This is a genomic window from Streptomyces sp. NBC_00207, from assembly GCF_045160965.1.
GTDB lineage: Bacteria > Actinomycetota > Actinomycetes > Streptomycetales > Streptomycetaceae > Streptomyces.
Map to the genome: position 1 here is coordinate 3,901,624 of NZ_CP130715.1, position 115,343 is coordinate 4,016,966.

The 115,343-nt window shown below is 71.9% G+C and carries 83 protein-coding genes, 3 rRNA genes and 1 other RNA gene (1 of these 87 running past the window's edge); 33 read left to right on the forward strand and 54 right to left on the reverse strand.

Annotation, left to right across the window (positions count from 1 at the left end; translation table 11 throughout):
* Positions 1-48: 48 nt before the first annotated feature.
* The 6 genes from OG472_RS18650 to OG472_RS18675 all read right to left on the reverse strand — a co-directional run bounded on the left by OG472_RS18650 (position 49) and on the right by OG472_RS18675 (position 8,577).
* On the reverse strand, positions 49-2,346 hold the full coding sequence (locus OG472_RS18650; RefSeq protein WP_401602516.1) for a xanthine dehydrogenase family protein molybdopterin-binding subunit: 2,298 nt from the start codon (positions 2,344-2,346) through the stop codon (positions 49-51).
* Between the two features lie 50 nt (positions 2,347-2,396).
* Positions 2,397-4,601, reverse strand: coding sequence for a (2Fe-2S)-binding protein (locus OG472_RS18655; protein ID WP_405941767.1), 2,205 nt, complete (start codon positions 4,599-4,601; stop codon positions 2,397-2,399).
* Positions 4,598-5,515 (reverse strand): FAD binding domain-containing protein, encoded by a 918-nt coding sequence (locus OG472_RS18660; RefSeq protein WP_383567909.1) that lies wholly within the window; start codon positions 5,513-5,515, stop codon positions 4,598-4,600. Before OG472_RS18660 ends, OG472_RS18655 begins: the two co-directional genes overlap by 4 nt.
* A gap of 361 nt (positions 5,516-5,876) precedes the next feature.
* On the reverse strand, positions 5,877-7,538 hold the full coding sequence (locus OG472_RS18665; RefSeq protein ID WP_405941768.1) for a beta-N-acetylhexosaminidase: 1,662 nt from the start codon (positions 7,536-7,538) through the stop codon (positions 5,877-5,879).
* Between the two features lie 165 nt (positions 7,539-7,703).
* Positions 7,704-7,988, reverse strand: a complete 285-nt coding sequence (locus OG472_RS18670; protein WP_030161320.1) for a DUF3039 domain-containing protein — start codon at positions 7,986-7,988, stop codon at positions 7,704-7,706.
* A gap of 28 nt (positions 7,989-8,016) precedes the next feature.
* The gene (locus OG472_RS18675) at positions 8,017-8,577 is read right to left on the reverse strand and encodes a YqgE/AlgH family protein (protein WP_401602355.1); all 561 of its coding nucleotides are present in this window, start codon (positions 8,575-8,577) and stop codon (positions 8,017-8,019) included.
* A 263-nt stretch (positions 8,578-8,840) separates the two neighbouring features.
* Here OG472_RS18675 and murA point away from each other — a divergent pair, with 263 nt between their 5' ends.
* The gene (gene murA / locus OG472_RS18680) at positions 8,841-10,184 is read left to right on the forward strand and encodes a UDP-N-acetylglucosamine 1-carboxyvinyltransferase (RefSeq protein ID WP_030388665.1); all 1,344 of its coding nucleotides are present in this window, start codon (positions 8,841-8,843) and stop codon (positions 10,182-10,184) included.
* A 358-nt stretch (positions 10,185-10,542) separates the two neighbouring features.
* On the opposite strand, the gene OG472_RS18685 is transcribed toward murA, so the two are convergent.
* The 8 genes from OG472_RS18685 to OG472_RS18720 form a co-directional block, all read right to left on the reverse strand.
* The gene (locus OG472_RS18685) at positions 10,543-10,824 is read right to left on the reverse strand and encodes an HU family DNA-binding protein (protein ID WP_007264399.1); all 282 of its coding nucleotides are present in this window, start codon (positions 10,822-10,824) and stop codon (positions 10,543-10,545) included.
* Between the two features lie 340 nt (positions 10,825-11,164).
* Positions 11,165-12,568, reverse strand: coding sequence for an NAD-dependent malic enzyme (locus tag OG472_RS18690; RefSeq protein ID WP_361768910.1), 1,404 nt, complete (start codon positions 12,566-12,568; stop codon positions 11,165-11,167).
* Between the two features lie 530 nt (positions 12,569-13,098).
* Complete coding sequence (locus tag OG472_RS18695; protein WP_401602357.1) at positions 13,099-15,405, reverse strand: HelD family protein; 2,307 nt, start codon at positions 15,403-15,405, stop codon at positions 13,099-13,101.
* A gap of 103 nt (positions 15,406-15,508) precedes the next feature.
* On the reverse strand, positions 15,509-16,069 hold the full coding sequence (locus tag OG472_RS18700) for a CGNR zinc finger domain-containing protein (protein ID WP_401602359.1): 561 nt from the start codon (positions 16,067-16,069) through the stop codon (positions 15,509-15,511).
* A 393-nt stretch (positions 16,070-16,462) separates the two neighbouring features.
* Entirely contained in the window at positions 16,463-17,011 is a 549-nt protein-coding gene (locus OG472_RS18705) for a GNAT family N-acetyltransferase (RefSeq protein WP_401602361.1), read from the reverse strand.
* 9 nt (positions 17,012-17,020) lie between these two features.
* Entirely contained in the window at positions 17,021-18,208 is a 1,188-nt protein-coding gene (locus tag OG472_RS18710) for a uroporphyrinogen-III synthase (protein WP_401602362.1), read from the reverse strand.
* Between the two features lie 98 nt (positions 18,209-18,306).
* On the reverse strand, positions 18,307-19,677 hold the full coding sequence (locus OG472_RS18715; protein ID WP_405830350.1) for a nitrate/nitrite transporter: 1,371 nt from the start codon (positions 19,675-19,677) through the stop codon (positions 18,307-18,309).
* 97 nt (positions 19,678-19,774) lie between these two features.
* Complete coding sequence (locus tag OG472_RS18720; RefSeq protein WP_405941769.1) at positions 19,775-20,740, reverse strand: LysR family transcriptional regulator; 966 nt, start codon at positions 20,738-20,740, stop codon at positions 19,775-19,777.
* Between the two features lie 147 nt (positions 20,741-20,887).
* On the opposite strand from OG472_RS18720, the gene OG472_RS18725 reads away from it, so the two are divergent.
* Positions 20,888-22,123 (forward strand): MFS transporter, encoded by a 1,236-nt coding sequence (locus OG472_RS18725; protein ID WP_405943193.1) that lies wholly within the window; start codon positions 20,888-20,890, stop codon positions 22,121-22,123.
* 68 nt (positions 22,124-22,191) lie between these two features.
* On the opposite strand, the gene ssrA is transcribed toward OG472_RS18725, so the two are convergent.
* The 5 genes from ssrA to ftsE all read right to left on the reverse strand — a co-directional run bounded on the left by ssrA (position 22,192) and on the right by ftsE (position 26,092).
* Positions 22,192-22,580: a transfer-messenger RNA gene (ssrA, locus tag OG472_RS18730) on the reverse strand.
* Between the two features lie 84 nt (positions 22,581-22,664).
* Positions 22,665-23,150: an SsrA-binding protein SmpB gene (gene smpB, locus OG472_RS18735; protein WP_401602367.1), complete on the reverse strand. Its 486-nt coding sequence runs from the start codon at positions 23,148-23,150 to the stop codon at positions 22,665-22,667.
* An 18-nt stretch (positions 23,151-23,168) separates the two neighbouring features.
* The gene (locus OG472_RS18740) at positions 23,169-24,350 is read right to left on the reverse strand and encodes a S41 family peptidase (RefSeq protein WP_405941770.1); all 1,182 of its coding nucleotides are present in this window, start codon (positions 24,348-24,350) and stop codon (positions 23,169-23,171) included.
* Between the two features lie 67 nt (positions 24,351-24,417).
* A complete protein-coding gene (gene ftsX / locus OG472_RS18745) occupies positions 24,418-25,386 on the reverse strand; it encodes a permease-like cell division protein FtsX (protein WP_405941771.1) in 969 nt (322 codons plus the stop codon).
* Positions 25,387-25,402: 16 nt separating this feature from the next.
* Positions 25,403-26,092, reverse strand: a complete 690-nt coding sequence (gene ftsE / locus OG472_RS18750; protein WP_030011324.1) for a cell division ATP-binding protein FtsE — start codon at positions 26,090-26,092, stop codon at positions 25,403-25,405.
* Positions 26,093-26,330: 238 nt separating this feature from the next.
* Here ftsE and OG472_RS18755 point away from each other — a divergent pair, with 238 nt between their 5' ends.
* Complete coding sequence (locus OG472_RS18755; protein WP_030662818.1) at positions 26,331-26,522, forward strand: hypothetical protein; 192 nt, start codon at positions 26,331-26,333, stop codon at positions 26,520-26,522.
* Between the two features lie 104 nt (positions 26,523-26,626).
* Here the strand turns inward: OG472_RS18755 and prfB are convergent, their stop codons facing one another.
* Positions 26,627-27,736 (reverse strand): peptide chain release factor 2, encoded by a 1,110-nt coding sequence (gene prfB / locus OG472_RS18760; RefSeq protein WP_383567959.1) that lies wholly within the window; start codon positions 27,734-27,736, stop codon positions 26,627-26,629.
* A 316-nt stretch (positions 27,737-28,052) separates the two neighbouring features.
* Between prfB and OG472_RS18765 the strand changes: the two genes are divergently transcribed.
* Positions 28,053-29,054 carry an isopenicillin N synthase family dioxygenase gene (locus OG472_RS18765; protein WP_405830356.1) on the forward strand — a complete coding sequence of 334 codons (1,002 nt, stop codon included), beginning with the start codon at positions 28,053-28,055 and terminating at the stop codon, positions 29,052-29,054.
* Between the two features lie 353 nt (positions 29,055-29,407).
* Here the strand turns inward: OG472_RS18765 and OG472_RS18770 are convergent, their stop codons facing one another.
* Positions 29,408-30,655: a serine/threonine-protein kinase gene (locus OG472_RS18770; protein WP_401602375.1), complete on the reverse strand. Its 1,248-nt coding sequence runs from the start codon at positions 30,653-30,655 to the stop codon at positions 29,408-29,410.
* Between the two features lie 159 nt (positions 30,656-30,814).
* The gene (locus tag OG472_RS18775) at positions 30,815-32,593 is read right to left on the reverse strand and encodes a protein kinase domain-containing protein (protein WP_405830358.1); all 1,779 of its coding nucleotides are present in this window, start codon (positions 32,591-32,593) and stop codon (positions 30,815-30,817) included.
* Between the two features lie 459 nt (positions 32,594-33,052).
* On the opposite strand from OG472_RS18775, the gene OG472_RS18780 reads away from it, so the two are divergent.
* From OG472_RS18780 to OG472_RS18800, 5 genes are all read left to right on the forward strand, one after another.
* Positions 33,053-36,169: an FHA domain-containing protein gene (locus OG472_RS18780; RefSeq protein ID WP_405941772.1), complete on the forward strand. Its 3,117-nt coding sequence runs from the start codon at positions 33,053-33,055 to the stop codon at positions 36,167-36,169.
* 98 nt (positions 36,170-36,267) lie between these two features.
* Positions 36,268-37,629, forward strand: coding sequence for an ABC transporter substrate-binding protein (locus OG472_RS18785; protein WP_405941773.1), 1,362 nt, complete (start codon positions 36,268-36,270; stop codon positions 37,627-37,629).
* Positions 37,630-37,663: 34 nt separating this feature from the next.
* The gene (locus OG472_RS18790) at positions 37,664-38,956 is read left to right on the forward strand and encodes a carbohydrate ABC transporter permease (RefSeq protein WP_405943194.1); all 1,293 of its coding nucleotides are present in this window, start codon (positions 37,664-37,666) and stop codon (positions 38,954-38,956) included.
* A complete protein-coding gene (locus OG472_RS18795) occupies positions 38,953-39,846 on the forward strand; it encodes a carbohydrate ABC transporter permease (RefSeq protein WP_401602382.1) in 894 nt (297 codons plus the stop codon). The genes OG472_RS18790 and OG472_RS18795 overlap by 4 nt, the downstream gene beginning before the upstream one ends.
* Positions 39,847-39,980: 134 nt before the next feature.
* Positions 39,981-42,245, forward strand: a complete 2,265-nt coding sequence (locus tag OG472_RS18800) for a CDP-glycerol glycerophosphotransferase family protein (RefSeq protein WP_405830366.1) — start codon at positions 39,981-39,983, stop codon at positions 42,243-42,245.
* 168 nt (positions 42,246-42,413) lie between these two features.
* Here OG472_RS18800 and OG472_RS18805 read toward each other — a convergent pair whose 3' ends face one another.
* Positions 42,414-43,061: a TetR/AcrR family transcriptional regulator gene (locus OG472_RS18805; RefSeq protein WP_405830368.1), complete on the reverse strand. Its 648-nt coding sequence runs from the start codon at positions 43,059-43,061 to the stop codon at positions 42,414-42,416.
* A gap of 134 nt (positions 43,062-43,195) precedes the next feature.
* Between OG472_RS18805 and OG472_RS18810 the strand changes: the two genes are divergently transcribed.
* Together OG472_RS18810 and OG472_RS18815 are read left to right on the forward strand one after the other, a co-directional pair.
* The gene (locus OG472_RS18810) at positions 43,196-44,104 is read left to right on the forward strand and encodes an ABC transporter permease (protein WP_401602388.1); all 909 of its coding nucleotides are present in this window, start codon (positions 43,196-43,198) and stop codon (positions 44,102-44,104) included.
* Positions 44,097-44,870 carry an ABC transporter ATP-binding protein gene (locus tag OG472_RS18815; RefSeq protein ID WP_405830371.1) on the forward strand — a complete coding sequence of 258 codons (774 nt, stop codon included), beginning with the start codon at positions 44,097-44,099 and terminating at the stop codon, positions 44,868-44,870. Before OG472_RS18810 ends, OG472_RS18815 begins: the two co-directional genes overlap by 8 nt.
* A gap of 156 nt (positions 44,871-45,026) precedes the next feature.
* Here OG472_RS18815 and OG472_RS18820 read toward each other — a convergent pair whose 3' ends face one another.
* The 3 genes from OG472_RS18820 to OG472_RS18830 all read right to left on the reverse strand — a co-directional run bounded on the left by OG472_RS18820 (position 45,027) and on the right by OG472_RS18830 (position 51,534).
* The gene (locus tag OG472_RS18820; RefSeq protein ID WP_405830372.1) at positions 45,027-50,006 is read right to left on the reverse strand and encodes an NAD-glutamate dehydrogenase; all 4,980 of its coding nucleotides are present in this window, start codon (positions 50,004-50,006) and stop codon (positions 45,027-45,029) included.
* Between the two features lie 368 nt (positions 50,007-50,374).
* A complete protein-coding gene (locus OG472_RS18825) occupies positions 50,375-51,037 on the reverse strand; it encodes an HAD family hydrolase (RefSeq protein WP_401602393.1) in 663 nt (220 codons plus the stop codon).
* Complete coding sequence (locus OG472_RS18830; protein WP_401602395.1) at positions 51,034-51,534, reverse strand: DUF6912 family protein; 501 nt, start codon at positions 51,532-51,534, stop codon at positions 51,034-51,036. Before OG472_RS18830 ends, OG472_RS18825 begins: the two co-directional genes overlap by 4 nt.
* 303 nt (positions 51,535-51,837) lie before the next feature.
* On the opposite strand from OG472_RS18830, the gene OG472_RS18835 reads away from it, so the two are divergent.
* Entirely contained in the window at positions 51,838-52,284 is a 447-nt protein-coding gene (locus OG472_RS18835) for an Rv3235 family protein (RefSeq protein WP_383577558.1), read from the forward strand.
* A gap of 248 nt (positions 52,285-52,532) precedes the next feature.
* On the opposite strand, the gene secA is transcribed toward OG472_RS18835, so the two are convergent.
* Positions 52,533-55,334 (reverse strand): preprotein translocase subunit SecA, encoded by a 2,802-nt coding sequence (secA, locus tag OG472_RS18840; RefSeq protein WP_405830377.1) that lies wholly within the window; start codon positions 55,332-55,334, stop codon positions 52,533-52,535.
* A gap of 241 nt (positions 55,335-55,575) precedes the next feature.
* On the opposite strand from secA, the gene OG472_RS18845 reads away from it, so the two are divergent.
* A complete protein-coding gene (locus OG472_RS18845; protein ID WP_401602399.1) occupies positions 55,576-56,157 on the forward strand; it encodes a GNAT family N-acetyltransferase in 582 nt (193 codons plus the stop codon).
* A gap of 9 nt (positions 56,158-56,166) precedes the next feature.
* Positions 56,167-57,327, forward strand: a complete 1,161-nt coding sequence (locus OG472_RS18850) for a winged helix-turn-helix domain-containing protein (RefSeq protein ID WP_401602401.1) — start codon at positions 56,167-56,169, stop codon at positions 57,325-57,327.
* Positions 57,328-57,384: 57 nt separating this feature from the next.
* Here the strand turns inward: OG472_RS18850 and OG472_RS18855 are convergent, their stop codons facing one another.
* From OG472_RS18855 to mtrA, 6 genes are all read right to left on the reverse strand, one after another.
* Positions 57,385-58,137 carry a response regulator gene (locus OG472_RS18855; protein WP_383577554.1) on the reverse strand — a complete coding sequence of 251 codons (753 nt, stop codon included), beginning with the start codon at positions 58,135-58,137 and terminating at the stop codon, positions 57,385-57,387.
* A 194-nt stretch (positions 58,138-58,331) separates the two neighbouring features.
* On the reverse strand, positions 58,332-59,027 hold the full coding sequence (gene hpf / locus OG472_RS18860) for a ribosome hibernation-promoting factor, HPF/YfiA family (protein ID WP_401602521.1): 696 nt from the start codon (positions 59,025-59,027) through the stop codon (positions 58,332-58,334).
* Positions 59,028-59,320: 293 nt separating this feature from the next.
* Complete coding sequence (locus OG472_RS18865) at positions 59,321-60,112, reverse strand: ComF family protein (protein WP_405830380.1); 792 nt, start codon at positions 60,110-60,112, stop codon at positions 59,321-59,323.
* A gap of 87 nt (positions 60,113-60,199) precedes the next feature.
* Positions 60,200-62,062: an LpqB family beta-propeller domain-containing protein gene (locus OG472_RS18870; protein ID WP_401602406.1), complete on the reverse strand. Its 1,863-nt coding sequence runs from the start codon at positions 62,060-62,062 to the stop codon at positions 60,200-60,202.
* Positions 62,052-64,007 carry an MtrAB system histidine kinase MtrB gene (mtrB, locus tag OG472_RS18875; protein WP_405941774.1) on the reverse strand — a complete coding sequence of 652 codons (1,956 nt, stop codon included), beginning with the start codon at positions 64,005-64,007 and terminating at the stop codon, positions 62,052-62,054. The genes OG472_RS18870 and mtrB overlap by 11 nt, the downstream gene beginning before the upstream one ends.
* Before the next feature lies 1 nt (position 64,008).
* Positions 64,009-64,698: a two-component system response regulator MtrA gene (gene mtrA / locus OG472_RS18880; RefSeq protein WP_189747360.1), complete on the reverse strand. Its 690-nt coding sequence runs from the start codon at positions 64,696-64,698 to the stop codon at positions 64,009-64,011.
* A 261-nt stretch (positions 64,699-64,959) separates the two neighbouring features.
* Between mtrA and OG472_RS18885 the strand changes: the two genes are divergently transcribed.
* The 6 genes from OG472_RS18885 (at position 64,960) to OG472_RS18910 (ending at position 71,032) form a co-directional block, all read left to right on the forward strand.
* On the forward strand, positions 64,960-66,207 hold the full coding sequence (locus OG472_RS18885) for a glycerophosphoryl diester phosphodiesterase membrane domain-containing protein (RefSeq protein WP_401602410.1): 1,248 nt from the start codon (positions 64,960-64,962) through the stop codon (positions 66,205-66,207).
* Positions 66,207-66,842 (forward strand): DUF4129 domain-containing protein, encoded by a 636-nt coding sequence (locus OG472_RS18890; RefSeq protein WP_405941775.1) that lies wholly within the window; start codon positions 66,207-66,209, stop codon positions 66,840-66,842. The genes OG472_RS18885 and OG472_RS18890 overlap by 1 nt, the downstream gene beginning before the upstream one ends.
* Positions 66,843-67,009: 167 nt before the next feature.
* The gene (locus tag OG472_RS18895; RefSeq protein ID WP_405941776.1) at positions 67,010-68,398 is read left to right on the forward strand and encodes a DUF4350 domain-containing protein; all 1,389 of its coding nucleotides are present in this window, start codon (positions 67,010-67,012) and stop codon (positions 68,396-68,398) included.
* The gene (locus tag OG472_RS18900; RefSeq protein ID WP_327414306.1) at positions 68,395-69,381 is read left to right on the forward strand and encodes a MoxR family ATPase; all 987 of its coding nucleotides are present in this window, start codon (positions 68,395-68,397) and stop codon (positions 69,379-69,381) included. Before OG472_RS18895 ends, OG472_RS18900 begins: the two co-directional genes overlap by 4 nt.
* Positions 69,381-70,691 carry a DUF58 domain-containing protein gene (locus tag OG472_RS18905; RefSeq protein WP_405941777.1) on the forward strand — a complete coding sequence of 437 codons (1,311 nt, stop codon included), beginning with the start codon at positions 69,381-69,383 and terminating at the stop codon, positions 70,689-70,691. The genes OG472_RS18900 and OG472_RS18905 overlap by 1 nt, the downstream gene beginning before the upstream one ends.
* 140 nt (positions 70,692-70,831) lie before the next feature.
* The gene (locus OG472_RS18910) at positions 70,832-71,032 is read left to right on the forward strand and encodes a hypothetical protein (RefSeq protein ID WP_401602418.1); all 201 of its coding nucleotides are present in this window, start codon (positions 70,832-70,834) and stop codon (positions 71,030-71,032) included.
* 207 nt (positions 71,033-71,239) lie between these two features.
* Here OG472_RS18910 and rrf read toward each other — a convergent pair.
* From rrf to OG472_RS18930, 4 genes are all read right to left on the reverse strand, one after another.
* Positions 71,240-71,356, reverse strand: a 5S ribosomal RNA gene (rrf, locus tag OG472_RS18915).
* Between the two features lie 76 nt (positions 71,357-71,432).
* Positions 71,433-74,556: ribosomal RNA gene (locus OG472_RS18920) — 23S ribosomal RNA — on the reverse strand.
* 286 nt (positions 74,557-74,842) lie between these two features.
* Positions 74,843-76,367, reverse strand: a 16S ribosomal RNA gene (locus OG472_RS18925).
* The 16S, 23S and 5S rRNA genes sit together here, the layout of an rRNA operon.
* A gap of 593 nt (positions 76,368-76,960) precedes the next feature.
* On the reverse strand, positions 76,961-77,968 hold the full coding sequence (locus OG472_RS18930) for a stage II sporulation protein M (RefSeq protein ID WP_401614993.1): 1,008 nt from the start codon (positions 77,966-77,968) through the stop codon (positions 76,961-76,963).
* A gap of 111 nt (positions 77,969-78,079) precedes the next feature.
* On the opposite strand from OG472_RS18930, the gene OG472_RS18935 reads away from it, so the two are divergent.
* Entirely contained in the window at positions 78,080-79,012 is a 933-nt protein-coding gene (locus OG472_RS18935) for an RDD family protein (protein WP_405830389.1), read from the forward strand.
* Between the two features lie 4 nt (positions 79,013-79,016).
* On the opposite strand, the gene OG472_RS18940 is transcribed toward OG472_RS18935, so the two are convergent.
* The gene (locus OG472_RS18940; RefSeq protein WP_405830390.1) at positions 79,017-79,637 is read right to left on the reverse strand and encodes a hypothetical protein; all 621 of its coding nucleotides are present in this window, start codon (positions 79,635-79,637) and stop codon (positions 79,017-79,019) included.
* A gap of 126 nt (positions 79,638-79,763) precedes the next feature.
* Positions 79,764-81,200: an adenosylhomocysteinase gene (gene ahcY, locus OG472_RS18945; protein WP_401614984.1), complete on the reverse strand. Its 1,437-nt coding sequence runs from the start codon at positions 81,198-81,200 to the stop codon at positions 79,764-79,766.
* A gap of 412 nt (positions 81,201-81,612) precedes the next feature.
* Between ahcY and lepB the strand changes: the two genes are divergently transcribed.
* Positions 81,613-82,320 carry a signal peptidase I gene (gene lepB, locus OG472_RS18950; protein ID WP_405941778.1) on the forward strand — a complete coding sequence of 236 codons (708 nt, stop codon included), beginning with the start codon at positions 81,613-81,615 and terminating at the stop codon, positions 82,318-82,320.
* 90 nt (positions 82,321-82,410) lie between these two features.
* Here the strand turns inward: lepB and OG472_RS18955 are convergent, their stop codons facing one another.
* The 6 genes from OG472_RS18955 to OG472_RS18980 all read right to left on the reverse strand — a co-directional run bounded on the left by OG472_RS18955 (position 82,411) and on the right by OG472_RS18980 (position 88,014).
* Entirely contained in the window at positions 82,411-83,334 is a 924-nt protein-coding gene (locus OG472_RS18955; RefSeq protein WP_383575129.1) for a cation diffusion facilitator family transporter, read from the reverse strand.
* Positions 83,335-83,406: 72 nt separating this feature from the next.
* On the reverse strand, positions 83,407-84,567 hold the full coding sequence (gene manA / locus OG472_RS18960; RefSeq protein WP_401614978.1) for a mannose-6-phosphate isomerase, class I: 1,161 nt from the start codon (positions 84,565-84,567) through the stop codon (positions 83,407-83,409).
* A 40-nt stretch (positions 84,568-84,607) separates the two neighbouring features.
* The gene (locus OG472_RS18965; RefSeq protein ID WP_401247627.1) at positions 84,608-85,741 is read right to left on the reverse strand and encodes an SIS domain-containing protein; all 1,134 of its coding nucleotides are present in this window, start codon (positions 85,739-85,741) and stop codon (positions 84,608-84,610) included.
* Between the two features lie 82 nt (positions 85,742-85,823).
* Positions 85,824-86,009: a Trm112 family protein gene (locus tag OG472_RS18970; protein WP_319733427.1), complete on the reverse strand. Its 186-nt coding sequence runs from the start codon at positions 86,007-86,009 to the stop codon at positions 85,824-85,826.
* A 182-nt stretch (positions 86,010-86,191) separates the two neighbouring features.
* The gene (locus OG472_RS18975) at positions 86,192-87,562 is read right to left on the reverse strand and encodes a phosphomannomutase/phosphoglucomutase (protein ID WP_405830395.1); all 1,371 of its coding nucleotides are present in this window, start codon (positions 87,560-87,562) and stop codon (positions 86,192-86,194) included.
* A 77-nt stretch (positions 87,563-87,639) separates the two neighbouring features.
* On the reverse strand, positions 87,640-88,014 hold the full coding sequence (locus OG472_RS18980; RefSeq protein ID WP_319734150.1) for a DUF3499 domain-containing protein: 375 nt from the start codon (positions 88,012-88,014) through the stop codon (positions 87,640-87,642).
* 93 nt (positions 88,015-88,107) lie between these two features.
* Here OG472_RS18980 and OG472_RS18985 point away from each other — a divergent pair, with 93 nt between their 5' ends.
* A complete protein-coding gene (locus OG472_RS18985) occupies positions 88,108-88,584 on the forward strand; it encodes a metallopeptidase family protein (protein ID WP_383575702.1) in 477 nt (158 codons plus the stop codon).
* 56 nt (positions 88,585-88,640) lie between these two features.
* Here OG472_RS18985 and OG472_RS18990 read toward each other — a convergent pair whose 3' ends face one another.
* The 3 genes from OG472_RS18990 to OG472_RS19000 form a co-directional block, all read right to left on the reverse strand.
* Positions 88,641-90,122: a DUF5719 family protein gene (locus OG472_RS18990; RefSeq protein WP_405941779.1), complete on the reverse strand. Its 1,482-nt coding sequence runs from the start codon at positions 90,120-90,122 to the stop codon at positions 88,641-88,643.
* On the reverse strand, positions 90,119-93,772 hold the full coding sequence (locus OG472_RS18995) for a glycosyltransferase (RefSeq protein WP_405941780.1): 3,654 nt from the start codon (positions 93,770-93,772) through the stop codon (positions 90,119-90,121). Before OG472_RS18995 ends, OG472_RS18990 begins: the two co-directional genes overlap by 4 nt.
* Before the next feature lie 244 nt (positions 93,773-94,016).
* Positions 94,017-94,280 carry a WhiB family transcriptional regulator gene (locus OG472_RS19000; protein WP_003983763.1) on the reverse strand — a complete coding sequence of 88 codons (264 nt, stop codon included), beginning with the start codon at positions 94,278-94,280 and terminating at the stop codon, positions 94,017-94,019.
* 647 nt (positions 94,281-94,927) lie between these two features.
* Between OG472_RS19000 and OG472_RS19005 the strand changes: the two genes are divergently transcribed.
* The 3 genes from OG472_RS19005 (at position 94,928) to OG472_RS19015 (ending at position 97,875) form a co-directional block, all read left to right on the forward strand.
* Positions 94,928-95,497, forward strand: a complete 570-nt coding sequence (locus OG472_RS19005; protein WP_401608830.1) for a cysteine dioxygenase — start codon at positions 94,928-94,930, stop codon at positions 95,495-95,497.
* A 108-nt stretch (positions 95,498-95,605) separates the two neighbouring features.
* Entirely contained in the window at positions 95,606-96,565 is a 960-nt protein-coding gene (gene cofD / locus OG472_RS19010) for a 2-phospho-L-lactate transferase (protein ID WP_405941781.1), read from the forward strand.
* Entirely contained in the window at positions 96,562-97,875 is a 1,314-nt protein-coding gene (locus OG472_RS19015; protein WP_401608825.1) for a coenzyme F420-0:L-glutamate ligase, read from the forward strand. Before cofD ends, OG472_RS19015 begins: the two co-directional genes overlap by 4 nt.
* A gap of 44 nt (positions 97,876-97,919) precedes the next feature.
* Here OG472_RS19015 and OG472_RS19020 read toward each other — a convergent pair whose 3' ends face one another.
* On the reverse strand, positions 97,920-98,912 hold the full coding sequence (locus OG472_RS19020) for a DNA-3-methyladenine glycosylase family protein (RefSeq protein WP_401608822.1): 993 nt from the start codon (positions 98,910-98,912) through the stop codon (positions 97,920-97,922).
* Positions 98,913-99,204: 292 nt separating this feature from the next.
* Positions 99,205-100,608 carry a peptidoglycan recognition protein gene (locus OG472_RS19025; protein ID WP_405941782.1) on the reverse strand — a complete coding sequence of 468 codons (1,404 nt, stop codon included), beginning with the start codon at positions 100,606-100,608 and terminating at the stop codon, positions 99,205-99,207.
* 140 nt (positions 100,609-100,748) lie between these two features.
* Between OG472_RS19025 and OG472_RS19030 the strand changes: the two genes are divergently transcribed.
* The 4 genes from OG472_RS19030 to OG472_RS19045 all read left to right on the forward strand — a co-directional run bounded on the left by OG472_RS19030 (position 100,749) and on the right by OG472_RS19045 (position 106,728).
* Complete coding sequence (locus OG472_RS19030; protein WP_401608817.1) at positions 100,749-101,501, forward strand: TIGR03089 family protein; 753 nt, start codon at positions 100,749-100,751, stop codon at positions 101,499-101,501.
* 199 nt (positions 101,502-101,700) lie between these two features.
* Positions 101,701-102,999 (forward strand): LCP family protein, encoded by a 1,299-nt coding sequence (locus OG472_RS19035; protein ID WP_405941783.1) that lies wholly within the window; start codon positions 101,701-101,703, stop codon positions 102,997-102,999.
* Positions 103,000-103,221: 222 nt separating this feature from the next.
* A complete protein-coding gene (locus OG472_RS19040) occupies positions 103,222-104,958 on the forward strand; it encodes an LCP family protein (protein ID WP_401608812.1) in 1,737 nt (578 codons plus the stop codon).
* A gap of 60 nt (positions 104,959-105,018) precedes the next feature.
* A complete protein-coding gene (locus OG472_RS19045; protein WP_401608810.1) occupies positions 105,019-106,728 on the forward strand; it encodes an LCP family protein in 1,710 nt (569 codons plus the stop codon).
* A 99-nt stretch (positions 106,729-106,827) separates the two neighbouring features.
* Here the strand turns inward: OG472_RS19045 and OG472_RS19050 are convergent, their stop codons facing one another.
* Positions 106,828-107,853, reverse strand: coding sequence for a glycosyltransferase family 2 protein (locus OG472_RS19050; protein ID WP_401608807.1), 1,026 nt, complete (start codon positions 107,851-107,853; stop codon positions 106,828-106,830).
* Between the two features lie 290 nt (positions 107,854-108,143).
* On the opposite strand from OG472_RS19050, the gene OG472_RS19055 reads away from it, so the two are divergent.
* Positions 108,144-109,526, forward strand: coding sequence for an LCP family protein (locus OG472_RS19055; RefSeq protein ID WP_401608900.1), 1,383 nt, complete (start codon positions 108,144-108,146; stop codon positions 109,524-109,526).
* 38 nt (positions 109,527-109,564) lie between these two features.
* On the opposite strand, the gene OG472_RS19060 is transcribed toward OG472_RS19055, so the two are convergent.
* Entirely contained in the window at positions 109,565-110,101 is a 537-nt protein-coding gene (locus OG472_RS19060) for an acyl-CoA thioesterase (RefSeq protein WP_383575652.1), read from the reverse strand.
* A 106-nt stretch (positions 110,102-110,207) separates the two neighbouring features.
* Between OG472_RS19060 and OG472_RS19065 the strand changes: the two genes are divergently transcribed.
* Positions 110,208-111,518 carry an LCP family protein gene (locus OG472_RS19065; protein ID WP_405830412.1) on the forward strand — a complete coding sequence of 437 codons (1,311 nt, stop codon included), beginning with the start codon at positions 110,208-110,210 and terminating at the stop codon, positions 111,516-111,518.
* 30 nt (positions 111,519-111,548) lie between these two features.
* On the opposite strand, the gene OG472_RS19070 is transcribed toward OG472_RS19065, so the two are convergent.
* Together OG472_RS19070 and OG472_RS19075 are read right to left on the reverse strand one after the other, a co-directional pair.
* The gene (locus tag OG472_RS19070; RefSeq protein WP_319721893.1) at positions 111,549-112,631 is read right to left on the reverse strand and encodes an NDP-sugar synthase; all 1,083 of its coding nucleotides are present in this window, start codon (positions 112,629-112,631) and stop codon (positions 111,549-111,551) included.
* Between the two features lie 108 nt (positions 112,632-112,739).
* Positions 112,740-113,912 carry an acyl-CoA dehydrogenase family protein gene (locus tag OG472_RS19075; protein WP_266936360.1) on the reverse strand — a complete coding sequence of 391 codons (1,173 nt, stop codon included), beginning with the start codon at positions 113,910-113,912 and terminating at the stop codon, positions 112,740-112,742.
* A gap of 206 nt (positions 113,913-114,118) precedes the next feature.
* On the opposite strand from OG472_RS19075, the gene OG472_RS19080 reads away from it, so the two are divergent.
* Positions 114,119-115,343 carry the 5' portion of a UDP-glucose dehydrogenase family protein gene (locus tag OG472_RS19080; protein ID WP_401608800.1) on the forward strand. Its footprint extends 119 nt past the window's final position, so 1,225 of the gene's 1,344 nt are visible here — the first part of the coding sequence; its start codon is at positions 114,119-114,121; the stop codon falls past the right edge of the window.

A 115,343-nucleotide genomic window follows, 5' to 3' on the forward strand; every position in this document is an offset into this window, starting at 1 on the left:
AACGACAGCCCCAAGTCCGGGGTTGCACGTGCAATGTGGGTCACACGGTCACGAGTTGGGCGATGCGACTGCCGCCGACGGCCTGATCGGGAGCCTGTTGACCGGGCGGCCCGTCGCCGCGCGTACCGCCGAGGCGATTGCGGCCGGGGTCGTCACGACCGGGATCGCGCTCGCCGCCTTCGCGCCGAAGGGGGCCACCACGTCTCGTTCCTCGACCAGTTTGACGATGCGCACGGCCGGGGCGTCCAGCGACGTCGGCAGTGCGTAGCCCGTCAGGTCGGGGTGGCGGACGAGCCCGGAGACCGTCCGGAGGTTCTCCGTCAGGGCCGCGCCGACGCCCTGTGTGACGCCCGCCTCGATACGGGCTTCCAGCTGGCGGGGGTTGAGGATGCGGCCCACGTCCTGGGCGACCGCGAGCTCCACGACCCGTACCGAGCCGAGTTCGATGTCCACGTCCACCACCGCGCGGATCGCGCAGAAGGCGAGGCCCACGAACGCGTCGCCCTGGCCGTCCGCGTCCAGGGGCTCCGTGGGGTGCGGGCGGCACTGGGCCGTGGCCCAGAGCTCCTTGCCCTCTATGGCCTCCGAGACGCTCATCGAGAAGGCGCCGTCGTACGACGTGATCCGGCCGTCCGCGATCTGCAGGAGCTCGGTCGACATGCCCAGCTTGTGGGCCATGGGCTGCAGGAGCTGGGTGCGGACCATCTTGGCCGCGCGCTCCACCGCGCCGCCCGACACCCACGTGTGGCGGCCGTGCGCCGACGGGCCCGCCGGCGGCTGGTCGGTGTCCACGGGGGCCACCGCCACCTCGTCGACGCCCAGTACCTCCTGGACGATCTGGCGGGCCAGCGTGCCGAAGCCCTGCCCGGTGTCGACCGCCGCGCAGATGACCGTGGCCGCGCCGTTGACGACCTTCACGGTGGCCGTCGAGACCTCGTCCGTGCCCTCCGCGCCGAGCATGTGCACCATGCCGACGCCGTAGCCGACGCCGCGGCGCACCGCGCCCGGCTCGCCCGCGCCCTCCGGGCCGCCGGGCAGCAGCCACTCGTCCTCCGGGGTGTCCTTCGGCAGGGTCGGCAGCTCGAAGTCGCGGACCGCGCGCAGCAGTTCCGCCACCGGGGCCGGGCAGGTCACGGTCTGGCCGGTGGGGAGCAGGTCTCCCGTCGCCAGGACGTTGCGCATGCGCAGTTCCGCGCCGTCCATGCCGAGCGCGGCCGCGAGCTTGTCCATCTGGCCCTCGTACGCGGCGCACACCTGCATGGCGCCCTCGCCGCGGACGTGGCCCGAGGGCGGGTTGTTGGTGCGGACCGCCCAGCCTTCCACGAAGGCGTGCGGGACGACGTACGGGCCGCAGGCGAAGGCCACGGCCGCCGCCAGGGATTCCGCGGAGGCGTCGGCGTACGCGCCCGCGTCCATCAGGATCTGCGCCTCGACCTTGACCAGGCGGCCCTCCGCGTCCGCGTGGTGGCGGTAGCGCAGCAGGGTCGGGTGCCGGTGGGTGTGGCCGAGGAAGGACTCCTCGCGGGTGGCGGCGAGTTTGACCGGGCAGCCCGTGCGCAGGGCGAGCAGGCCGAGCGGGAGCTGGAAGGCGGCGTCCTCGCGGTCCGCCGTGGCGCCCGGCACGCCGGTGACCACCACGCGTACGCGGTCGGGTTCCAGGCCGAAGCAGGCGGCGGCCAGGGCGCGGTCGGTGTGCGGGTCGGTGGAGGCGGTGTAGAGCTCCACGCCGCCGTCGGGCCGCGGCACGGCCAGTCCGGCCTCGGCGCCGATGGGGGCGGGGTCCTGGCGGCCGATCCGGTACAGGCCCTCGACGACCACGTCGCCGGTCGCCTCCGGGTCGCCGTAGCGCAGCGGGATGTGCCGGATCAGGTTGCCGTCGGGGTGCAGGGCGGGCGCGCCGAAGGACTGCTCGGGGTCGGTCACCGGGTCGAGGAGCTCGTACTCGACGGCGATCGCGGCCGCGGCGAGCCGCGCGGTGTCGGGGTGGTCGGCGGCGACGGCGGCGATGGGCTCGCCGTGGTGGCGTACGACGTCGTGCGCGAACACCGGCCGGTCGGCGATCCGGCGGCCGTGCGTGGTGGCGCCGGGTACGTCGGCGTGGGTGACGACGGCGCGCACGCCGGGCATCTCGGCGGCGGCCGTGGTGTCGATGGACACGATGCGGGCGTGCGCGTGCGGGGAGCGCAGCACGGCGGCCCACAGGAGGCCCTCGGCCCACAGGTCGGCGGCGTACGGGAAGGTGCCCTCGGTCTTGGCGCGGGCGTCGGTGGCGGGCACGGACGCGCCGATGCCGCGCGGCACCTGCTGTTCCGAGGCCTCCGCCGACGGGGCGGCCAGGGCCGTCACCGTGCTGTTCACCGTTGTCGTCGCCGTCGCCGTAGCCGCGTCCTGCCCGCTCACGCCGTGCCTCCGTGGTGGATGCCGCCCTCGCCGGGCGCTGCCTGGTGCGGGATGCGTGCCTCCGGGGCCTGGCCGGGAGCCTGGTCCGGAGCCGCGGACTCTGCGGCGGCCGCCTCCCGCTCGGCCACGACCTCGCGGACGGCGTCGACGACCCCCGCGTAGCCGGAGCAGCGGCAGAGGTTGCCGCACAGCGCCTGACGGGTCTCCAGCTCGCTGGGGGCGTGGTTGCCCTCCAGCAGGTCGTGGATGGTCATGGCCATGCCGGGCACGCAGAACCCGCACTGCACCGCACCCGACCTGCACAACGCCTGCTGCACGTCCGAGAGTTCCCCGTTCGTCGCGAGCCCCTCGACGGTGCGGACCTCGCTGCCGGCGGCCGTCGCGGCCGGGACCAGGCAGGAGGCGACGAGCCGGCCGTCGACCTGCACGGCGCAGGCGCCGCACTCGCCCTGCGAGCAGCCGTCCTTGGCGCCGGCGAGGCCGAGGCGCTCGCGCAGCACGTAGAGCAGGGACTCGCCGATCCAGGCGCCGGTGACGGGCCGGTCGGCGCCGTTGACGCGCAGGACGTAGGAGGCCTGCGGGTGCTCGTGATGGGCGGCGGCCTCGGCAGCCGTTCCTTCTTCGTACGCCGCCACCTCGGCCGGGACCCTTTGGCCGCTCCCCGCGTCCGGGAGCGCCGCGTCGCTGTCGGCGGTGTCCGCACCCGGCGTGAGGCCGGCCGGGGGCTCCGCCGCGGCCGGCTCTTCGGGCGAACCGGCGTCGGCAGCCGCGGGGCCGGGCTCCGGCAGGGCCGGCTCCGCCCCGGGCGCGGCGTCGTCCGCCACGGGCCCGGGCCCGGGCCCGGGCTCGGGCGCGGGCGCCGCGTGGCCGAAGGCCGCGAAGCCCTGGCCGTCGGTGCCCCCGTGCTGCGCCGGTCCGTCGGACTGGGCGGGCCCGTCGGGGGCCGCCTCAGCCCGTACTCCGCCGAAGAGGTCCAGGCCGCCGGCAGCCACCGGCTGCGCGGCGGCGGGCTGGGCAGCCCCGCCCGGCTCCGGCGCTTCGCCGAAGGCCGTGAAACCGCGCCCGTCGGTGCCGGCGTGCAGCGACGCCGGCTCGGTGTACGCACCGTGCCCGGCGTGCCCCGCGTACCCGGCGTGCTGCATGTGCTCGCGGTGCCCGGCGTGCTCGTCCTGCTCCGCGTTCCCGAGGTGCTCGCCGTGCCCGGGGTGCTCCGCGTGTCCGGCCTGGACCGCGTGCCCGACGTGTCCGACGTGCTCCGCATGGTCGGCGTTCCGGGCGCCCTCGGCCTGCTCGGCCGCCGGGCCGTGGGCGGCCTCGATGTCGTGCGGGGCCGGGTGCACCGGCTCGCCGTCCGGGAGCGGGGTGCCCACACCGGGGCCGCCCAGCACGCGCGGCCCGCGTCCGGCGGCGCCCACTCCGGGTCCCCCGAGCAGCCGCCCGGCGCCGTGCGCCGTCGCGGCGGCAGCGGCGGCCGAAGCCGCCGCGGCCTCGTCCGTGCCCGGCAGAACGCCCGGCAGGCCGCCCGTGTCCAGGTTGCCGTCCAGGTGACCGTCGGGGTCCCCGGCCGGCTGCTGCGTCAGGTACGCCCACGGCGCCGGAGCGCCGCCCGGCAGCGTCGCCGGGGCCTGGCTCCAGTCGGCGTCGAGCCCGCCCGGCCGGAAGTCACCCTGCTGTCCGTGGAATTCGGAGTACTCGGGGACGGCCCACTGGCCGGTCGCCGAAGAGGAGGCCTCGGGTTCCTGCGCCGCCTCCGGGAACCGCCATTCCGCCGTCGCACCGGGATCGGGCGTCGGCTCCGGCTCCGCCTCGGCGAACGCCGCGGCGACGGACGCCGGGATCGGGATCGACGCCGGAATCGGCCCGCCCACCGACCCGGACCCGGCCCCGGCCCCTGTGCCGGACCCCTGCTCGGCCTGGCCCGAACCCGGCGCCTCCGGCCACTGCACCGGAATCGTCCACGTACCGGTGGCCGCCGGGTCCGTGGTGGCCGTGCCGAGCGGCACGATCATCGGCGGCGGCACGTACCCGTGCCCGGGCGCCGCGAGGGGCTCCCCGGTGCCGAGCGCGTCCAGCATGTCCTGCGGCAGTTTCACGAAGGCCGTGGCGTCCGAGTCGTACTCGCCGCCCTGCGGGACCGGTTCCCAGCCCCAGCTCGCCGTGCCGTTCCCCTGGGTCACGTTCTCGTTCTCGTTCTCGCTCATGAGGTCAGTGCCCTCCCCAGGGCCCTGCGTGCCAGCACGGCCACCGTCCGCCGCAGATGCAGTACGCCGGGAGCCACCGGCTCCCCCTGGTCGGGCACGCAGGCGGCCGCGACGTACTCGCCGAAGGCCTCCAGCGCCTCGGGGGCCAGGCTCCGCTCGCCGTCCCAGTCGATCAGCGAGGCCACCCACTGCTCGGCCTCCAGGGGCCGCAGCGGCATCGGGGCCACCGCACCGATCGCGCAGCGCACACCTCGGCGCGCGGGATCCAGTACGAGCCCCACGGACGCCACGGCGCGCCCCGGCCCGGTACGTCCCGTGGCCTTCAGGAACACCTGCGGCGCGTGCAGCAGCGGGACGCGGACGAAGCCGATGAGCTCGCCGGGCCGCAGCATCTCGCGGCCGGCCAGCAGGTACGACACCGGGATCTCCCGCTGCCCGTCCGGGCCCACGATGACGAGGACGGCCTCCAGCGCGGCCAGTACGGGCAGTGCGTCACCCGTGGGCGCGGCGGTGGCGATGTTCCCGCCGAGGGTGCCCGCGTTGCGGATCTGCGGGGGCCCGGCGGCGCGCGCGGCGGCGGCCAGTGCGGGGATCAGGGCGGCGAAATCCGGCCGTCCCATCCGCGCGTGGGTGAGGCCGGCGCCGAGCAGCGCGTGGCCGTCCTGGTACTGCCAGCCGCGGATCTCGTTGATCCGGCCCAGGCCCACCAGCGCGGCGGGCCGCAGCAGCCCGGCGTTGACGGCGGCCATGAGGTCGGTGCCGCCCGCGACGGGCACGGCTGCGGGCATGGCGGTGAGCGCCGCCACGGCCTCGTCGAGCGAGGCCGGCAGTGTCACGGACTGCGCCGCCTGGGGCCCCTGGGGGCCCTGAGATGAATCCGGTGCGTGCAGTGCATGCGGTGCGTGCGTGGTCAACCCAGCTGCCCCTTCCCGATGTCCCGGTCCCGGCGCTCACGCCTGTCCGCCGTACGGTACGTGCTCACCGCCGGGACGTGGCAACTCTGGCACATCTTCCAGGCCGCCCGGCGCGAGGGTCCACCCGGTGCCCCCGCCCCCCGTGCGACCCCCCGCACGCCCCCTGCGCGCCCCCGCGCCCGGCTCCCGCACGCCTGCGCCCCCGGCCCGCCCGTCCCGGGCCCGGAGCCCCGTACGGCCCTCCGTGCCGCCTTCGCCGGACCTCCTCCCCGAACGTCCCATTTTCCCCGTATAGCAGGAAATCCAGGCAGAGTTCCAGACCCGTTACCATTCCGTTCAGGTCCGCGGCTCCGCTCCCGTGTCACACGTTCGGGGGCGCGCCCTCGATCGGGCGTCCCCGCACCCCGGGGCGCCGCTGCCACGGCAGGGGCCCTCCCGGTGGCCGGTAACCGACCCCGAGCGCGTCCAGCCGCGCGTAGTGCGCCGCGGCCATCCGGCCCTCGAACCAGGCGAAGTCGCGCTCCTCCGGGGCGGGCTGCCACGACCACACCACCTCCGCGAAGGCCGCCAGCCGCGGGAACACCTGGTAGTCGACCCGGTCCTGGTTCTCCATCACCTCGGTCCACACGTTGGCCTGCGCGCCGAGCACGTGCGCTGCCGCCTCCGGCGACAGCTTCGGCGGCACCGGTTCGAAGCGGTAGACGTCCTCCAGCGAGCGCACGTACCCGATGGGCATCGGCTCGTCCCCGCCGCCCGCCTGGCGGTGGTCCAGGTACACCTGCTGCTCGGGGCACATGACCACGTCGTGCCCGGCCTCGGCGGCGGCGATGCCGCCCGCGTAGCCGCGCCACGAGGACACGGCCGCTCCCGGCGCGAGCCCGCCCTCCAGGATCTCGTCCCAGCCGATCAGCCGCCGTCCGCGCTCCGCGAGCCAGCCGTCGAAGTGCCCGATGAACCAGGCCTGCAGGCCGTCCTCGCCGTCCACGCCCAGCTCCCGGATCCGCTCCTGTGCGGTGGCGGAGGCCTTCCACTGCGCCTTCGGGCACTCGTCGCCGCCCACGTGCACGAAGGGCGAGACCTCCGCGGGGAACAGCTCCAGCAGTTCCTCGAAGACCCCCTCGTAGAACCGCAGCACGGCCTCGGTCGGCGCGAGGACGTTCTCGGTGATCCCCCAGTCGTCCCAGACGCCCAGGGCCGCCGTGTCGACCACGTCGGTGTTGCCCAGCTCCGGGTACGCGGCGATCGCGGCCTGCGAATGCCCCGGTACGTCGATCTCCGGGACCACCCGGACGTGCCGCTCGGCGGCGTACGCGACGATCTCGCGGATGTCGTCCTGCGTGTAGAAGCCGCCGTGCGGGGTCTCGTTCCACAGCGGCGAGGCCCGGTGCCCCCACCGGCTGCGCCCCCGCCAGGCGCCGACCCCGGTGAGGCGCGGGTACCGCTTGATCTCGACCCGCCAGCCCTGGTCGTCCGTGAGGTGCAGGTGCAGCACGTTGAGCTTGTGGGCGGCGAGCAGGTCGATGTACCGCAGCACCCCGTCCTTGGGCATGAAGTGCCGGGCCACGTCGAGCATCAGCCCGCGCCAGCCGAACCGCGGGCCGTCCGCGACCGTGCCGTGCGGCAGGCTCCACACCCGCCCCGGCCCCGCCGCCGGCGCCTTCCGGTGGGCGTCGGGTCCGAGCAGCTGACGCAGCGTCTGGGCGGCCCAGAACAGCCCGGCGGCCGTCGCGCCCGTCAGCTCGGCGCCGTCCGGTCCGATCTCGATGCGGTACGCCTCCGGCCCCGCGTCCCCCACGCCGTCGGGGTCGAGGCGCAGGCGCAGCTCCGCGCTGCGGCCGGCCGCGGCGGCGGGCAGGTCCCAGCCGGTGGCCGCCCCGAGCTCCCGCCGCAGCCAGCGGGCGACCGTCCCGGTCCCCGGCCCGGCGGCGAGGCACGGCTCGGGCCCGAAGGCGAACCGGCTCCCGTCCTCGCGGAAGAGAGCGACCCGGGGTGCGGGGATCAGGTCCATGCGGGTCAGGTCCATGCGTCGGCCCTTCGCAGCAGCGTGTTGCACCCTGCGCAACGCCCGTTCCGCAGAGTGCTCGTGGCGCGACCCTAACGCGCCCCGCGGACACGGCAAAGGCCCCCGGCCCGCTGTGGCGCACCGGGGGCCTCGGTCCCGCGAAAGAGTGGAGGGAGAGGGGTCGGACTACTTGTCCTTGCCGCCCTTGTCCTTGTCCCCACCGGGGCCCATGGACTCGTAGATCTCCTTGCACATGGGGCAGACCGGGTACTTCTTCGGGTCCCGGCCCGGCACCCAGACCTTGCCGCAGAGCGCGACGACGGGGGTCCCCCCGAGCGCGCTCTCCATGATCTTGTCCTTCTGGACGTAGTGGGCGAAGCGCTCGTGGTCGCCGTCACCGTGCGACACCTGCGGCGTCGGCTCTACGAGGGTTCCCGTGCCAGTCCCGCGCTCGGGCTCAAGAGTGCTCATGGACCCAGGGTACTTAACACCGCGGCCGTCAGTTGAGCGACGGGTCGTCCGGATAGGTGGCGACCATGGCGAGATCGCTGCGCTGGCGGCGCAGCACGGCCCGCCACAGCTGTTCGGGGTCGGGGGAGGACACGTCGCCGGGCTCCGACTCCACGACGTACCAGGCGCCGTCGCCCAGCTCCTCCTCCAGCTGGCCCGGGCCCCAGCCCGAATAGCCGGCGAAGATCCGCAGGCCGCCGAGGGCCGCGGCCAGCAGCTCCGGCGGCGCCTCCAGGTCGACGAGCCCGATGGCCCCGTGCACCCGGCGCCAGCCGAGCGGCCCCTCCTCGCCCGGGATGACCGCCAGCCCGAGGGCCGAGTCCAGCGCCACGGGCCCGCCCTGGAAGACCACGCCGGGGGCGCCGGCCAGGGGCGCCCAGGCGAGCAGGACGTCGCCGACGCCGACGGGCGTGGGCCGGTTGAGGACAACGCCGAGGGAGCCCTGCTCGTCGTGGTCGAGCAGCAGCACCACCGCGCGGTCGAAATTCGGGTCCGCGAGGGCGGGGGTGGCCACGAGCAGCCGCCCTGTGAGGGAGGACACCTCGGTCATGCCGCCATGATCCCGCACATTCGCGCTTTGCGGGGCCCCGGCGGAGAGATCGGATCGTACGCAGCTCAGGGCGCACGGCAGCAGCGAGGAGCGCGCACGGACGGAGCAGGCGGAACGCAACACTCCGCCATGTGGTGGATACGGAGGGTGTTGTGCCGAATTCATGACAGTCCGAAGGCCACGTCGGCCTTACGAACAAGGGGGTGGTGGCCCTTACCCTTTTCCCTGGCCCCCTGCCCACCCCTCTCCGGAACGCGAGATTCATGACCGGCATCAGTGACGATGTACTGCTTGTCCACGGCGGTACCCCGCTCGAGGGCGAGATCCGTGTCCGTGGTGCGAAGAACCTCGTGCCCAAGGCCATGGTCGCCGCTCTGCTCGGCAGCGAACCCAGCCGGCTGCGCAACGTTCCCGACATCCGTGACGTGCGCGTCGTCCGCGGGCTGCTCCAGCTGCACGGGGTGACGGTCCGCCCCGGCGAGGAGCCGGGCGAACTCGTCCTCGACCCCACCCACGTCGAGAGCGCCAACGTCGCCGACATCGACGCCCACGCGGGTTCGTCGCGCATCCCGATCCTGTTCTGCGGCCCCCTGCTGCACCGCCTCGGCCACGCCTTCATCCCGGGCCTCGGCGGCTGCGACATCGGCGGCCGGCCGATCGACTTCCACTTCGACGTGCTCCGCCAGTTCGGCGCGACCATCGAGAAGCGCGAAGGCGGCCAGTACCTGGAGGCGCCGCAGCGCCTGCGCGGCTGCAAGATCCGCCTCCCGTACCCGTCGGTCGGCTCGACCGAGCAGGTGCTCCTGACGGCCGTCCTGGCCGAGGGCGTCACCGAGCTCAGCAACGCCGCCGTCGAGCCGGAGATCGAGGACCTCATCTGCGTCCTGCAGAAGATGGGCGCGATCATCTCCGTCGACACCGACCGGACCATCCGGATCACGGGTGTCGACCGCCTCGGCGGCTACAACCACAAGGCCCTCCCGGACCGTCTGGAGGCCGCGTCCTGGGCTTCCGCGGCCCTGGCCACCGGCGGCAACATCTACGTGCGCGGCGCCCAGCAGCGCTCGATGATGACCTTCCTGAACACCTTCCGCCGGGTCGGCGGGGCGTTCGAGATCGACGACGACGGCATCCGCTTCTGGCACCCGGGCGGCCCGCTCAAGGCCATCGCGCTGGAGACCGACGTCCACCCCGGCTTCCAGACCGACTGGCAGCAGCCGCTCGTCGTGGCCCTCACCCAGGCCTCCGGCCTGTCGATCGTCCACGAGACGGTCTACGAGTCCCGGCTCGGCTTCACCTCGGCGCTCAACCAGATGGGTGCTCACATCCAGCTGTACCGCGAGTGCCTGGGCGGCAGCGCCTGCCGCTTCGGCCAGCGCAACTTCCTGCACTCGGCGGTCGTCTCCGGCCCCACCAAGCTGCAGGGCGCCGACCTGGTCATCCCCGACCTGCGCGGCGGGTTCTCGTACCTCATCGCGGCGCTGGCCGCCGAGGGCACCTCGCGCGTGCACGGCATCGACCTGATCAACCGCGGCTACGAGAACTTCATGGAGAAGCTCGTGGAGCTCGGCGCGAAGGTCGAGCTGCCCGGCGGCGACCTCGTCTGAGCCGCACCCGCGTACGGAAAGCCCCCCGGCCCTTCGAGGGCCGGGGGGCTTTCCCGTGCTCCGGCCTGACACGCACTCACGTGCCCGCCTGCGCCCGCGCACGCCCGACGGGGCAAGGAGGGGGCCGGGCGGGGCCCCACGGCGCTCTGACGGGCCCTCACGGGGCCTGTGGCGCCCGCCCGGGGCCTCCCCGCGCCCCCGGGCCCGCCGCGCACCCGGCGCCGCGCGGCCCGGACAGGCCGAAGGGCGGCCACCCCGCCCGGGGGTGGCCGCCCTTCGCCGTTCTGCGTACTACTGCTGCATCGCTGCCGTGCTTGGCGTTACAAGGGCCTGCGCGGCCCCCGAAGCCGGGGCAGGACTACTTGCCCTTGGCGGCTTCCTTGAGCTTGGAGCCCGCGGAGACCTTCACGCTGTAGCCGGCCGGGATCTGGATGGGGTCGCCGGTCTGCGGGTTGCGCGCGGTGCGAGCGGCACGGTGGGTGCGCTCGAAGGTCAGGAAGCCGGGGATGGTGACCTTCTCGTCGCCCTTGGCGACAATCTCGCCGACGGTCTCGGCGAGCGCGGCCAGAACGGCGTCGGCGTCCTTGCGGGTCACCTCGGCGCGCTCGGACAGAGCGGCCACCAGCTCACTGCGGTTCATGTTGTACTCCCGTGTTCAACTTGCCTTAGAGGCGTGAGATCGAAGCCGATGCTGCCAGGGCCCTAGGACAGTCCCCGGACCCGGGTCTGAACGTCAGACCCTCTCGCCCGGTTACGCATCCTGCCCCCACCAGCGGCGGGAAAGCCAATCCGGCACCCGCCGGGGTCACACGAAAAGCGCCACAGTCACGCCGCGGTGACGCTCCGTCCATGCCTTCGCTCGCACGCCGCTGCGGACCGCGGACCCCGCGGGCATCCCCGCAACCCTAGAGGCGCCCCGCCGGGCCCGCATCTCGCGACGCGCCGGGAGCGGGGGGCCGTGAGGGCTCTCACAGCGGGCTTCAGGAGCCCGACGCCGCCTTGCGGACGGCGCCCGCGACCGCGCCCGCGACCTTGTCGTTGAAGACCGACGGGATGATGTAGTTCGCGTTGAGCTCGTCCTCGCCGACGACGTCCGCCAGCGCGCTCGCGGCGGCCAGCATCATCTCCGTGTTCACGGTGCGGGACTGGGCGTCCAGCAGGCCGCGGAAGACGCCCGGGAAGACCAGCACGTTGTTGATCTGGTTCGGGAAGTCGGAGCGGCCGGTGGCGACGACGGCGGCGGTCTGGCGGGCGACGGCCGGGTCCACCTCGGGGTCCGGGTTCGCGAGCGCGAACACGATCGCGCCCTCCGCCATGGCGGCAACGTCCTCGCCGGACAGCACGTTCGGGGCCGAGACGCCGATGAAGACGTCGGCGCCGACCACGGCCTCCTTCAGAGTGCCCGTGTAGCCCTCGGGGTTGGTGTTGTCGGCGATCCAGCGCAGCGGGGAGTCGGGGGCCGCGTCGACGAGATCGGGGCGGTCCGCGTGCACGACACCGTGGATGTCGGCGCTCACGGCGTTCTTGACGCCCGCCGCGAGGAGCAGCTTGAGGATGGCGGTCCCGGCCGCGCCGGCGCCCGACATGACGACCTTGACATCGCCAACTGCCTTGCCCACCACGCGCAGTGCGTTGGTGAGCGCGGCGAGCACGACGATCGCGGTGCCGTGCTGGTCGTCGTGGAAGACGGGGATGTCGAGGGCCTCGCGCAGCCGGGCCTCGATCTCGAAGCAGCGCGGCGCGGAGATGTCCTCCAGGTTGATGCCCGCGAAGCCGGGGGCGATGGCCTTGACGGCGGCCACGATCTCGTCGGGGTCCTGGGTGTCCAGGCAGATCGGCCAGGCGTCGATGTCGGCGAAGCGCTTGAACAGGGCCGCCTTGCCCTCCATGACCGGCATGGCGGCCATCGGGCCGATGTTGCCGAGACCCAGCACGGCGGAGCCGTCCGTCACGACTGCGACGGTGTTGCGCTTGATGGTGAGGCGGCGCGCGTCCTCGGGGTTCTCGGCGATCGCCATGCACACGCGGGCCACGCCCGGGGTGTAGATCATGGAGAGGTCGTCACGGTTGCGGATGGGGTGCTTGGACGCCATCTCGATCTTGCCGCCGAGGTGCATCAGGAAGGTTCGGTCGGAGACCTTGCCGAGGCTGACGCCCTCGATCCCGCGCAGCTTCTCGACGATCTCGTCGGCGTGCGCGGTGGAGGTCGCGGCGATCGTGACGTCGATCCGGAGCTTCTCGTGGCCGGAGGCGGTCACGTCGAGGCCGGTGACCGATCCGCCGGAGGACTCCACGGCGGTGGTGAGCTGGGAGACCGCGGTTCCGCTCGCGGGCACTTCCAGGCGGACCGTCATCGAATACGAGACGCTGGGCGCCGTTGCCATGGCCGTGTTTCCTCTTCTGTCCCTGGTTCGCTTATCACAGGGCCCCGCGCTGCACCGGCCGAGAACATGGCAGGTTCGACAGGGGACCTGTTGTCCGATCGTCCCACCTACCAGCCAGTACAAGGTAACCAGCTACAAATTTCGGAAAGACTCTTCCACCATACGAGATAGCAGGGGTGTTCGGAATGGTGGGTCCATACAAAACAGGTCCGCGCCCTCCACTGGTGGAGGGCGCGGACCTGGTGATTCGTACGTCTACGACACCGACCCGCCATGCTCGCCTCGCGGCAAGTGGTCGCTCTAAGCGACGAAGGTTGGGCCCGGGGGCTTGGATCGAGTCGGTGCCGTACCCAGGCTAACAAAGGATCGCCGAATGTGATCCCCCTGCTCGAAGTCGGTTCGCGGCACCACGCTCCTGGCCGCGGACCATACGGATGTACGGGGCCCTGAGCAGGGCCGGAGCCGTGCGGTGAACCGCCCCCGCGGGCCCGTCACGGCGGGGCCGCCACCGTGCGGCCCCGCCCTCACCCCTACGGCAGCAGCAGCTCCGGCACCCCGTCCGCGTCCGGCTTGTCCCGGTCCGCCGAGACCACCGTCAGCTGCTGCGTCGCACGCGTCAGGGCCACGTACAGCACCCGCAGGCCCGCCGGGGACTCGTCCGCGATCTCCGCCGGGGAGACGACCACCGTGGCGTCGTACTCCAGGCCCTTGGCCTCCAAGCTGCCCAGCGCCACCGCCCGCGCGCCCAGGTCGGCGAGCCAGCCCGCGGCCTCCGCACGCCGGTCCATGGCCACGACCACGCCGACGGTGCCGTCCACCTGCTCCAGCAGCCGCCGGGTCTCCTCGCGGACCGCCGCGCCCAGGTCGCCCTCCGCGGCCGTGAACCGGGGCTCGAGGCCCGTGGAGCGCACCGCCGACGGCGGCTCCATGCCGGGCATCGCCAGCCGCAGCACGCGGGAGGCAACCTCGGCGACCTCCGCCGGGTTGCGGTAGTTGACCGTCAGCGTGAACCTGCGGCGCGGCCGGGAGCCCAGCGCCTCGTCGCGGGCCGCGGCCGCCTCCTCCGGATCGGTCCAGGAGGACTGCGCCGGGTCGCCGACGACCGTCCAGGTGCCCATCCGGCCCCGGCGGCCCACCATCCGCCACTGCATCGGCGTCAGGTCCTGCGCCTCGTCCACGATGACGTGCGCGTACTCGGTGCGCTCCGCCGCGAGCCGCTCGGCCCGCTCCCACTGGGTCTCCTCGCGGGCCGGCATCAGCTCCTCCAGCCCGCTGAGCTGGTCGAGCGGGTCCATCTCCCGTCTGCGCTTGGGCCGCGCGGGGGCGCCTAGCAGCTGCTGGAGCTCGTCGAGCAGCGCCACGTCGTGCACCGACAGGGGGCCCTTGCCGTCCGGGCCCACCCGGCGCAGCGAACGGGCCAGCTGGCGGCTCTCGCGCGGGTTCAGGTCCCGGCGCGACCAGCGGCCGAGGTGGCGCTCGTCGGCGAGCGCGGCGAGCACCGCGCGCGGGGTCAGCTCGGGCCACCAGGCGTTCAGGAAGCCGATGAAGGCGTCCTCGGTGGAGATGTCCTCGTCGAAGGCGGAGCGGAGCTCGGCGGCCAGCTCCGGGTCGCTGTGCCGGCCGGCGCCGCCCGACTTCGCGTAGAGGGCGTCGAGCAGCAGCTTGCGGGCGCGCGGGCGCAGCAGGTTGACCGGGGCGGTGCCGCTGAGCACGTTCTGCCGGATCCGGTTCAGCTCGTCGGCCTCCAGCTCCTGGCGGCGGCCGAAGGCCACCACGCGCAGGCGGTCGGGGGCGCCCCCGAGTTCGAGCGCGCCCCGTACGGCCTTGCGGAGCACCTTGAGCATCCGGGAGGAGCCCTTGATGCGGGCGACGGCCGGGGAGTCGTAGGTGGTGGCCTCCGCGCCGTCGACGAGCGAGCCGAGCGCGCGGATGGCGACCTGGCCCTCCTCGCCGAGGGAGGGCAGCACGCCCTCGGTGTACGCGACGAGCAGCGGGGTCGGGGAGACGATCAGGATGCCGCCGGAGTAGCGGCGCCGGTCCTGGTAGAGCAGGTAGGCGGCGCGGTGCAGGGCGACGGCGGTCTTGCCGGTGCCGGGTCCGCCGGCGACCTCGGCGACGGAGGCGGCGGGGGCCCGGATGACCAGGTCCTGCTCGGCCTGGATGGAGGAGACGATGTCCCGCATCGAATGCGTACGGGCCCGCCCGAGGGCGGCCATCAGGGCGCCGTCGCCGATGGCGGGCAGCTCCCGGCCGTCGAGGAAGGCGGTGACCTCGGGGCGCATCAGGTCGTCCTCGACGCCCAGCACCTTGCGGCCCTTGGACCGGATGACGCGGCGGCGCACGACCCGGCCGGGCTCCTTGGGCGTGGAGCGGTAGAACGGCGCGGCGGCCGGTGCGCGCCAGTCGATGACCAGCGGCGCGTAGTCGGAGTCCAGGACTCCGATGCGGCCGATGTGCAGCGTCTCGGCGACGTCGGCGGTGAGGTCCGCGCGGATCGCGTCGTCGGCGGGCTCGACGGAGGTGTACGCGCCGTCCGGGCCGCGCTCCCCGTCCTTGCCGAGCACCAGGTCGATGCGTCCGAAGAGGAAGTCCTCGAACTCGTTGTTGAGCCGGTTCAGGTGGATGCCCGCCCGGAAGACCTGCGCGTCGCGCTCGGCGAGTGCGCCGGGCGTCCCCACTTGGCCGCGCTTGGCGGCGTCGTTCATGAGGAACTCAGCCTCGTGGATCTTCTCCTCGAGACGTCGGTACACGTGGTCGAGATGCGTCTGCTCGACCGCGATCTCCCGATCGCGGACGGAATCCGCCGTGCTGTCGACAGCGGCATTCTGCGCGGCCACCAAGGCCCCCTTCTGACGTGCATGGGCGACCGTCAACCGTACGCGAACCGGCCCCCTGTCCGCACGCCCGTTCCGGAACCGGTCTCGCTCAGTGATACGCCCGCTACCGGGATCCGGACGCCAGGACCCGGCGGCGGTGCCGGGCGACGCGCTCGCGGTTGCCGCACAGCTCGCTGGAGCACCAGCGGCGCCGGTGACCGCGGGAGGTGTCCAGGTAGACGCGGGTGCAGCCGTCGCCCTCGCAGGCCCGCAGCAGCGCCAGGTCGCCGGGGTCGGTGAGCAGCTCGACGGCGTCCCGGGCGACGGCGGCGAGCAGCGCGCCGCATTCCACACCGCCGCACAACTCCCGTACGAGGTGACCTTCTTGGTCCCGTACGGCACACAGTCCGGGGGGTGGTCCGGCAGCCAGCGCGTTGACCCGGGCGAGGGCGTTCTCGTCGGAGTCGCCGCCGGCGAGCTCCGCCCGTACGAGGGTTTCCACGTCGCCGCGCAGGGCCCGGAAGGCCGCCGCCCAGTCGGGTCCCACCCGCGCCAGCGGTGTCCGGTCGGGCACCAGCCCGGCCCCTGCGAGCCACACCCGCAGCTCGTCGCCGTCCGGGATCCCCTCGTGGGGGGTGAAGGTGGCCACCAGGTCCAGACAGACGCGCCCGGAATCGAACCGCATGCCGTCAGCCTCCCGTCGTGGGGTGCCGTACCAGATTGCCGCCCTGCGGGTCGTAGCGGAAGCCCCCGAACCGGTACGCCCGACTCGCGCTGCGCGCAGCCTCCCTTGCGCTGCGCGCCGCTGCGGGCTGAGGCCGCCATATCCGGCCTCGCCGGCACCATCCGGCTCTGCCGGCACAATCCAGCCTCGCCGGCGTTTGAGGCGCGGGGGTCCGGGGGCTGGCCCCCCCAACGGCGCCGCGCCGGAAGGAATCCGTTCGTCGCCCGCGCCGCTGCTGGGGCTCCGCCCCAGACCCCGCTCCTCAAACGCCGGAGGGGCTGAACTGGCCAGGCTCCGAAGGGGCTGAAATGGCGCGCCCCGAGGCGCAGGGAGCGGACGGGCGGCGTGCCCCGGCTAAAGGGCCGGCGGGTCGTCGTGCAGGAGGCGCTGGAAGAGGCGGTGGTCGCGCCAGGCGCCGTTGATGTGGAGGAAGCGCGGGGCGAGCCCGTAGAACTCGAAGCCCGCCTTGGCCAGCACCCGCTGCGAGGCGAGGTTGTCGACCAGGGTCCCGGCCTCCACCCGGTGCAGTCCGAGCTCGTCGCGGGCGACCCGGCAGACCTCCTCCACCGCGGCGGTAGCCAACCCCTTGCCGTGCCAGGCGGGGTCGACCCAGTAGCCCAGGCCGCCGCTGCACAGCGGCCCGCGGGCGATGGAGCCCAGGTTGATCGCGCCGACGGGTGCGCCCGTGGCCGTCTCGACGAGCACGTACGGGACGATCCGCCCCGCGTCCCGCTCGGCGAGGAGCCCCTCGATGCGTTCCCGCTGCCCCTGCTCCGTGTAGTAGGCGTCCGGCCGGACCGGCTCCACGTACGCCATGAACGCCCGGTTCCGGGCGAACGCCTCCGCCAGACCGGCGGCGTCGCCGAGTGCGACGCCCCTCATCTCCACGCCGTCAATGATCATCCCGGCACGCTAGCCGAGGACCCCCCTGGCCGTCACCGCGTCCAGCGGGAGCTCCCCGTACTTGGCCTCGCCGCCCGCGTCCAGCGACAGCCGGTACCCCCGCTTGACCACGGTCTGGATCAGGTTCGGCGCGCCGAGCGCCGCCCGCAGCCGGGCCATCGCGGTCTCCACGGCGTGTTCGTCGCGGCCCGCGCCCGGCAGCGCCCGCAGCAGTTCCGCGCGGGCCACCACCCAGCCGGGCCGCCGGGCCAGGGCCCGCAGCAGGGCCATCCCGGCGGGCGGTACCGGCCGCAGCTGCGCGTCCACCAGGACGGCGTGCCCGCGGATCTCCACCCGGTGCCCGGCCACCGGCAGCACCCGTGCGCGGCCCGGCAGCTCCTTGCAGAGCAGCTGCACCAGCGGGCCCAGCCGGAAGCGTTCCGGCTGCACCGTGGCCACCCCGTGCGCCTGCAGCGGCAGTGCGGTCACCGGTCCGACGCACGCGGACACCAGCGGGCCGCGCAGTGCGTCCAGCACGGCCTCCCGTACGCCCCGCTCCTCGGCCCGGGACAGCAGGGAGGCGGCCGCGGGCGCCGAGGTGAAGCTGACGGCGTCCACCCCGCCGACGACGATCGCGTCGAGCAGCCGGTCGAGCGGTCCGAGGTCCTCCGGTGCCATCCACCGGTACACCGGCACGACGACCACGTCGGCCCCGCCGGCCCGCAGCGCCTCGACGAAGCCGGGCAGCGGCTCCCCGTGCAGCTGGAGTGCGATCCGCCGGCCCGCCACCCCGGCCGTCAGCAGGCGTTCCAGTACCTCGGCGAGGGATTCGGACTCCGGGGACCAGGTCTCCACGAGCCCGGCGGCCCGGATGGCGCCCTTCACCTTCGGCCCGCGCGCGAGGAGTTCGGTGGCCCGAAGCCGCTCCAGCAGTTCCTCGCCGATGCCCCAGCCGTCGGCCGCCTCGATCCATCCCCGGAAGCCGATGGCGGTGGTGGCCACGACCACGTCCGGTGCGCAGTGGACGAGTTCCTTGGTGGCGGCGAGCAGTTCGCTGTCGTCGGCGAGGGGCACGATCCGCAGGGCGGGCGCGTGCAGTACCGCCGCTCCGCGCCGCCGCAGCAGCGCGATGAGTTCGTCCGCCCGCCGGGCAGCGGTGACGCCGACGGTGAAGCCCGCGAGCGGGCCGGTGTTCGTGTCGGTGTTCGTGTGGTCCATCGTGACCTGCCTAGCGACGCATGGGGGCGGGGCGGAACGGGTGGACCGAGCCTGCCAACCCGGCATGTCGGACTCGGTTCACCCGTATTTCGCCCCGGTTACACCGACGTGAGCTGCGGTTTCGCTTCGGCTCCGAGGGCCGGGACCGCCGCGGCCACCGGCCGGCGAAGGTATACCGCCCATGTCACCGCGCAGCACAGGGCGTAGAAGCCGAGGAAGGTGACGAAGGCGGCCGTGCCGGAGCCGGAGCTGAGGAAGGCCTCCCGGAAGACGAGGTTGATGCCCAGTCCGCCGAGTGCGCCGACCGCTCCGATGAGTCCCATGGCGGCCCCGGAGAGCCGCCGTCCGTAGGCCGCGGCCTCCTCGCCGCTCATTCCGCGGGCCAGTGCCTTCGCCTGGAAGATGCCCGGGATCATCTTGTACGTCGACCCGTTGCCGAGCCCGCTCAGGACGAACAGCGCCACGAACCCGACGAGGAAGACGGGCAGCGAGGACCGGCCCGAGGCGAACACGACGACCCCGGTCGCCGCCGCCATCGCCACGAACGTCCCCAGGGTGATCCGCGCCCCGCCGAAGCGGTCCGCCAGCGCCCCGCCCACCGGCCGGATCAGCGATCCGAGCAGGGGGCCGATGAAGGTCAGCGAGGCGGCCTGCAGCGGGGTGCGGCCGAACTGGGTCTGGAGCACCAGGCCGAAGGCGAAGCTGTATCCGATGAAGGACCCGAACGTCCCGATGTAGAGGAAGGACATGATCCAGGTGTGCGCGTCCCGCAGGGCCTCGCGGACGGCTCCGGTGTCGTTGCGCACCGGCGCCAGGTTGTCCATCCGTACGGCCGCCAGGACCGCCGCGAGCACGATCAGCGGGATGTAGGCGCCGAGCAGCAGCCGCGGGTGCGTGGCCCCGGCGGTGGCGATGACCAGCAGTCCGGCCAGCTGGACCACGGGCACGCCGATGTTGCCGCCGCCGGCGTTCAGGCCGAGCGCCCAGCCCTTCTTGCGCAGCGGGAAGAAGGCGTTGATGTTGGTCATGGACGAGGCGAAGTTGCCGCCGCCCACTCCGGTCAGGGCCGCGACGAGCAGGAAGGTCCCGTACGAGGTCCCGGGCTCCATCACCACCAGTGCGGCCACGGTCGGCGCGAGCAGCATCAGCGCGCTGAAGACCGTCCAGTTCCGGCCGCCGAAGCGGGCGACGGCGAAGGTGTACGGCACCCGCACCAGGGCGCCGACGAGGGTCGCGGTCGCGATGAGGAAGAACTTCCCGGCCGGGTCGATCCCGTAGGCGGGGCCCATGAAGAGGACCATCACGGACCAGAGCGACCAGATGGAGAACCCGATGTGCTCGGAGAGCACCGAATAGATGAGGTTGCGGCGGGCTGTCCGCTCCCCCGTTTCCTTCCAGAAGGTCTCGTCCTCGGGATCCCACTGCTCGATCCAGCGGCCTCCCCTGCGCGGTGCGGTCGTACCGGTCATCACACGCCTCCACAGCTGTCGCTTCCGTGGTGACGACCGTAGGAAGGGCGCGTTTCGGCCCCGGTCCCCGCCGGATGACCGCCGGGAAACCTTGCTCTCACCCGGCGCCGGGGCCGTGTGTGAGCCGTGCCGGGAGGCGGCTCCCGGCGGGTGCTTCCAGCCACCCCCGCTCGGCCGCCAGCCCGGCGGCCGCGGTGCGCAGGGCGTCCAGGCCGGGGTGTGCGAAGCCCTTGCGCCACACCATGGACAGCGGGGACAGCGGCACCGGGTCGGTCAGCGGCCGTTTCACGCAGCCGGGCATGTCGAGGAAGTCCACGGTGGCCAGGACCGGGTTGCCGGTCTTGACCATCACCCGGCGGAACTCCTCCTTGCCCATCGCCACCGGCGCGGGCGGCGCCATCAGGATCCCCCGCCCGGCGAACAGCTCGCGCGCCAGCCCGGTCCACTCCAGCGTCCGCGGGTTCCCGGCGCCCGCGTACACGGTCTCCCCGGCGAGCGCGTCCAGCGGTACGGCCTCCCTGTCGGCCAGCGCGTGCCCCTCGGGCAGCAGCACGGCGAGCGGCTCGTACCGTACGGGCGTCTGCGCGAGCGGCGCCCGCAGCGCCGGGTCCAGCCCGTCGGCGTACCCGAAGGAGACGTCGAGCCGGCCGGCGGCGATCTCGGCGGCGGCGTGGGTGAGGCCGCTCTCGAAGCGGGCCATGAGCTCGCAGTCGGGGGCGAGTTCGCGGGCCCGTTCCAGCACGGTCCGCGGGGTGCTGGGCCCGTCGGTGTTCAGGTCGACGAGGAGCGGGCGGGGCGCGGTGAAGGCGGCGGCGAGCTCCTCGTGCGCGGCCAGCACGCGCATGGCCAGCGGCAGCAGCCGCTGCCCGTCGGCGGTCAGCTCCACCTGCCTTGTGGTCCGCAGGAACAGCGCCGCGCCCAGGGCCTGTTCGAGGCGCCGGACATCGCGGCTGAGCGCCTGCTGGGCCACGTAGAGGCGGGCGGCGGCGCGGGTGAAGTGCAGCTCCTCGGCGGCCGCGACGAACCCGCGCAGCAGCCGCGGATCGACATCGCGGGGAATCACCCCCGGAGACTAACAACAGATGGCGGTGAATGGGCTCCGAACAGGTGTTGGACCGGGACGGGTGCCCGGCCCGAGGCTCTTCCCATGCCCGCCACCACCACGACCGCAGCCCGCACGGCCGCCGCCCGCACCGCCGGCGCCCCGCGCATGACCGTCACCGGCAGCACCCTCGTCATCGCCGGACCGCCCGCCGGAGCCTCCCGGCCGGCCCGCACGTCCCAGGGCCCCTACCGCCGCCTGTTCGCCCGGCCCGGGACCCGCGGATTCACCGCCGGCAACCTCCTCGCCCGGCTCCCCATGGGCATGTTCGGGGTCAGCGCCGTCATGATGATCGCCGGGCAGCGCGGCTCGTACGCCCTCGCCGGCGCGGTCACGGCGACCGGCCTCGCCGCCACCGCGCTGGTCGCGCCCTGGACCGCCCGGCTGGTCGACCGCCACGGCCAGGCCCGGATCGCCGTACCGGCCACCCTGATCGCGGTCCTCGGCTCGCTCTCCCTGATCGCGTGCGTCCGCACCGGGGCCCCCGCCTGGACCCTCTTCGCCTCGTACGCCCTGACCGCCACCACCCCCAACATCGGCGGCATGTCCCGCGCCCGCTGGACGCACCTGCTGCGCGACTCCCCGGCCGCGCACCACACGGCGATGTCCTTCGAACAGGCCGCCGACGAGCTGTGCTTCATGCTCGGACCGGTCCTTGCGGCCTTCCTCTGCAGCGCCGTCTTCCCCGAGGCGGGCACCCTCGCCGGCGCGGCCCTGCTGCTCACCGGCATGCTGGTCTTCACCTCCTGCCGCGCCACGCAGCCCCCGGTGGCCGCAGCGCCCCGGAAGGGCTCACCGCTGCGCGCCCTCGGTCCGCTGATGCCGCTGTTCCTCGTCACCGGCGTGGTCTTCGGCTCGATGGAGATCACCTCCATCGCCCACCTCGACGCCCGGGGCCTCGGCGCCTCCTCCGGTCTGGTCCTGGCCCTGCAGGCGGCGGGATCGTGCGCGGCGGGCCTGCTCTACGGCACCCTGCGCCCCCGCTCGCTGCAGGCCTGCGTGTGCGCCCTGGCCGTCCTCATGACCCTCCCCTGGGCCGCGGCGGCCACCGGCTCCCTGCCCGCCCTCGGCTGCGCCCTCCTGCTGGCCGGCATGGCCACGGCCCCGACAATGGTCACGGCGATGTCCCAGGTCCACGCCCTCACCCCCGAGGGGCGCCTCAACGAGGGCATGACGCTCGCGGTCACCGCCATCTTCGCGGGCATCGCGGCCGGCTCGGCCGGCGCCGGCCTCGCGGTGGAGAGCGTGGGCCCGACCGCCGCCTACGGGGTGCCGGCCGCGGCCGCGCTGATCGCGCTGGCGACCACCCTGCCGGGACGATCTATGCGGCGGGCGAGTGATTGACAGCGGCCCGCCCGGCATGACGAAGGCCCCGCAGCCGAGAGGCTGCGGGGCCTTTGCCCACATGGGATGAGTGGAGATGGCGGGAATCGAACCCGCGTCCAACGGTGCAGAAGCAGGGCTTCTCCGAGCGCAGTCCGCTGCGCTTTTCTCGGCCCCGGAGATCACACGGACAAGTCTCCGACGGGCTCAGTCACTGTTTGATTTCCCTCCAACCCCCGTGACCGGGGCTAGAGGTTTAGATCCCTAATTGACGCCAGGATCCGGACCGGGACCACTTCCGGGCTGACGCTCCTCACAGAGGCTTCAGCTCACTGTTATTAGGCAGCGAGGGTGAAGCGGGAGTTATCGCTCTTGGAGTTGGCGATTATTGTTTGCGACATGTGGTTAGCGAGATCATTGCCGCTTCCTCGGCTCGCTTCCCCTGCATCGACATCCGCTGTCGAAACCGATCATCCCCATGTTTTTTTAACAAAGTGCTCCCACCGCGAGCGGCGGGTGCTGACGCCATCGTACGCGAAGTGGACCACCGCGTGCCAGCAGGTTAAACGGTGCCCCGCTGCTTGCGGCGGATCGCCGAGATCGTGCGCTGGGTCTCGCGCGTGTCCTGCTTCTCCCGCATGGTCTGCCGCTTGTCGTACTCCTTCTTGCCCTTCGCCAGCGCGATCTCGATCTTCGCGCGGCCGTCCTTGAAGTACAGCGAGAGGGGCACGATCGTGTGACCCGTCTCCTCCGACTTGCGCTGCAGCTTGTCGATCTCCTCCCGGTGCATGAGGAGCTTCCGCTTGCGCCGCGCGCTGTGGTTGGTCCAGGTGCCCTGGCTGTACTCCGGCACGTGCACGTTGTAGAGCCACGCCTCGCGGCTCTCCACCGACACGAAGCCGTCCACCAGCGAGGCCCGGCCCTGGCGCATGGACTTGACCTCGGTCCCCGTGAGCACGAGTCCGCACTCGTAGGTGTCGAGGATCGTGTAGTCGTGCCGCGCCTTCTTGTTCTGGGCGATCAGCTTGCGCCCTTTTTCCTTAGCCATAGTGCGGTCATTTTCGCACTACGGACCCACCCCGAGGCCACCCAATACCGTGACGGCCCGTTCTTCGGCCCGCTCGCCCGCCGGCACGTCCGGGGTGATGCCGTCGCCGTCCAGGCTGCGGCCCGCCGGAGTGCGGTACGTGCCCACCGTCAGCTCGGCCACCGAACCGTCCGGGAGCTCGGTCGGCATCTGCACCGAGCCCTTGCCGAAGGTCCGGCTGCCCACCGCCACCGCCCGGCCCCGGTCCTGGAGGGCGCCCGTCACCAGCTCGGCCGCGCTCATCGTGCCGCCGTCGACGAGGGCCACCAGCGGCCGGGTGGTGTCCCCGCCCGGGGCCGCGTACAGGACCCGCTGTTCCCCCCGTACGTCGTACGTCGCCACGAGCCCGCCGTCCAGGAAGGCGGAGGCGGCGGTGACCGCCTCGGTGACCAGCCCGCCCGGGTTGCCGCGCAGGTCGAGCATGACGCCGGCGCCGGCCGGGGCGGCGCGGACGGCGTCCTTGACCCGCTCGCCGGATCCGCGGGTGAAGGAGGTGACCTTGATGACGGTGACGCCGTCCGGGCGCTGCCGCACGGTCACGGGTTCGGTGCGCAGCTGCTCGCGGCGGACGGTCTCGGTGAGGTCGGCGCCGTCCCGGCTCAGGTTCAGCACGACGGGGGTGCCGGCCGTGCCGCGCAGCAGGGCGACCACGTCGGTGACGGCCAGGCCGGTCACGGCGTGCCCGTCGACGCTCAGCAGCCGGTCCCCGGCGCGCAGTCCGGCCCGGGCGGCGGGGCTGCCCGGCTGGACCTTCTCGAGCTTGATCGCGCCGTCGTGGGCGCGTTCGGCCCAGACCCCGACGCCGGTCCAGTGGCCGTCGAGGCCCTCGGTGAAGGCGGCGTACTCGCCCTGGTCGTAGACGGTGCCCCAGCGGTCGCCGCTGCGGCTGACCACCTCTTGGGCGGCCTTCTTGCCGGACTTCCCCTCGGCGACGGCCTCGGCGGCGGCGCGGGCGACCGCGTCACGGTCGGCGGTGCCGGCTTCTCGGGGGGCGCCGGACGCGGGGAGGTCCATACGGATCTCGGCGGCCGCGGCGCCCTCCTCCCGGTCCCAGCATCCGGTTAAGGCGCCGGTGGCGACGGCGGCGAGGAAGGCCAACGTCAAAACGGCCCCGCGACGCAGGTCGCGGGGCCGGAGACAGAAGGCGGGCAGTCCCGGCATGGCGCCGAGTCTAGGACAAGCCCCGCTCCGGTACGGATGGTTGGCCGGACCGCTCGCGGGGCGCTTGTCACACCTTCAGGTACTTGCGCAGGGCGATGAAGGCGGCCAAGGAGGGCATCAGGAGGCCGATGAAGAGCACGTACGGGAGCTTGGCCAGCACCGATCCCCAGCCCATGAAGTCGATCAGCTGGATCTTGTCGCGCAGTCCGACACCGTGGTCGATCACGAAGTACTGGCCGGAGACGAGCATGGCGCAGGCGAAGAGCGCGCCGATGAGCCCGGCGAAGGCGGCCTCCATGATGAAGGGCACCTGGATGTAGAAGCTGGAGGCGCCCACGAGCCGCATGATGCCCGTCTCCCGCCTGCGGCTGAACGCCGAGACGCGCACGGTGTTGACGATCAGCAGCAGCGCCACGATCAGCATGATCAGCATGATGCCGAGAGCGGCGTAGTTGAGGTAGTTGAGGATCCGGAAGAGGTCGTCGATCGCCTGGCGCTGGTCGTCGACGGTGTGGATGCCGTCGCGGCCCGCGAAGGCGGAGGTGACCACCTTGTACTTCTCCGGGTTCTTGAGCTTGACCCGGAAGGACTCCTGCATCTGGTCGGGCGTGATGGAGGAGGCCAGCGCGGTGTGGCCGTACTGCTCCTGGTAGTGCTTGTAAGCCTCGTCCGCGGACTCGTAGGCCACGGACTTGACCAGGGACATCTGCCTGAGCTCGGACTCGATCTGCTTCTTCTGCTCGTCGGTCACGGCGCCCTTGCGGCAGGTGGCGACGCCACCGCCGCCGCCTCCCGAGCCGTCCGGCTTGGCGGCGGCCTCGCTGGCCTCCTGGGCGTCCTGCTTGTTGCAGAGGTAGATCGAGACGTTGGCCTTGTCGTACCAGAAGCCCTTCATCCTGCTGACCTGCTCGCTCATGAGCAGGGAGCCGCCGAACAGGGCCAGCGACAGGGCCACGGAGATGATGACCGCGAAGGTCATGGTGAGATTGCGGCGGAGACCTACGCCGATCTCCGACATGACGAACTGGGCGCGCATGACTCTCAAGGGCCTTTCAGTGCTGGTAGCCGTAGACGCCGCGCGACTGGTCGCGTACGAGTCGGCCCTGTTCGAGTTCGATGACGCGCTTGCGCATCTGGTCCACGATCTGCTGGTCGTGCGTGGCCATGATCACGGTGGTGCCGGTCCGGTTGATCCGGTCCAGCAGCTTCATGATGCCGACGGAGGTCTGCGGGTCGAGGTTGCCGGTGGGCTCGTCCGCGATCAGCAGGGCGGGGCGGTTGACGAAGGCGCGGGCGATGGCCACGCGCTGCTGCTCACCGCCGGAGAGCTCGCCGGGCATCCGCTCTTCCTTGCCGCCCAGGCCCACGAGTTCGAGGACCTGTGGGACGGCCTTGCGGATCTCGCCCCTCGGCTTGCCGATGACCTCCTGGGCGAAGGCCACGTTCTCGGCCACCGTCTTGTTGGGCAGCAGGCGGAAGTCCTGGAAGACGGTCCCCAACTGGCGCCGCATCTGCGGAACCTTCCAGTTGGAGAGCTTGGCGAGGTCCTTGCCCAGGACGTGCACCTGGCCGTGGCTCGCCCGCTCCTCGCGCAGGATGAGCCGCAGGAAGGTGGACTTGCCGGAGCCGGAGGAGCCGACGAGGAAGACGAACTCGCCCTTGGCGATGTCGAGGGAGACTTCTCTGAGTGCGGGACGGCTCTGCTTCGGGTAGGACTTGGAGACGCTGTCGAATCGGATCACGGGTGCACCACGGTCGCCGGGAGTAGGTGTGCGTGACCATACGCGAACGGGCGCGGGGTGTGGACCCGGCATCCGTACTTGCCCCTTTTATCCCGGGGTGCGGACCGCTCCGGACCGTGATTGCCCGGACGGGCCGCGCCGAATGTCGGCGAAGCTGGCACAGTGGTAGGGGGAACGGTCTGGTTCCCCACGCCGTTATAGACAGCAGACGACATCGAGGGGACGAGAGGAGGAGCGCATGACATATGACCGGCTCGTGTGCGCGAATTGCGCGGCACCCGTCAGCCAGGGCCGCTGCCCGGTGTGCCGGGCGAACCGGGAGCGCCTCCAGCAGGAGGGCCCCTTCTCCGGCCTGAACCCCGTGGCTCTCATCGTGCTCATGGTGGTCCTCGTGGCAGCTCTGGTGCTGGTGGCCCAGCAGACCGCCTGACCGCGGTGCCCGCGGCCTGCGCGCCGCGTACCGATCACCGCACAGGACGAGGGCCCGGACATCGGTGATGTCCGGGCCCTCGTCCGTGTCTGTCGGGTTACCCGCTACGCGGTCTGCTCCTGCTGCTTGCGCCAGCGGATCCCGGCCTCCAGGAAGCCGTCGATCTCGCCGTCGAGCACCGCCTGCGGGTTGCCGACCTCGAACTCCGTCCGCAGGTCCTTGACCATCTGGTACGGGTGCAGGACGTAGGAGCGCATCTGGTTGCCCCAGGAGCTGCCGCCGTCCTTGAGGGCGTCCATCTTGTCCTTCTCCTCCTGGCGGCGCCGCTCGAGCAGCTTGGCCTGGAGGACGTTCATGGCGCTGGCCTTGTTCTGGATCTGCGAGCGCTCGTTCTGGCACGAGACCACGATGCCGGTCGGGATGTGCGTGATGCGCACCGCCGAGTCGGTGGTGTTGACGCCCTGGCCGCCGGGGCCGGAGGCGCGGTACACGTCGACGCGCAGCTCGGCCTCGTCGATCTCCACGTGGTCGCTGGTCTCGACGACCGGGAGCACCTCGACGCCCGCGAAGGAGGTCTGGCGGCGGCCCTGGTTGTCGAAGGGCGAGATCCGGACGAGGCGGTGGGTGCCCTGCTCGACGGAGAGGGTGCCGTAGGCGTACGGGGCCTTGACGACGAAGGTGGTCGACTTGATGCCGGCCTCTTCCGCGTACGAGGTCTCGTAGATCTCGGTGGAGTAGCCGTGCCGCTCGGCCCAGCGCAGGTACATGCGCTGGAGGCGCTCGGCGAAGTCGGAGGCGTCGACGCCGCCGGCCTCGGCACGGATGTTGACCAGGGCCTCGCGCTCGGCGTACTCGCCGGAGAGCAGGGTCCGGACCTCCATCTCGTCCAGCGCCTTGCGCACGGAGACCAGCTCCGCCTCGGCCTCGGCGAGGGTTTCGGCGTCGTCCATCTCCTGGGCGAGGTCGAACAGCACCGCGAGGTCGTCGATGCGCCCGCGCAGGGCCTCGGTCTTGCGAACCTCGGCCTGGAGGTGCGAAAGCTTGCTCGTGATCTTCTGGGCGGCCTCCGGGTCGTCCCACAGGGACGGCGCAGCGGCCTGCTCCTCGAGCACGGCGATATCTGCCCTCAGCTTGTCGAGGTCCAGGACGGCCTCGATCGACCCCATGGTCGAGGAGAGGGACTTCAGCTCTTCGGAAACATCGACGACTGCCACGGGTCCAGCGTAGCCGGTCCCCGGACAACGCCGTCCGGGCAGGCCGGATCGCCCGTACTGATGACGGCCCGCACGGGCGTACGCTCACGGTATGACCGTTCTCCTCGTCAAGCGCCGCCATGTCGACCACATGCGTGTCACGACGACGAGCTGTCTGCCGCCGGACCGTACCCAAGCCTGATCCACCCCGATCCGACTTGGTCCTGTACGCGGCTCACGCGGTCCCGGCACCACCTCTGTCGGCGACCCACCTCCACCCGCGGCCCCCACCACCTCTGGGGAACAGGACCCCGTGACATCCCGAAACGGAGCCGTCATGCCGTCCGCGCACACTCTCCCCGTCCTGGACCTTTCCCAGGCCGACGACCCGGCCCAGCGGGCCGACTTCCTGAAGCAGCTGCACGCAGCGGCCAGGGACACCGGTTTCCTGCACCTGACCGGGCACGGCGTCACCGCCGCCGAGAGCGCCCGCATCCTGGAGCTGACCAGGGCTTTCTTCGCCCTCCCGGAGGCCGACCGGCTCGCCGTGAGCAACCTGAACTCCCCGCACTTCCGCGGCTACACCCGGATCGGCCACGAGCTGACCGGCGGGGCCTCCGACTGGCGGGACCAGCTGGACGTGGGCGCGGAGCGCCCGGCTCCGGAGGTGGGGCCGGACGACCCGGCCTACCTGTGGCTGGAGGGCCCGAACCAGTGGCCCGCCGCGCTCCCGGAGCTCCGTACGGTGGTCCTGGACTGGCAGTCCCGCCTCGCGGCCGTGGCCCACCGGCTGCTCCGGGAGCTCCTCACCTCGATCGGCGCCCCGGCGGACTTCTTCGACGAGGCCTTCGCGGACCGCCCGCACCTGCACACCAAGCTGATCCGCTACCCCGGATCCGCCCCGTCCGGCGCGGACCAGGGGGTCGGAGCGCACAAGGACTACGGCTTCCTGACCCTGCTCCTGCAGGACTCGGTGGGAGGCCTGCAGGTCGTGCGCGACGGCGGCTACCTCGACGTCCCGCCGCTGCCGGGGGCGTTCGTGGTCAACCTGGGCGAGCTGCTGGAGATCGCGACGGAGGGCTACCTGACGGCGACGGACCACCGGGTGGTGAGCCCGCCGGGGGCGGTGGAGCGGTATTCGGTGCCGTTCTTCTACAACCCGCGGCTGGACGCGGTCGTGGAGACCGTCCCGGGCGACTACCTCGCGTCGGCCCCCGGGGTCGCCCACGACGCGTCGAACCCGCTGCACGCCGAGTACGGGCGCAACGAGCTGAAGGGCTGGGTCCGGGCCCACCCCGCCGTGGCACGACGCTGGCACCCGGAACTCGTCACGGCGTAGCCGTACCCGGCGGGGCGAGAGCGGGCTCGGCAACGCTGCACGGGGCCTGCCGGGCCCTGCCCGTGCCCGCGCCTCAATCGCCGGCGCGGCTCAAAGATCCGGGGCTCCGCCCCGTCCCCCGCTCCTCAAACGCCGGAGGGGCTGGATTTTGGCCCATGCCGTCCGTTCGGCGCGGCTGGATTGCCCGGAGGGCAATTTCAGCCTCGCCGGCGTTCGAGGCGCGGGGTTCGGGGCGGAGCCCCGGTCTTTTCAGCCTCGCCGGCGCTTTGAGGCGCGGGGGCTCGGGGGCGGAGCCCCGGTCTTGAAGCCTCGCCGGCGTTTGAGGCGCAGAGCCCTGTGGGCAGCCCGCAGGGCTACGGCTTGCGGGGCACCGACTGCTTGCTGTCCTGGGGTGGGGGCTCGTCGCCCCCGGAGAAGGCCAGCCAGCCGCCCAGGCCGACGGCCGCGGCCAGCGCCACGGCCGACACGGACAGCACCAGCCGCCGCTTGCGGGCGGCCTCCGCCCGGTGCCGGGCGGAGCCGGGCCGGTGGCCGCCGGCCGGACGCGGGACCCGCGCCGTGCCCAGCGCCCCGCCCGCCAGCTCGTCCGGCCCCGGCACCCGCATCGAGGTGTGGGTGTCCCGGTTGGAGTCCGTCGCGGTGCCGGGGACGAGCGGGACCACGCCCCGGCGGCGGACCGGGTCCGCGGCCGGCTCGTCCGAGGGCTCGGGGTCCGGATCCGCGTCGTCCGGTTCGTCCACGTCCAGCGGCGGCATCCCGGCCAGCAGCGGCAGGAGGTCCCGCAGCCGCACCGAGAGCTCCGACGCCCGCAGCCGCGAGGCCGGGGCCTTCGCCAGGCACTGCACGATCAGCTGCCACAGCTCGTCGGGGATCCCCGGCAGCGGGACGACCGTCTCCGTGACGTGCCGGCGCAGCACCGCGCCCGGGTGGCCCCCGCCGAAGGGGGTGAAGCCGGCCAGGAGCTCGTACAGGACGGTGGCCAGGGCGTATATGTCCACGGCCGCCCGCGGGGGCAGGCCCTCGACGATCTCCGGCGCCAGGTAGTCCGGCGTGCCGATGATCCGGGTGGTGGGGGCCGAGGCCCGGCCCGCGGAGGCCCGCCGCGGGGTGTCGATCAGCTTGGCCACGCCGAAGTCGGTCAGCAGCGCCGGGTGCGAACCGCCCGGGCCGAGCGGCCCCTGCATGTCCAGCAGCACGTTCTCGGGCTTGACGTCGCGGTGGACGACGCCCGCCGCGTGCGCGGCGGCCAGCGCGTCGGCGACGTCCGCGACGATCGCCACGGCCGCCTCGGGGGCGAGCCGCCGCTCCCGGTCGAGCCGTGTGCGCAGGTCCGTACCGCGGACGAGGTCCATGACGAGGGCGAGGTCGTTGCCGTCCACGACGAGGTCACGGACGGAGACCACGTGCGGATGGTCCAGGCCGAGCAGCGCGCTGCGCTCCTGGACGAAGCGTCCGACCAGCTCCTGGTCGGACGCGAGGTCCTCGCGCAGCAGTTTGACGGCGACGGGCCCGTCAGGCCCCTCGCCCAGCCACACCGTGCCCGCGCTGCCGCGCCCCAGGATCTGGTGCGCGGTGTACCGGCTGCCGATCTTCCGTGCCACGACTGCTCCCTCAGCGGCTGGCGTACGCACCAAAGCTACGCGGCCGGGTGGGCGTTGGAGGCCAGCAGGGGCCCGGATTCGCGGCGACCTCGGCTTCTGCGGGTGAAATCACCCCTCAGAAGTCGACAAATCTACGAAGTCGGCGCTACGGGCCTCGCTTCAGGACTTGGTGGAGCCCGAGGAGGCGGAGCCCGCGGAGTCGCCGACCGTGCTCACCCAGTCGACGATGCGGGTGCCCCAGCTCCACAGCTGGTCCCACCAGCCCAGGCCGGTGCCGACCCACTCCTGGAGCGGGGTGAGCTCCCAGACCAGCCAGCCCGCCACGAAGAACAGCAGGATGACGACCAGGCAGCCCTTGAGGCAGCCGAGGCCGGGGATCCGCACCGGGTTGGCGCTGCGGCGGCGCGGCTCGCGGGGCTCCCGGGGAGCCGGGCTCTGCGGGGGCTGCTGCTGCGGCGGAGGCTGGGGCTGGCGGTACTGCGGCTGCTGAGGCGGCTGCTGGTACTGCTGAGGCTGGCGCTGCTGCTGCGGCTGGTAGTGCTGCGGCGGCGGAGGCGGCGCGTACTGCTGCTGGGGCGGCTGCTGCGGCTGGCGGTACTGGGGCTGCTGCGGCTGCTGGTACTGCTGCTGGGGCGGCGGGCCCTGCCGGTACGGCTGCTGCGGCTGCTGTTGCTGCGGCCGGTGCTGCGGCGGCGGGGGCGCCTGCCGCTGCGGGCGGCGCCGCAGGGGGTCCTCGTTCGGGTCCAGGTACTGGACCTGCGTCTGCTCGTTGCGGTCGCGGGCGGCCTGCATCTGCGACTGCCACGGGTGCGGCTGGTCCGGCCGCTGCACGGGGGGCATCACCGAGGTCGGGTCGGCCCCGGGAGCCCCGGTGCTCGGCAGCACCGAGGTGGCGTCGGCCGCGCCGACCGGCGGCATGACGCTGGTCATGGCGTTCGGGTCGTAGGCCCCGGCGGGCGAACCGGCGCCGGAGGGCAGCACCTGGGTGGGGTCGGCGGCGCCCGGGGTCACGGGGACCGGCGCCGGCGAGGGGTCGGGGGCGAGCATCGCGCCCACTCCGAGCGCGGCCTCCACCTCGGCGGCCGAGGAGTGCACGCCGATGCCGGCGGCGACCACGCGCAGGCCGCGGGCCAGGCTCACGGCGCTGGGGCGCTCGTTCGGCTCCTTGCGCAGGCAGCGCTCGACGACCGTCCACAGCGGCTCGGGCACGGTCGAGGGGCGCTGCGGCTCCTCGCTGAGGTGCCGGTGGAGCACTTCGAGCGCCGTGCCGCCGGCGAACGGCGGCCGGCCGGTGAGCAGCTCGTAGAGGAGGATGCCGGCGCCGTAGATGTCGACGGCGGAGGTCTGCGGGCGGCCTTCGGCGGACTCGGGCGCGACGTAGGCCGGGGTGCCGACGAACTCGTGGGTGCGGGTCAGGCCCGGGGAGTCCGCGAGGCGGGCGATGCCGAAGTCGGTGAGCATCGGCTTCATCTGGCCGCCGCGCTCGTCGAGCAGGACGTTGGCGGGCTTCAGGTCGCGGTGGACCACGCCGTCGGCGTGGCTGGCGGCGAGCGCGTCGGCGATCTGGGCGGTCAGCAGGCTCGCGGCGACCGGGGTGAAGGGACCGTTCTCGCGGAGGTACTTGTGCAGGTCCGGACCGTCGATCAGGTCCATGACCAGGGCGAGCAGATCGCCCTCGACGACGAGGTCGCGGGTGCGCACGATGTTGGGGTGGGTCAGGCGCAGCAGGACCGACCGCTCGCGCAGGAAGCGCATGACGATGTCGGGGTCCTGGGCCAGCTCCTCCTTGAGGACCTTGATGGCCACGGTCTCGCCGGGCTGTCCGGCGACGGCCGCCTCCGCGCCGGCGGCCTCCCTCTGGCGGGCACGCCAGACAGTGCCCGTGGCGCCGCGCCCGAGCGGCTCCTCGAGCAGGTATTTGCTGCCGACTGGCCGCACGTCTCGCGCTCCCCTGCTGTCGTCTGTTCGTGGTCGAGTCGTGGTCGAGTTGTCGTCGATCCGCGGATTGGTTTTCCGGCCCACTCTAGGGGGTGTCCCCCGGGAAGACGCCGGTCGTCGGAGGTTGGTTGCCGCACATATGTACGGAGGGTGATGTTCGCGGGGTATGCCCGTGGCGTTTTTCCCTGTCTTTCCCCCGCTCGCCGTCCGTATCCGGTCGAGGTCCGCGCCGGGCTGCGACCGATCAAGATCATTTGTTGGTGGGTGCCGGGCGTGTTGTCCGCGACAGGTGCGAGGATGCACACGTACGGAACGGCACGGGACGGGAGCCCCGCCTTCCGGCAGACCTGACCGGACGACGCGTCCGTGCCGGGTGGGGGGCGATCGGGCAGCCATGTCCCGAACTTCCCCTGCCGGGCGCACACACCGCGCACCGCGCAGAAGGGACCGCTGACGGCGATGCAGATCCGGCTGACCGTCCTTGGGTCGCGCAGCGGCCACCAGACCGCGACCGCCCCCGCGAGCTGTGACGTGCTCGTCACGGCACCGGCCGGCACCGCGCTGGCCGCGGTCGCCTCCGGGCTCGCGGCGACCGTCGGCGGGCCCGACACCGGCGGCACGGTCGTGCTCTACGCCGGTTCCGAGCGCCTCGACCTCCAGCGGCGGGTGCTGGGCGAGCCGCCGCTCGTGGACGGCGCGGTACTGGCCCTGCACGGGCCCGTGCCGGACGTGCTGCCCGAGGACGGCCTCGGCGCACCCCAGCTGCACGTCGTCGCCGGACCCGACGCGGGCGGCGTGCACCTGCTGCACAGCGGCCAGATCCGGGTGGGCCGCTCCGCCGACGCCGACGTCCCGCTGGACGACCCCGACGTGTCCCGGCTGCACTGCGCGGTCACGGTGATCCGCGACGGGCGGGTCGCGGTGGCCGACCTGGACTCGACCAACGGCACCACCCTCGACGGCTCCCCCGTGGGCGCCCAGCCGGTCGCCCTGCCGCCGGGGGCGCTGCTGCGGGTCGGCGAGTCCACGCTGCGGCTCGCGCCCGCGGGCGCGACGCCCGCGCTCGCGGTGACCCCGGACCAGGAGGGCCACCTCTCCGTGCCGCCCCCGGCGGGCGCCGCCGGCTGGTCGGGCGCCTCCGGCGCCCCGGCCGGCGCGGCCGCCACCGCGCCGCCCGCACCGCATCCCGGGGCCCCCGGCGCGGGCCCGACGGGCGCCCCCGGCCCGGCGCCGGACGCCTCCGCCGCGGCCGGACGGGTCACGGGACCGGCCGGCGCGGCCGGGTGGGCCGGTTCCGACGGAACGCAGGACGCCTCGGGCGGAGCCGGACGGGCGGGCTCCGGTCCGGCCGGGGCCGGCGCGCCCCCGGGGCCGCGCCCCGGAACCCCCGCCGGACCGCCGGACGCCCACGGCGCCGCCGGATGGTCGGCTCCCGGCGGCACCTCCGGAGGCGGAGCCTCCGCCGGACGCCGCAAGGGGCTCGGGGCCTGGGCCCGCAAATGGGTGCGCGGCGAGGACCTCGCCGAGGCGGCGCCGCAGGCGGCGCCCACCACCCCCGACCCCGACCCGGACGACCCGGCCGCGCTGCTGCTGGCCGCCATGGGACCCACCGAGCGCCTGTGGTCCCGTACGCCCGGGCGGCCCGGTCACGCCAGGCTGCTGGAGGTGGGGCTCGGCGCCGGGAGCCGGGTGTCGCTGCCGGCCGTCGGCGGCCTCGGCATCGCCGGCCCGCGGGCCCGGCTGACCGGGACCGCCCGCTGGGCCGTCGCACAACTGGCGGGACTGCACGCGCCCGGGCAGCTGGAGATCGTGCTCGTCTCCACCGACCGGACCCGCGGCCTCGCCGAGCGGCGGCGCGACTGGGGCTGGCTCGGCTGGCTGCCCCACGTACGGCCCGCGCACGGCCAGGACTGCCGGCTCCTCCTCGCGTACGACCGCGACCAGGCCGCCGCCCGCACCGGTGAGCTGACCCGGCGCCTGGACGACGGCCCGCTGGGCACGCACTGGGCCGCCGCCGGTCCCGAGCGGGTCCGGCAGGCCGCCGACGCCTACGCGGGCCCGTACACGCTCGTCGTCCTCGACGGCGATCCCGGGGCGGGTCCGCTGCGCGACATCACCGGGCGGCTCGCCTCGCACGGCCCGGCCGCCGGGATCCACGTGCTCGCGCTCGCCGAGGCCCCGGCCGCCACCGCCGCCTCGCCGGTCGCCGACACGTACGAGGCCGCGTGCGCGGGCAACCCCGCCTTCCGGGACTGCGGCGCGGTCGCCCTGCTCAGCGGGGACGTGGCCACGGCCGTACGGACCTTCGCGGTCAGCGGCGGCCGGCCGGCCCCGTCCGGGGGCACCGCCACCGCCGACGCCGTCTCCGCCGCTTGGGCCGAGCGCTTCGCCCGGGCGCTGGCGCCCCTGCGCACCACCGACGGCTGCTCCGCCGCCCCGTACCGGCCGTCCGCCGCCACCCTGCCCGCGACCGCCCGGCTGCTGGACGAGCTGGGGCTGGCCCGGGCCACCCCGGCCTCCCTGATGGCTCGCTGGGCCGCCGCCACCGACCAGGGGCAGGGCACGGGCGGTCTCGCCGAGATCGTGCTGGGCAGCGGCCGGCGCGGCCCCGTCGGCACCGAGCTGGTCCACGACGGCCCGCACCTGATCATCGAGGGGCCGGCCGGGAGCGGGCGCACGGAGCTGCTGCGCTCGGTGGCCGCATCGCTGTCCGCGGCCGCCCGGCCCGACCGGCTCGGGCTGGTCCTCCTCGACGGGGCCGGCGGCGAACGCGGTGACGGGCTGCTGCCCTGCACCGAGCTCCCGCACGTCTCCGCCCACCTGGTCGCCTCCGATCCGGTGCGCATGCGCGAGTTCGCGCAGGCGCTGGGCGCGGAGCTCAAGCGCCGGGCCGAGCTGCTGGAGGGGGTGCCGTTCGCCGAGTGGCACGCCCAGCACGAGGTCTCCGACCGGCTGGTCTCACCCCGCCAGCCCACCCAGGGCGAGCTGCGCGGCGACCTCGACCCGCAGCGCACGGGAACGCTCCGGCTCCGCGCGTCGACGACCCGCACGGGCCCGGCCGGCCCGAGCCCGCTGCCCCGCCTGGTGGTGCTGGTGGACGACCTCGACGCGCTGGTCGCGCCGGGCCTGGGCAGTACGGGCCGGCCTGCCGCCGGCTCGGTGGTGCGGGCACTGGAGGCGGTGGCCCGCGAGGGCGCCCGGCTCGGCGTGCACCTGGTGGCGACCACCGCCCGCCCGGACCGTACGGCCGAGACGGGGCTGGCCCGGCTGACCACCCTGCGCGTGGAGCTCGACGCCCCCGACCAGCCGGGCCCCGGCCGCGGCCTGCTCCGGCACGCGGACGGCCGCACGATCCCGTTCCAGGCCGGCCGGGTCACCGGCCGGATCCCGCGGACGGCGACCCTGAGGCCGACCGTGGTCCCGGTGGAGTGGGAGCGGATGGGTGATCCGCCTGCCCGCCGTCCGGTGCGCGAACTGGGCAACGGGCCGACCGACCTCGCGCTGCTGGCCAGCGCCCTGGACCGGGCCTCTCACCTGGTCTCGGCGATACCCGTGCTGTTCCCGCCGGGTCCCTGAGGACCACCCGTGCCCCCCGCGAGGCGGTATTGCGGGGGCGCGCGGGTCGGCGTAGACCTTGTGGTCCGGGACACACCACGGGCATCGGGGGCAGAACCATGCGCAGGCACGGAACGAGCCGCACGACACTCACCTGGACGGCGCTCGCCGCGGCGGGCGCGCTCGCGCTGAGCGCCTGCGGCGGCGACACGGACGCGAAGACGGACCCGCCGAAGGCCGCGGGACCGACCGGGCCGCAGGTGGAGTTACCGAAGCTCGACGGGGAGAAGCTGGAGGTCTCGGCCGTCTGGACCGGCCCCGAGCAGGCGAACTTCACCAAGGTCCTGAAGGAGTTCGAGAAGCGGACGGGGGCCACCGTGACCTTCGTCCCGGCCCAGGACCCGATCGTCACCTTCCTCGGTACGAAGATCGCGGGCGGCGCCCCGCCGGACGTCGCGCTGCTCCCGCAGGTCGGGGCGCTGGTCTCGGCCGTCCAGAACAAGTGGGCGCAGCCGGTGGGCCCGGAGGCCCAGGCGCAGCTGGACAAGAACTACTCGGCGGGCTGGAAGTCGCTCGGCGCGGTCGGCGGCACCCAGTACGGCGTGTACTACAAGGCCGCCAACAAGTCGTTGATCTGGTACAACGCGAAGGCCTTCGAGGCGGCCGGGGTCAAGCCCCCGAAGACCTGGAAGGAGCTGATCACGGCCGCCGACACGCTGTCCGCCTCCGGTACGCCGGCCGTCTCGGTGGCGGGCGCGGACGGCTGGACCCTCACCGACTGGTTCGAGAACATCTACCTCTCCCAGGCGGGCCCGGAGAAGTACGACCAGCTGGCCAAGCACCAGATCAAGTGGACGGACGACAGCGTCAAGCAGGCGCTGACCACGCTCGGCGAACTGTTCGGGCGCAAGGACTTCCTGGCGGGCGGGCCGAGCGGGGCGCTGGCCACGGAATTCCCGAAGTCGGTGACGCAGACCTTCACCGGCGGCGACCGGCCGGCGGCGGCGATGGTCTTCGAGGGCGACTTCGTGGCGGTGAACATCGCGCAGACGGAGGCGAAGGTGGGCGAGGACGCCCTCGTCTTCCCCTTCCCGGCGGTCGGCGGGAACGCGCCGGTGGTCTCGGGCGGTGACGTGGCGGTCGCGCTGAAGCCGTCGAAGGGCGCGCAGGCGCTGCTGACCTTCCTGGCCTCGCCGGACGCGGCGGAGATCCAGGCCCGCGAGGGCGGTTTCGTCTCCCCGAACAAGGCGGTGGACCCGGCCGCCTATCCGAACGACATCCAGCGGAACATCGCCAAGGCGCTGATCGCGGCGGGCGACGACTTCCGCTTCGACATGTCGGACCAGGCCCCGGCGGCCTTCGGCGGGACCCCGGGCGCGGGCGAGTGGAAGGCGCTCCAGGACTTCCTGGCGAACCCGTCGGACGTGGCGGGGACCCAGGCGAAACTGGAGGCGGACGCGGCCAAGGCCTACGGGAACTGATCCCGTGAAGGCCCCGGTCAAGGCCTCCCGGGGGCTGTCCGCGGAGGCCAGGCGCCGCCGGCTGGTCGCGGCGGCGTTCCTCCTGCCCGCCCTCGTGCTGCTCGGCGCGCTCGTCGTACACCCGATCGGCTACTCGGTCTACCGCAGCTTCTTCGACCGGTCGGGCGGCGTGTTCGTCGGCGGCGACAACTACCGGGAGATCCTGAGCGACGACACCATCCGCACCGCGCTGAAGAACACCGCGCTGTGGGTGGTGCTCGCCCCGACCACGGCCACCGCCCTCGGTCTGATCTTCGCGGTGCTCACCGAACGGGTGCGCTGGGGCACTGCGTTCAAACTGCTGGTGTTCATGCCGATGGCGATCTCGATGCTGGCGGCGGGCATCATCTTCCGGCTCGTCTACGACCACGATCCCGACCGGGGCGTCGCCAACGCGGTCTGGGTCGGGGTCCACGACACCTTCGCTGAGTCCTCGGCCTTCCCCAAGGCCCGCCCGGGCCGGGACTCCCCGCTCACCGACGCCGGCGGGGGCGCCTTCGTGACCCGCGACCCCGTCCGCGCGGGCACCCCGGTGCTGCTGCCGCTGGTCGGCGTGGCCTCGGAGTCCCTGCCCGAGGGCGCGCGGACGGCCAGGGCGGCGGCCGCCGAGCCGGGGAAGGTCACCGGGACGGCCTGGCAGGACTTCACCCGCGGCGGGGGCGGCCGTACGAACGCGGTCGACCCGACCGAGTCGGCCTTCGCCGGGATGCGGATCGAGGCGGTCAAGGACGGCCGGGTGGTCGACACGGCCACGGCCCGCGCCGACGGCACCTTCACCCTGTCCGCGAAGGCCGACGGGGCGCAGCTGCGGCTGCCCGCCGCCAACTTCCGGGAGGCGTACGCCGGGGTGCAGTGGCTCGGCCCGGCCCTGGTCACCCCGGCGGTCATCGGGGCGTACGTATGGATGTGGGCCGGTTTCGCGATGGTGCTGATCGGGGCCGGGCTGGCCGCCGTACCGCGCGAGCTGCTGGAGGCGGCGCGGGTGGACGGGGCGAACGAGTGGCAGGTGTTCCGCCGGATCACCGTCCCGCTGCTGGCGCCGGTCCTGGCGGTCGTGCTCGTCACCCTCGTCATCAACGTCATGAAGATCTTCGACCTGGTCTTCGTGATCGCGCCGGGCGCGGTCCAGGACGACGCGAACGTGCTCGCGCTGCAGTTGTACCGGACCTCTTTCGGCACCGACGCCGATCCGGGCCTGGGCAGTGCCATCGCCGTGCTGCTGCTGGTGCTGGTGATCCCGGTGATGCTCGTGAACATACGCAGGCTCCGCAAGGAGGGATCCCGATGAGTTCGTCCAAGCCCGAACGGACCGGGAGCACCGCGGGGGCCGGGCGAGCCGCGGGCCGGCTGGCCGCGCGGGCCGCGGGCGGGGCGCTGCGGGTGTTCCTGGTACTGGCCGCGCTCTTCTGGCTGCTGCCCACGCTCGGGCTGCTCATCTCCTCCTTCGTCTCCCCCACCGACCTCAACAAGGGCGGCTGGTGGCAGGTGCTGACGGCGCCCTCGCGGCTGACCGCCGGCAACTACGAGCGGCTCCTGGCGAACGACACCATCACCGGGTCCCTCCTGAACACGGTCGCGATCGCCGTGCCCGCCACCCTGCTCGTCCTGGTCCTGGGCGCGTTCGCCGGATACGCCTTCGCCTGGCTGGAGTTCCCCGGCCGGGACTGGCTCTTCCTGGTCGTCGTCGGGCTGCTCGTGGTCCCCGTACAGGTGGCGCTGATCCCGGTCTCCGAACTCTTCGGCTCCATCGGGCTGTTCGAGACCACGGCGGGAGTGGTCCTCTTCCACACCGCCTTCGGACTGCCCTTCGCCGTGTTCCTGCTGCGGAACTTCTTCGCGGAGATCCCGCGCGAGCTGCTGGAGGCGGCCCGCCTCGACGGGGCGGGTGAACTGCGGCTGTTCACACGGGTGGTGCTGCCGCTCGGCGGGCCGGCGATCGCCTCGCTCGGCATCTTCCAGTTCCTGTGGGTGTGGAACGACATGCTCGTGGCGCTGGTCTTCGCGGACTCGGCGAACCCGCCGGTGACGGTCGCGCTGCAGCAGCAGGTGCGGCAGTTCGGGAACAACATCGACGTGCTGGCGCCGGGCGCGTTCCTGTCGATGGTGGTCCCGCTCGTCGTCTTCTTCGCGTTCCAGCGGCAGTTCGTCACGGGGGTGATGGCCGGCGCGATCAAGTGATTGACGTGCGGCGTTGACGCTCCGTAACCCGATTGCCACACCCTGCGTAACCCGATCGCCACGCCGGGGGTTCCTGGGGGCACCTGCCAGCGGTAGCTGGGGGAACCATGCCCGCGCCGACCCCTGGATGTGCCGTGCCCCGGTTCAGCGTCATCGTGCCCGCGTACAAGGTCCAGGCCTACCTCCAGGAGGGTCTGGACTCGGTCCTGACGCAGTCGTACCCGGATCTGGAGCTGATCGCGGTCGACGACGCCTCGCCCGACGCCTGCGGTTCGATCATCGACGAGTACGCGGCCCGTGACCCCCGGGTCACCGCCGTGCACCTGGCGCACAACCTGGGTCTGGGCCCGGCCCGCAACGCGGGCCTGGCCCGGGCCACCGGCGACTACCTGATCTTCCTCGACGGCGACGACACCCTCGCCCCCGGCGCCCTGCAGGCCATCACCGACCGGCTGAAGGCCACCGGCTCCCCCGACGTCCTGGTCTACGACTACGCGCGCGCCTTCTGGTCGGGCGAGCTGGTGCGCAACCGCCTCGCGCACCGGCTGTCCGAGGAGGGCCCGGCCAGCTTCCGGCTCGCCGACCGCCCGGCACTCCTGGCCATGCTGATGGTCGTGTGGAACAAGGCGTACCGCCGCGAGTACGTGGAGCGCGAGGGCCTCGAATTCCCGCCCGGCTTCTACGAGGACACCCCCTGGACCTACCCGGCACTGCTGGCCGCGGAGTCCGTCGCCGTCCTCGACCGGGTCTGCGTCCACTACCGCCAGCGGCGCACCGGCTCGATCCTGACCACCACCAGCCGCCGCCACCTCGACATCTTCGACCAGTACGACCGGGTCTTCGGCTACCTCGCCGGCCGCCCCGAGCTGGAGCGCTGGCGCCCCGCCGTGCACCGCCGGATGGCCGAGCACTTCTGCGCCCTGTACGCCGACCCGCGCCGCCTGCCGCGCGCCGGCCGGGCCGAGTTCTTCAGCCGGGCCTCCGCCCTGCTGCGCCGCTACCGGGCCCCGGGCGGCAGGTCCGCGCTGCCGCTGTCCCTGTCGCGGACCGACCGGGTCCGGCACACCTTGATGCGGCTGGGCACCCGGCGCACCTACCGGCTGCTGTCGGCGCTGCGCTCGGCCGGGCTGGCACTGGGCCGCGCGGCCTCGGCCCTGTGGCGGGGCCTGCGCGAAACGGCCCTGCGCCTGCACTACCGGGCCCAGCGGCTCCTCCCCCTGCGCCCGGAGCTGGCGGTCTTCTCCGCGTACTGGCACGGCGGCTACGCCTGCAACCCGGCGGCGATCGAGGCCAAACTGCGCGAACTGGCGCCGCGGATGCGGACGGCGTGGATCTGCGACCCGGCGCACGCCTCGACCCTGCCCCGGGAGACTACGGCGCTGCGCCCGGGCTCGGCGGCGTACTGGACCGCCCTGGCGCGGGCCACCTACCTGGTCACGAACGTCAACTTCGACCGCGCCCTGGTCAAGCGCCCCGGCCAGATCCTGGTCCAGACCCAGCACGGCACCCCGCTCAAGCGCGTCGGCCTCGACCTCCAGGACCGCCCGGCGGCCACCCCGACGACGGACTTCGCGGGCCTGCTGCGCGGCGCCGACCAGTGGGACTACCTGCTCTCCGCGAACCGGCACTCCACCCTGGTCTGGGAGAAGGCGGTCCCGTCCTCCTACACGACCCTCGAATACGGCTACCCGCGCAACGACGTCTTCCACCGGGCGAGCCGCGCCGACGTACTGGAACTGCGCGAACGCCTCGGCATCCCGGCGGGCTCCACGGCGATCCTGTACGCGCCCACCCACCGCGACTACCGGCGCAGCCGGCCGGAACACCTGGACTTCGAGCGGATCCTGCGCGACCTGGGCCCGCGCTTCACGATCCTGGCCCGCACCCACCTCACGTACGCGGACACCGACCGCGCCTGGGAGCCGCACCCGCGGCTGCTGGACGTCTCCTCCCACCCCTCGGTGGAGGAACTCTGCCTCGCCTCGGACGCTCTCGTCACGGACTACTCGTCCCTGATGTTCGACTACGCGGCGCTGGACCGGCCGATCGTGATCCACGCAGACGACTGGGAGGCGTACGAGGCGGCCCGGGGCACCTACTTCGACCTGCGGTCGTGCCCGCCGGGCGCGATCGCCCGGACCCAGGACGAGCTGGTGGACATCTTCACGACGGGCCACTGGCAGGGCTCGCGCTCCGCGCAACTGCGGGCGGCGTTCCGCGCGCGGTTCTGCTCGTACGACGACGGCCACGCGGCGGAACGGGTGGTCCGCCGGGTCTTCCTGGGCCAGACGGCCCCGATCCCGGCGATCACCCCCCTGGCAGACCGCCACCCCACCCCTCCGGCCCCGGCCGCCGCCCCGGCCCAGGAACCCACCCTGGCCCACCACCTCTGGCCGTAGCCCACCCGCGGGGGCTCCGCCCCCCGAACCCCCGCTCCTCAAACGCCGGAGGGGCTGAATTTCCCAGCCCCTCCGGGCACACATCCAGCCCCGCCGGGCCACATCCAGCCTCGCCGGCGTTTGAGGCGCGGGGTCTGGGGCGGAGCCCCAGGAGGCGGACCGCAGGGGTCAGGCGGCTCGCAGCCCGGCCACCACCGACCGCGCGAGCTCGTCCAGATACGCGCCGGGCACGGAGTCCCGTACGACCACCTGCCGCCAGTACAGCGGCCCGATCGCCAGATCGAGCGCCCGATCCGGGTCAACCCCCTCCGCCAGCTCGCCCCGCGCAACCGCCTCGCCCACGATCCCCGCGGCGAGCCGCCGCTGCCCCTCCAGCAACGCCCCCCGCACCGCGTCCGCGATCTCCGGGTTCCGCGCCGCCTCCACCAGCAGGTCGGGGATCACCGCCGACGCCACCGGGTGCCTCAGCACGTGGGACATGACCTCCAGCAGTGCCCGTACGTCCCCGTACAGCGACCCCGTCGCCGGCACCGGCAGGCCGTCCGCCGCGAAGGCCCCGACCAGGTCCAGCACCAGGTGCAGCTTCGACTTCCACCGCCGGTACACCGCGGTCTTGCCGACGCCCGCCCGCCGCGCGATGCCCTCGATGGACATCCGCGAGAACCCGACCGCGGCCAGTTCCTCCAGTACCGCGCCGCGGATCGCCTCGGTCACGTCCTCACGCAGGACGGCGGCCCCGGCGGGGGCCCGACGGGCGGGAGCAGCGGGCTCAGAGGCGGAGGAAGCGGAGGAAGCGGCGGCAGGGTCCTTGGTCATGCACAGAGCATAGCCGCGCCCCGTCACGACGATACGGTTGCGTTCCGACGCTCCACGCCCTAACCTCGCCGTAGCGACGATACGGACCCGTCCCATCGCCACCCGACGCACCGACCCCGTCGAAAGCGAACCCTGTGACCACCGCGACCGCATCCAAGACCGGTCCCGCGACCTCCGCGGAACTCTCCGACCTGGCCGCCGCCCACGGCCTCACCCTCAGCGGCGCCCGCCCCTCGCTCCCCCGCTACGTCGCGGAGCTCTGGGACCGCCGCCACTTCGTGGCCGCGTATGCCACGGCCCGCATGCAGGCCACGTACAGCACGGCCAAGCTCGGCCAGGTCTGGCACCTGGTGACCCCGCTGCTCAACGCGGCCGTCTACTACTTCGTCTTCGGCCTCGCGATGAAGGCCAGCAACGGGGTGCCGGACTACCTCCCCTTCCTGATCACCGGCGTCTTCGTCTGGGACTTCATCGGCAGCTCCGTCAACGCCGGCACCAGAGCCGTCCACAGCAACCTCGGCCTGGTCCGCGCCCTGCACTTCCCCCGCGCGAGCCTGCCCATCTCCACCGTCGTACAGCTCTTCCAGCAGCTGCTCGTCACCATGGGCGCCCTCGTCGTCCTGCTGCTCGCCTTCGGCCAGACGCCCGGACCTGCCTGGCTCCTGGCCGTCCCGACGCTCCTGCTGATGGCCGTCTTCGCCGCCGGCTGCGCCATGGTCATGGCGCGCATCGGCAGCAAGAGCCCGGACGTCAGCCAGCTGATGCCGTTCGTCCTGCGCACCTGGATGTACTCCTCGGGCGTCATGTGGTCCATCGAGCAGATCCACAAGACGGGCGATCTGCCGCACTGGGTGCTGACGATGCTCAGGCTCAACCCCGCGGCCGTCTACATCGACCTGATGCGCTTCGCACTGATCGACAGCTTCGAAGCACATGCGCTCCCGCACCACGTGTGGCCGATCGCCATCGGCTGGGCCCTGCTCGCCGGCGTCGGCGGCTTCGTCTACTTCTGGAAGGCAGAGGAGGAATACGGCCGTGGCTGACACCGGTGTCCGGACCCCCACCGTGATCGCGGACGGGGTCCACGTCATCTACAAGGTCCACGGCAGCGGAGGCCGCAAGGGCGGCGCCACCGCGGCCCTCAGCCGGATCTTCTCCCGCAAGCCGGCACCCGGCGTACGCGAGGTGCACGCCGTCAAGGGCGTCACCTTCACCGCCTACAAGGGCGAGGCCATCGGCCTCATCGGCTCCAACGGCTCGGGCAAGTCCACCCTGCTCGCCGCCATCGCCGGCCTCCAGCCGGTGGCCCGCGGCCGGATCTTCTCGCACGGCCAGCCGTCCCTGCTGGGCGTGAACGCCGCCCTGATGAACGACCTGACGGGCGAGCGCAACGTCGTGCTCGGCGGCCTCGCGATGGGCATGTCCAAGCAGCAGATCCACGAGCGCTACCAGGGCATCGTCGACTTCTCCGGCATCAACGAGAAGGGCGACTTCATCTCCCTGCCCATGCGGACGTACTCCTCCGGCATGGGCGCCCGCCTGCGGTTCTCCATCGCCGCCGCCAAGGACCACGACGTCCTCATGATCGACGAGGCCCTGGCCACCGGCGACGCCGCCTTCCAACGGCGCAGCCAGGCCCGCATCGAGCAGCTCCGCGAACAGGCCGGCACGGTCTTCCTCGTCAGCCACGGCATCAACACGGTCCGCGAGACCTGCGACCGTGCGATCTGGCTGGAGGCGGGCGTCATGCGCATGGACGGCCCGTCCGCCGAAGTCTGCGACGCGTACGAGGCCTTCACCCGCCGCTGAATACAGCCCCGCCGGCGCAACTCCAGCCCCGTCGGCCTTTGAGGCGCGGGGCTCTGGGGGCAGCGCCCCCGGCAACGGCGCCGCACCCTGAACCGCCAACGGGCCGGGCCCGGGACCAAGAGGTCCCGGGCCCGGCCCGTTCGGCAAACCGCCCGATCAGCTGTGCGCGCGCAGCAGCGACCGCATCGTCCGCATCGCCACCGACAGATTCGCCAGGTCGAAGTCGTCCGACCCGCGGATCTCGTCCAGGGTCGTCCGCGCCCGCCCGATGATCGCCGCGTTCTTCTCCTCCCACGCCTTGAAGCGCTCCTCGGGAGTCGAACTGCCGTTGCCCACCGACAGCACGTCGGCGGTCAGCGCCGCATGCGCCGCGAACAGGTCCTCGCGGATCGACGCACGGGCCATGGACTGCCAGCGGTCGGCCCGCGGCAGCTCGATGATCCGGTCCATCAGCTGGGTGATGTCCAGGCGGTCGGCGAGGTCGTAGTAGACCTCGGCGACGTCCAGGCAGCCGACACCCGTGCGGTCGGCGATCGCAACGATGTCGAGCGTCGGGAAGGCGGAGGAGAACCCGGCCACCTTGGCGGCCAGTTCCTCCGGGACGCCCTCGCCCGTCAGCTCGTCGAGGATCGACTGGTACCACTCGAGGTCCGCGCCGCGCACCAGCTTCGGCAGCTCCGCCCAGACCTGGCCGACCCGCTCCGCGAAGAAGGCGATGGTCTCGGAGATCTGCAGCGGCTGCGGCCGGTTGTTCAGCAGCCAGCGCGTACCGCGCTCGACCAGGCGCCGCGAGTGCAGCCGCACCCGGGTCTGGACGTCGGCGGCGACCTTGTTGTCGAGGGCCTCCACCTCGTCCCACACCTCGGCCAGGCCGAAGATCTCGCGGGCCGCGAGCTGCGCCCGGACGATCTCCTCCGTGGAGGCCCCGGTCTCCTCGCGCAGGCGGTGCAGGAAGGTCGAACCGCCGGTGTTGACGGTGTCGTTGACCAGGATGGTGGTGATGATCTCGCGGCGCAGCGCGTGCGCGTCGATCTGCTCGGTGAACTTCTCGCCCAGGGCGGCCGGGAAGTACGCGAAGAGCAGGCGGCGCAGGTACGGGTCGTCCGGCAGCCCGGTGGCGATGAGCTCGTCCGCCACCGTGATCTTGGTGTAGGCGAAGAGCACGGCCAGTTCCGGCTGGGTCAGGCCCTTGCCGCCACTCAGCAGTTCGCGGATCTGCCGGTCGGTGGGCAGGAACTCCAGCCCTCGGTCCAGCAGTCCGGCGTTCTCCAGGCGGCGCATGTAGCGCTGCTGGGCGTGGAGCAGGCTCGGGGCCTGGGCCGCGCCGTTGGCGAGCGCCGTGTTCTGCGCGTAGTTGTTGCGCAGGACGAGGTGACCCACCTCGTCGGTCATCTGGGCGAGCAGCTTGTTGCGCTGCTTGACGGTCATGTCGCCGTCCGCGACGACCGCGTTGAGCAGGATCTTGATGTTCACCTCGTGGTCGGAGGTGTCCACGCCCGCGCTGTTGTCGATGGCGTCGGTGTTGACCTTGCCGCCCTCGCCGCCGGCGCCGGTCCGGGCGAACTCGATGCGGCCGAGCTGGGTCAGACCCAGGTTGCCGCCCTCGCCGATGACCTTGGCGCGCACGTGGGAGCCGTTGACGCGGATCGAGTCGTTGGCCTTGTCGCCGACGTCGGCGTGCGTCTCGGCCGTCGCCTTGACGTACGTACCGATGCCGCCGTTCCACAGCAGGTCCACGGGGGCCTGGAGGATGGCCTGCATCAGGTCGGCGGGGGTCATCTTGGTGACGCCGGCCTCGATGCCGAGGGCCTCGCGGACGTGCGCGTTGACCGGGATGGACTTCGCGCTGCGCGGGTGGATGCCGCCGCCCGTGGAGAGCAGCGAGCTGTCGTAGTCGGCCCACGAGGAGCGCGGCAGCTCGAACAGGCGCCGGCGCTCGGCGTACGAGGTGGCCGCGTCCGGGGTCGGGTCGATGAAGATGTGCCGGTGGTCGAAGGCAGCGACCAGGCGGATGTGCTCGGAGAGCAGCATGCCGTTGCCGAAGACGTCACCGGACATGTCGCCGACGCCGACGACGGTGAAGTCCTGGGTCTGGGTGTCGTGGCCGAGCTCGCGGAAGTGCCGCTTGACGGACTCCCACGCGCCGCGGGCGGTGATGCCCATGCCCTTGTGGTCGTAGCCGGCCGAGCCGCCCGAGGCGAAGGCGTCGCCGAGCCAGAAGCCGTAGGACTCCGCCACGCCGTTGGCGATGTCGGAGAAGGTCGCGGTGCCCTTGTCGGCGGCGACGACGAGGTAGGTGTCGTCCTCGTCGTGGCGGACCACGCTCTTCGGGGGCACGACCTCGCCGGCGACCATGTTGTCGGTGATGTCGAGCAGCGCCGAGATGAAGATCTTGTACGAGGCGATGCCCTCGGCGAGCCAGGCGTCGCGGTCCACCGACGGGTCGGGGAGGTTCTTGGCGACGAAGCCGCCCTTGGCGCCGACCGGCACGATGACGGTGTTCTTGACCATCTGCGCCTTGACCAGGCCGAGGATCTCCGTACGGAAGTCCTCGCGGCGGTCGGACCAGCGCAGGCCGCCTCGGGCGACCTTGCCGAAGCGCAGGTGGACGCCCTCGACGCGCGGGGAGTACACCCAGATCTCGAAGGCCGGGCGGGGCGCGGGGAGATCGGGGATGGCCTGCGGGTCGAACTTCATCGACACGTAGGAGTGCTGCTCGCCCTCGCCGGTGGTCTGGAAGAAGTTGGTCCGCAGGGTCGCCTTGATGAGGGTGAGGAAGGCCCGCAGGATGCGGTCCTCGTCGAGCGAGGCGACCTGGTCCAGGGCCCCGTCCAGCTCCTCCAGCATGGCGTCGACGAGCTCGCTGCCGGCGGCCTGGCGGACGGGCGACATCCGGGCCTCGAAGAGCGAGACCAGCAGCCGGGTGGTGTGGACGTTGTTGCGGAGGGTGTCCTCCATGTAGTCCTGGCTGAAGGTGGAGCCGGCCTGGCGCAGGTACTTGGCGTACGCGCGCAGGACGACGGCCTGCCGCCAGGTGAGGCCGGCGCTCAGCACGAGGGTGTTGAAGTTGTCGTTCTCCGCGTCGCCCTGCCAGACCGCGGCGAAGGCGTCCTGGAAGCGCTCGCGGGCGTCGTCGCCGAGGTAGTTGGCCGCGGTGGCGTCGCCGTTCCCGGTGGGCAGCGGCATCCGCAGGCCGAAGTCGTAGATCCACGCACTGACCCGGTCGGAGCGGCGGAGCTCGTACGGGCGCTCGTCGGTGACCTCGACGCCGAGGCGCTGCAGCACCGGCAGGACCGCGGAGAGCGAGACCTGCTCGCCGGTGCGGAAGATCTTGAACCGGCGTTCGCCGGGGGCGGCGCCCACCGGCTCGTACAGCGAGAGCGCGAACTTCCGGTCGCTGGCGGCGAGCCGTTCCAGGTGGATCAGGTCGGCGACGGCGGCGCGCGGCGAGTGGTCGGCCTTGTAGCCCTCGGCGAAGGAGGTGCCGTAGCGGCGCAGCAGTTCCGCGGCGCGCTCCTCGCCGCACTCGGCGATCAGCGCTTCCTGGAAGCCGTCGGCCCAGGAGCGGGCGGCCTCGACGAGGCGGCTCTCGATGCGCTCGACGTCGGAGTCGGTCAGCGCGGGCAGCTCGGTGCCCTGCGGGACGCGGATGACGAAGTGGATGCGGGAGAGGATCGACTCGGTGTTCCAGGCGGTGAAGTCGACGCTGATGCCGCCGAGCTCCTCCCTCAGGATGTCCATCAGGCGTAGCCGGACGCCGGTGGTGAACCGGTCGCGGGGCAGGTAGACGAGGGCCGAGTAGTAGCGGCCGTACTCGTCCTGGCGCAGGTACAGCCGCAGCCGGCGGCGCTCCTGCAGGTACAGGACGGAGGTGACGATGGACTGGAGCTGGTCGACCGGGGTCTGGAACAGCTCGTCGCGCGGGTAGGTCTCCAGGATCTGCGTCAGGTCGCGGCCGTCGTGGCTGGACGGCGAGAAGCCGGCCCGGTCCAGGACCTCGGCGACCTTGCGGCGGACGACCGGGACGCGGCGCACGGACTCGGTGTACGCGGCGGAGGAGAACAGGCCGAGGAAGCGGCGCTCGCCGACGACGTTGCCGTCGGCGTCGAACTTCTTGACGCCCACGTAGTCCAGGTAGGAGGGGCGGTGCACCGTGGAGCGGCTGTTGGCCTTGGTCAGCACCAGCAGGCGGTGCTCGCGGGCCTTGGCGCGGGCGTCGGCCGGCAGCCGGTTGAAGGACGGCGAGACCGGGTGGCCGTCGTCCTTGCCGCTGTGGTGCGGGTCGGAGCGCAGGATGCCGAGGCCGGTGCCGGGCACGGCGGACAGGGCGTCGCCGTCGACAAGGTTGTACTCGCGGTAGCCGAGGAAGGTGAAGTGGTCGTCCGCGAGCCAGCGCAGCAGCTCACGGGCCTCTTCGAGCTCGTACTCGCGCAGGTCCGGGGCGGTGGGCTCCTCGGGCAGGCCTTCGGCGATGCGCAGCGCGGCGTCGCGCATCTTCTCCCAGTCCTCGACGGACTCGCGTACGTCGGACAGGACGCGCAGCAGGTCGACGTTGATCTGCTTGAGGTCGGCGCGGTCGGTCTCACGGTCGATCTCGACGTGGATCCAGGACTCGACGAGGGAGTCGTGGGGGCGCGAGGTGCGGGGGCCGTGCGCGTCGCAGTCCGGGCCGAGGATCTCGATCAGCTTGCCGGTGACGTCGCGGCGGACGACGACCTGCGGGTGGATCACGACGTGGATGCCGCGGCCCTGGCGGGACAGCTCGTTCGTCACGGAGTCCACGAGGAAGGGCATGTCGTCGGTGACCACCTCGACGACGGAGTGGCTGGAGGTCCAGCCGTTCTCCTCGACCGTGGGGGTGTGCACGCGCACGTTCGCGGTGCCCTGCGGCCGGTTCTCGGCGAGCCGGTAGTGGGAGAGCGCGGCTCCGAACACGTCGACCGGGTCCCGGTCCGTGAGGTCCTCGGGTGCCGTGTGCAGGTAGTAGCGCTGGAGGTAGGAGAGCACCGCGTCCTGGTCTGGACGCTCTCCCTGCTCGGACCCAGTCGGAAGTAGCCCCCCGGCCGGGCTGTGCTCAGCTACCCGGGCCGCCCGTGCAAGCAGCTCGGCCTTTGCTTCGTCCAGCTTGGTCTGCATGTCCTCTGGCTCCTGTCGCGCGCCATTGCGTGACGTAGGTGAAGGAATGAATGACATAGCTCCGCGAGGCGGGGTGTCCGTCCGGGATCGACGCTATGCCGTCGAGAGAGCCGACCGGGAGGGAATGAGCCAAGATCGGCTGGAGGTCCCGGTGGCGGGGATCAGCGAAGGCCCGGGCACGGTCGTGCGCCGGGCGCAGGCCGGAGGCTCCAGTGCCCCCGATGACTATCGCGCTGATCACGGGTACAAGGCTATCCCGACCTACCCCCAGGTCGTCATTCGCTGCATCTGTATAAATCTTGGGGTGAAACTTTGACAGTCTGGCCAGCGACGTGACCCCACTGTCCGTGCAGCGGGGTGTCCAGTCACTATTCGGCCAGCTCGCGAGCTGTCCTTACGGCGTCGGCCAGGGTGTCCACGACCGGCACCCCGGCTGATTCCAGACTGCTGCGGCTGTGCGAACCGCCCGTGTAGAGCACCGCCAGGGCACCGACGTGGGCGGCGGCCAGGGCATCGTCCACGGCGTCTCCGATGAGGACCGTACGGCCTGCCGTCACGCCCGTCCCGTCCAGGGCGGCCAAGTGGCGTACGAGGTGTCCCGCCTTGGAGGTGTGGGAGGGGCCGATCCGCCCGTCGACGCGCAGGAAGTGGTGGTCGATGCCGTGGGTCCGGACCAGCGGTACGAGCTTCTCGTGGGGCGCGAGGGACAGCAGGGACTGGGTGAGCCCGTCCCGCTGCCACTCCTGGAGCAGCTCCCGGGCGCCCTCGGCGAGCCCGGCGTCCTCGGCGGCCGCCCAGTAGTGCCGGTGGAAGGCCTCGTCCATGACCACCCACTCCTCGTCGGTGGGCAGCCGTCCCATGAGGCGCTCGTAGAACTTCGGCACCGGTACGACGTACAGGTCGCGGTAGGTCTCCAGGGTGATCGGCGCGAAGCCGAGCTCGGCGAAGGAGGCGTTGGTCGCGGCTATGACGGCGTCGATGTCGTGGAGCAGGGTGCCGTTCCAGTCCCAGACGATGTGCTTTTCGGTCACTTGAGCAACCCCGGAATCTCCTGCACGCCGAACCACAGCAGCTCGTGGTCCTCGGCTCCGTCGACGATGAACTGTGCGTCCGCGTCCCCGCCGTCGGCGGCGGCGAGGGCCTGCGCGGCGGCGGCCACGTCCTCGTCGGCGTCATCGGCGTCCACGTGCACGGCGGCGGCCACGGTGAGGCGTACGGCGGCGGCCAGGCTCACCTGGCCGAGAGTGGCCTCGTCGACCCCCGGGGTGGCGGTGGCGGCCTTGTCGTCGACGTCGAGGGCGACGACGACGCGGCGGCGCGGCGCGGCCGCGTCCGCGGCGAGAAGCCGCAGGGAGGCGGCCGCGGCCCGGTTCAGGGCCGCGTACTCCAGCTCCTCGATGTCGTCCGACACGTACCACTCGCGGAGCCCGGGGGTGACGGCGTACGCCCGCAGCGGGGCGGGGCCCAGCTCACCCGCCTTGTGCACCTCGGCGAGCCCGGGGAGGGTCAGGGGGACGTACACACGCATGGCCGGCTGCTTTCAGTAGTCGGAAAACTCCCCCAGGATACGACTCGGAGGGTCCGGCAGGGTGACGGAGTCCGTACCCCTTCGAGGTGCCGGACCAGGACCCGCGGCCGTCCACCCCGCTCCCCGGACGCGCACGCTCCGGGCCCGTGGAGGGGGCGGAGCGCACTCGGATAGGTGAACCGGGCCGGCGTCCCGGCCGGCCGTCCCGCGTGGTTGCGGAGCGTGTTCGGCGACCGTAGAAGATCCCCATCAAGTTACCGCCCGGTACCCATCCGGGCCCGGCCTGTTCGGGGGCAGATCGCGATGGACACGACGACGCGCGGCACGATCGGCAACGACGGGAGCCGCCGCCGGCCGGGTGGCCAGACCCGGACCCGTCCCGCCGGACGGCGCGACCCGCGGCGCCCGGCAGGCCCCCCGCGCACCCTGCGGAGCGGCCCGCACCACTGGTTCGCCGAACACCTCCTCGCGGTGGTCAGCGGCCGCCGCCCGGTCCACTCGCTCCTCGGCCACACCGTCGGCCCCGCCTACCAGCAGCTGGTCACCCTGGCCCCCGCGGACCCCCTCCGCGACCGCCTCCGCCCGGTCATCCGCCAGTGCGGCCGCTTCACCCCCGGCCCCGGCGTCATCGAAGCCTTCGCCCGCATCGCCACGGGCGACCGCCTCACCGCCATGGCCTTCCGCCTCGAACAAGGCCCGGACCTCCGCTGGCGCTGCGCAGCGGTGGAACTCCAGGGCCCCCTCCCCTGAACCGCCCCAGCCCTGACAGACCCTCTCCACCCCAGCCAGGCCCCCTCCCGGCCCCGCCGGCCCCCTCCAGCCCCGCCCGCCCCATCCAGCCCCGCCGGCGTTTGAGGCGATCTTTCAGCCCCGCCGGCGTTTGAGGCGCGGGGTCCGGGGCGGAGCCCCGGCAACGGCGCCGCACGCGCCCCCACAATGCGGCCGGGGCCGGACACCCCTGGTGTCCGGCCCCGGCCGACGGTTCGACCCCGCAGGGGTCACTTCTTGCGGCGACGCCCGCCGGCGGCCTTCGCCGCCTTGCGCCGCTCCGCCCGCGTCATCCCGTCGCCGCCCGCGCCCTCGGACTCGAAGTCGCCCTCGACGACACCGCCCTCGCCGTCCACCGTCGGCGCCGAGAAGTGCAGCCGGTCCGGCCGCTGCGGAGCGTCCAGCCCCTTCGCCCGGATCTCCGGACGGCCGGTCCCGGCCGCCGCCGGCTCCTTCGTCAGCGACGGCGCCGCGTCCTGCACCGGAAGCTCCTCGACCTGCTGCTCGACCTGGACCTCCAGGTTGAACAGGTAGCCGACGGACTCCTCCTTGATGCCTTCCTGCATGGCGTTGAACATGTCGAAGCCCTCGCGCTGGTACTCGACCAGCGGGTCCTTCTGGGCCATCGCGCGCAGGCCGATGCCCTCCTGCAGGTAGTCCATCTCGTACAGGTGCTCACGCCACTTGCGGTCGAGCACCGACAGCACCACGCGCCGCTCCAGCTCGCGCATGATCTCGGAGCCGAGCGTCTTCTCGCGCGTCTCGTACTGCTCGTGGATGTCGTCCTTGACGGACTCCGCGATGAACTCGGCGGTGATGCCCGCGCGGTCGCCGGCGGCCTCCTCCAGCTCCTCGATGGTGACCTTCACCGGGTAGAGCTGCCGGAAGGCGTTCCACAGCCGCTCCAGGTCCCACTCCTCGGCGAAGCCCTCGACCGTCTCGGCCGCGATGTACGCGTCGATGGTGTCGTCCATCATGAAGCGCACCTGCTCCTGCAGGTCCTCGCCCTCCAGGACGCGGCGGCGCTCGCCGTAGATGACCTCGCGCTGGCTGTTGAGGACCTCGTCGTACTTCAGGACGTTCTTGCGCGTCTCGAAGTTCTGGGTCTCCACCTGCGACTGGGCCGACGCGATCGCGCGCGTCACCATCTTGTTCTCGATCGGCACGTCGTCCGGCACGTTCGCCATCGCCATGACGCGCTCGACCATCTGCGCCTTGAACAGGCGCATCAGGTCGTCGCCCAGCGACAGGTAGAAGCGGGACTCGCCCGGGTCGCCCTGTCGGCCGGAGCGGCCGCGGAGCTGGTTGTCGATGCGGCGCGACTCGTGGCGCTCGGTGCCCAGCACGTACAGGCCGCCGAGCTCCTTGACCTCTTCGAACTCGGCCTTCACGGCCGCCTCGGCCCTGGTGAGCGCCTCGGGCAGGGCGTGCGCCCACTCCTCGATGTGCTCCTCCGGGTCCAGGCCGCGCTGGCGCAGCTCGGCCTCGGCGAGGTCGTCCGGGTTGCCGCCGAGCTTGATGTCCGTACCGCGGCCGGCCATGTTCGTGGCGACGGTGACCGCGCCGCGGCGGCCGGCCTGGGCGACGATCGTCGCCTCACGGTCGTGCTGCTTGGCGTTGAGCACCTCGTGCGGGATGCCGCGCTTGGAGAGCTGCTGGGAGAGGTACTCGGACTTCTCGACCGACGTCGTACCGACGAGGATCGGCTGGCCCTTCTCGTGCTTCTCCGCGATGTCGTCGACGACGGCGGAGAACTTCGCGACCTCGGTCCGGTAGATCAGGTCCGGCTGGTCCTTGCGGACCATGTCGCGGTTGGTCGGGATCGGGACGACACCGAGCTTGTAGATCTGGTGGAACTCGGCGGCCTCGGTCATGGCCGTACCGGTCATGCCCGACAGCTTCGAGTAGAGGCGGAAGAAGTTCTGCAGGGTGATCGTGGCGAGGGTCTGGTTCTCGTCCTTGATGTCCACCCCTTCCTTCGCCTCGATCGCCTGGTGCATGCCCTCGTTGTAGCGGCGGCCGGCGAGGATACGGCCGGTGTGCTCGTCGACGATCATGACTTCGCCGTCGATGACGACGTAGTCCTTGTCGTTCTTGAAGAGCTCCTTGGCCTTGATCGCGTTGTTGAGGTAACCGACGAGCGGGGTGTTCACCGACTCGTACAGGTTCTCGATGCCGAGCCAGTCCTCGACCTTGGCGACACCGCTCTCGTGGATGGCGACGGTGCGCTTCTTCTCGTCGACCTCGTAGTCGCCGGTCTCCTCGATGCCCTTCAGCGGCTGGCCTGCCTCGCCCTTGGTCAGGCGGGTCACCAGCTTCGCGAAGTCGCCGTACCACTTCGTGGCCTGGTCGGCCGGGCCGGAGATGATCAGCGGGGTACGGGCCTCGTCGACGAGGATCGAGTCGACCTCGTCGACCACGGCGAAGTTGTGGCCGCGCTGGACGAGCTCGTCCTGGGACCACGCCATGTTGTCGCGCAGGTAGTCGAAGCCGAACTCGTTGTTCGTGCCGTAGGTGATGTCGCAGTTGTACTGCTCGCGGCGCTGGGCGGGCGACATGTTCGCCAGGATGCAGCCGACCTCCAGGCCGAGGAACTTGTGCACCCGGCCCATCAGCTCGGAGTCGCGCTCGGCGAGGTAGTCGTTCACCGTGATCAGGTGGACGCCCTTGCCGGACAGCGCGTTCAGGTACGCGGGAAGCGTGCCGACGAGGGTCTTGCCCTCACCGGTCTTCATCTCGGCCACGTAGCCGAGGTGCAGCGCCGCGCCACCCATGATCTGGACGTCGTAGTGCCGCTGGCCGAGAACGCGCTTGGCCGCCTCGCGTACGGTCGCGAAGGCCTCGGGCAGCAGGTCGTCCAGGCTCTCGCCGTCCTGGAAGCGCTGCTTGTACTCGTCCGTGAGCGCACGCAACTCGGCGTCGGAGAGGTTGACGAAGTCCTCTTCGATGGAGTTGACCTGGTCCGCGATGCGGTGCAGTTTGCGCAGGATCTTGCCTTCGCCTGCACGCATGAGCTTGTTGAAGACGGACACCGAGGTTTGTCTCCTTGCCGGTCGGGCCTGGGCACTCTACGTACCACGGGCACGGCAGGTGGGCCCCACCGCAACGGCCATCGTAAGCGAGGACGTGGCCGCGTCGGGAGGTCCGCCGTTCCCGTGGGGGCACGGGTGCCCGGATTGAGAACGTACGGGGTACACGGAAGGTGCCGCATCCCCCAGGGGGATTCCCGAAAAGTGTTCGCTCCGGATGCTGCGCGGGCAGCAGAATCCGTTCATGGAGCCCATCACACTCACCACGGACCGGCTGGTATTGCGGCCTTTCGTCCCCGCCGACGAGGACGAGGTCTACGCGGCCGCGCAGGACCCGGCCATCCAGCGCTGGACCCTGGTCCCCTCCCCTTACGAGCGCGCGCACGCGCACGCCTTCGTGAACGAGCTCGTGCCGAACGGCTGGCGCGAGGACACGGGCTACTCCTTCGCCGTCCGCCTCGGGGCCGAGGGCCCGCTGGTCGCGGCCGTCGGCGTGCACGTCCACGGCGCCGAGTCGTACGAGATCGGCTACTGGGCGGTGAAGGAGCACCGCGGACAGGGCTACATGACCGAGGCCGTGACGGCCGTCGCCCGCTGGGCCTTCACCGCGCTCGGCGTCACACGGCTGGAATGGCGCGCCGAGCTGGGCAACGAGGGCTCGAAGGCCGTGGCCGAGAAGGCCGGCTTCCAGATCGAGGGGGTCCTGCGGGCCGGCATCGAGCAGCGGGGCACCTCCCGCGACTGCTGGGTCGGCGCCCTGCTCCCCTCCGACCTCGGCCTCCCCTCGCGGCTGCCGTACCTGCCCGCTGTCAGTGGGCCCGCCTAGGCTGCGGACATGACTTCGCTCTCCCTCTCCGCCGACGAGGCCCGCCGGATCGCCCTGCGCGCACAGGGCTTCCTCGGGGCACCCGACCGCCGCGGAGGAGTGCGCGGAGTCCTGCGCCACCTGGGCGCCGTCCAGCTGGACACCATCTCGGTGCTGGCCCGCTCGCACGAGCTGATCCCGTACGCACGCCTCGGCGCGGTCGGCCGCGACACCGTCGAGCGGGCGTACTGGTCCGACCGCCACGCCTTCGAGTACTGGTCGCACGCGGCCTGCATCCTCCCCATCGAGGAATGGCCGCATTTCGCCTTCCGCCGCCGGGCCAACCGGGCGCGCGGCCACCGCTGGCACATCCTTCAGGACAAGCAGCAGTCGACGCAGGCGGTCCTGGACCGGCTGAAGTCCGACGGCCCGCTGACCTCCACCGAACTGGGCGGCGCCAAGAACGGCGGCGAGTGGTTCGAGTGGTCCGAGACCAAGATCGCGGTGGAGTGGCTCCTCGACACCGGCGCGGTGGTCTGCAGCGAGCGCCGCGGCTGGAAGCGGGTCTACGACCTTCCCGAGCGCGCCGTTCCCGACCGTCTGCTCCACGACGACCTGGACGACCGCGAGTGCATGCGCCGCCTGGTCGCCCTGGCCGGCCGGTCCCTGGGCGTCGGCACCCGCGCCGACATCGCGGACTACCACCGCCTCAAGGGGGAACAGGTCGACGCGGTGATCGCCGACTCCGGGCTGGTCCCGGTCGAGGTCGAGGGCTGGTCCAAGCCCGCCTGGGCGGACCCCGCCGCGCTCGCCACGGCCCCCCGGGGCCGCCACCGCACGACACTGCTGTCGCCCTTCGACTCCCTGGTCTGGGACCGCCCCCGCACGGAGCGGATCTTCGGCTTCACCCACCGCCTCGAGGCGTACGTCCCCAAGCCGAAGCGGATACACGGGTACTTCGCGATGCCGCTGCTGGCGGGCGGCCGGCTCCAGGGCCGCGTGGACCCGGCCCGCGAGGGCCGCACGCTGGTCGCCCGGCAGCTCTCGCTGACCTCGCCGAAGGCCGCGGGCCCGATGGCACAGGCCCTGCGGGAAGCCGCGGAGTGGGTCGGCTGCGAGGACGTACGGATCGAGCGCGCGGGCTCGCCCGCGGAGGCGGCGGCCGTCACGGCGGAACTCGCCGCGCTCTAGGCCCCGGCCGGGCGACAGGGCCCGGCCGGGCGACGGGGCCCGGCCGGTCGATCCGGATCAGCGGATTTCGAGGATCTTCTCGCGCATCGCGTAGACCACGGCTTCCATCCTGGAGTGCAGCTGCAGCTTCTCCAGGATGTTGCGGACGTGGTTCTTCACGGTGTTCTCGGAGATGAACAACTCCTTCGCGATGTCGCGGTTGTTCATGCCGGTGGCCACCAGCTTGAGGACCTCCAGCTCCCGGTCCGTCAGCCTCGGCGCCGGCACCAGCCGGCGCTCGTCGGTCCGCTGGATCATCGACTTGAACTCGGTGAGCAGCTTCGACGCCATCGAAGGGCTGATCTGCGACTGGCCGTCGGCCACCGCCCGGATCGCCGTGGCCACCTCGTCCGTCGAGATCTCCTTCAGGAGGTACCCGGTGGCGCCCGCCTTGATCGCGTCGTAGAGGTCCGCCTCCTCGTCGCTGATCGTCAGCATGATGATCTTCGCGGAGGGGGCCACCTCCTTGATCGAGGTGCACGCCTCGATGCCGCCGCGGCGGGGCATCCGCACGTCCATCAGCACGATGTCCGGCAGCAGATCGGCCGCCTTGTCCACCGCCTCCGCACCGTCCCCGGCCTCGCCGACGACCTGGATGTCCTCCTCCTGCGCGAGGACGATCTCCAGACCCCGCCGGAAGAGTGCGTGGTCGTCGACCACGAGCACCCGGATCGGTTCCCCGGCCGGCGAGCCGGCGGGCTCCGCCGACGCGTCCGCGCCGCGGCAGCCCGCGCCGTCGTCCCCGCGCACCGGCCCGAAGCTGTCCGCCATCGTTCCTCCCCCTGCATGTGCTGAGCTGCTGGGCCAACCGGACACACACCGTGGCCGGTTGACTGCCCGCCATGATTCCATGCCCGCGCCACGGCGCGGGGGGCCGACGAGGACCCGCCTGGCGCAATACCCGTCATGCAGGTGCCCCCGCGGAGACGCCGGAGCGTCTCCGCGGGGGCAACGAATGGTTTTGTTCAGCCGCCGAGCGCGCCGCCCGCGCCGCCTCGCGGCTCCTCCGAGCTGGAGGCACCGTCGGGGTTCACGTGGATGACGCCGTAGTCGTATGCGTGACGTCGGTAGACCACGCTGGGCAGCTTCGTCTCGGAGTCGACGAACAGATAGAAGTCGTGGCCGACCAGCTCCATCTCGTACAGAGCCTGGTCGAGCGACATGGGTGCGGCCGAGTGGGTCTTCTCGCGGACGATCAGCGGGCCTTCGCCCTGCACTTCGATGGAACCGATCCGGGTGATCGGAACCTTGTCCGCCTTGTCCTCGGTGACCACCTGGCCACTGCCGTTGAGCGACGCGACGCCCGGCACGACGTCGGCGACCTCTGCCGCCGAGAGCCTGCCGTTGCCGCGGCGGGTGTATCGCTTGTCGTGCTGCTTGCGCAGCCGGGCCTCCAGCTTGTCCTGAGCGAGGTCGAGCGCCGCGTACGGGTCGGCGGCGGCGGCCTCGGCCCGGATCACCGGGCCCCGCGAACGCAGGGTGATCTCCACGCGGTCGGAACGGTCGGCCTGGCGCGGGTTGTGCTCCTTGGACACCTCGACGTCCAAGCTGATCACCTTGGCGTCGAGCTTCTGGATCCGCTCCGGATTCAGCTTCTCGGCCACGTGCTTGCGGAACCGCTCGGGCACCTCGGTCTTGCGGCCCTTGACGACGATGTCCACGCAGAACTCCGTTCCCGGATAGCTCCGCCCGACGGGGCGAAGCGTCTCCCTTTCGCACCAGACTCCGGTGAAGGCCGGAGCCTCGGACTTGGCGACTTTCACCTCCTCCTCCCCCATCGGCAAGATCGAAACCCCACCGACTTCGGAGTCGAGAGACAGCCTCCTGAGTTCCTTACAACCGAACATATCCCTGTATGACGGTTGTCGGCACCCGCTACCGGAATGTACTTCCAGTCAGGTGGCTGTTCCCTCTTACTACCTGCAACGATGGGCCTTCCCCGCCAGTTCCAAATCTATTCACGAGATTTTTGACCTGTACGCGTAGCCGGCCGGCGGGGCACCGCCCCGGGGAGCCTCCGGAAGGAGTCCGCGGGCGCGGCGACCACGGCTGCCCGCAGCACGTCCCCCGGGCCCGCGGCCAGCCCAGCGGCGCGCACCGCCCTGGCCGCCTCCGCCAGCGTCGCCCCGGTGGTGATCAGATCGTCCACGATGACGATCCGGGCCCCGTCCGTCAGCCGCGCACCGTCCCGGCACACCGTCAGCGCCCCCGCGAGGTTCTCCCGGCGCTGCCGGGCCCCGAGCCCCGCCTGGTCCGCGACGACCCTCCGCAGCCTCAGTACGGGCGCCACGCGCGCGGGAACACCGGCCCGCCGCAGCCGCCCCGCGGCGGCCAGGGCGATCCTGCGCGCCGGATCGTGCCCGCGCGCCCGGATCTGCCGCCGCGCCGACGGCACCGGCACCAGGGCCACTTCCGCCGAAGGCCGCCCCGTACGGACCGGGCCGCCCGCATCCCGCGGCCGGCCCGCCAGCACGGCCCCCGCCAGGGCCTCGCCCAGCACCCCGGCCAGCGGCAGCGCCCCGCGCTCCTTGTGGGCCAGCAGGAGGGCCCGTACGCCCCCCTCGTAGACGGCGGCGGCGTGCACCACCGGCAGCCCCTCGGGGCGCGGAGAAGGCCCCACAGGCCCCGCACCGGCCCCGCTCAGCGGCTCCCGGCAGCCCGCGCACACCAGCACCCGGACCGCTCCGCAGCCGGCGCAGTCGACCGGCAGGACCAGCCCGGCCAGCTCCTGCCACCAACCGCGCACCCCTCCACACTGACGGCGGCGGACCGGGCCCGCCACCCCTGTGGACGAAGCCCGCAACGGGCCCGCGACGGGACCCGCGGGCGCAGATCAGCCCGGGTACACCGGAGCCTGGCCGCCCGCCGCCACCGTGCGCCACTGCGCCCCCGGCGGCAGGTACACGATCCCGTCCTCCGAGAACGCGACCACCGGCTTCGGCTTCGCCTCGTCCTCCGACGCCGCCGCCGCGACCGCGGACAGCCCGGCCGCCCCGGGCAGGCTCGCCGCGACCATCGAGCCGTCCGCCAGCATGTAGCGGGCCTGCTGCACCCCGCCGCTCTCCCGGCCCACCACGAGCAGCCGCCCGTGCGGCGCCCAGCTCATCGTCGTCACCTCCGCCATCTGCGGGGCCGCCGGGCGCAGCTCGCGCACCGACACCGCCGAGGCGTCGCCCTTGGCATCGGGCCGCTCTATCCGCCCGACGTACAGGTTCTTGCGGCTGTTCTTCTCCACGAGCAGCGCGATCCGCACCCCGTCGGAAGAGGCCTTCAGGGAGACGATCCGCCCGCCGTCCAACCCGGCCACCTGCACCTTCTCCGGCGTCCCGGCTCCGCCCGGCACCCGCCACAGCCCCGGGTGCTGCGCATCGCCGTCCGCGACCCACAGGTCGCCGGCCGCGTCCCAGCTGGGCGCCGTCAGCGTGCTCCCCTTGCCGACCGGCAGCGGCTGCGGCATCGGTCCGCCGCCCACCAGGGGCACCACGTACAGCCCGTGGCCGTCCAGGGAGACCACGGCCGCGCGCCGCTCGTCGTACGTCACGGCCGCCGAGCCGACCTTGAAGGCGGGCTGCGTGGTCAGCGGCCCCGGCACCGGCTCGGCCTTCTGCTGTTCCTCGCTGGTCACGTCCAGCCTCATCCGGACCAGCCGCTTCTCGTTGTCGACGAAGTACTGGTAGTCGGGGATCCTCGGCCGGTTGGCGATCGCGGCCGCGTTCAGCTCGGTCACCGAGCACAGCGACGACGACTTGTCGTCGGAACGCAGGATCTCGACCTGGTCGAGCCGGGAGCCCGTCAGGTCCTTGACCGTGTAGAGGAGTTGGGTCGCCATCTTCTTGCACTGCGGCTGGGCGACGTTGTCGGCCTTGTCGTTGAGCGGCACCCGCAGCGTGTTCTGGCCGTCGTACGAAAGGGACTTGGTGCCCTCGCGCAGTTCCGTGCCGGTGGGGAAGCTGGACTCGACGACGGGGCCGAGCCATCTGGACGGCCCGGCGAGCAGCGACTGCACCGTCTGGGTGGTCGGGTCCATCCGCGAGTCCGGGTCGGTGCGCTGACGCACGTAGACGGGGTCGGCGACGAGCGTGCCGCCCGCGAAGTAGTACTTGTTGACCGGCATGTAGATCCGCTGGAAGTCCGACTCGCTGAGCACGAGGCCGTTGGGCGGCTGCGAGATCCGCCACTGCTTGTCCTCGTCCTGGACGAGCTGGAGGTACTCCTCGTACTTCTCGTCGTCGGTCTTCGGCTGGTACGCGCTGCGCTCGTCCACGGTCGCGAGCTTCTTGCCGGTCACCTTCCAGCGGGGACCGTCCGGGTCCTTCTCGCCGCGGATCGAGACCCGGTCGAGGCCGGACGAGAGCACGGTGACGGCGGAGCTGGGCTTCCAGCTCTTCGCCGCCTCCTCGGTGAGGTACTTGCGGGCGGTCTCCAGCTGCGGGTCGTCGCTGGTCATCGCCTCCAGGAAGCCGTCGACGATGTCGGCCGGGCTGGCCTTGTCGGCGGGCGGTACGCCGAAGACGCGGACCTGGGAGTCGACGCCCTGCGAGGCCTGCACCTGGCGGATCTCGCCGTGGTCGGGCATGGAGGCGCAGCCGGCCAGCAGCAGCCCGGCCGCACCGAAGGCGTACGCCCGCAGGGTGCGAAGCCGCCGGCCCCGTACCCGCACGCCCCCGGGCCGCGCGTTCTCGGGCTCAGCGTCCATCGGCTCGGTCCTCCTGTTGTGCCTGGTCGGCCGGGCGGGCCACCACCCGGGCCCCGTTGCCCGGCAGGGCCGTCGGGTCGGCGGGCACCGGCAGCGCGCCGGTGACCGGCGACCGCGGCGGTATCGGCGACCGGTCGCCGGGGTCCGGGGCCGGCCGGTCCGCGGACCGGCCCGCGGCCTCGGCGGCGGCCCTGGCCCGGTTGGCCCGTGAGTCCTCGGGTTCCAGCGGGATGGGCGAGCCCCGCAGCGGCTCGTCGGCCGTGCGGGGCAGGGTCAGACGGAACTGCGAGCCGCCGCCCGGCTCGCCCCAGGCCTGCAGCCAGCCGCCGTGCAGCCGGGCGTCCTCGACGGCGATGGACAGGCCGAGGCCGGTCCCGCCGGTCGTGCGCGCCCGCGCCGGGTCGGCCCGCCAGAAGCGGTTGAAGACGCGGGTGGCCTCGCCGGGCTTCAGCCCGACGCCGTAGTCCCGTACGGCGACGGCGACGGCCCCGCCCGCGGACGCCAGCCGGACCACCACATCGCGGCCCTCGCCGTGCTCCACGGCGTTGACGACGAGGTTGCGCAGCACGCGCTCGACGCGCCGCGAGTCGGCCTCGGCGATGACCGGCTGGGTGTCGCCGAGGACCCGGATCCGCGTGCCCTTGTGCTCGGCGAGCGGCTCGGCCCCGTCGATGACACGGCGCACGACGTCCCGCAGGTCGATCGGCTCGGCCTCCAGGGCCGCGGCCCCGGCGTCGAAGCGGCTGATCTCCAGCAGGTCGGACAGGAGCGACTCGAACCGGTCGAGCTGCCCGGCGAGCAGCTCGGCGGAGCGCGCGGTGATCGGGTCGAAGTCGACCCGGGCGTCGTGGATGACGTCGGCCGCCATCCGCACCGTCGTCAGCGGGGTCCGCAGCTCGTGCGAGACGTCCGAGACGAACCGGCGCTGCATCCGCGACAGCTCCTCCAGCTGCTGGATCTTCAGCTGGAGGTTCTGCGCCATCTTGTTGAAGGCCTCGCCCAGGCGCGCGATGTCGTCCTCGCCGGTGACCTTCATCCGCTCCTGGAGCCGCCCGGCGGAGAGCCGCTCGGCGATCCCGGCGGCCATCCGTACGGGCGTCACGACCTGGCGCACGACGAGCCAGGCGATGCCGCAGAGCAGGACGACGACGAACAGGCCCGCGGTCACGATGGTGACCTTGATCAGGTTGAGGGACTCCTCCTCCTGCGTGAGCGGGAAGAGGTAGTACAGGTCGTACGGGTCCCCGTTGATGTCCGTGAGCCGCTTGCCGACGACCAGCGCAGGCTCGGGGGCCTTGTCGCCGGCCCCCGCCGTGTAGCGGATCTCGGAGAAGGTCTTGAACGCGCCGGTCGCGTGGTTGACGGCCCGGCGCAGCTTCACGGGCACGCTGGCCGTCGGATCGACGTTGCCGGAGGCGCGGGCGCCCTTGACGCCCTGCGTCCCGGGCAGGGTCTGCTCCCCGGTGCCGGCGCCGAGCGCGACGACCTCGAAGGCGGTCTGGCCGCCACTGGCCAGCTGCTTGACCAGGGAGTTCATCCAGGTGCTGGCGTCCCGGCCGACCTTGTTGTCGGTGGCGTCGGGTCCGTCCACGGTCGCGGGGGCGTTGGCCTTCTCCTGCGCGACCGCGAACCCGCCCGCCGCCTGGCTCTGCGCCGCCTGCTCCTTGGCCTCGAGCAGCCCCCTGCTGACCTGGGCGATCACGACGACGCCCAGGGCGAGGACCACGGCGAGCGAGATCAGCAGGGTGGCGGCGACCACCCGGAGCTGGATGTTGCGGCGCCACAGCCGGACAGCCGGAACCAGCGGCCGGCGTACGAGGCGTACGAACAGCCGCAGCACGGGGCTGCCGGGCGTCCCTGCCCGGAACGGCCGTCCGGCCCAGAGGCTGCGCCAGCGGGAACCGCCGCGGCCACGGCCGGACGCGGCGGACGTGCCGGACTGCACCTCAGCTGGGTCCGGCCTTGTAGCCGACACCGCGCACCGTCACGACGATCTCGGGGCGCTCCGGGTCCTTCTCCACCTTGGAGCGCAGACGCTGCACATGCACGTTGACCAGGCGCGTGTCCGCCGCGTGCCGGTAGCCCCAGACCTGCTCCAGCAGCACCTCGCGGGTGAACACCTGCCAGGGCTTGCGCGCGAGGGCGACCAGCAGGTCGAACTCGAGCGGGGTCAGGGCGATCGAGGCACCGTCCCGCTTGACCGAGTGCCCGGCCACGTCGATGACCAGGTCACCGATGGCCAGCTGCTCGGGTGCGGGCTCCTCGGACCGGCGCAGACGGGCCCGGATGCGGGCCACCAGCTCCTTCGGCTTGAACGGCTTGACGATGTAGTCGTCGGCCCCGGACTCCAGGCCCACGACCACGTCCACCGTGTCGCTCTTGGCGGTGAGCATCACGATCGGCACACCGGACTCGGCCCTGATCAGCCTGCACACCTCTATGCCGTCCCGTCCGGGCAGCATGAGGTCGAGCAGTACCAGGTCCGGCTTCGCCTCCCGGAAGGCAGCAAGTGCCTTGTCACCGTCCGCTACGAACGACGGCTCAAAACCTTCTCCACGCAGCACAATGCCGAGCATCTCGGCCAGCGCGGTGTCGTCGTCGACGACAAGGACGCGTCCCTTCATGGTTGACATCATCCCATTAGCTAATCGTTACCCGGCGGTGAGCTGTCCCACAGCCAAAAGGGCTGGAAATCGCCCCTCGGACCTGTGTGGAGATCAGGTCGACCAGTCTGCCCCGGATCCGGGCGACAATTGAAGGTAAGGGGTGCCGGAGGTCCGGGGGGACGGCCAGGGTTACGGGGGCCTCACAATCCCCTACTCCGTTCGGGACCCCCACGTGGCACGATGGCTGCGACCGGCGCCCCCGCCGCAGCAGGTGCACGTGAAGGAGCGACGATGAACGACTCTCCGGGCTGGGCTACGCCCGGATCCTCTCCGTCCGACGGCGAGCGGCCGGGAACCCCCGCCGACCAGCCCGGCACCGACGGCGGCGCACAGCAGCCCGGCCGGCCCGCCGGCGACCCGAAGTGGTCCGCCGAGCAGCCGCCGCCCGGCCAGTGGTCGAGCCCGGGCACGACGACTCCCGAAACCCCGCCGACACCCCCGCAGCCCGCCGCCGGAGGCTGGGGACAACGCCAGGACACCCCGTACGCAGGCCAGAGCGGCCCCCAGTACGGCTACCCGGGCGGACCCGGCCAATGGGGCAGCCCCCCGGCCGCCAAGCCCGGTGTGATCCCCCTGCGCCCCCTGGGCCTGGGCGAGATCCTCGACGGCGCGGTCGCCACCATGCGCACCCACTGGCGCTCGGTACTGCCCATCACCCTGGTCGTGGCCACGGTCGTCCAGGTCATCAGCGTGCTCGTGCAGAAGTACATGCTGGCGGACGTCGTCCTCGCACCGAACGAGGACATGACGCCCGAGCAGATGCTCGACAGCCTCGGCAGCACCCTGTCCGTGTCGGTGGTGACCCAGTTCATCCAGATCCTCGGCACCATCGTGGTCACCGCGATGCTCACCATGGTCTTCAGCCGGGCCGTCCTCGGCCAGAGCTCCTCGGTCTCCACCGCCTGGCGCGAGGCCCGCCCCCAGCTGCTGCGCCTGATCGGGCTCACCCTGCTGCTGGCACTCGGCGCCGTCCTGATCGGCGCCGTCCTGGTCCTGCCCGGCATCACCGCCGACAGCACCGGCCTGATCATCCTCGGCTTCGTCGCCTGGCTCCCGCTCCTCGTCTGGCTGGGCATCAAGTTCAGCCTGGCCTCGCCCGCCCTGATGCTGGAGAAGAGCAGCGTCTTCAAGGCCTTCACCCGGTCCTCGAAGCTGGTCAAGGGCTCCTGGTGGCGCGTCTTCGGCATCACGCTGCTGACCGGCATCATCGCCTTCGTGGTCGGGCTGATGATCGTCGGCCCGCTCCAGCTGGTCGGCCTCCTCGCCTTCGGCGGCGGGTTCGACGCCCTGGAGGACGGCAGCGCCCAGACCGCCTGGGGCACGCTGATCTTCTCCGCCGTCGGCCTGATCATCGCGCAGACCATCGTCATGCCGATCCAGTCCGGCGTCACCGTCCTCCTCTACGTCGACCAGCGCATCCGGCGCGAGGGCCTCGACCTGGAGCTCGCCCGGGCGGCCGGCGTCGAGAACTACGGGTGATGCGCGCGGAGGTCCCGCCGGTGACGACACCGCGCGAGGCCGCCCGTGAGGCGGCCGAGCGCGAGCTGTCCAAGCCGATGTACCACGAGAACGACCCGAGCCTCGTGGACCGCGCGACACGCGCGTTCTTCGACTGGCTCGACGACCTGTTCGGCGCCGCCTCCGAGGCAACCCCCGGAGGCGCCGTCGGCCTGGTCGCCGTCGTCCTCCTGGTCGCGCTGGCCGGAGCCGCCCTGTGGTGGCGCCTGGGCTCCCCGAGCCGCACCACCGCCGCCCCGGGCACCCTCTTCGACGACGGCATCCGCAGCGCCGCCGACCACCGCAAGGCCGCCGACGCCCATGCCGCCGCCGGCCGCTGGACCGAAGCCGTCCAGGAACGCATGCGCGCCGTCGTCCGCTCCCTGGAGGAGCGCACCCTGCTCGACCCCCGCCCGGGCCGCACCGCCGACGAGGCGGCCGCCGAAACCGCCGCGTCGCTCCCCGACCACGCCGCGGAGCTGCGCGCCGCCGCCCGCACCTTCGACGACGTCACCTACGGCGGCCGCACCGCCGACGCCGACACGTACACGCGCCTGCGCACCCTCGACCTCACCCTCACCCACACCAAGCCCCTCCTGACGGGACCCACCCCATGACGCCCCACGACGGGCCCCCAAGCCCCCAGGGCGCAACGGGAACACCGCACGGCCCCACCCCGGCCCCCGCAGAGACGGGAACCACACCGGACGGCCCCACCGCGGCCCCCGCAGGGACGGAAACCACGCCGGGCCGTGCCACCGAAGGCACTGCCGGGGACGGGTGTGTGCAGGGGCGCTCCCCGCAGGGCGTCGAACGCAACGGGGCTCGGCCCTCCGACCCCCCGCCACGTTCGGCGCCCGAGGAGACGCCCCGGAGCACGCCCGGCCCCACCCCTCCGACCACCCGCGACAACGACGGCGGCCGCGGCAGCGGAAGCGGAAGCGGCGGCACCGGCACCGGCACCGGCGACAACGGCGGCAGCAACAACGGCAAGCCCGCCGGCACAGGCAACCGCACAGGCAACCGCACCCGCACCCGCAAAGCCCGCCTCGTCCTCGCCACCGCCGCCGTCCTGGCCACCGGCGTCACCATCCTGGCCGCCCTCAACTCCGGCACCCGCCACGGCTACCTGGACCCCCGCTCCGCCGACCCCTTCGGCAGCCGCGCCGTAGCCGAGCTCCTCAAGGACCGCGGCGTCACCACCCGGGTCATCACCACCGCCGCCGAGGCCGCCGAGGCCGCCGGCCCCCGCACCACCCTCCTGGTCACCGACCCCGACCGGCTCGGCAGCACCCAGCGCCGCACCATCCGCTCGGCCATCGACCTCTCCGGCGGCCGGACCGTCCTGCTCGCCCCCGGCGGCCACAGCCTCCCCGAGCTCTCCCCCGGCGTCCGCACCGCCGGAGCCGCCGACGCCGACGAACTCGACCCCGCCTGCACCCTGCCCGCGGCAACCTCCGCCGGCCGCGCAGCGACCGGCGGAGGCCTGCGCTACACCACCACCCTCCCGGGAGCCACCGCCTGCTACCCCAGCGGCGGCCACCCCACCCTGCTCACCCTCCCGGCAGGGACCCGCGGCGACACCGTCCTCCTCGGATCCGAGACGGTCCTCCTCAACGAGAGCCTCGCCGAGGAGGGCAACGCCTCCCTCGCCCTCCAACTCCTCGGCTCCCGACCGGAACTCGTCTGGTACATGCCGTCCCTCGCGGACTCCGACCCGGACACCGGCGCCTCCGAGGACAAGAGCCTCCTCGCACTCGTCCCGGACGGCTGGTCCTGGGCCCTGCTCCAGCTCTTCCTCGCCGCCGCCGTCGCCGCGCTCTGGCGCGCCCGCCGCCTCGGCCCCCTCGTCACCGAGAAGCTCCCCGTCGTCATCCGCGCCTCCGAGGCGACCGAGGGCCGGGCCCGCCTGTACCGCAAGGCCGGTGCCCGCGACCGCGCCGCCACCGTGCTGCGCGCCGCCACCCGCGAACGCCTCGCCGCCCTCACCGGCGTACCGCACACCCAGGCCCACGACCCCGCCGCCCTCACCCCGGCGGTCTCCGCCCGGCTCACGGACGGCACTTGGGACGTGACCGCCCTCCTCTTCGGCACCACCCCCTCCGACGACGCGGCACTCGTCGCGCTCGCCGACCACCTCGACGCCCTCGAAAGAGAGGTCCGTACGTCATGACGTACCCGGCCACCGAGTCCACGGCTGCGACCGCGGACAGCGCCCGCGCTTCCCTCGAAGCGCTCCGCACCGAGATCGGCAAGGCCGTGGTCGGCCAGGACTCGGCCGTCACCGGTCTCGTCGTCGCGCTCCTGTGCCGCGGCCACGTCCTCCTCGAAGGCGTCCCCGGCGTCGCGAAGACCCTCCTCGTACGGGCCCTTGCCGCGTCCCTCGAACTCGACACCAAGCGCGTCCAGTTCACCCCCGACCTGATGCCGAGCGATGTCACCGGCTCGCTCGTCTACGACGCCCGCACCGCCGAGTTCTCCTTCCAGAACGGCCCGGTCTTCACCAACCTCCTCCTCGCGGACGAGATCAACCGCACGCCCCCGAAGACCCAGTCCTCCCTCCTCGAGGCGATGGAGGAGCGCCAGGTCACCGTCGACGGCACCCCGCGCAAGCTGCCTGAGCCGTTCCTCGTCGCCGCCACCATGAACCCGGTCGAGTACGAGGGCACGTACCCCCTCCCGGAAGCCCAACTGGACCGCTTCCTCCTCAAGCTGACGGTTCCTCTGCCCTCCCGCGAGGACGAGATCGGCGTCCTGACCCGCCACGCCGCCGGCTTCAACCCCCGCGACCTGCACGCCGCCGGCATCCGCCCGGTCGCGGGCCCGGCCCAGCTCGAAGCGGCCCGCGAGGCCGTCGCCAAGGTCTCCGTCTCTCCCGAGATCGCCGGCTACGTCGTCGACATCTGCCGCGCGACCCGCGAATCGCCGTCGCTCACCCTCGGCGTCTCGCCCCGCGGCGCGACCGCCCTGCTGGCCACCGCCCGCGCCTGGGCCTGGCTCACCGGCCGCGACTACGTCACCCCCGACGACGTCAAGGCCCTCTCCCTCCCGACGCTGCGCCACCGCGTCCAGCTGCGCCCGGAAGCGGAGATGGAGGGAGTCACCGCCGACGCCGTCATCACGGCGATCCTCTCCCACGTCCCCGTCCCCCGCTGATGGCCCTCACCGGACGCGCCGCCCTGCTGGCGGCCCTCGGCAGCATTCCGGTCGGCGTCCTCGAACCGAGCTGGACGGGGATGCTCGCGGTCAACGGCCCGATCGCCCTGGCCTGCGCGGTCGACTACGCCCTGGCGGCGCCGGTCCGCAGCCTCGTACTGGCCCGCTCGGGGGACACCTCGGTCCGTCTCGGCGAACCGGCGGACGTCCACCTCACCGTCACCAACCCCGGCAGCCGCACGCTGCGGGCCCGCGTCCGCGACGCCTGGCCGCCGAGCAGCTGGCTCCCCGGCACGGAGAGCGCCGCGTCCCGCCACGAGGTGGTCGTCCCCGCGGGCGAGCGCCGCCGGCTGACCACCCGTCTGCTCCCCACCCGCCGCGGCGACCGCCGAGCGGACCGCGTCACGATCCGCTCGTACGGACCGCTGGGCCTGTGGGCCCGCCAGGGCACCCACGTGTCCCCCTGGACGGTCCGGGTCATGCCGCCCTTCACCAGCCGCAAGCACCTGCCCTCCCGGCTGGCCCGGCTACGCGAACTGGACGGCCGCACCAGCGTCCTGACGCGCGGTGAGGGCACCGAGTTCGACAGCCTCCGCGACTACGTCCCCGGCGACGACACCCGCTCCATCGACTGGCGCGCCACCGCCCGCCAGCACAAGGTGGCCGTCCGCACCTGGCGGCCCGAACGCGACCGGCACATCCTCATCTGCCTGGACACCGGCCGGACTTCGGCGGGCCGCGTCGGCGACGCCCCCCGCCTGGACTCGGCGATGGACGCGGCCCTGCTCCTCGCCGCCCTGGCCACCCGCGCCGGCGACCGCGTGGACCTGCTGGCCCACGACCGCCGCCCGCGCGCCCAGGTCCAGGGCCGCGCGGCGGCCGACATCCTCCCGTCCTTCGTCAATGCGATGGCCCCCCTCGAACCCGAACTGGTCGAGACTGATGCCCGCACCCTGGTCTCCACCGTCCTCCGCAGCGCCCCGCGCCGGTCCCTGGTGGTCCTTCTGACGAGCCTGGACGCGGCCCCGATCGAAGAGGGCCTGCTCCCGCTGCTCCCCCGGCTCACCCAACGCCACACGGTCCTGCTGGCCTCCGTCGCCGACCCGCACGTCGCCGAGATGACGAAGTCGCGCGGCAGCGTCGACGCGGTCTACGAGGCCGCGGCCGGCACCCAGGCCCAGGCCCAGCGCCGCCGCACCGCCGACCAGCTGTCCCGGCACGGCGTCCACGTCGTCGACGCGACCCCGGACACCCTGGCCCCGGCCCTGGCCGACGCCTACCTCGCCCTCAAGGCCGCCGGCCGCCTCTAGCACCGGTTGTGCCGCCGGCGCCTTGGCACGGCGGCAGTGGCTGCTTTGGGCATCCGGCTCCGGTGTCGGAACAGGCCTCAGTACTGCCAGCGCGGCTGGCTGCCGTCCAGAACTGGCCCGCGTTGTAGCAGTTCCCGGCGTTGGAGACGATCTCGCACTCGGCCGTCGCCGACCGGCTGGGCGCCTTCGTCGTGGGTGGAGCCACCGGCTTCGTCGTCTGCGGCGCGGCCGGCTTCGGATCGGCCGAGCGGGTCGCCACAGGAACCGACGGGCTCGGTAGCGCCGAAGGAGAGGCGGAAGGCGTCGGCATCGGCGACAGCGATGGCGACTCGGAGGGCTGAGCGGACTTCTGCGACGGAACGGCCGACGCCGAGGAGGCGACCGGCGGCAGGGACACAGCCGGCCCGTCACCCTCCGCAGGACCGCACGCGAAGGACACACCCGCCACCAGCCGGGTGCCTGTGCCGGCCTGACACGATCCGTCTCCGGAACGCAGAAAAGCCCCGCACCGAACCCGAGGGTTTGGTGCGGGGCTTCCCGCAATGATTGTTCGGCGGCGTCCTACTCTCCCACAGGGTCCCCCCTGCAGTACCATCGGCGCTGAAAGGCTTAGCTTCCGGGTTCGGAATGTAACCGGGCGTTTCCCTAACGCTATGACCACCGAAACACTATGAAATTTGAACGCTGGCATGAACACAGCTGTTCGTTATTTCAGAACTAACACAGTGGACGCGAGCAACTGAGGACAAGCCCTCGGCCTATTAGTACCAGTCAGCTTCACCCGTTACCGGGCTTCCACATCTGGCCTATCAACCCAGTCGTCTACTGGGAGCCTTACCCTCTCAAGGAGGTGGGAATACTCATCTTGAAGCAGGCTTCCCGCTTAGATGCTTTCAGCGGTTATCCCTCCCGAACGTAGCCAACCAGCCATGCCCTTGGCAGGACAACTGGCACACCAGAGGTTCGTCCGTCCCGGTCCTCTCGTACTAGGGACAGCCCTTCTCAATATTCCTACGCGCACAGCGGATAGGGACCGAACTGTCTCACGACGTTCTAAACCCAGCTCGCGTACCGCTTTAATGGGCGAACAGCCCAACCCTTGGGACCGACTCCAGCCCCAGGATGCGACGAGCCGACATCGAGGTGCCAAACCATCCCGTCGATATGGACTCTTGGGGAAGATCAGCCTGTTATCCCCGGGGTACCTTTTATCCGTTGAGCGACGGCGCTTCCACAAGCCACCGCCGGATCACTAGTCCCGACTTTCGTCCCTGCTCGACCCGTCGGTCTCACAGTCAAGCTCCCTTGTGCACTTACACTCAACACCTGATTGCCAACCAGGCTGAGGGAACCTTTGGGCGCCTCCGTTACCCTTTGGGAGGCAACCGCCCCAGTTAAACTACCCATCAGACACTGTCCCTGATCCGGATCACGGACCGAGGTTAGACATCCAGCACGACCAGAGTGGTATTTCAACGATGACTCCACCCCAACTGGCGTTGGGGTTTCACAGTCTCCCACCTATCCTACACAAGCCGAACCGAACACCAATATCAAACTGTAGTAAAGGTCCCGGGGTCTTTCCGTCCTGCTGCGCGAAACGAGCATCTTTACTCGTAGTGCAATTTCACCGGGCCTATGGTTGAGACAGTCGAGAAGTCGTTACGCCATTCGTGCAGGTCGGAACTTACCCGACAAGGAATTTCGCTACCTTAGGATGGTTATAGTTACCACCGCCGTTTACTGGCGCTTAAGTTCTCAGCTTCGCACGCCCGAAAGCGCACTAACCGGTCCCCTTAACGTTCCAGCACCGGGCAGGCGTCAGTCCGTATACATCGCCTTACGGCTTCGCACGGACCTGTGTTTTTAGTAAACAGTCGCTTCTCGCTGGTCTCTGCGGCCACCCCCAGCTCAGGAAGCAAGTTCCTTCACCAGTGATGGCCCCCCTTCTCCCGAAGTTACGGGGGCATTTTGCCGAGTTCCTTAACCATAGTTCACCCGAACGCCTCGGTATTCTCTACCTGACCACCTGAGTCGGTTTAGGGTACGGGCCGCTATGAAACTCGCTAGAGGCTTTTCTCGACAGCATAGGATCATCCACTTCACCACAATCGGCTCGGCATCAGGTCTCAGCCTTATATGAGGGACGGATTTGCCTACCCCTCGGCCTACACCCTTACCCCGGGACAACCACCGCCCGGGCTGGACTACCTTCCTGCGTCACCCCATCGCTTACCTACTACAAGTCTGGTTCGTCGGCTCCACCACTTTCCTTTCCCCGAAGGGTCCGGAACGGCTTCACGGACTTAGCATCGCCTGATTCGATATTGGGCGTTTCAAAGCGGGTACCGGAATATCAACCGGTTGTCCATCGACTACGCCTGTCGGCCTCGCCTTAGGTCCCGACTTACCCTGGGCAGATCAGCTTGACCCAGGAACCCTTAGTCAATCGGCGCACACGTTTCTCACGTGTGTATCGCTACTCATGCCTGCATTCTCACTCGTGAACCGTCCACAACTAGCTTCCGCTGCTGCTTCACCCGGCACACGACGCTCCCCTACCCATCACAGCGGGCGTTGGCCCTATTGCTGCAATGACACGACTTCGGCGGTACGCTTGAGCCCCGCTACATTGTCGGCGCGGAATCACTTGACCAGTGAGCTATTACGCACTCTTTCAAGGGTGGCTGCTTCTAAGCCAACCTCCTGGTTGTCTCTGCGACTCCACATCCTTTCCCACTTAGCGTACGCTTAGGGGCCTTAGTCGATGCTCTGGGCTGTTTCCCTCTCGACCATGGAGCTTATCCCCCACAGTCTCACTGCCGTGCTCTCACTTACCGGCATTCGGAGTTTGGCTAAGGTCAGTAACCCGGTAGGGCCCATCGCCTATCCAGTGCTCTACCTCCGGCAAGAAACACACGACGCTGCACCTAAATGCATTTCGGGGAGAACCAGCTATCACGGAGTTTGATTGGCCTTTCACCCCTAACCACAGGTCATCCCCCAGGTTTTCAACCCTGGTGGGTTCGGTCCTCCACGAAGTCTTACCTCCGCTTCAACCTGCCCATGGCTAGATCACTCCGCTTCGGGTCTAGAGCGTGCAACTCAATCGCCCTATTCGGACTCGCTTTCGCTACGGCTTCCCCACACGGGTTAACCTCGCTACACACCGCTAACTCGCAGGCTCATTCTTCAAAAGGCACGCAGTCACGACCGTCATTCCGAAGAATGACGGCGACGCTCCCACGGCTTGTAGGCACACGGTTTCAGGTACTATTTCACTCCGCTCCCGCGGTACTTTTCACCATTCCCTCACGGTACTATCCGCTATCGGTCACCAGGGAATATTTAGGCTTAGCGGGTGGTCCCGCCAGATTCACACGGGATTTCTCGGGCCCCGTGCTACTTGGGAGATGAGCAAGCAAGCCGCTGATGTTTCGTCTACGGGGGTCTTACCCTCTACGCCGGACCTTTCGCATGTCCTTCGACTACATCAACGGTTTCTGACTCGCCGACCGGCCGGCAGACCGATCAAGCTCATTCCCACAACCCCGCATGCGCAACCCCTGCCGGGTATCACACGCATACGGTTTGGCCTCATCCGGTTTCGCTCGCCACTACTCCCGGAATCACGGTTGTTTTCTCTTCCTGCGGGTACTGAGATGTTTCACTTCCCCGCGTTCCCTCCACATGCCCTATGTGTTCAGGCATGGGTGACAGCCCATGACGACTGCCGGGTTTCCCCATTCGGACACCCCCGGATCAAAGCTCAGTTGGCAGCTCCCCGGGGCCTATCGCGGCCTCTCACGTCCTTCATCGGTTCCTGGTGCCAAGGCATCCACCGTGCGCCCTTAAAAACTTGGCCACAGATGCTCGCGTCCACTGTGTAGTTCTCAAACAACGACCAGCCACCCATCACCCTGCTCCACTAAGGGAACAAGTTCACTGGGGCCGGCACTGAAGACATGACCTTACGGCCGTACCTTCAGGACCCAACAACGTGCCAAGCACGATCCCCTCCGCCATTCCTGTGTTCCACGCCCGAGGGCAGTACTTACAGAAGGTTTCGGAAACCGTGCCAACTAATCAACGTTCCACCCATGAGCTGACCGTGCAGAACGTTTGTCTGCAATCGGTACTGTGCTCCTTAGAAAGGAGGTGATCCAGCCGCACCTTCCGGTACGGCTACCTTGTTACGACTTCGTCCCAATCGCCAGTCCCACCTTCGACAGCTCCCTCCCTTACGGGTTGGGCCACCGGCTTCGGGTGTTACCGACTTTCGTGACGTGACGGGCGGTGTGTACAAGGCCCGGGAACGTATTCACCGCAGCAATGCTGATCTGCGATTACTAGCGACTCCGACTTCATGGGGTCGAGTTGCAGACCCCAATCCGAACTGAGACCGGCTTTTTGAGATTCGCTCCACCTCACGGTATCGCAGCTCATTGTACCGGCCATTGTAGCACGTGTGCAGCCCAAGACATAAGGGGCATGATGACTTGACGTCGTCCCCACCTTCCTCCGAGTTGACCCCGGCGGTCTCCTGTGAGTCCCCATCACCCCGAAGGGCATGCTGGCAACACAGGACAAGGGTTGCGCTCGTTGCGGGACTTAACCCAACATCTCACGACACGAGCTGACGACAGCCATGCACCACCTGTATACCGACCACAAGGGGGGCACTATCTCTAATGCTTTCCGGTATATGTCAAGCCTTGGTAAGGTTCTTCGCGTTGCGTCGAATTAAGCCACATGCTCCGCCGCTTGTGCGGGCCCCCGTCAATTCCTTTGAGTTTTAGCCTTGCGGCCGTACTCCCCAGGCGGGGAACTTAATGCGTTAGCTGCGGCACCGACGACGTGGAATGTCGCCAACACCTAGTTCCCAACGTTTACGGCGTGGACTACCAGGGTATCTAATCCTGTTCGCTCCCCACGCTTTCGCTCCTCAGCGTCAGTAATGGCCCAGAGATCCGCCTTCGCCACCGGTGTTCCTCCTGATATCTGCGCATTTCACCGCTACACCAGGAATTCCGATCTCCCCTACCACACTCTAGCTAGCCCGTATCGAATGCAGACCCGAGGTTAAGCCTCGGGCTTTCACATCCGACGTGACAAGCCGCCTACGAGCTCTTTACGCCCAATAATTCCGGACAACGCTTGCGCCCTACGTATTACCGCGGCTGCTGGCACGTAGTTAGCCGGCGCTTCTTCTGCAGGTACCGTCACTTTCGCTTCTTCCCTGCTGAAAGAGGTTTACAACCCGAAGGCCGTCATCCCTCACGCGGCGTCGCTGCATCAGGCTTTCGCCCATTGTGCAATATTCCCCACTGCTGCCTCCCGTAGGAGTCTGGGCCGTGTCTCAGTCCCAGTGTGGCCGGTCGCCCTCTCAGGCCGGCTACCCGTCGTCGCCTTGGTGGGCCATTACCCCACCAACAAGCTGATAGGCCGCGGGCTCATCCTTCACCGCCGGAGCTTTCAACCCCCGCCCATGCAGGCAGGAGTGGTATCCGGTATTAGACCCCGTTTCCAGGGCTTGTCCCAGAGTGAAGGGCAGATTGCCCACGTGTTACTCACCCGTTCGCCACTAATCCACCCCGAAGGGCTTCATCGTTCGACTTGCATGTGTTAAGCACGCCGCCAGCGTTCGTCCTGAGCCAGGATCAAACTCTCCATGAATGTTTACCCGTAATCGGGTGCACACATCACTTAGAGCGGGCACGTCATGTCGGAATAAGACCGACGCGCCACAACGTCCTCGCTGTGTAATTGCCTGCCAGTGCCCGAAGGCCCGACAGGACTTTTTCAAAGGAACCTCATCCACCGAAGTGGACGGGGTATCAACTTCTGGCGTTGATTTTTGGCACGCTGTTGAGTTCTCAAGGAACGGACGCTTCCTTTGTACTCACCCTCTCGGGCTTTCCTCCGGGCTTTCGTTCTGTGTTCTTGCGTTTCCGACTCTATCAGACTCTTTCGGGCCCGACTTCCTCGATGCTTTCCAGTTCCTGCGCTTTCGCGCTTTCCCTTTTCGGCGATTCCGACTCTATCAGAAGTTCTCCACCGGATTTTCCCGGCTTTGATTCCTGAATCAGGAGTCGGCTACGCCCCACCGGAATTCAATTCCTTGATGGGGGCGAGAGATAGTTTAAACCATCGCTGCCGAACTTGTCCAGTTCGAGGCAACCGTTCGAATCTACCTCCCCGCGCGCTCCGTGTCAACGGTCTTCGCGGGACGACGAGGAGACTAGCAGCTCAGCAGGCTTGTACGCACATCAGGCCGCGGTCGGGAGCGTCGCCGTCCGGTCGGCGGCCTCGACGTCGCCCACCTCGCCCGCGCGGGAGGCCCTGCCGCCCAGGACGAAGACGTAGAGCAGGAAGGCGGCCTCGGCGACGACGCCGATGGTGATGCGGGCCCAGGTGGGGAGGCCCGACGGGGTCACGAAGCCCTCGATCAGGCCCGAGACGAACAGGACGACCGCGAGGCCGATGGCCATGCCGAGGGCGGCGCGGCCCTGTTCCGCCAGGGCGGTGCGGCGGGTGCGGGGGCCCGGGTCGATGACCGTCCAGCCCAGGCGCAGGCCCGTGCCCGCGGCCACGAAGACGGCCGTCAGTTCGAGCAGGCCGTGCGGGAGGATCAGGCCGAGGAAGACGTCGAGGCGGCCGGCGGAGGCCATCAGGCCGAGGCCGACGCCGAGGTTGGCCATGTTCAGGAACAGGATCCACAGCACCGGGAGTCCGAGGAAGGCGCCCAGGACGAGGCAGATCGCCGCTGCCTGGGCGTTGTTCGTCCAGACCTTGGCGGCGAAGGAGCCCGCGGGGTGGCTGGAGTAGTACGTCTCGTACTCGCCACCCGGCTGCGTGAGCGCCTTCAGGTCCGCCGGGGCCGCGATGGCGCCCTGGACCTCGGGGTGCGTGGCTATCCACCAGCCGATGAGCACGCCGAGTGCCGTGGAGAGCAGCGCCGTCGGTATCCACCAGCGGCGGCTGCGGTAGACCGCGGCCGGGAAGGCAGCCGTGAAGAAGAGGGCGGCGTCGCGCCAGCCGGCCCGGCGGGTGCCGGTCACGGTGGCGCGGGCGCGCGCGACCAGCTGCGTCAGCCGGCCGGTGAGCATCGGGTCGGGGGTGCTGGACTGGATCAGGGAGAGGTGGGTGGAGGTGCGCTGGTAGAGCGCGACGAGTTCGTCGGCCTCCGCGCCGGTGAGCCTGCGGCCGCGGCCCAGGAGCTGCTCCAGGCGGTCCCATTCCGCGCGGTGTGCCGTCACGAAAACGTCGAGATCCATCCGGTTGCCGCTCCCCTGCCCCAGGTCACCTGCTGCTGCCTATTCCTCGTGTGGTCAGCTTGGCAGACTGGAAGCCGTTGGGGCGGGGCAGGTCACATGAGAGGTGCTGCAGTGAGCGATCTGGTGACGGGGGACGCGGTCGTCCTGGGGTTGCGGCCCGCGAGGCTGCCGAGCCGCGGGCTGGCGATCCTCCTCGACCTGATCGTGTACGTCACCGGCTACGTGCTGCTCTCGGTCGGGCTGGCCCTCGCGACCGCCTCGCTCGACGACGCCGCCCAGGCGGCCGTGGGGGTGGCGAGCTTCCTGCTGTTGCTGGTCGGCGTGCCGATCGCCGTGGAGACGCTGTCCCACGGGCGGTCCCTGGGCAAGCTCGCCTGCGGGCTGCGGGTGGTGCGCGACGACGGTGGTCCGGTCCGGTTCCGGCACGCACTGGTCCGCGGGGCCATGGGAGTGGTGGAGCTGCTGCTGACCTTCGGGACGGTGGCGTGCATCGCCTCGCTGGTGTCTGCGCGCGGGCGGCGGCTCGGGGACGTCTTCGCCGGGACGCTCGTGGTCCGGGAGCGGGTGCCGGGGGCCCGGGTGATGCCGGTGCCTCCGCCGCCGCCGTGGCTGGCCGGGCGGTTCACCGGGCTGGACCTGTCGGCGGTGCCGGACGGTCTGTGGCTGGCGATACGCCAGTACCTGACGCGCATGAACCAGCTGGATCCGCAGGTGGGCGCCGCGATGGCGGCGAGGCTCGCGGACGATCTGGTGGCGCGTACGGGAGCGCCCGCGCCGGCGGGGGTGCCCGCTGCCGCGTTCCTGATGGCGGTGGTGCACGAGCGGCAGTCGCGGGACGCCGCCCGGGCCTTCCGGTCCGCCGCTGCCGCCGCTCCCGCGCAGGCCCCCGCCTTTGCGCCGGCACCCGCTCCCGCCGGGTACGCGCCGGCGCCCGTTCCGGCGCCCGTTGCGACGTCCGTTCCGGCGGCGGCTCCCTACGTGGCTCCGGCGCCCGTGGCCCCCGTGGAGGCTCCGCGCGCCGGCGGGTTCGCGCCGCCCGCCTGAGGGGTCACTGCTCCTCGAAGGTGGAGGGCGGGGTCTCCAGGTGTTCGAGCTCGATGCCGGGGGCCGAGAGCACCACGTCGCCGGCGATGTGGATCGTGTGGACCTCGCCCGTGTCCAGGGCGCTGACCTGGTATTCGTCCACGAGGAGCGGGCCGCTGTCGGTGGGGTGTTCCTCGCGGGCCAGCAGGGCCCACGCCTGGTCGACCGTACGGGGGGCCAGGACCGGGTCGGTGAGGGCGAGGAGCCGGACGCGGGTGGCGGGGGCGCCGGGGGTCAGGCGCAGCAGGCGGGCCGTGGCGACCAGGAAGGCCGGGGAGGTGCCGGTGAAGCCGGGGGCGGCGATGTTGCCCTCGGTGGCCTCGGTGCCGGTGGGGTCCGTGCGGACCCAGGTGACGCCGTCGATGGCGGCGCCGCGGACCTGCCAGCTCGCGGCGTTCACTTCGAGGCGGATGGGGCGGCCGAGTTCGTCGATCGCGAGGTCGACGGAGCCGCGGTGGTCACCGTTCGGGGCGGTGAGCTGGGAGACGTAGCGCCAGCCCGAGGGTCCGGGGGCGCAGTGGAAGTGCTCCTCGCCGAGAGGGGTGTGGTCGTGCGGGTCGTGGAGCGAGTATCGGCCGCGGGGCATGGTGCGCACACTTCTTGGGATCGAGGGCGTCGGGGTATCGGGGGATACGGGGCAGGCCCCCGGCACGGGTGCCGGGGGCCTGCTTCACGTGATGCCGCCGCTGATCAGGAGCTGATCAGGGGTTGATCAGTAGCGGTAGTGGTCCGGCTTGTACGGGCCCTCGACCTGGACGCCGATGTAGGCGGCCTGCTCGGGGCGCAGGGTGGTCAGGCGGACGCCGAGGGCGTCGAGGTGCAGGCGGGCGACCTTCTCGTCGAGGTGCTTGGGCAGCACGTACACCTCGGTCGGGTACTCCTCGGGCTTGGTGAAGAGCTCGATCTGGGCCAGGGTCTGGTCCGCGAAGGAGTTCGACATGACGAAGGAGGGGTGGCCGGTCGCGTTGCCCAGGTTCAGCAGGCGGCCCTCGGACAGCACGATCAGGACCTTGCCGTCGGGGAACTTCCAGGTGTGGACCTGCGGCTTGACCTCGTCCTTGACGATGCCGTCGATCTTCGCGAGGCCGGCCATGTCGATCTCGTTGTCGAAGTGGCCGATGTTGCCCACGATGGCCTGGTGCTTCATCTTGGCCATGTCGGCGGCCATGATGATGTCCTTGTTGCCGGTCGTGGTGATGAAGATGTCCGCCGTCTCGACGACGTCGTCGAGGGTGGCGACCTGGTAGCCGTCCATCGCCGCCTGCAGCGCGCAGATCGGGTCGATCTCGGTGACGATGACGCGGGCGCCCTGGCCGCGCAGGGACTCGGCGCAGCCCTTGCCGACGTCGCCGTAGCCGAAGACCACGGCCGTCTTGCCGCCGATGAGGACGTCGGTGGCACGGTTGATGCCGTCGATCAGCGAGTGACGGCAGCCGTACTTGTTGTCGAACTTCGACTTCGTCACCGCGTCGTTCACGTTGATCGCCGGGAACAGCAGCGTGCCCTCGGCCATCATCTCGTAGAGGCGGTGGACACCCGTGGTGGTCTCCTCCGTCACGCCGCGGATCTCGGACGCGAGCTGGGTCCACTTCTGGGGGGACTCGCCGAGGGTGCGGTTGAGCAGGGTGAGGATGTGTGCGTACTCCTCGGAGTCCGCGGTCGACGGGTCGGGGGCCTCGCCGGCCTTCTCGAACTCGACGCCCTTGTGGACGAGGAGGGTGGCGTCACCACCGTCGTCGAGGATCATGTTCGGGCCGCCGGTGGGGGTGTTCGGCCAGGTCAGCGCCTGCTCCGTGCACCACCAGTACTCCTCCAGCGTCTCGCCCTTCCAGGCGAAGACGGGGATGCCCTGCGGGTTCTCCGGGGTGCCGTTCGGGCCCACCGCGATGGCGGCGGCCGCGTGGTCCTGGGTGGAGAAGATGTTGCAGGAGGCCCAGCGGACGTCGGCGCCGAGGGCGGCCAGCGTCTCGATGAGGACGGCGGTCTGGATCGTCATGTGCAGCGAGCCGGTGATGCGGGCGCCGGCCAGCGGCTGCGCCTCGGCGTACTCGCGGCGGATCGACATCAGGCCCGGCATCTCGTGCTCGGCCAGGGTGATCTCCTTGCGGCCGAACGCGGCAAGGGACAGGTCTGCGACCTTGAAGTCCATGGGTGCTGCTCCTCATGGTTCGAGAGGTGGGTACGGCTGGTCCGTGCGCCGTCCTGGGGACGGGACACCGAGCACAGTCCGTCGGGGGTCCTCTCTCCCCTCGGCCGGTCGCAAGGACCGCCCGACCCGCCATCAGCAGCGACGTCTGACACTGACCACGAATCTACACCGATCGGTGGAGTGAGCCCCAGTCAGACGAGGAAGAAGGCGTGAGGTGATCCCAGGCCCCCCGACTGTCACTTTCGGGGCCTTTCGTACTTTTGGTCCGCCGTTGTGCCGCCACCGGCACGAGATCCGGTGACCGCGGCCCCGCCGCACCGTCCGCCGTCGGCCCCCTCCCCTCCCGGTGAGGGGCCCGACCGCGTTCCGTACGCTTCGGCGCGCACGGGAACGGATCGAAGGGACGGGGCGGATGGAACGCAGGCGTGGCCGGAGACGGGGCATCTGGGCGATCGTGCTGCTGGTGGCGGGCGGGGTGATGGTCCTCGGCGGGACGGTCCACTCGGCCATGTCCGCCGGGGACTCGGAGGTGGACTACGAGAAGCACCGGATAGCGGGCGACAACATGCGGCCGGCTTACGCGGCCGGGGACGCCGGCTGGTTCTCCATGGGCGCCGCCGGCGAGGAGCTGGAGATCGGGCGCGGGGACGTGGTGCTCGTATCGGTTCCGGAGTGGAGACCGGGCGGGCTCATGCTGTCGCGGGTGGTGGCGCGCGGCGGCGACCGGATCGAGCACCGGCGGGGAGAGGGCGCCTTGCGGCTCAACGGGGAGCCGCTGGACGAGCCGTACATCCTGGACCGGTCGGTTCCGGCGGTCGTGCCGTTCGACGTGACGGTTCCCGAGGGGCGGGTGTTCCTCATGGGGGACAACCGCGGGAACTCGGTGGACTCCACGATGCACCTCTCCGCGAACAGCGGCACCGTGGCCCTGTCGTCGGTCCGCGGCGAGGCCGTGGTGGAGCCGACGGACCTCATCGTCGCGGGCGGCCTCCAGTTCGTCGGCGCCGTCGTGTTCCTGGCCGGTGGCGTGCTGGGGATCGTGGCGCTGATGGTGCGGCGCAGGCAGCCGGCGCCGACGCAGCCCGCCTGGGGCGCCCCCGCCCCCGGCGCCTCGGACTGAGGGCCGGCCCCCGCCGGGCCGGATGTGCGAAGGCCCCCGCGGGCAGGTGCTCGCGGGGGCCTTCGTGCGTACTTGGGTTGCTTGCGCGGGTTACCTGGCTGCTTCGGGGCGGTAGATGTCCGGCTCCAGGTAGATCACGCGGGCGATCGGGACCGCCTCGCGGATGCGGGCCTCGGCGGCGTTGATCGCGTCCGCCACCTGGGTGGCGGTGTCGTGGCCCTCGACGGCGATCTTGGCGGCGACCAGGAGCTCCTCCGGGCCGAGGTGCAGGGTCCGCATGTGGATGACGCGGGTGACGACGTCTCCGTCGACGAGCGCGGTCTTGATCTTCTCGATCTCTTCGATGCCCGCGGCCTCACCGAGCAGCAGGGACTTGGTCTCCGCGGCCAGGACGATCGCGATCCCGATGAGCAGGGTGCCGATGCACAGGGTGCCGATGCCGTCCCAGACGCCGTTGCCGGTCAGCAGGGCGAGGCCGACGCCGCCGAGGGCCAGGACCAGGCCGACGAGCGCCCCGAGGTCTTCCAGGAGGACGACGGGCAGCTCGGGGGCCTTGGCCCGGCGGACGAACTGGGTCCAGGTCTGCTTGCCCCGGATCTCGTTCGACTCCTTGATCGCGGTGCGGAAGGAGAAGGACTCGGCGATGATCGCGAAGACGAGCACGCCGACCGGCCAGTACCAGGCCTCGATGGGGTGCGGGTGGTTGATCTTCTCGATGCCCTCGTAGATGGCGAACATGCCACCGACGGTGAAGAGCACGATGGAGACGAGGAAGGCGTAGATGTAGCGCTCGCGTCCGTACCCGAAGGGGTGTTGCGGGGTCGCCTCGCGCTGGGCCTTCTTTCCGCCGAGGAGCAGCAGCCCCTGGTTTCCGGAGTCCGCCAGCGAGTGGACGCTTTCCGCGAGCATCGACGAGGAGCCGCTGAAGAGGAATGCCACGAATTTGGCTACAGCGATGGCGAGGTTGGCGGCGAGTGCCGCCACGATCGCCCTGGTACCGCCCGACGCGCTCATGGGTGCAGGTTGTCCTTCCTAGCCACTGACTACCGGCCGCACATTGTTGCAGCCACCGGGACGGACCCGGCGTCAGACCACCACGGTGGCACGGAAGACCGTCCCGCTTCCGGACAGTTCGACCTTTTCGCCCGCCGGTACGAAGACCGATTCGCCGGGCGTCAGCGGCAGTTCGCCGGCCATCGCGGAACCGGCCGTGCAGAGCAGGATCTGCGGGGCGTCCACCGACAGCACCCGGGAGACGCCGCCGGGTGCGAGGAGGAAGCGGGAGAGCCGGAACTCGTCGATCGGGCTCTCGTAGACCTCCTCGCCGCCGTCGCCTTCGGGGCGCAGGACGTTCGGGTCGCCCGGCTCGAACTTCGCGATCTTCAGCAGCTCGGGCACGTCCACGTGTTTGGGGGTGAGTCCGGCGCGCAGCACGTTGTCGGAGTTGGCCAGCAGCTCGACGCCGAGGCCGTCGATGTAGGCGTGCGGGACGCCGGCGCCGAGGAACATCGCCTCGCCGGGCTGGAGTCGGACGTGGTTGAGCAGCATGGCCGCGATGACTCCCGGGTCGCCCGGGAAGTGGTGGGCCAGGGTGGTGTACGGGGCGTACGGACCTCCGAGGCGTTCGACGGCGGCCGCGGTCTCGTGGACGGTGTGTGCCATCTCGGCACGGTCCGCGGTCAGTACGGCGGTGAGCATCTCGCGCAGGGCCGCCTCTTCGGGGTGCGCGTGCAGCAGGTCGACGTACGGCTTGAGGCTGTCCACGTCCAGGCCCGCGAGGAGTTCGGCGGCCTCCAGCGGCGGGCGGAAGCCGCACAGCCCGTCGAACGCGGTGAGCGCGCAGATCATCTCGGGCTTGTGGTTGGGGTCCTTGTAGTTGCGGTGGCCCGCGTCGGCCGGGACCCCGCGGCGCTCCTCGTCCTCGAAGCCGGCCTTCGCCTGGGCCAGATCGGGGTGGACCTGGAGGGAGAGCGGCGCGCCCGCGGCGAGGATCTTGAGGAGAAAGGGCAGCCGGGGGCCGAACTTGGCGACGGTGGCCGCTCCGAGCTCGCCCTCGGGGTCGGCCGTGATGACGTCCGAGAGGGCCACCTCGCCGGCGCCGCGGTCGAGGCGGGAGGGGGCGCCGGGGTGGGCGCCCATCCACAGCTCGGCCTGGGGCTCACCGGTGGGTTCGACACCGAGGAGCGTGGGGAGGGCCGTGGTCGATCCCCAGGCGTAGGGGCGGATCGTGTTGATCAGGCGGTCCATCGTCGTCTTCCTGGATAGAGCCGGGGCGTGTGCGTGTACCTCAGCTGTGTCCCCCGGAAGCCAACGCCAGGTAGGCGGTGGCGAAATCCGTGACGGCGAGGAGTTCGGCGAGCTGCTCCAGCTCGACGCCCTCCTCCGGTTCGAGCTCGCTGATGGCCGTGTCGTGGCTGAGGGCCAGCTCGCGTGCGGCGGGGGCGGCGGTGAGGCCGCCGGCCGGCCGGTCACGCAGCAGGACGATGCGGGCGCGAAGGGCCTGGGGCTCTTCGACCCGGTCACGGAAGAAGTCTTCGGGGTCGGCGCCGGCGGCGAAGGCCCCCGCGAGCAGGATGCCGTGGGCGGGGAGTGCCTCGGGGAGCACGGCGGACAGCGCGGGGCGGCCGGCGAGTTCGGCGAGGGTGGCGGCGAAGCGGCGGCCCGCGGGGGCGGCGCCGGTGCCCTCGCTCCAGATGAGCGGGAGGGAGTCGGCGAGCTCGGCGGCGAGGGTCTTGGCCGGGTTGGAGTAGGTGGCGATGGCGGGCCCGCAGCGTTCGGCCGTGCGGTCGAGCCGGTCGGCGACGAGCTGCAGGGTGTCGGGGGCCGCGGTGATCAGGCCGACCTTGTCGAGGAGCAGCAGCAGGGGCGTGAGCAGCGCCCACAGGGCGCCCGGGCCCGCGGCGGCGGATTCGTCGTACTCCTGGTACGGGGCCTTGGCCATCGGTACGAGGAGCCCGTGCGCGCCGTCCACGGCCTCGCTCAGCGGTGAGCGCTCGGGGGCGACGGCGACGACGGTGCAGCCGCGCCGGTACGCCTGCTCGGCGAGGACGGCCAGGCCGGGCTCGGTGCCGTCGGTGGTGGCGATGAGCAGCAGGTCGACCGAGCCGGCCCAGCCGGGCAGGGCCCAGCGCAGTGCGCCGGCGGCGTGCGCGACGCCGGTGGGGTCGAGCCGGATCACGGGCGCGGACGCGCCTGCGAGGGCGCCCAGCAGGTCGGCGACGCCGGTGGCGGCGGTGCCGGGCCCGGCGATCAGGACGGCGCGCGGGCGGCCGTCGGGGCGCAGGTCGGCGAGGCCCGCCTCGTTCGCGTGCCGGGCGGCGGTACGGACTCTCGCCCCGGCCTCGGCCGCGCCGCGGAGCAGGCCCCGACGGTCGACGCGGGCGAGATCGTCCGGTGCGTCGAGGAGCGACTCGTCGAGCATGGCGGCCTCCGGCGGTGTTGACGGATCCAGGGTTGCGGAATCGGTCTCAGCGTCTGCGTGTGCCTGTGCGGCGCGGCAGGGGTCAGGCGGGGCGGCGGGCCTCGTCGACCAGGAGCACCGGGATGCCGTCACGGACCGGGTACGCGAGGCCGCAGTCCTGGCCGGTGCAGATCAGCTCGGGGGCCGTCTCGTCGGCCGACTTGTCCTCGAGGGGCGCGTGGCAGGCGGGGCAGGCGAGGATCTGCAGGAGGCCGGCTTCGAGCGGCATGGGGCGGTTCCCTTCGGGCATGCGGATGGTTCTGGGGTGGGGCGAGGTCAGCGTACCGCCGAGTCACCTCCGGTGCGGCCTGGAGTGGGCGCGTTGGCGCCCGCCGTGCGCTTGGTGCGGCGCCGTTGCCGGGGTCCGCCCTCTGGGACCCCGGCTCCGCCGGGCACCGGCCCGGAATGCGGTCAGGCGCGGATGAGGGCCAGGACCTCGTCGCGGACCTTCGCCAGCGTGGCCGCGTCACGGGCCTCCACGTTCAAACGCAGCAGCGGCTCGGTGTTCGAGGCGCGGACGTTGAACCACCAGTCCTGCGCCGCCACCGTCAAGCCGTCCAGCTCGTCCAGGGTCACACCCTCCGCGTCGCCGTACGTGGCCTTCACCGCCGCCAGACGACCCGCCTGATCCGCCACCGTCGAGTTGATCTCACCCGAACCCGCATACCGGTCATACGAAGCCACCAGCCCCGACAGCGGACCGTCCTGACCGCCCAGGGCCGCCAGCACGTGGAGCGCGGCGAGCATGCCGGTGTCCGCGTTCCAGAAGTCCTTGAAGTAGTAGTGCGCCGAGTGCTCACCACCGAAGATCGCACCCGTCTTCGCCATCTCCTCCTTGATGAAGGAATGCCCGACGCGGGTGCGGACCGGGGTGCCGCCGTTCTCCCGCACCACCTCCGGCACCGACCAGGACGTGATCAGGTTGTGGATCACCGTGCCCGTCCCGCCGTTGCGGGCCAGCTCACGCGCCGCCACCAGCGCGGTGATCGCGGAGGGGGAGACACCCTGGCCGCGCTCGTCCACGATGAAACAGCGGTCCGCGTCACCATCGAACGCGATGCCGAGGTCTGCACCCTCCGCCAGCACACGCGCCTGCAGATCCACGATGTTCTTCGGATCCAGCGGATTGGCCTCGTGGTTGGGGAACGTCCCGTCCAACTCGAAGTACATCGGGACCAGATCCAGCGGCAGACCCTCGAACACCGTCGGAACGGTGTGACCACCCATCCCGTTGCCCGCGTCCACGACCACCTTCAGCGGACGGATCCCCGCCAGGTCCACCAGACCCCGCAGATGCGCCGAGTAACCGGGAAGACTGTCCAGCTCCGTGACCGTGCCCGCAACCGTGCCCGCCGCGACCGCCGGGGCGCCTTCGTCGGACCACTTCTCCACCAGCTCACGGATCCGGGAAAGGCCCGTGTCCTGGCCCACCGGAGCCGCGCCCGCCCGGCACAGCTTGATGCCGTTGTACTTCGCCGGGTTGTGCGAGGCCGTGAACATCGCACCCGGCAGATCCAGCGAACCCGACGCGTAATACAGCTGATCCGTCGAACACAGACCGATCAGCGTCACATCCACCCCACGCGCGGCCGCACCCCGCGCAAACGCCACCGACAGACCCGGCGACGACGGCCGCATGTCATGACCGATCACGATCGCCGAAGCACCCGTCACCTCCACGAACGCGGCACCGAACAGCTCCGCCAACGACTCGTCCCACTCGTCCGGCACGACACCACGCACGTCATACGCCTTGACGATGTTCGAAAGATCTGCGGCCACTGCCTGCCCTCCTGAGGTTCTGTGCGGTTCGGCAAACCTACCTTGAACCAGGAGCTCCGTTTCAGCCCGTCGGAGCGTCAGGAATCGGGCGATCTCAAGACGCGCAGGTGTCCACGACGGGTCTCGCCGGTGACCGGGCGGCCCTGGCCGGAGCCGCCGGCCTCGGCGGCGCGGCCGGGCGGGCGGGCGGCTTCGCGGACCGCGTTGGCGAGGGCTTCGAGGTCGTCGCCGCTGGGGCGGGACGGACCGGAGCCGTCGGACAGGCGGACGACGTCCCAGCCGCGCGGGGCGGTCAGGCGCTCCGAGTGCTCGGCACACAGGTCGTAGCAATGGGGTTCGGCATAGGTGGCGAGCGGGCCGAGAACTGCGGTCGAATCGGCGTAGACGTACGTCAGTGTCGCGACGGCAGGGCGGCCGCACGCGGTGCGCGAACAGCGACGTACAAGGCTCACGACGTTGGACGGTACCGCACTCTTGACCGGGCCGCGACGACTCCACCGCCGCTCACTCCCCCGTGTCGTGCTCGGGGCTACCCTGCGGGGGTGATGGACACCCCTCTGCCTCCCTGCCCTGGCGAGCCCCCCGCAGGGGCACCCACCGAGCCGCGTCCGCGCCGGCGGGACCGGCACGGACGCGGGATGCGCGGGCCGGTGGCCCCTCCTCAGGTGCCGCTGTCGGCGAGCCGGTCGGAGCTGTTCGGGGACCTCGTACGGGATTCCGTGGAGCGGCTGGAGCGGCGCTGGCCGCAGCTGTCCGAGGTGGAGTTCCTGGTCGGTGACGTCCCCGGGCCGCCCGGCGGTGCGGACGGCGGCTGGAACGACGAGGCGGTGCCGCTGGGTGCGGTGTCGGAGTCCCGCGAGGGGCGGCCGGCCCGGGTCGTGGTCTTCCGGCGGCCGGTGGAGATCCGCACCAAGACTCGGGACGAGAAGGCGATGCTGGTCCACGAGATCGTGGTGGAGCAGGTGGCGGAGCTGCTCGGGCTGTCGCCCGAGACCGTGGATCCGCGCTACGGGCAGGACTGACCGGAGGCGGGCGGGGGACCGGGAGGTCCCCCGCCTCGTCGCCCGGCGGAGCCGGGTTACCTGGTCAGGACCGAGAGGTCCTGGGCGGCCCGGGGGACGGCGACCGTGGAGTGGTCGTCCGACAGGGGCTGGACGGTGAACATCGCGATGCCCTCGTGCGGGAGGGACAGGGTGCGGGCCGCGTGGACCGGGCCGCCCGAGAGGGTCTCGACGGTCAGCGCGTAGGAGCCCTTGCCGCCGGCCGGGGCCAGGGACAGCGTCTGCGTGGTGCCCGCCTTCACCGTGACCTCCTGGGAGGCCGGCTCGCCGCCGCCGGTGCCGGGCGAGGCCGTCACCTTGACCTTCGCGTCCTCTCCGGGGGCGGTCAGCGACAGCACGGTCGCGTTCTCGTCGGGCCGATTGTCGGCCACGGTCGCCCGTGTGCCGACCGGCCCGGAGGCCGGGACGAAGCCGAGTTCCTGCTTGGCGCCGCTGCCGCGGACCACCCGTACCGCCGCGACGACCGGGGCGGCCTTCTTGGCGTCGGCCGGACCCAGCAGCAGCGAACCGGCCTCGCCGCGGGTCACGTCCTTGAGGTCCACGACGGCCGTCATACCGGCCTTGACGTGCAGCTGTTCGCTGCCCGCGGGGCTGATCGCGCCGCCCGGTGCGGCCAGGCGCACCTTCAGGTCGGCGTCCTCCTCGCCCGGCACGAAGGCGACGAGCCGTACGGAGGCGGCGTCGGCCGGGATGCCGGGCAGCACCAGCGAGCCCGCCGGGTCGGTGGAGGCCGGCAGCCAGTCGGCGCCCACGCCCTCCTCGGCGACCTGCACCGAGGCGCCCACCCGGCCCGCGCGGGTCGTCACGTGGGCGGTGGCGTCGGCGAGCTGGACTCCCGGGATGAGGGAGGAGAGCAGGACCGTCTTGGTGGACTTGGGGTCGACCCGGATGTTCTCGCTGGCGCCGCCCTCGGGCTTGGCCAGTCCGTCCGGACCGAAGAGCTTGATGTCGACGATGGCGGCGGCGTCGTCGGGGTTGGTGAGGTGGACGTAGTCCTCGCGGCCCTTGGCCGTGCTCACCGCGGGGAACCAGAAGTCGGTGCCGGGTGCGGTGCAGCCGACGCCGAGCACGCCGCGGGCCCGGCCGACCGAGACCTTGGTGGTCAGCTGCGCCGTCCAGCCGGGGGCGAGGACCCCGTCGGCGCTGCCGGTGAGGGCGGGCGCGTCGGCTCCGCTGGCGGTGGCCCCGACGGGCTTGCCCGGCTCCTTGGGCTCCAGCACCGGCTTGGCGTCCTTGGTGGCGCCGAGCAGCCGGGCCGAGCCCTTGCCCTCTCCGGCGGGGGCTCCGGGGGTGAAGGCCGTGTACGTGGTCTCCGCGATGTCCGAGGAGCTGGGCCCCGGGCACACCAGCAGGGACCGCTCCACCGGCATCCGGGCCGCCGCCGCCCTGCCGTCGGCCGTGCTGCCGTCGGCGGCGGGGGCGGTGAGGGCGGCGAGTCCGGTGAGGGCGGCCAGCGCCGCGGTCACGGCGGCCAGCGTCAGGGGTGCGCGCTGCTTCACTGCTGGGGGCTCCCGTCAGGACGCGGGTCGTGCGGTGCGTGGGGATCGTGCGGTGCGTGGGGGTCGTACTGGTCGTACTGCTCGTACGGGTACTGCTGCGGGTACGGGGCCTCGTAGGCCTGCTGCCCCTGCTGTCCCTGCTGTCCCTGCTGTCCCTGCGGGTCGTACGGTCCCTGCGGGTCGTACGCCGCCGGGTACTGCTCGTACGGGAGCGGCTGCTGGGGCTGCGGCTCGTACGCGTAGCCGCCCTGGTCGCCGTAGGCCTGGTAGGCGTACGTCTCCTCCCCGTACACCGGCTGCGCCGGGATCTGCGCGTACGGATCGGCGACCGCGGCGGTCTCCACCGGTACGGGGGCGGGCTCCGCCTCGGCGCGCAGCCGGCGGGCGCGACGGCCCTCGCCGGCCCCGCCCGGGCCGGGCTGCGACGGGATCGCGGCCTCTTCCTCGGGCAGGTCGTCGTCGAGCTGGGCGCGGCGGCCCGGCAGGGCCATCACCAGGAGGACCAGAGCGAGCAGACCCTGCGCCCAGTACCACGCGGTCTGCAGGAGCGAGTCCTCGTGGACGAGGTCGAGGCGGCCGCCGTCGGCGGGCAGTTCGAAGCCCTGCGCCCAGCCGTCGAGGGTCTTCGCCTTGAGGGGCTTGCCGTCGAGGGTGGCCTGCCAGCCGGCGTCGGCCCGGTCGGCGATGCGCAGCACGCGGCCCGCCTGGCCTTCGGGGATCTTGCCGTGGGCCTCGACGGGTCCGGCGGCGACCGGGATCGGCGCCTCGCCCTGCTTGCCGGAGACGATGACGGCGCGGGGCAGCCAGGGCTCGACGCCCCACAGGGCGGTGCCGTCCTGCTGGTGACGCCGGCTCAGGCCGGGGGTGGCGTCGAGGACGCGGCGGATCTCTTCGGGGCCGCCGGGGCGGAACATGACGAAGCGGATGGCGTAGGCGCTGAGCTGGCTGGACTGGTCGGCGCCGGAGCCTGCGACCAGGTTGGAGACGACCTTGTCGAGGCGGGGGTCGCCGCCGGTCCGGGCGGTGATGTCGGCGTCGCCGAGGCGGCCGCCGGAGCCGCGGACGAGGCTGTAGGAGACGGAGGCGGGCGGGTCCAGGTCGAGGACCAGGGTGCGGGTCTGGTTGTCGTCGCCGCCCGCGTCGGCGACGAAGGCCGGGACCTGTACCGGGTCGCGGCGCTCCAGCGGGCCGTCGGCTCCGGCGATCATCCAGGTGGCCGCGGCGACCAGCGGGCCCGCGGCGGCGGCGAGGGCGATGAGTGCGGCCAGCGGCTGGCGCCAGCCGAAGCTGCGGGCGGCGACCCGCTCCTTGGCGCCGTCCGCGCCGAGCGCGGCGGCCGCGAGGAGGGCGAGCCCGTAGACGAGGGTGGCGGGGCCGGCCCAGGCGGTCCGGTTGGCGAGGACGGCGAGGAACAGCGCGGCGAGGGCGGCGGCCCAGGCGGTGCGGACGGCGAACCGGCGGTCGGTGCGCAGCAGGGCGGCCAGGGCGGCGAGGACGATGCCGGCGAGCAGCAGGCCGGCGCCGGTTCCGGGGCCGCCGGGGCTGATGCCGAGCAGGTCGAGGGCGCGCGCGGAGCCGGCTCCGTAGGGCAGTCCGGCTTCCTGGAGGAGGCGGCCGGGGTGCGTGAGCAGGCCGATCGACCAGGGGGCGAGCACGATCAGCGGGACGGCGAGGGTGGCGAGCAGCCGGGGGCCGTACGCCTTCCAGTGCGCGCGGCGCAGGACGAGGGCGGCGGTGCCGAGGACGGCGGCGAGCGGCCAGACCACGGGGGTGAAGGCGGTGGTCAGGGTCAGCAGGAGCGTGTACGTCCACACCGCGCGCCAGCTGCCCCGCCTCTCGGCGGCTGCCTCGCCCCCGCCGAGGGCGAAGGCGGCGACGGCGGAGCGGGCGATGAGCGGCAGTACGACGGCGAGGACGGCGGTGCCGAGGTGGCCGCCGGCGAGGGCTCCGGTGACGGCGGGGAGGAAGGCGTAGGCGATGGCGGCCCAGGCGCGCAGCAGCCGGGACTCGACGAGCGGCCGGGACGCGAAGTAGGCGGTGAGGCCGGCGAGCGGGACGGAGCCGACGAGCAGCAGGGTCAGGGCGGCCTGGGTGGAGCCGAACAGCAGGGTGGCGAGGGCGCCGAGGACGGCCAGGTAGGGGGGCGCGGAGGCGGTGGAGCCGGTGCCGACGGGCTGCCAGCCGTCGGTGTAGGCGCGCCAGAGGTCGAAGCCGCTGCCGGGGGCGGGCAGCAGGGCGCCGCCCATGAGGGAGCCGCCGCCGATCAGGCCGCGGCAGGCGGCGACGGAGACGAGCAGGAGGAGGCCGAAGAGGACCGGCGCGGGGTTGCGGGCGATGCGCCGGAGGCGGGCGAAGCGTTCCTCGGCCACCGCGTAGTCGCCGTCCTCGCCGGGGGCGGTCAGGATGCTGCCTCCGCCGTGGCGGCCGGCGGGGGCGACGTCGGTGTCGCGGTCGCCGCCGAAGTAGCCGGCGAGCTGTTCCGCATTGGCCCGCAGGGAGGCTCCCGGCGGGGGGAAGAGCGGGCGCAGGTCGGCGGCGGGGACGGCGGGGCGGCGGCGGGCCTTGCGGGCGGCGAGGAGCCGGCCGGGGCGCAGCAGGGTGGCGAGGAGGCCGGTGATCTCGTCGACGGCCTGACCGGGGGCCTTGCCGATGAGGTAGGCGAGGGTGCGCAGGACGGTGCCGAGGAGGACGCGCAGCAGCACGTAGGGCAGGGCGCGGCCGGAGCTGTTGGCGAGGATGGTGTAGACGGCGCCGGCCTTGTCGACGCGGTGCGGGCTGGCCGTGGTGCGGCCGGCGCAGTCGACGGTGCGGCGTTCGCGGGCGGAGGCCTCGGCGTGGCGCAGTACGGCGTCGGGGGCGACGAGGACGGTGTGGCCGGCGCTCTGGGCGCGCCAGCACAGGTCGACGTCGTCGCGCATCAGGGGCAGGCGCCGGTCGAAGCCGCCGAGGTCGTCGTAGACGTCGCGGCGGACCAGCATGCCGGCGGTGGAGACGGACAGGACGGGGCGGACCTGGTCGTGCTGGCCCTGGTCCTGTTCGCGTCTGTCGAGTCCGGTCCAGCGGCGGCCGCTGCGGGCGATGGTGACGCCGGCTTCGAGGAGCTGCTTCTTGTCGTACCAGCCGCGCAGTTTGGGGCCGATGACGGCGGCGTCGGGGTTCTCCTCGGCGACGCGGAGCAGTTCGGTGAGGGCGTCGGGTTCGGGGGCGCTGTCGTCGTGCAGGAGCCAGAGCCACTGGACGGGTTCGCCGTGGGGGAGTTCGGGGAGGTCGTACGTGTCGTCGCGCCAGGTGCGGCTGACGGGGTCCCAACCGCTGGGGCGCTTGAGGTACGGGAGGTCCTCGGGGGTCAGGGTGCCCGCGCTGCGGGCGGACTCGTCCACGGCCGTGCCGAATCCGGTGCGGCGGGCGAGGTGCAGGACCCGGTCGTCGCCGAGGGCCTCGGTGAGCAGCCGCGCGGATTCGTCGGCGCTGCCGGTGTCGGCGGCGATGTGGTTCTGCGCGGGGCGTTCCTGGCCGAGGAGGCCGGCGAGTGTCCGGGGCAGCCAGCGGGCGCCGTCATGGGCGACGAGGACCGCGGTGACGACGTGCCGGGGGAACTCGGGTGTGGCGGGGGCCTGGTGGGAGGCCGCCGACTGGCTGTGCAGGGACATCGCGCTACTGGCCCTCCGGCCTGGGGGTCCCTCCGGACGGGGCCGGGGGGAGGGTCCGGGGGTGGTGTGCCCTCGGAGGCTGCTGGACAGCGCCCCACCCTAACGGCTGGCAACACAACGGTCCGCCTCCTGCGGGGAAGGTGCAGGAGGCGGACCGTTTGCCGTGCTGTGTGTGGTGTCTTTCGTTCGTTCGATATGTCGTGCGTTGTGCGGTGGGTGCCGGGCCGGTGGCGCCTCGGCCGTTTCAGACCGCTGCCTTTTTCAGCCGGCGGCGCTCGCGCTCGGACAGGCCGCCCCAGATGCCGAATCGCTCGTCGTTGGCGAGGGCGTACTCAAGGCATTCGGAGCGGACTTCGCAGGCGAGGCAGACCTTCTTGGCCTCGCGGGTCGAGCCGCCCTTCTCGGGGAAGAAGGACTCGGGGTCGGTCTGGGCGCACAGAGCGCGCTCCTGCCATCCGAGCTCCTCGTCCGCCTCCTCGACCAGCAGTTCCTGAAACAGCTCGGTCATGTGCGCCCCTCGCTCTGTCTGTGCGTCCCCGTGTTGATGTCGTCACTGATCGCTACGTAACGACACGAGTGAAATTACAAGTGCGTGGCTCCTGAGCAGTCAAGCCGGGATCTGCTATTGGGCCCCTTATTCACTCTGCGGAACCAAGCGTATGCAGAAAGTGTTCATATCGCCAAAAATCGTGACACATGCATTAAGCGTCGCGAGACTCCCGCCTTCACCCGTTATCCACGCGCCATCCACAGGCGGGGTTGCGATCCGGCCGGAGAAGCGGCGCAGATCACATTCCGGTCACGAGATGGCGCATCCTGGTTTAGGTGTCGGCCGACTGAGCCCTGGCACAGCGCCACATCCCCTGACGCACAGTGCACAAACCTTTCTCCGGGCACAGTAACCGGATGAGGTGAAACTTTTACCCCAAACCGGACATTGGGTTGACAGTCCGACCCTCCACCCGTTCTCCTTGTTCGCATGTCAGCGCCCGCAGCCGCCACCCGGACCCCCATTCGTGGGTTCCTGTGCGCTGCCCAGGTTCGCTGTTGCTGTTGCAGCTGTTGATGCCCCCGGAGCCCCGGCTCCCGTGAGCTCCGGCCCGCCCCCCACAGCAACCGCCAGCACGACTGACATCCGTCGAGGTAACCCCCACGATGAACAGCACGCACAGCGCCACCCCCACCACGGCCCCCGCCTCCTCCGCCGCTCCCGCGCCCGTCGCGGCCACCACGCCCGTCGAGAGCGACCTGCAGATCGCCGGCGACATCCTCGCCGTCCAGCACCTCCTCCAGCCCGCCCGGGAACACCCGGCCACCGTCGCCGAGTTCGTCGGCCTCGCCCGCTCCATCGCCGAGGACCGCGCCTCCTGGGAGCACCTCGTCCAGTACGACGCCACCACCCGCTGGTACCACCGGCTGCGCACCGGCCCCGGCTACGAGGTCTGGCTGCTCAGCTGGGTCCCCGGCCAGGGCAGCGGTCCGCACGACCACGGCGCCTCCTCCGGCGTCCTGACCGTGCTCGAAGGCGAGCTCACCGAGCACACTTCACGCGGACGGCTCACCCACCGCCCCGGATCCCAGCGCGTCCTCGCCCCCGGCTTCGCGCACGAGGTCGTCAACGACACCCTCGACGGCGCGGTCAGCCTGCACGTGTACTTCCCCGGTCTGACCGAGATGCCGATGCACAGCTGCTCCCCGGCCGAATCCGAGTCCGTACCCGCCTGACCCGCCCGGCGCCCCGCTGACAGTCCCACCCTCCCCCAGCTACCGCTGGGAGGTGCCCCCACCGACCACCGCCCCTCGACGACAGCCTCCGGCTGACAGACTGTCCGCATGCGCATTGTTGTTCTGGCCGGCGGTATAGGCGGCGCCCGGTTCCTGTCCGGACTCAAGTCGGCAGTGCCCGACGCGGACATCACGGTCATCGGCAACACCGGTGACGACATCCACCTGTTCGGGCTCAAGGTGTGCCCCGACCTCGACACGGTGATGTACACCCTCGGCGGTGGCATCAACGAGGAGCAGGGCTGGGGCCGCACCGACGAGTCCTTCACCGTCAAGGAGGAGCTCGCGGCGTACGGGGTCGGACCCACCTGGTTCGGCCTCGGCGACCGCGACTTCGCCACCCACATCGTCCGTACGCAGATGCTCGGCGCGGGCTACCCGCTGAGCGCCGTCACCGAGGCGCTCTGCGACCGCTGGCAGCCCGGCGTACGGCTGCTGCCCATGTCCGACGACCGGGTCGAGACCCACGTCGCGATCACCGAGGCGGGCACTGGGGAGCGCCACGTCATCCACTTCCAGGAGTACTGGGTCCGGCTGCGCGCCTCGGTGGACGCGGAGGCCGTCGTACCCGTGGGCGCCGAACAGGCCAAGCCCGCACCCGGCGTGCTGGAGGCCATCGCCGCCGCCGACGTGATCCTCTTCCCGCCGTCGAACCCGGTGGTCTCGGTCGGGACGATCCTCTCCGTGCCCGGCATCCGGGAAGCGGTGGCCGCCGCCGGGGCGCCCGTGATCGGCCTCTCCCCCATCGTCGGGGGCGCGCCCGTGCGCGGCATGGCCGACAAGGTGCTGGCCGCGGTCGGCGTGGAGGCCACGGCCGCGGCCGTGGCCCTGCACTACGGGACCGGGCTGCTCGACGGCTGGCTGGTGGACACCGCCGACGCGGACGCCGTCGCCGAGGTAGAGGCCGCCGGGATCACCTGCCGCGCGGTGCCGCTGATGATGACCGACCTGGAGGCCACCGCCGAGATGGCCCGGGCCGCGCTGGAACTGGCGGAGGCCTCCCGGTGACGGAGCCGACCACCGGGCCCGCTCCCTCGTACGAGGTGCGGGCCGTCGGCGGGATGCCGGAGGTCAGGCCCGGGGACGACCTGGCGAAGCTGATCACGACCGCCGCGCCCGATCTGCGCGACGGGGACGTCCTGCTCGTCACCTCGAAGATCGTCTCCAAGGCCGAGGGCCGGATCGTGGAGGCGGACTCCCGCGAGGAGGCCATAGACGCGGAGACCGTACGGGTCGTCGCGCGCCGCGGCCCCCTGCGCATCGTCGAGAACCGGCAGGGGCTGGTGATGGCCGCCGCCGGGGTGGACGCCTCCAACACCACCCCCGGCACCGTGCTGCTGCTGCCCGAGGACCCCGACGCCTCGGCCGCCGCGATCCGCACCGGGGTCCGCGACATCCTCTCCGTGAACGTGGGCGTGGTCGTCACCGACACCTTCGGGCGGCCGTGGCGCACCGGGCTCACCGACGTGGCCATCGGCTCGGCCGGGGTGCGGGTCCTGGACGACCTGCGCGGGGACACGGACGCGCACGGCAATCCGCTCAGCGCGACGGTGGTGGCGACGGCTGACGAACTGGCCGCCGCCGGCGACCTCGTCAAGGGCAAGGCGGCCGGACTGCCCGTGGCCGTCGTGCGCGGCCTGGCGCACGTCCTCGGCGAGGGCGCCTCGGCGCGGGACCTGGTGCGCACCCCCGCCGACGACATGTTCCGGCTGGGCACCTCGGAGGCGGTACGGGAAGCCGTCACCCAGCGCCGTACCGTACGGGCCTTCACGGCGGAGCCGGTGGACCCGGGCGCGGTACGGCGGGCGGTGGCCGCGGCCGTGACGGCCCCGGCCCCGCACCACACGACGCCGTGGCGGTTCGTGCTGCTGGAGTCCGAGGCCTCGCGGACGGAGCTGCTCGACGCCATGCGGGACGCGTGGATCGCGGACCTGCGGGCGGACGGCAAGTCCGAGGAGTCCGTGGCCAAGCGGGTGCGGCGCGGGGACGTGCTGCGGAACGCCCCCTACCTGGTCGTGCCGTGCCTGGTGACGGACGGCGCGCACCACTACGGGCACGCACGGCGGGACGCGGCCGAGCGGGAGATGTTCGTGGTCGCGATGGGCGCGGGCGTACAGAACCTGCTGGTCGCACTGGCCGGGGAACGGCTGGGGTCGGCGTGGGTGTCCTCGACGATGTTCTGCCGGGACGTGGTGCGGGAGGTGCTCGGGCTGCCGCAGGACTGGGACCCGATGGGGGCGGTGGCGGTGGGTCACCCGGCCGCGGCACCGGCCGATCGGCCGGTCCGGTCAGCGGAGGACTTCATCCGGGTGCGCTGAGCCCTCGGGCCGGAGGGCCGGGCGGGTCGGAGCCGGCCGACGGGTCAGAGCCGGCCGATGTCTCCGCGCGGCATGCGCGGCGCGCGGCGGGGCGGGGTGCGGCCCGTGAGGAGGATGAGCCGGGCGGCGCGGTGGCGCTGCCCGGCGTACGGGGCGAGGAGCTCCAGCATGGCGGCGTCGTCGGTGTCGCGGTCCCCGACGAGGGCGTAACCGATGATGCCGGGGAGGTGCAGGTCGCCGGTGGTGACGGCGTCGGGGTCGCCGTTGCTGCGCTGGAGGGTTTCGGCGGAGGTCCACGGGCCGATGCCGGGAACGGCCTCCAGCCGCCGCACGGCCTCGGCCGGGCCCATGGCGGCGGCCTCCTCCAGACGGTTCGCCACGCGGGCGGCCCGGACGATGGTGGCGGAGCGCTTCGCGTCGACCCCGGCCTTGTGCCAGTCCCAGGACGGGATCATGGCCCAGGTGGGGGCGTCGGGGACGACGTACAGGTCCTGCGGCCCGGGCGCGGGCTCGCCGTACTGCCGGACGAGGCGGCGCCAGGAGCGGTAGGCCTCGTCGGCGGTGACCTTCTGCTCCAGGACCGTGGGGATCAGGGACTCCAGGACCATGCCGGTGCGGGTGAGGCGCAGGCCGGGGCGGCGGCGGTGGCTGGCGTGCACGAGACGGTGGCGCGGGACGAAGGCGGCCGGGTCGTCGGCGGCGCCGAGGAGCACGGGGAGCTGTTCGAGGACCCAGTCGGCGCCCGGGCCCCAGGCCTCGGCGTGCACCTCCCCGCCCGCGCGGGCCACGCGGAGGGTGGCAGGGCCCTGCGGGGTGCGGGCGGTGCGCCAGACCGAGCCGTCGGGGGTGATGCGGAAGGTGGGGTCGGCGGGGCCGCGCCTGAGGGGGCCGAGGGTCAGGCCGAGGTCGAGCGGACCTTCGGGGGTCCACCGGCGTTCCCTGGCTCCGGCGCCGACGGTGGTTCCCCGGCCCGGGGGGACGTCGGTGCGGCCGCCGCGCGCTGCGGTACGGGTGAAGGGATCGAATCGGCCGGCCATGCGTCGAGCGTAGCCCTGCCGGGTGCTCCGCCCGAACCCCGCCGGGCTCCGCCCGGACCCGCGCCTCAATCGCCGGCGAGGCTGAAAACCGGGGCTCCGCCCCGCACCCCGCTCCTCAAACGCCGGAGGGGCTGAAAGACCGCCTCAAACGCGGCGGGGCTGGGTTTGCCGAGCTCCGCTGGAAAGGTTCCGCCCGGCAATCCAGCCTCGCCGGCGTTTGAGGCGCGGGCGCGGAGCGCCGTAGGGGTCCGGGGACGGGGCCGTCTGTGGAGATGCTGCGGACCGCCGGAGGCTAACGGCCTTGGAGTTTGGCCGAGTTCGTGCGCGTCACCGGGAGTTTGCCGTACAGCTTCTTGCCCGGGCATTCCGTGGCGAAGCCGTCGCGGTGGCCCGAGATGATGTTCATCGACACGTTCTTGCCCTTGGGGTAGCGGTTGCCGCCGCCCGACGTCAGGGTCGTCTTCGCGCGCGGGTCGCGGCCGAAGAGGCCGAGCTTCCAGGCCGTGAGGCGGGCGACCGCGTCGACCGCCACCGCCGGGGGAGCCGCGGAGGTGTAGGTGCCGAGCACCACGACGCCCATGCTGTTCGTGTTGAAGCCCATGGTGTGGGCGCCGAGCACCGCCTTGGAGACGCCTCCCGCGCGGCCCTCGTAGACCGTGCCGCACTTGTCGACGGCGAAGTTGTAGCCGAGGTCGCGCCAGCCGCTGCTGATCACGTGGTAGCGGTACAGGCTGCGCAGCACCGCCGGGGCGTCCTTGCAGGCGTAGTTGTTGCCGGAGGCGCTGTGGTGGACGAAGGCCGCCTTCACCGTGCTGGTGTAGACGAAGGCCCTCTCGCGCAGGGACTCGTCCGCGCCCCACCCCTTGCGGGTGACGATCCGCGGGCGCGGGCCGATGAACGGGGCGGCCGCCGCGCTCAGTTCGCCGTCGCTCGCGAAGACCGCGTCGGCGGTGGAGTCGGCCTTGTTCAGCTCGGTGATCTCGTCGGCGCCGAGTGCGGCGTGCGGCACGTTCGCCGCGGAGGACTCGGCCATCTCCATCGTGAGGCCGGGGGCCACCAGCTCGCCCTTGTCGTCGCCGACCGGGCCGCCGTTCTTGCCGTCCGCGGCCCTGACGGGGACGTCCGCGCCGGGGTCGACGAGTTCGATCCGCATGCCCGAGGGCAGCCGGGATCCCGGGCGGGTGGCCGGTGCGTCGCCGGGTTCCGCCTGGACGCGTACCTCGACGCCGTCGGACTCGCCGACCCACAGCGGGGCGGTGGCGCCGCGGACGCGGCCGGACGCGCGTTCCGGCGCGCCGGGGTCTGCCGCGTGCTCGCTGTTGTGGATCTCCACGTCCTGCCAGTCGGACCAGGTGGCGGTCCGGGCGGAGCGGGTACGGACCTGGACCCGGCCGTTGAGTTCGGTACCGGCGTCGTCCCAGACGATGCCGACCAGCGAGAACGTCTTGACCTCGCGGGCGGCCAGGCCCTGCGTCTCGGGTCCGCGGGGCGAGGCGCTCATGCCGGGGACACCGGGGGTGCGGTCCGCCGCGGGTCCCAGGGGGACGAGCGGCAGCGACTGGGTGGACCCGCCTGGGGTCACGGGAGCGAGCGCGCCCGTGGCAGGAGCGGCCAGGGCCGGAGTAGGGAGCGCGAGGGGCAGGGCCAGTGCGGCAGCCGTCGCGACGCCGATCGAGGAAGCAAGGAATCCACGCATGACAAGGATGGTGAGCACCCGCACGGCCCGGCGCCATCCGAGAACTGACGGTGCGTCCGGTGGCGGGACGGGTACCCCTCCCCCGTACGGTGGAGCCGGTGGCCCCCGTACGGGGGACGGGCCCGCGTACCCTGTGCCGGGTGAACGCCACTGACCGCACCCCTGCCGACCTGCTGCGATCCGCGCTCGCCGCCGATCCGGGCCGCCCGCTCGTCACCTTCTACGACGACGCCACCGGCGAGCGCGTCGAATTGTCCGTCGCGACCTTCGCCAATTGGGTGGCCAAGACCGCCAATCTGCTCCAGGGCGACCTGGGCGCCGAGCCCGGTGACCGGCTCGCGCTGCTGCTCCCGGCGCACTGGCAGAGCGCCGTCTGGCTGCTCGCCTGCGCCTCGGTCGGGGTCGTGGCCGAGATCGGCGGCGATCCGGCCGGTGCGGACCTCGTCGTCAGCGGGCCGGACACGCTGGAGCAGGGTCTGGCGTGCGGCGGCGAGCGGGTGGCGCTCGCGCTGCGGCCGCTGGGCGGGCGGTTCCCGCAGGCGCCGCCGGCCGGTTACGCGGACTACGCGGTGGAGGTGCCGGGCCAGGGCGACCGCTTCGCCCCCTTCGCGCCGGTCGACGCCGAGGGCCCCGGGCTGGTCGTCGGCGGCGAGGAGCTCTCGTACGCGGCGCTCACCGCCCGCGCCCGCGAGGACGCGGCGAAGCTCGGCCTGGGCGCGGACTCGCGGGTGCTGACCGGGCTCGGCTACGACACCTGGGAGGGGCTCTCGGCCGGGCTCTACGCCGCGCTGGCCGCGGGCGGGTCCGTGGTGCTGTGCCGGAACCTGGACCGGCTGTCGGCGGAGGCGCTGGCGCAGCGGGTCGAGAGCGAGCGCGTCACCCACACCGTCTAGGCGCGGCGCGTCAAGGGTCCGGCGCCGGCGCCTGTCACCCACACTGCTCAACTGCGACAACGGGCGATTTGTCACCCGGATGGCTCTAGACACGACCCCGCCCCCAGGCTGCTCCGGCGGCCCGGGGGCAGGATCGGCAGTGGCCGCACTCACCCGTACGGCCGGGCCTGAGGTCGTAGCGGCGAGGGGACGGACGCCAGTGACGGACAGCGCAGGCATACCGGGCGCCACCGATGCGGCCGGGGGCGCCGGACGGCCCCCGCGGAACCGCAGGCGCCGGCTGCTGCGCTGGATCGGCCTCGGGCTGGCCTTCCTGGTCCTGGCGGGGGCGGCCACCGGCTGGTGGCTCTACAACAAGCTCGACGGGAACATCACCGAGGACACCTCGGCGGCGGCCGAGCTGGGCCGCTACGAGCGCGACCGCCCCGCGCACCTCGCCACCGGCTCCCAGAACATCCTGCTGATCGGCTCGGACTCGCGCTCCGGCAAGGCAAACGCCCCGTACGGGCAGGACGAGGGCACCGAGCGCTCGGACACCACGATCCTGCTGCACCTGCCGCAGGACCGCAGGAGCGCGACCGCGGTGTCGATACCGCGGGACCTGATGACGGAGATCCCGCCCTGCCTGAAGGCGGACGGGAGCCGCACCGGAGATCGGTTCGCGCAGTTCAACTGGGCGTTCCAGTGGGGCGGGGCCGCCTGCACGATCCGCGCCGTGGAGAAGCTCACCGGGATCCGCATCGACCACCACATGGTGATCGACTTCGGCGGGTTCAAGAAGATGGTCGACGCCGTCGGCGGGGTGGAGATCTGCCTCAAGGAGCCGGTGGACGATTCCGAGGCCAAGCTGAAGCTGGCCGCCGGGCGGCAGACCCTCCAGGGCGAGCAGGCGCTGGGCTTCGTCCGCGCCCGGTACAGCCTGGGCAACGGGAGCGACACCGAACGGATGGAGCGCCAGCAGCAGTTCCTCGGCTCACTCGTCAAGAAGGTGAAGAGCAACGGGGTTCTGCTGAATCCGGCGCGGCTGTATCCGCTGCTGGACGCGGCGACCTCCTCGGTGACCACGGACCCGGGGCTGGCCTCGCTGCGCGACCTGTACGAACTCGTGCGGGGCATACGGGACATACCGACCGGCAAGGTGCAGTTCCTGACCGTGCCCCGCCGGCCCTACTCCGCCGACCCGAACCGGGACGAGCTGGCGGAGCCCGATGCGGCCCGGCTGTTCGAGCAGCTGCGGACGGACCGGCCGGTCACGGTCGCCCCGGCCGAACCCGTGGCCCCTCCGGCTCCCCCTCCCCCTCCCAACCCCTCGCTCCCGCCCGCCTCCACCGCCACGAATGCGCCCACGAATGCGCCGACGGACGCGCCCGCGGACGGCACCGAACCGGCCGCGACCGCCGGGGCGACGACGGACGCGACCCCCGGCGGAACCGCGACACCCCCCGTTCCCGTCCCCACCTTTACCGGCACCACGGCGGAGAACGCCGACTGCCGGTAAAGCAATCCCAAAAGCCGGTGACCGAACCGAGTGGGATGGGCGGTTCACCCCGTTATAAGGGGAGTGGAATTTGTCACCAGCATGGTTTGCGGCCGAACAGGGCGGATAGGGTGAGCGATCCGGTGCCCGGCCGGACCAGAGACAGGGCACCAGCAGCCGGATCGTTGACCGGGCGCCTGGGGGAGGCGCATCGCGAGGCACCGACGGAGGATTCGAGCAACCGTGGATGCGCAAAGCCGTGGACGGGCGGACGAGATCGACCCCGCCGACCAGTGGGTGCTCAACCCCCGCACCGGCAGCTACGAACTGCAACTGGGCGACTCCGCTGCGCAGCAGCGGCCCAAGGTCGCCGCACCTCGCAGATCGGCCTCGGCCCCTGCCCCCACCGCCCCCTCCCCCGGCGTACCGAAGCCCCGCCGTGGCGACGGCCCGCCCGGCGGGCGCCGCGGCGGCGGCCGCTCCCGCAAGGGCGGCGGCGGTGGACGCCGCAAGAAGGCCCTGCTGATCACCAGCGGGACCCTGGCGTTCCTGCTGGTCGGCGGCGCCGCGGCGGCGTACCTCTACTACGACCACCTGAACAGCAACCTCAGCGTGACCGACGTCGCGGGAGCGGGCACCGGCGGCTTCAAGAAGGACCAGGCCATCAACATCCTGGTGATCGGCACCGACAAGCGCAGCGGTGCGGGCAACGAGGGCTACGGGGACAAGGACAGCGTCGGCCACGCCGACACCACGATCTTGTTCCACGTCTCGAAGGACCGGACGAACGCGACCGCGCTGTCCATCCCCCGCGACCTGATCACCAACATCCCGGCCTGCCCGACGAAGCAGCCGGACGGATCGACGAAGACGATCGCACCCTCCAAGGGCACCCGCTTCAACACCAGCCTGGGCCAGGAGGGCCGCGACGCGGGCTGCACCATGCGCACGGTCAAGGAACTCACCGGCATCGAGGTCGACCACTTCATGATGGCCGACTTCAACGCCGTCAAGACGCTGAGCACGGCGGTCGGCGGAGTACCGGTGTGCCTGGCCAAGGCCGTGAACGACGAGGAAGGCTCGCATCTCAAGCTGGGCCCCGGCGAACACCGGCTGGAGGGCGAGCAGGCCCTCGCCTTCGTCCGCACCCGGCACGGCTTCGGCAACAACAGCGACCTCGACCGGATCAGGATCCAGCAGCAGTTCCTGGGTTCGATGATGCGTGAGATGAAGTCGAAGGAGACGCTGACCAGCCCCAAGAAGTTCCTCTCCCTCGCGGAGGCCGCCACCAAGTCGCTGGGTGTGGACTCGGGGATCGGGTCCATCAGCAAACTCACCGATCTGGCGGGTGAGTTGAAGAACATCGACACGAAGAACATCACCTTCACCACCCTGCCGGTGCTCGACAACCCGGCCGAACCGGAGGGCAACAAGGCGACCGTCGTCGTCGACAAGGCCCTGGCCGAACCGCTGCTGCAGATGATCCGGGGGGACGTCTCGCTCACGGAGGTCGAGAAGAAGGAACAGGCCGCCAAGGAGGCGGCCGACGCGGACGCGAAGGCCAAGCAGGACGCGCTGCTCCAGGGCAACAGGGCGCCCGCGGGCGACGTACGGGTGAGCGTCTACAACGGCGGCGGCCCCAAGGGCGCCGCCTCCACGACCCTGAACTGGCTCCAGAACAAGAAGGGCATGTCCAAGGCGAGCAACCAGGGCAACGCCCCGGCGAAGGTCGGTGCCACGCAGCTGGAGTACGCGCCCAACCAGGCCGACCAGGCCCGGGCACTGGCGGACGCCCTGGGTCTGCCGGCCACCGCGCTGAAGATGGGGACGGCGGACGCGGCGGCGAAGGCCCCGATGAAGCTGACGCTGGGTTCGGACTTCAAGGAGCCGGGAGCCCCGCTGTCGGCGGCCCCGGACGTGCCGGCGCTGTCCGACGACGTCCAGCAGGCCCAGGCCGACAAGGCCGTCTGCGCCAAATAGCAGGACGCAGCCGGTCGTACCGGCACACTGACGACCAAGAAGGATCTTGAGGGGGGACGCGTGAGGCACAGCAGCGTGCGGGGGGAGGGGGCGGCCGCCCAGGCCACCGGGGAGATACCCGGCGGCGAGGCGGACGCGCCCGGCGTGGTGCCCGCACCGCGGGGCGGCTCCAGGGCTGCCCGGCGTGCGGCCGCCCGCCAGCGCCCCACCAGGCGGGGGCGGCGGCGCGTGCTGCGCTGGGTGTCCTCCGTGCTGTCCCTGCTCATACTCGGGACGGCCGGGGCCGGATACCTGTACTACCGCCATCTGAACGGCAGCATCCAGACGGACGCGCTCAACCTCGGCGAGACCAAACTGGGCGGTTCCAAGCCCAACGCCTTCGGGCAGACCCCGCTGAACATCCTGCTCATCGGCTCCGACGCGCGCAACGACGCGGAGAACCAGGCCCTGGGCGGGGCCACGGACACCTTCGACGGCCCGCCCCTCGCGGACGTGCAGATGCTGCTGCACCTGTCCGCCGACCGCAGCAACATGTCCGTGGTCTCGATGCCGCGCGACACGATGCTGATGATGCCCAAGTGCACCGAGCCGGGCGGCAAGGTGCACCCCGCCAGCAAGGGGCTCGTGCAGACGAACGAGTCCCTGCAGCGCGGCGGACCGGGCTGCACCGTCGCCGCTTGGACCGAGCTGACCAAGATCCCCATCGATCACTTCATGATGATCGACTTCAAGGGCGTGGTGTCCATGGCGGACGCCATCGGCGGCGTCCCGGTCTGCGTCGAGCAGAACGTGCACTCCCGCACCCGCGACGGCAAGGGCTCGGGCCTGAAGCTGCCGAAGGGCGAGAACATCATCCAGGGCGAGGTGGCCCTGCAGTGGCTGCGCACCCGCTACGGCTTCGAGGACGGCACCGACATCGGGCGCACCCACGCCCAGCACCAGTACATGAACTCGATGGCCCGCGAGTTCCGCAAGAACGCCAAGCTCACCAACCCGGTGAAGCTCAACAGCCTGGCGCAGGCGGCGATCCAGGCCATGGTCGTGGACACCGGCCTGAACAAGATCGACAAGCTGTACGACCTCAGCATGGAGCTCAAGAAGGTTCCGCCGGGGCGGATCACCATGACCACCATGCCCTGGGTCTACAGCACGAAGCCCGGCATGGACGGACGCGTCGAGCCCATGGCGGGCGAGGCCGAGGACCTGTTCCGGATGGTCCGCGAGGACATCGCGCTGGACGGCAAGGGCTCCGGAGCCCCGGCGGACGGCGCCTCCCCCTCGCCGGGCGCGAGCGGTGCCCCGTCCTCCCCGTCCCAGCAGCCGACCACCGCCCCGACCACCGCCCCCGCCTCCGCGCCGGCGAAGATCGTGGTCAGCGTCCGCAACGCCACCTCCGGCAAGGACGGCGCCCAGGTCAGGGTCAAGAACCGGGCGAACGACGTGGCCTCGCTGCTCGCCGCCAAGGGCTTCACCAAGGCCGGTGCCGACACCCAGACCGGGGGCGAGGACACCACGGTGGTCCGCTTCGCCTCCGACGGCCAGGCGGCCGACGCGGCCGCCGTGGCCACCGCGCTCGGTCTGCCGGCCGCCTCGGTGCAGAAGTCCGACCAGGTCTCCGGGATCGTCCTGTTCGTCGGCAAGGACTGGCGGACCGGGGACGCTCCGGCCCCGCCGCCGCCCGCCCCGACCGTGGCCCCGACGTCCGCCCACGCGCTCAACGGCGACAACGACAAGGCCTGCATGCAGATCCAGCCGGGCTTCACCTGGTAGCGGGTCCCCGGACTCGCCCGAGCAGGCGGAAGGGGCCCGGCGCGGAGGCTGTGTGAACAGCCTCCGCGCCGGGCCCCTTCGTACGTCCCGACGTGCGGGTCAGACCTGCGAGGAGTCCCGGCGCACGGCCGGGCGGCGGCTCGCGATGACCTTGTTCGCCAGCGCGCGCGGGCTCGTCAGGAAGCCGAAGCCCCAGCACAGGTGCATCGTCGCCAGGGCGACGGGGATCTGCGCCCGGGCCCGCAGTGACAGGCCCTTGCCCGCCGGGATCGAGCCCGCGACGATCGCCGCGAGGTAGCCCGCCGGGACGGCGAAGCCCAGGGGGTTGACCGCCACGCCCACGACCACGCCCGCGGCCAGCGCGCAGACCAGGGTCGGCGGGGCCATGTAGCGCGGGTTGATGGAGCCCGCGTGGTAGCGGGCCACCACGTGGCGCCAGCGCCCGTAGTCCTTGTACTGCTTGGCCAGGGCCTTGACGGAGCGCCGCGGGCGGTACTGGACCTTCAGCTCCGGGGAGAACCAGATCAGGCCGCCGGCCTCGCGGATGCGGAAGTTCAGCTCCCAGTCCTGGGCGCGGATGAACTCCTCGTTGTATCCGCCCTGCTGCTCCAGCGCCTCGCGGCGGAAGACACCCAGGTAGACGGTCTCGGCAGGGCCCGCCTGGCCGCCCGTGTGGAACGGGGCGTTGCCCACGCCGATCTTCGAGGTCATCGCGGCGGCGACGGCGTCTTCCCAGGCGTTCTGGCCCTCGGCGTGCATGATGCCGCCGACGTTCTGCGCACCGGTCTCCTCCAGGAGGCGGACCGCGGTGGCGATGTAGTTCGGCGAGAGCATGCCGTGGCCGTCGACGCGTACCACGATCGGGTGACGCGAGGCCTTGATGGCGGCGTTGAGCGCCGCCGGGGTCCGGCCGGTGGGATTCGGGACGGTGTGGACTCGGGGATCCTCGGCGACGAGTTCGGCGGCGATCTCGTCGGTGCGGTCCGTGGACGGCCCGAGTGCGATCACCACCTCCATCTCGCCCGCATACTCCTGTTCCAGGATGTGGCGGACGGAATCGCGGAGGTAGTGCTCCTCATTGAGCACCGGCATGATCACCGAGACTGCGGGCTGCTGGGCGGGCATGTGGTCCTTCAAGGTCGGGTATCGGTGTCACGTTACCGCGTACGGGGGAACCAGGTGCGCGCCGAGTGATCGGTAAGGACAACGGCTGATCGTATGGGCCTACTGTTCTGTCGAATCAGCCGAATCCGACTCGACCCCCGACCGGTCTCCCTGCTTCTCCCGCGGAGGTGTCCACCGTGCCCCAGCCGCACCGTCCCACCCGTCCCGCCGGGCCGTCCCAGCCACAGCGCGCACGGCGCGGCGGCGGGGGCGGCCCGGCCCGGCGCCGGGGCGGGCGTCCCCGGTGGGGGGTGCGGATCGCGGCCGGTCTCTCGGTGGTGGTGCTGGGCTCCGGGGCCGTCGGGCACGCCGTGATGACGGGCCTGGACACCGGGATCGAGCGGGTGGACCCCTTCAAGGACATGAAGAACCGCCCGCAGGCCGGACACGGCCTCAACTTCCTGCTGGTCGGTACCGACGGCCGGGAGAAGATCTCCCCGGAGGAGAAGCGCGAGTACCGCCTGGGCGGGGCGCCCTGCCACTGCACGGACACGATCATGCTGGTGCACCTGTCGGCCGACAAGGAGCGGGCCAGCGTGATCAGCCTGCCCCGCGACAGCTACGCCGAGGTGCCCGCGCACCGGGACCTGGTCACCGGCAAGGCGCACCGGGCCCACCCCCTGAAGCTGAACGCGGCGTACGCGGAGGGCGGCCCCAACCTGACCGTCCGGACCGTCGAGAACATGACCCGGGTGAAGATCGACCACTACCTGGAGGTCGACTTCACCAGCTTCATGAAGACGGTCGACGCGATGGGCGGTGTGGACATCTGCACGGCCAAGACCATGCGCGACCCGAACACCGGCCTCGACCTGCTGCCCGGCACCCACCGCCTCAGCGGCGGCCAGGCCCTGCAGTACGTGCGCTCGCGCCATGTCGACGGCGCCTCCGACCTCGGCCGGATGCAGCGTCAGCAGCGGTTCATCGCCGCCCTGATCAAGCAGGCGACCGGCGGCGGGGTGCTGCTGAACCCGGTCAAGTTCAAGGAGGTCAGCTCCACCCTGCTCGGCTCGGTGCGCGCCGACAAGGACTTCGGATCGGAGCAGATGCTGGCGCTCGGGCAGGCGATGCGGGACTTCACCCCGTCCTCGTCGGAGTTCGCCTCGGTGCCCGTCGGCGACCCCTCGTTCCGCCTCAAGGGCATCGGCTCGACCGTGAAGTGGGACGAGCCGAAGGCCGCCAAGCTGTTCGAGGCCCTGCGGGAGGACCGGCCGCTGGCTCCGCCGCGGCCCGGGAAGACCGGCGCCGGCCGGCCCGCGGCGGTCCCCGTGGACGTGCCCCCGCAGCAGGTCCGGGTCCAGGTGGAGAACGGGACGCGCATCGACGGGCTGGGCGGGCGGGTCGACGCGGCGCTGCGCGCCACCGGCTTCGACACCACCCGGGCCCCGGGCAACGGCGCCAGCCGCGACGTCAGGCGCACGGTGATCACGTACGACCCGCGCTGGGACCGCTCCGCCCGGTCGGTGGCGACCGCCCTTCCGGGCAGCGAGCTGCGGGCGGTGGCGGGCCAGGGCCGGACGGTGCTGGTCGTCGCCGGCTCGGACTACCGCAAGGTGGTGCCGGTCCGCGCGGAGGACCCGTACCAGGGCACCTTCGGGGTGGTCACCGGCGACCAGGTGGTCTGCGGGACGTAGCCGGGCCGGTCAGGGCCGGGCTGGTCAGGGCCGGGTCGTCAGTCGTCGAAGCCCTGGGCCGCCCGCTCCTCGCGCAGCGCCATGATCGCCTGGCGGCGGGCGAGGCGGTGCGTGCGGCGGATCTGGGCCTCCTGGTAGCGCCGCTCGTCCTGTTCCGTCTCCGGGACCACCGGCGGGACCTGACGGGGCTTGCCGTCGGCGTCCACGGCCGCGAACACGAGGTAGGCGCTGCCGACCTGGGTGGCGGGCGTGGACTCGTTCCACCGCTCCGCGAGGACCCGTACGCCGATCTCCATGGAGGAGCGGCCGGTCCAGTTGCACTGCGCCTTCACGTGGACGAGGTCGCCCACGCGCACGGGGGCGAGGAAGGCCATCTCGTCCATGGAGGCGGTGACCGCCGGGCCGCCGGAGTGGCGCCCGGCCACGGCGCCCGCCGCGTCGTCCACCAGCTTCATGATCACGCCGCCGTGCACCGTGCCGAGGAGGTTGGTGTCGTTCGCGGTCATGATGTGGCTGAGGGTCGTACGGGAGGCCGCGGTCGGCTTCCCGGGCAGCTCGCCCGGTATCTGTGTCATACGGACACCTTAGAGGCGTATCAGAGGCATCAGCTTCGCAACAGCCCCGGTACGGATCCCGCCCCGGGCTGTCGGTCGGCCCGCCCGGGCAGGCATCCTAGGGCGCATGAATGACTGGCCAGAAGGTCGTGACGACGGCTACGGGCGCGGCAGCGCCCAGCCGCAGCCCGAGGGCGCCCAGCGGATGCGGCACGTCCAGCGGCAGCCGCAGCAGCCGCGGCCCGCGCAGCCCCCGCGCCCGCAGCGCCCGGCGGGCCCGCCGCCCGCGCACGGCGTACCTCCGCAGCAGGCCGGCGGCCACGACACGTACGGCGGTTACGACAGCGGTTACAACACCGGCCAGGTCTACGGGGCGCCCGCCGGCGGCGTCCCGGGCGGTCCGGCCGGTCCCGGCGGGCCCTCGGGGCCCGGCCGCCCCGGACGTGCGCCCGGCCCCGCCCCGGACTGGCGCAAGCGGATCAAGATCGGCTCGATCGTGCTGGTCTCCGCCCTGCTGGTGACCACGGTCTCCACCTACTTCTGGGCGGACTCCAAGGTGCGCCGCGAGGTGGACCTGTCCAAGGTCATCGAGCGCCCGAAGGAGGGCGACTGCACGACGTACCTGATCGTGGGCTCCGACAGCCGCGAGGGCATGTCCGACGAGGAGAAGAAGAAGCTCCACACGGGCTCGGCCGAGGGCAAGCGGACCGACTCGATGATGATCCTGGCGAAGTGCTCCAGCGGGAACACCATGATCTCGCTGCCGCGCGACTCCGACGTGGAGATCCCCTCCTTCGTCGGCTCCCAGTCCGGCAAGAAGTTCCCCGCCCAGGGGCGCCGGGTCAAGCTCAACGCGGCGTACGCCGAGGACGGCCCGGAGCTGCTCGTGCGGACGGTGGAGCACAACACCGGCCTGCGCATCGACCACTACGCGGAGATCGGCTTCGCCGGCTTCGCGAACATCGTGGACGCGCTGGGCGGCGTGGAGCTGGACATCGAGGAGGGCTTCAAGGACGAGAAGTCGGGCGCCGACTTCAAGGCGGGCAAGCAGACCCTCAACGGCGAGCAGTCGCTGGCCTTCGTACGGACCCGCTACGCCTTCGCCGAGTCGGACCTGCAGCGGACGAAGAACCAGCAGAAGTTCCTGTCGGCGCTGGCCAGCCAGGCGGCGACCCCGTCCACGGTCCTCAACCCCTTCGACCTCTACCCGCTGCTCGGCGCCGGCCTGGACACGCTCATCGTCGACAAGGACATGGGCCTGTACGACATGGGCCAGATGTTCTTCGCGATGAAGGGCGTCAACGGCGGTGACGGCGTGTCGATGAACATGCCGATCTCCGGGCAGCGCGGCGGCAACCTCGTCTGGGACAAGGCGAAGGTGCAGCAGCTGGTGAAGCAGATCCAGAACGACGAGAAGGTCACCGTCCGCGGCAACTGACCGCGGCGGCGCCCCCTCCCCGGACCCCGGTCAGGCGTCCGGGGAGAAGCGGATGGCGGCGGCGGGCAGCTGTGCCTCGCACCACACCCGGGCCCCGGAGCGCAGTTCGTTGTCGGCCCCCACCACGGCCCCGTCGCCGATGACGGCGCCGTCCAGCACGGTCCGCGCGCCGACCGCGGAGCCGGCGCCGATCAGGCTGGCGCTCACCTGGGCGTCCGGGCCGATGACCGCCCCGTCGAGCACGATGGTGCCCTGGACGACCGCTCCGGCCTCGATCCGGGCGCCCGCTCCCACGACGGTGCCCCCCGACAGCTTGGCCCCGGCCGCCACGTGGGCGCCGGGCAGCACCAGGGACTCGCCGCGGCGTCCGGGGACCGCCGGGGAGGGGACCACGCCGCGGACCAGGTCCGCGGAGGCCTGGATGATGGACTCGGGCTTGCCGAGGTCCATCCAGTAGGTGTTCTCGGTGACTCCGTGCAGCTTGGCCCCGGAGGCGAGCAGGCCGGGGAAGGTCTCGCGCTCGACGGAGACCGGGCGGCCGGCCGGGATGGAGTCGATCACGCTGCGGCGGAAGACGTAGCAGCCGGCGTTGATCTGGTCGGTGATGATCTCCTCCGGGGTCTGCGGCTTCTCGGTGAAGGCCAGCACCCGCCCCTCGGAGTCGGTGGGGACCAGGCCGAAGGCGCGCGGGTCCTCGACGCGGACCAGGTGCAGGGAGACGTCCGCGTCGGCCGCCTCGTGCGCCTCGACGAGACCGGCGATGTCCAGGCCGGTGAGGATGTCGCCGTTGAAGACGAGGACGGAGGAGTCCGGGCCGCCGGTCAGGCGCCGGCCGGCGTTGCGGATGGCGCCGCCGGTGCCGAGGGGCTCGTCCTCGACGACGTACTCGAGGGTGAGGCCGAAGGCGGATCCGTCGCCGAAGTAGGGCTCGAAGACCTCGGCGAGGTAGCAGGTGGCCATCACGATGTGGGTGACACCGGCGGCGGCGGCCCTGGCTATCTGGTGGGCGAGGAAGGGAACTCCGGCGGTCGGCACCATCGGCTTGGGCGTGTTCACCGTCACCGGACGCAGGCGCGTCCCTTGTCCGCCGACCAGCAGGATCGCTTCCGTCATTGCGTTCTCCCCAACCGATTCCGGCGTACGAAGGTCCAAATTTAGCCCATCCGGGGCGTGCAAAGGCCGGAGACGGATGTGCGCATCCGCCTCCGGCCTGGGAGGACGTTACGGCAGGTTGCGGGCCATGACGATCCGCTGGACCTGGTTGGTGCCCTCGTAGATCTGCGTGATCTTCGCGTCGCGCATCATGCGCTCCACCGGGTAGTCACGGGTGTAGCCGTAACCGCCGAGGAGCTGGACGGCGTCCGTGGTGACCTCCATGGCCACGTCGGAGGCGAAGCACTTGGCCGCGGCGCCGAAGAAGGTCAGGTCCTCGTGCGCGCCACCGGCGGAGACGCGCTCCGAGCGGGCGGCGGCCGCGTACGTCAGCTGGCGGGCGGCCTCGATCTTCATGGCCATGTCCGCGAGCATGAACTGCACGCCCTGGAAGTCGCCGATCGGCTTGCCGAACTGCTTGCGCTCCTGGACGTAGCCCTTGGCGTAGTCCAGGGCGCCCTGCGCGATGCCGAGCGCCTGGGCCGCGATCGTGATGCGGGTGTGGTCCAGGGTCTTCATCGCGGTGGCGAAGCCGGTGCCCTCGGCGCCGATCATGCGGTCGGCGGGGATCCGGACGTTGTCGAGGTAGACCTCGCGCGTCGGGGAGCCCTTGATGCCGAGCTTCTTCTCCGGGGCGCCGAAGGACACGCCCTCGTCGCCCTTCTCGACGACGAAGGCGCTGATGCCCTTGGAGCGCTTCTCCGGGTCGGTGACGGCCATGACCGTGTAGTACTCGGAGACGCCCGCGTTGGTGATCCAGCGCTTGACGCCGTTGAGGACCCAGAAGTCCCCGTCGCGCACGGCGCGGGTCTTCATGCCGGCGGCGTCGGAGCCCGCGTCCGGCTCGGAGAGCGCGTACGAGAACATCGCGTCGCCCTTGGCGAGCGGGCCGAGGTACTTGGCCTTGAGCTCCTCGGATCCGGAGAGGATCACCGGGAGCGAGCCGAGCTTGTTGACGGCCGGGATGAGGGAGGAGGACGCGCAGACGCGGGCCACCTCCTCGATCACGATCACGGTGGCGAGGGCGTCGGCGCCCGCGCCGCCGTAGGTCTCGGGCACGTGCACGGCGTGCAGGTCGCTGGCGACCAGGGCGTCGAGGGCCTCCTGCGGGAAGCGGGACTCCTCGTCGACCGCGGCGGCGAACGGCAGGATCTTCGCCTCGGCGAGCGAGCGGACCGACTCGCGGAGCATGTCGTGCTCCTCGGCCGGGCGGTACAGGTCGAAGTCGGCAGAACCCGCCAAGATCTCTCACTCCCCAGGGTGATGCGTGATGCTAACTACCGTTAAGTAACCCAAGCTTAGTGGTCCGGTCACGGATGGCGATATGGACGGCCTACGTGAGTTGCATGACAGCGGTGTCGACAGCGGTGGGCTCCTGGGGAACGTCCCCGCTGGTGGGCCCGACTATGCTCAGTGGCCGCAAACGGCCCCGCACCTCTGGAGCACCCATGGCCCCCCTCAGGATCACAGTGATCGGCACCGGATACCTCGGCGCGACCCACGCCGCGGCGATGGCGGAACTGGGGTTCGAGGTGCTGGGGCTGGACGTGGTGCCCGAGAAGATCGAGATGCTGGCGTCGGGCCGGGTGCCGATGTACGAGCCCGGGCTGGAGGAACTGCTGGCCCAGCACGTGGCCGGGCTGCCGGGCTCGAGCGGGCGGCTGCGGTTCACCACCTCCTGGGAGGAGGTCGGGGAGTTCGGCGACGTCCACTTCGTGTGCGTGAACACCCCGCAGAAGCACGGCGAGTACGCGTGCGACATGTCCTACGTCGACTCCGCGATGGCCTCGCTGGCCCCGCACCTGACCCGGCCCGTCCTGGTGGTCGGCAAGTCCACCGTGCCGGTGGGCTCGGCGCAGCGGCTGGCCGCGAAGCTGGCCGAGCTGTCCCCCGCGGGCGAGGACGTGGAGCTCGCCTGGAACCCGGAGTTCCTGCGGGAGGGATTCGCGGTCCAGGACACCCTGCACCCCGACCGGATCGTGATCGGCGTCCAGGGCGAGCGCGGCGAGAAGCTCCTGCGCGAGGTGTACGAGACGCCGATGTCCGAGGGCACCCCGCTGGTCGTCACGGACTTCCCGACCGCCGAGCTCGTCAAGACCGCCGCCAACTCCTTCCTCGCGACGAAGATCTCCTTCATCAACGCGATGGCGGAGGTGTGCGAGGCCGCCGGCGGCGACGTGCTGAAGCTGGCGGAGGCCATCGGCTACGACGAGCGGATCGGCTCGAAGTTCCTGCGCGCCGGCATCGGCTTCGGCGGCGGCTGCCTGCCCAAGGACATCCGGGCCTTCATGGCGCGCGCCGGTGAGCTGGGCGCCGACCAGGCGCTGACCTTCCTGCGCGAGGTCGACTCCATCAACATGCGGCGGCGCGGGCACATGGTCGAGCTGGCGCGGGACGCCGTGGGCGGGTCGTTCCTCGGCAAGCGGGTCGCGGTGCTCGGCGCCACCTTCAAGCCGGACTCGGACGACGTACGGGACTCGCCCGCGCTGAACGTGGCCGGGCAGATCCACCTCCAGGGCGGCCAGGTCACCGTCTACGACCCCAAGGGCATGGACAACGCCCGGCGCGTCTTCCCGACCCTCGGGTACGCGGACTCCGCGCTGGCGGCGGCCCGGGGGGCGGAGGTCGTCCTCCACCTCACCGAGTGGCGCGAGTTCCGGGAGCTGGACCCGG

Coding starts and splice junctions, on each gene's coding strand:
- OG472_RS18655 (WP_405941767.1), bottom strand. CDS start 4,601: ATGAGCGAGAACGAGAACGAGAACGTGACCCAGGGGAACGGCACGGCG.
- OG472_RS18665 (WP_405941768.1), bottom strand. CDS start 7,538: ATGGACCTGACCCGCATGGACCTGATCCCCGCACCCCGGGTCGCTCTC.
- OG472_RS18670 (WP_030161320.1), bottom strand. CDS start 7,988: ATGAGCACTCTTGAGCCCGAGCGCGGGACTGGCACGGGAACCCTCGTA.
- OG472_RS18675 (WP_401602355.1), bottom strand. CDS start 8,577: ATGACCGAGGTGTCCTCCCTCACAGGGCGGCTGCTCGTGGCCACCCCC.
- murA (WP_030388665.1), top strand. CDS start 8,841: ATGACCGGCATCAGTGACGATGTACTGCTTGTCCACGGCGGTACCCCG.
- OG472_RS18685 (WP_007264399.1), bottom strand. CDS start 10,824: ATGAACCGCAGTGAGCTGGTGGCCGCTCTGTCCGAGCGCGCCGAGGTG.
- OG472_RS18690 (WP_361768910.1), bottom strand. CDS start 12,568: ATGGCAACGGCGCCCAGCGTCTCGTATTCGATGACGGTCCGCCTGGAA.
- OG472_RS18700 (WP_401602359.1), bottom strand. CDS start 16,069: ATGCGGTTCGATTCCGGGCGCGTCTGTCTGGACCTGGTGGCCACCTTC.
- OG472_RS18705 (WP_401602361.1), bottom strand. CDS start 17,011: ATGATCATTGACGGCGTGGAGATGAGGGGCGTCGCACTCGGCGACGCC.
- OG472_RS18710 (WP_401602362.1), bottom strand. CDS start 18,208: ATGGACCACACGAACACCGACACGAACACCGGCCCGCTCGCGGGCTTC.
- OG472_RS18715 (WP_405830350.1), bottom strand. CDS start 19,677: ATGACCGGTACGACCGCACCGCGCAGGGGAGGCCGCTGGATCGAGCAG.
- OG472_RS18725 (WP_405943193.1), top strand. CDS start 20,888: ATGACCGTCACCGGCAGCACCCTCGTCATCGCCGGACCGCCCGCCGGA.
- smpB (WP_401602367.1), bottom strand. CDS start 23,150: ATGGCTAAGGAAAAAGGGCGCAAGCTGATCGCCCAGAACAAGAAGGCG.
- OG472_RS18740 (WP_405941770.1), bottom strand. CDS start 24,350: ATGCCGGGACTGCCCGCCTTCTGTCTCCGGCCCCGCGACCTGCGTCGC.
- ftsX (WP_405941771.1), bottom strand. CDS start 25,386: ATGCGCGCCCAGTTCGTCATGTCGGAGATCGGCGTAGGTCTCCGCCGC.
- OG472_RS18755 (WP_030662818.1), top strand. CDS start 26,331: ATGACATATGACCGGCTCGTGTGCGCGAATTGCGCGGCACCCGTCAGC.
- OG472_RS18765 (WP_405830356.1), top strand. CDS start 28,053: ATGCCGTCCGCGCACACTCTCCCCGTCCTGGACCTTTCCCAGGCCGAC.
- OG472_RS18780 (WP_405941772.1), top strand. CDS start 33,053: ATGCAGATCCGGCTGACCGTCCTTGGGTCGCGCAGCGGCCACCAGACC.
- OG472_RS18785 (WP_405941773.1), top strand. CDS start 36,268: ATGCGCAGGCACGGAACGAGCCGCACGACACTCACCTGGACGGCGCTC.
- OG472_RS18795 (WP_401602382.1), top strand. CDS start 38,953: ATGAGTTCGTCCAAGCCCGAACGGACCGGGAGCACCGCGGGGGCCGGG.
- OG472_RS18805 (WP_405830368.1), bottom strand. CDS start 43,061: ATGACCAAGGACCCTGCCGCCGCTTCCTCCGCTTCCTCCGCCTCTGAG.
- OG472_RS18820 (WP_405830372.1), bottom strand. CDS start 50,006: ATGCAGACCAAGCTGGACGAAGCAAAGGCCGAGCTGCTTGCACGGGCG.
- OG472_RS18830 (WP_401602395.1), bottom strand. CDS start 51,534: ATGCGTGTGTACGTCCCCCTGACCCTCCCCGGGCTCGCCGAGGTGCAC.
- OG472_RS18835 (WP_383577558.1), top strand. CDS start 51,838: ATGGACACGACGACGCGCGGCACGATCGGCAACGACGGGAGCCGCCGC.
- OG472_RS18845 (WP_401602399.1), top strand. CDS start 55,576: ATGGAGCCCATCACACTCACCACGGACCGGCTGGTATTGCGGCCTTTC.
- OG472_RS18850 (WP_401602401.1), top strand. CDS start 56,167: ATGACTTCGCTCTCCCTCTCCGCCGACGAGGCCCGCCGGATCGCCCTG.
- OG472_RS18855 (WP_383577554.1), bottom strand. CDS start 58,137: ATGGCGGACAGCTTCGGGCCGGTGCGCGGGGACGACGGCGCGGGCTGC.
- OG472_RS18870 (WP_401602406.1), bottom strand. CDS start 62,062: ATGGACGCTGAGCCCGAGAACGCGCGGCCCGGGGGCGTGCGGGTACGG.
- mtrA (WP_189747360.1), bottom strand. CDS start 64,698: ATGATGTCAACCATGAAGGGACGCGTCCTTGTCGTCGACGACGACACC.
- OG472_RS18885 (WP_401602410.1), top strand. CDS start 64,960: ATGAACGACTCTCCGGGCTGGGCTACGCCCGGATCCTCTCCGTCCGAC.
- OG472_RS18890 (WP_405941775.1), top strand. CDS start 66,207: ATGCGCGCGGAGGTCCCGCCGGTGACGACACCGCGCGAGGCCGCCCGT.
- OG472_RS18900 (WP_327414306.1), top strand. CDS start 68,395: ATGACGTACCCGGCCACCGAGTCCACGGCTGCGACCGCGGACAGCGCC.
- OG472_RS18905 (WP_405941777.1), top strand. CDS start 69,381: ATGGCCCTCACCGGACGCGCCGCCCTGCTGGCGGCCCTCGGCAGCATT.
- OG472_RS18930 (WP_401614993.1), bottom strand. CDS start 77,968: ATGGATCTCGACGTTTTCGTGACGGCACACCGCGCGGAATGGGACCGC.
- OG472_RS18940 (WP_405830390.1), bottom strand. CDS start 79,637: ATGCCCCGCGGCCGATACTCGCTCCACGACCCGCACGACCACACCCCT.
- ahcY (WP_401614984.1), bottom strand. CDS start 81,200: ATGGACTTCAAGGTCGCAGACCTGTCCCTTGCCGCGTTCGGCCGCAAG.
- lepB (WP_405941778.1), top strand. CDS start 81,613: ATGGAACGCAGGCGTGGCCGGAGACGGGGCATCTGGGCGATCGTGCTG.
- OG472_RS18955 (WP_383575129.1), bottom strand. CDS start 83,334: ATGAGCGCGTCGGGCGGTACCAGGGCGATCGTGGCGGCACTCGCCGCC.
- manA (WP_401614978.1), bottom strand. CDS start 84,567: ATGGACCGCCTGATCAACACGATCCGCCCCTACGCCTGGGGATCGACC.
- OG472_RS18965 (WP_401247627.1), bottom strand. CDS start 85,741: ATGCTCGACGAGTCGCTCCTCGACGCACCGGACGATCTCGCCCGCGTC.
- OG472_RS18970 (WP_319733427.1), bottom strand. CDS start 86,009: ATGCCGCTCGAAGCCGGCCTCCTGCAGATCCTCGCCTGCCCCGCCTGC.
- OG472_RS18985 (WP_383575702.1), top strand. CDS start 88,108: ATGGACACCCCTCTGCCTCCCTGCCCTGGCGAGCCCCCCGCAGGGGCA.
- OG472_RS18995 (WP_405941780.1), bottom strand. CDS start 93,772: ATGTCCCTGCACAGCCAGTCGGCGGCCTCCCACCAGGCCCCCGCCACA.
- OG472_RS19000 (WP_003983763.1), bottom strand. CDS start 94,280: ATGACCGAGCTGTTTCAGGAACTGCTGGTCGAGGAGGCGGACGAGGAG.
- OG472_RS19005 (WP_401608830.1), top strand. CDS start 94,928: ATGAACAGCACGCACAGCGCCACCCCCACCACGGCCCCCGCCTCCTCC.
- cofD (WP_405941781.1), top strand. CDS start 95,606: ATGCGCATTGTTGTTCTGGCCGGCGGTATAGGCGGCGCCCGGTTCCTG.
- OG472_RS19020 (WP_401608822.1), bottom strand. CDS start 98,912: ATGGCCGGCCGATTCGATCCCTTCACCCGTACCGCAGCGCGCGGCGGC.
- OG472_RS19025 (WP_405941782.1), bottom strand. CDS start 100,608: ATGCGTGGATTCCTTGCTTCCTCGATCGGCGTCGCGACGGCTGCCGCA.
- OG472_RS19050 (WP_401608807.1), bottom strand. CDS start 107,853: ATGCCCGCCCAGCAGCCCGCAGTCTCGGTGATCATGCCGGTGCTCAAT.
- OG472_RS19060 (WP_383575652.1), bottom strand. CDS start 110,101: ATGACACAGATACCGGGCGAGCTGCCCGGGAAGCCGACCGCGGCCTCC.
- OG472_RS19065 (WP_405830412.1), top strand. CDS start 110,208: ATGAATGACTGGCCAGAAGGTCGTGACGACGGCTACGGGCGCGGCAGC.
- OG472_RS19070 (WP_319721893.1), bottom strand. CDS start 112,631: ATGACGGAAGCGATCCTGCTGGTCGGCGGACAAGGGACGCGCCTGCGT.